The following is a 103699-nucleotide window of genomic DNA, read 5'->3' as shown; positions in this document are numbered from 1 at the left end:
ACCCTTTGGGTTTCCCTGGAGACCTTGACGGTCAGCAGCTACCTTTTGGCCTCCTTTCTCAAGAAGGACAAAGCCAGCAACGAGGCGGGGATGAAATACCTGCTCCTCGGCGCCTTCTCTTCGGCGGCCATGCTCTTGGGTTTTTCATACCTTTACGGTTTGACCGGAACGACGGTCCTGGCCAACTTGGCGCGCTCCCTGGCGGCCCAGCCGACCACCCCTTTGTTGGTACTGGGGGTCATCCTGGTCATCGGGGGATTGAGCTTCAAGATCTCCCTGGCGCCCTTCCACATGTGGACCCCCGACGTTTATGAGGGGGCACCCCTTCCCGTCACCGCCTTCCTTTCGGTGGTCTCCAAGACCGCGGGCTTCGCGGCCTTCACCCGTATCTTTTGGGTGGGGCTTTCCAATTCATCGACCCTTTCGGTTTGGGAGGGCCTTTTCGCCGTCCTGGCGGTCTTGAGCATCATCCTGGGGAACCTGGAAGCCATCCCACAACAGAGCTTGAAACGCCTGATGGCCTATTCTTCCATCGCCCAGGCGGGCTATATTTCCACCGGCTTCCTGGCGGGCGGGAACTTGGGCCTTACGGCCGTCCTCTTCTACCTCTTCGTCTATCTCTTCGCCAACATGGGTGTTTTCCTGGCCATCGCGATCCTTTATGCGAAAACGGGAAGTGACCGTATCGAGGATGTGGCCGGCGTCTGGAAGCGTTCTCCCCTCATTGGGGTGGTCCTTTTGGTGGGCCTGCTTTCTCTGGCCGGCGTGCCGCCTTTTGCCGGGTTCTCCGGGAAGTGGTACCTTTTCGGCGCCGCTGTTCATATGGGCTATACCTGGCTGGCCTTGGTGGGCATGGTTTTCAGCGTGATCTCGCTTTATTACTATCTTCAAGTGGCACGGCAGGCACTGGTCTCCGAACCGAAGGATCCATCGCCGGTGCCCGTGACCCCCTTGGAAAGTGTCGTCCTTTTGGTCTCGATCCTGACGACGGTCACCTTGGGGTTCTGGCCCCGGCCCATCATGGACCTGGCCCAATGGGCCGCCACCTCGCTTTTCTAAGCCATCGGTAAGGACCCCCGGCCCTTTGGGGCACGGGGGTTTTTTGTTTTCCGGGTCCCGTAGGCCGCATTGTCCCGCGGTTAAAAAGGGATTAGATTGTGGGTCCGATCCCTAGGCCCCAGGAGGTCCCATGGCCATTCCCATCCTTCTTTTCCTGACGGTGGTCCTTTATGGGGTGGGATGTTGGTATTCCTTCCGGTTCTACCGGGACCAGGACCTCCAGTCCGACCGAACCGCCGCCCGCTGGCTCATGGCCGGGTTGGCCCTTCAAGGGACGCTCCTGCTTTTAAAAGGTTGGATGGAGGGGGTGGCCCCCCTTGTCAGCTTGGACGGTATCCTCTCCGCTTTGTCCTTTTCCTTGACGGCGGCCCTTTTGGTGGGGCGTCTGAAGACCCCAGTGGGGGTCTTGCTCTCTCTCTTTTCACCCTTCCTTTTCCTGATGGCCCTTTTCGCCTTCATTACCGGTTTGCCCCCCATGCCGCTCATGGACAAGGCCCTGATGACCGACCGATTGGCGAGCCATATTTTCCTGACCTTCCTGGGGTTCTCCCATTTCACCTTGGGCTTCGGGGTCGGGGTGGCCTTCTGGGTCCAGGACGGGCAACTGAAACAACACCGTCCAGGGGCCTTGACCCTTCCTTTACCGGCCTTGGAGGCCCTGGACCGTTTGACCGTTTTCTACATCGGCTTGGGGTTCCTCTTTTGGCTGGCCGGATTGTCCTTGGGAACTTGGGAAGCCTATGAAGTCTGGGACCGGTTGCCTTGGAGCGATCCCAAGATCCTGGGGTCCTTTCTCGTATTGGGCATTTATGGTCTTTTCTTCATCCTTCGCTGGAGCCTCCGGATGCGGGGCCGCCGCTCCATGGTGTTGGTCATGGCGGGCTATCTGTTGGCGCTTTTCACTTTCGTGGGCGTGAAGGTCCTTTTGAACGCCCCCCACGGATTCTAGGGGCCCGATCCAATGGAACCTGCGAAGTTCATCGCTTACGGATTGAACCATGTGACCGCGCCCATCTCGGTGCGCGAGAAATATGCGCTTCCGCCCGAAGGGGTGGCGGAGGTCCTGGCCCGCTTGAGGCCCCATGCCCCTGAAACGGTCTTCCTTTCCACCTGCAACCGGGTGGAGTTCTATCTCAACACCCCCCATCCGGAGCGGTGCCTGGAGGAGGTAAGGGAAGCCCTTTCCCATTACCATAAGTTGAAGCCCGCCGAGGCCAAGAAGTTCTTCTATCATCACGAGGGGACCGAGGGGTTCCTGCACCTTTTCCGGGTGGCGGCCTCGCTGGATTCCATGGTGGTGGGGGAAGCCCAGATCTTGGGCCAGGTCAAGGAGGCCTTCCAAGGCGCGCAGGAGGCGGGGACCGTCGGCTCGGCCTTCCACGGGATATTTGAGCGGGCCTTTGCCGCGGCCAAGCGGGTGAGGACCCAGACCGATATCGCCCGTTCACCCGTCAATGTTTCCAGTGTTTCGGTGGACCTGGCCCGCAAGATCTTCGCCGACCTGAGGGAAAAATCGGCCCTGCTGGTCGGAGCGGGCGAGATGGGGGAATTGACGGCCAAGTACCTGGTGGACGCAGGGATGGAGCATCTTTTCATCGGCAACCGGACCTTGGACAAGGCCAAGGCCCTGGCGGCGCGCCTGGGTGGGGAGGCCTTGGGCTTGGAGGGTGCGCTGGGCCACCTGGAGAATGTCGATATCGTGTTGGTCTCACTTTCCACCATGCCTGGTTGGCTCCAAAAAGGAGCAGTGGAAAGCGCCATGCGCGCCCGCAAGGGGCGTCCCCTGTTCCTGATCGATCTGGGAGTGCCGCGCAACATCGATCCGGAGGCGGGGAAGCTTGATTCGGTCTATCTCTACAATATCGACGACCTGTCCCGTATCGCCGAATCGAACCGGGCCCAACGCCGGAAGGCGGTCGAGGATGCCGAGGTGATCCTCCGCGAAGAGGTGTCCGATCTGGCCCAATGGCTTTCGTCCCTCGAATTGGTGCCTGTGGTGGTGCGTCTCCGGGAGCATTTCGAAGCCATCCGCAAGGCCGAGTTGGACGATTTTTTCCGCAAGAACGCCCAATTGACCGAAAAGGAAAGACGATCTTTGGAGCGTCTTTCCCGGGACCTGACCCAGCGCCTCCTGCATGAGCCATCGGTGAACCTCAAGCAGGTCAAGGACCCAAGCGACCGCTATGGTTTTGCGCGGATGTTGGAAGAGGTCTTTCTGCGGTCCAAGGGCAGGGAATAGCGTGAGGATCCTGGTCGGTACCCGAGGCAGTGAACTGGCCCTGGCCCAGGCGGGCATGGTCCGCGACCTGATCGCGCCATTGTTCCCGAGGGATGAAGTGGTCCTGGAGGTTGTCAAGACCCTGGGTGACCGGCTTTCGGCCAAAGAAGCGGAGGTGGGCCCGGAAGGCGAGCCGCCTCAAGGGGTCTTCACCAAGGAATTGGATGAGGCCCTTCTGGAAGGCCGGGTGGCCATGGCCATCCACAGCCTCAAAGATGTACCCACGGTGTTGCCGGCCGGCATTCATTATGGCGCCTTCCTCAAACGCGAGGACCCGCGGGACGTTCTGGTTTCCCGGGACGGCAAGCGGTTCCATGAGCTTGCCGCAGGGGCCCGGATCGGGACCAGTTCGCCGCGCCGGGAAGCCCAGGTCCGTGCGGCCCGCCGGGACCTGCAAGTGGTCCCCTTGAGGGGGAATGTGGACACCCGCCTTCGCAAGATGGCTCAAGGGGAAATGGAGGCCGTCCTTTTGGCGGGGGCGGGTCTCAAACGATTGGGGCGGGGGGCGGAGGCCACCGAATGGTTGGATCCGGAATGGATGCTTCCGGCCCCGGCCCAGGGCGTATTGGCGGTCACCCTTCTGGAGCGCGACAAGGAAATGGCCGAGAAGATTACCGAACTGGACGATGTCCCCACCCGGACATGTGCCGAAGCCGAACGGGCTTTCCTTAAGACCCTTTTGGGCGGGTGCCGGATCCCGGTCGGGGCCTTGGCGACCTTACAGGACGGTATCCTGACCCTATCCGGGGTCGTGGCCCAACCCAGCGGCGAGCAGGTCATGCGTGGGTCGCGGAAGGGGGACCCGAAAGATCCCCGGGGTCTGGGGACGGAATTGGCCCGGAACCTTTTGGCCAATGGGGCGCAGGAGATCCTTAATGGTTTCGGGAGGGCCTCTTGGTAAAGAAAGGAAGGGTGTTCCTGGTGGGCGCCGGTCCCGGCGATCCGGGCCTCTTGACCCTGCGGGGCCGCGAGGTCCTCTCCCAGGCGGACGTGGTCCTCTATGACGCCTTGGTCCATCCGGACCTCCTCGAGCATGCGCCGCCCGGAGCCCTCCGGATCTTTCGGGGGAGCCGGGGCAAGAAAGGCGCACTCAACCAAGCCCAGATCAACCGCAAGCTGGTCCAATATGCCCTCCAGGGGAAAAAAGTCGTCCGCCTCAAGGGCGGTGACCCCTTCGTCTTCGGACGGGGTGGGGAAGAACTGTTGGCCCTCGTTCCCCGCAAGATCCCTTTCGAGGTGGTCCCGGGGGTCTCTTCGTCCTATGCCGTTCCCACGGCGGCAGGTATCCCCTTGAGCCACCGGGGCATGAACGCGTCCTTTACCGTGGTCACCGGGCATGAAACGGGGGACAAGCCTGGAAGCCAGATCGATTGGGCCCACCTGGCCCGGGACCGGGGAACCCTGGTCTTCTTGATGGGCCTTCACACCCTGCCGGAAGTTTCCCGGCGGCTCCTTTCCCACGGCATGGACCCCAAGACTCCAGCTGCGGTGGTGCAAAAAGGGACGACCCGTCATCAGAAGAGCGTGCGGGGGGTCCTTTCCGATATCGCGGCCAAGGTCCACGGGGCCAAGCTCCAGGCGCCGGCCATCCTGGTCCTGGGGAAGGTGGTCGCCCTCTCGAAATGGTTGGACCCGGAAGCCCATCGTCCGCTCAAAGGATTGCGGGTCCTAGTGACCCGGAACCTGATGAAGGCAGGCCCCCTGACCCAGATGCTCAAGGAAAAAGGGGCTGAAGTGGTGGAGGCCGCCACCATCGAACTGAGACCCCTACCTTTGGGCCCGCGCGACCGACGGCTTCTGGAAGGAGCCTTGGATTATGATTGGATCGTTCTTTCCAGCGCGCCCGCGGTCGAGTTCTTGAAGGAGGCCTTCCAACAACTGGGTTTTCCCCTTTCCCGCCTCCGGCCGGTTTCAATCGCTTGCGTGGGACCTTCCACCGCTAAGGCGGCCCGGGCTGCGGGGCTGGTCCCATCCCTTGTTCCCAAGGACTTCAAACAAGAAGGGCTCGTCCATGCCTTCCGCCGGATGGACCTTCGGGGCCAAAGGGTCCTTTTCATCCGGGCGAAGGAGGGACGGGATGTGCTCCAACGCTTCTTCCGGGCCCAAAGGGTCCCTTGCGATCTGCTGCCTCTCTATGAGAACCATGTCCCGCCGGGAGCGGTCCGGCGATTGCGGAGCCTTTTCAAGGACGAGGGAGGGGTGGATCTTTTGACCTTCGCTTCCTCCTCGGCGGCCGAACACTTCTATGGCGCCTTTACCCCGGCCGAGCGGGAACGCTGGCTGGCCCAAGTGCCGGCGGCGGTCATCGGCCCGGTCACGGGGGCGACCGTGCGCCAATGGGGCGGACGGGTGGTGGCCCAGCCCAAGGTCTATACGCTGGATCATCTGGTGGACGCCATCGGCCGATGGGCGAAAAAAAGGGATAAGAAGTGATGCCTTGGGAAATGGCTTAATTTAAACTGAGGTCGCCTCGAGATCCCGTGACCGTCCCGAAAGAGAGCCCATGAGTTTCCCCACCCACCGCCTGCGCCGCCTCCGGAAGAACCATGTCCTGCGCGGTCTTTTCCAAGAGACGCGCCTGGGCCCGAAGGACTTCATCCTCCCCCTTTTCGTTTCCGAGGACCTCAAGGGGTCCGACCCCATCGGTTCCATGCCGGGGATCGAACGTCACGGCTTTCGGTCCTTGGTGAAGGAGGCCCTCTCCGCCCACCAGGTGGGCATCCCCGGTGTGCTTCTTTTTGGGATCCCTAAGCGCAAGGACGACCGGGCCACTTCCGCCTATTCCAAGAACGGCGTCATTCAAAAGGCCGTCCGTCTCCTCAAAAAAGAGGCACCGGACCTGGCGGTCCTGACCGATGTCTGCGCCTGTGAATACACCTCCCATGGCCATTGCGGCATCCTTTCGGGCAGGGATGTGGACAACGACAAGACCCTGGGGCTGCTCAAGAAGATCGCCCTTTCCCACGCCGAGGCGGGGGCCGATATGGTGGCCCCTTCCGACATGATGGACGGACGGGTGGCCGCCATCCGCCAGGGTTTGGACAGGGGTGGATTCACCCAAACCCCCATCCTCAGCTATGCCGCCAAGTTCGCCACCTGTTTCTACGGACCTTTCCGCGACGCCGCCGATTCGACGCCTTCCTTCGGGGACCGCAGGACCTACCAGATGTCCGCGGCCAATGCCCGGGAAGCCTTAAGGGAGATCGAATTGGACATCCAAGAGGGTGCGGATGCCGTGATGGTGAAACCGGCCTTGACCGCCCTCGACATCATCGCCCGCGCCAAGGACCGCTTCCGGGCGCCCCTCTGGGCTTACCACGTATCCGGTGAATACAGCATGGTCAAGGCCGCCGCCAAGATGGGCTGGCTTTCCGAGGAGACCGCGATGGGTGAGAGCCTTTTGGCCATCAAACGGGCAGGAGCGGACCGGATCATCACCTATTGGGCCAAGGAAGCGGCCCGTTTTTTCCGGTAAGCGGGACGCTCAGTCCATCACCCAAAGGCACAAGCCATGAAAAAAGGTTTTTCGACCGATCACTCCAAGAAACTCTTCGCTGAGGCCCAAAGGCACCTTGTCGGCGGGGTGGACAGCCCTGTGCGCGCCTTCAAGGGTGTGGGCGGGAGCCCGATCTTCATCGCCCGGGGCAAAGGCCCTTACCTTATCGACGCGGATGGGAACCGCTATATCGACCTCGTGGGTTCCTGGGGTCCCCTCATCCTGGGCCATGGGGAAAAGTCGGTCCTGAACGCGGTACGGAGGACCATCCGCAAGGGCCTGAGCTTCGGGGCACCCTCGTCCCTGGAGACCGACCTGGCCCTGCTGGTCAAGAAGGCCTTTCCTTCCATAGAAAAGATCCGGTTCGTCAGTTCCGGGACCGAGGCGGTCCTCGGTGCCATCCGTTTGGCCCGGGCAGCGACCAAGCGCAAGCGCATCATCAAGTTCGATGGCTGTTACCATGGCCACGGAGATAGTTTGCTGGTGGCGGCGGGCAGCGGTGCGGCGACCTTGGGGCTTCCCGATAGCCCGGGAGTTCCCGAAGAGCTGGCCGCCCTCACCTTGAGCCTTCCTTACAACGACCTGGGTGCGGTGGAGGCTGCCTTCAGGAAATTCGATGATATCGCCGCCATCATCGTGGAACCGGTGGTGGGGAATATGGGACTTGTCCCCCCAAGACCGGGATTCCTCCAGGGTTTGCGGGAAGCGACCCAACTGAATGGCGCGCTCCTCATCTTTGACGAGGTCATGACAGGTTTCCGGGTTGCCTATGGCGGCGCCCAAAGCCTCTATGGGGTTCGGCCCGACCTGACCACCTTGGGAAAGATCATCGGCGGAGGGATGCCGGTCGGCGCCTATGGCGGCCGGGCGGACCTCATGGCACAGGTCGCTCCCGAGGGTCCGGTCTATCAGGCGGGAACCTTGTCGGGGAATCCCGTGGCGATGGCCGCCGGGATCGCCACTTTGAAGGCACTCGCCGATCCTGTGGTCTATACAGGACTGGAGGGATCCGCCGCTTTCGTCGAAGAGGGCATCCGCCGGGCCCTAAGATCGTCCGATATCCCGGGATGCTTCCAAAGGGTGGGGAGCATGGCCACCCTTTTCTTTCAGACAGGCCCCGTCGAAAATTACGAACAGGCCAAGAAAAGCGACCGGGAGCGTTATTCCAAGTTCTTTTGGGCCATGGCTGAACGGGGGATCTACTTACCCCCCTCCCAGTTCGAAGCCATGTTCTTCTCCACGGCTTTGTCCCGGAAGCATCTCAAAAAGATCGTTCGAGCGGCAGGGGAGAGCCTTCGCAGCCTCCGATAACCGGCCTAAGGGCCGGGGAGGCAAGTAAAGGGTCGGTTTTCGGCCTGAATCCTGATAAAATTCCTGCATTCATCCCGGAGGTTTCCCGTGAAATATCCCATGGTCCGGCAACTCTTCGTCATCCTCTTACTGGGGGCGGGTCTTTCGGCCATTCACGCCTGGGCCGATACGGAGATCGACCTGGGGGACGGAGGTCCGACCCCGGCTTCCCAACCGACCGCTGTGCCGACCGCCCAACCCGTTCTGGAGACCACCCACCCCAGCCCCGTTCCTGAAATGAAGGCCGAACCGACCCCGACCGCCGAGGTCACGGTGGAGCCGGAAGCAGGTCAGGACAAGAAGTCCGAGGAAGAACCCGCCGAGACCACCCAGATCGTCCATGGAACCCTCAAGATGAAGGATGTTTACGCGGCGGGCATCAAGAACTACCAGGAGCAGGATTACGACAGTGCCATTCGTGAATTGAAGAGAGCCCTCGAGATGAACGACCCCTATACCCAGAAGTTCTATTACGCCGAGGCCGCGGCGATGCTGGGGGTCATCTACCAGTTCCGGGTCATTCATTACGATAAGGCGCTGCACTATTACAAACTGGCACTGCACTACGAGAAAAAGAATCGGACCGCCCTGCGGCATCTCAAAGAAGTGCAGCGTCTGATCAAGAAGGGCAAATGATGCTGGGCGCCAAGCTCCGGGGAACCGCAGCTGGTTTGTGCTTGGCCTTCCTGGGGGCCGTTCCTTTGGGTGCTACCGAGGTTTCGCCCCTTAGCATCAGCCTTTTCGGCGATTATGGGACCCCGGTCCAACCCTTGGGATTGACCCAAAGCACCACCGATGCCATTGGCGGTGAATTCCTCGCGGAATGGAACCCGGCGTCGATGGCCTCCATCGGATTGGGCCTGCAGACCGAAGGCTTCTTCTCGAGCTCGACCTTTTCCATCCTGACCCTCGACCTGGAAGGCCGGCTCTTTCCTTGGGACAACGGGATCCAGAAATTCTCGCCGTATCTTTTCGGCGCCACCGGGCTGAACCTCGGTTCCAACGGAGGTCCGATCCACTTGAAGGCCGGGTTGGGAAGCCGGGTCCATATGGCCGGACCGATTTTCCTCGATGTAGCGGTCGGCAGTCATTGGTTCACCGATCCCAATTCGCTCCAATATGTGGACGCCCGGGCCGGGTTGAGCTTTTCCATCGACCTCAAACCGGCGGCGACCCCGACCCCTACGCCGCTTCCCCCGACGGCGACCCCAGTCCCGGCTTCGCCGAGCCCGACGGTCACGATGATGCCGATGGTCACGGATACACCCACTCCGGGGCCCGCCCAGGTCATTTCCCTCGATGGACCCACCGCGACGCCTATTCCTGTGATCGACAATGAACCGGTGAGTTCGGTGGAAGAGAGCAAAAAATATTACGACATCGGGATGGAAGCCTTCCTGGCGGGGAACCATCCGGTGGCCATGAAGGCGCTCCGCAAGTCTTTGAACTTGAAGGAGAAACACAAGCATCCTTACAAATACGCGGAAGCCTATGCCACCCTGGGGGTCATCTACGAATTTCACGCCCATAAGGTGAAGGATCACGACCGCAAAGCGCTCGAATGTTATAAAAAGGCCCTGGCGATCGATCCGAGGACCAAGTCGGCCAGGCATTATTACCCGCGGCTGAAGGCCAAGTTGGAAAAGGAAGCCAAGACCGCCAAGAAGAAGGCGGCCGCGAAGAAGACTTCGACGGTGCGGAAAAAGGGGAAAGCCGTCCCGAAGTCGGAGGTCCGGCCGACGCCGGTCCCGACCCCCGCTCCCGTTTCCAATGATTCCATGGACCTGCGCAGCGAGATCAAGTGATCCGGGTCAGTTGACCGTTTGGCGGATCCGTTCGATCCGGGTCGCCTTGCCTGTCATGGTATCGACGGACACCACCACCCCCTGGAAAAGATAGGGCAGTTCCTCGGAAACCTCGAAGCGGGAGGGTGCCCCGGAAATGAAACGCGAGAGCACCTGGGGCTGTTTCATCCCGATGACCGAGTTGGGCGAGCCCGACATGCCGATGTCGGTCAAGTAGGCCGTTCCCCCCGGTAGGATCTCCTCGTCGGCCGTCATGATGTGGGTGTGGGTCCCCGTGACCGACGAGACCCGGCCGTCCAAATACCAACCCATGGCCCGTTTCTCGCTGGTGGTCTCGGCGTGCATATCCACCAGGATGACCTTGGCCCGGCTCCCGATCTCCTGGATGGCCTTGTCGGCGGCCCGGAAAGGGCAATCCAAATTGATGTTCATGAAGGTGCGGCCCATGAGGTTGAGCACCGCCACCGGTATCCCCTGGCAGTCGTAGATCCCCAGGCCCGTTCCCGCATTCCCCGGCGGGTAATTATGCGGCCGCAAGAGCCGAACGTCGTGTCCCAGGATCTCCTTCACTTCCTTCTTGGACCAAATGTGGTTGCCACTGGTCACCACATCCACGCCCGTTTCCAGGATGGCCTTGAAGGAATCGGGTTGGATGCCGGCGCCCCCCGCCAGGTTCTCCCCGTTGGCCACCACGAAATCGATCTTGTGATCCCCTTTGATCCGTCCCATGCAGTTGTGCACGGCGTGACGGCCGGGTTTCCCGATGATGTCACCGATGAGCAGGATGTTCATGAAGTCTTTCTAACCACCCAGGGCATCAAGTGAGCCGCGGGCCCGGATGGATTTGAGGAGTGGGATAGGCCGACTATTTATACCTGAAGTCTTTTGAAATTGCAGGGCAAAAGGCCGCCCGGTGACCCGGGTGGTTCACGGCTCCTTGCGGTAGATGAAACCTTTTTCGGTGAGCAGGGCCTTCAAGGGGATGTCATGGGGGTCTTCCGGCAGGTGTTCCACCATTTGGAAGCCATAACCCACCCCAAGGGACAGGGCCCCGGGCCGCAGGTGGGGAAGAACACGGTCGTAGAACCCCAGGCCGAAGCCCAAGCGGTGTCCCCGGGGATCGAAAGCCAAGCCGGGCACCAGGACCAGGTCCAATTCGGCCGTGGCGGTCGGATGTCCGCCGGAGGGTTCCTGGATCCCGAAGGGTCCGGGGGACAAGTGCTCGAAGTCGGCAACCTGGACGAAGTCGAAACGGTTTTGATCCTTGACCAGCCTCGGGAGATAGAGCTTTTTCCCCTCTTGGAGGATGCCCTCCAGGATGGGATAGGTATTGATCTCGGTTCCGACCGAAAAGAAGGCCCCGATGTGGCGGGCGGCATCGAATTCGGGCCGTTTGGAAAGGATGGCCCATACCCCTTGGGAGGCGGCTTCCGCCAAGTCGGGTGGGACCTGGGACCGGACTTTCTTGAATTGTTCCCTCAAAAAATCCTTGGTTCTTGGTTGGGACATGGGTTCCGTTCAGGGATGGGCTTTGCCGGCTCACCCCAATTTAAGGCTGTTGGGAGCCCTTGTCCAATTCGGCCAAATGCTCCAGCCAAGCCTTGATCTTGGCCTCATGACCTAAGGTGGTCGGCAGGTAATAACGGCCTGGATTGGGGGCATATTCCTGCTTCACATAGTGGTCGGGATGGTCGTGGGCATATTGGTAGCCTTGCCCATGCCCTAGGACCTTGGCACCGGGGTAATGGCCATCCTTCAGGTGGAGGGGGACTTCCTTGGTGGATTCCTTTTTGACATCCTCGGTCGCTCCTTCCAAACCCTTGTAAGCCGCATTGCTCTTGGGGGCGCAGGCCAGGTAGACGGTCGCCTGGGCCAGGGGGATGCGGCCTTCGGGCAGTCCAATGAATTCCAGGGCCTGCTGGGCCGCGACGGCGAGGGGCAGGGCCTGGGGGTCGGCGTTGCCCACATCCTCAGCGGCGGAGATGACCAAACGCCGGGCGATGAAGCGGGGATCCTCCCCGGCATAAAGCATCTTGGCCAGCCAATAGAGGGACGCGTCGGGGTCCGATCCCCGGATACTCTTGATGAAAGCCGAGATGGTGTCGTAGTGCTGGTCCCCGGAGGCGTCGTATTGGACCATCTTTTTTTGGATGGACTCCTGGGCCACTTCCAGCGTGAGGACGATGGTCCCTTGAGCGTCCGGGGGAGTGGTCAGGACCCCCACTTCCAACGCGTTCAAGAGGGTACGTCCATCGCCCGATGAAGCCTTCAGCAGGTGGGTCCGGGCATCAGGTCTCAGGTCCACTTGGTAATTGCCCAACCCCCGGTCCTTGTCGGCCAAAGCGCGGTCCAGGATGGTCCCTAGGTCCTTCTCGTCCAGTAATCTCAATTCACAGACCCGGGAGCGGGAAAGAAGGGCGCTGTTGAGGGCGAAGAAGGGGTTCTGGGTGGTGGCCCCGACCAGAAGGATGGTGCCTTGCTCCAAATGGGGCAACAGGGCGTCCTGCTGGCTCTTGTTGAAATGATGGATCTCGTCCAGGAAAAGGATGGTGGTGCGCTGGTAGAGCTTCTTGGTCTCCTGGGCTTCGTCGAAGACCTTGCGCAGGTCGGCCAACCCCGAGGTGACCGCATTCAAGGCCACGAAGCGGCCCTTGTTGCGGCGGGCCACCAAGCGGGCGAAGCCGGTCTTGCCGGTGCCCGGGGGGCCGTAGAGGATCAGGGAAACGATGCGGTTGGCTTCCAGGAGGCGCCGAAGCAGTTTGCCCGGGCCCACCAGATGCTCCTGGCCCACGTACTCGTCCAAGGTTCGGGGCGACATACGGATGGCCAGGGGGCGGCCGCTTAAAGCGGAATCGTCTTCCGAAGCGTGGTCGAAGAGGTCCATAGATCCGTTCCATGGGATTGGAGCAGGGGAAAAGGGAAGGAAATGAAAGTGAGCCCCCACCTGTGCCGGTTTGGACGGTACTTTTCTGAGGCCTGTCAGAGACAGGTGGGCGCCCTCACGAGCGGTTCATCGCTTCCGAAGAAGACCATCCCCGATCGCTATGGGAACCCGTTTTTTATTTTTGTGGCTCAGAATTTCCCGCCCGAGGTGTCGAACACCGCAGGCGGCTCAAGGGGTATTTTAGCAGGACAAGCGGAAATGAAAATTGGCATTTGGAACGGTTTTAGACCCCGAATGGGCCTGAGGACGGAGCTTCCAAGGGGAAATCTCGAAAAAATCCCATGACAAGGACGGGAAACCACTTCCCTGTGGAAAATTTCAAATTTGTGAAATGCGGGGCACAGGGAAATGCCAGGTTGAGAAAAGGGGTGAGCTATTGGAAAATGCCTCCCGACTTTCGAGGGAGGCGCCATGTGGTTCCAAGTCCATTCCATGCGTTTTTCCGGATGGATCGTGCCCATCCTGGCCCTCCTGGCGCTGGCCCTGCTTCCCTTCGCCATCGCCTTGGGGCTCCTGGTAGGAGCCCTGGCTTTGGGGGTCGGTTTGGTCCGTGTCCTGATGTTCCCGTCTCCCGAGGGAACCCCGGGAAAACCCACTTTGCGTCGTCCGTCATCCCACGAGCGCTTGGCCGATCCCTCGGCCATCGACGCCGAATTCGAGGTAAAGGAAGACCATGAAAAAGACCAAGACCGATAAGAAGCCCAAGCACCGGGCGGCTTCCGTGGCGACCCCCGAATTCGAGCTTTATAAGGGGGTCCGGGCCGAGGATTTCCGTCATTCCTTCCAGGAGAACCTCAAATACCGGCTCATCAAAGAACCGATCGCCGCCACCCAATACGACCGCTACCTGAGCCTGGCCTATGCCATCCGCGACCGGCAGGTGGAGAACTGGGTGCTGACCCAGAAGACCTACCGGGACCAAAAAGTGAAACGGGTCTATTACCTGTCCCTGGAGTTCCTCATCGGCCGCACCCTGGGCAATTCGATCATCAATCTCCAGGTGGAGGATGCGGTGTCCAAGGCCCTGGAGGACATGGGCTTGACGCTGGAGGAGCTACGGGAGACCGAGATCGACGCGGGTCTGGGGAACGGAGGTTTGGGCCGGTTGGCCGCCTGTTTCCTCGATTCCCTGGCCACCCTGGGGATCCCCGCCTATGGCTACGGTATCCGCTACGACTACGGTATTTTCAGGCAGAAGATCGTCCGCGGCTATCAGGTGGAGGAACCGGACGAGTGGCTTTCCCGGGAAAACCCCTGGGAAAAGAACCGCCCCGAATACACCTACCGGGTGAAGTTCGGCGGACGGGTGGTCTCCCGGGAGACCCGCCAGGGCCGCCAGGTCTTCGAATGGGTCGAGACCGAGGACGTTCTGGCCACGGCCTACGACACGCCCGTGCCGGGTTATGGGAACAAGACGGTCAATAATCTGCGGCTTTGGTCCGCCAAAGCCACCGAAGAATTCGACCTGGATTTCTTCAACAAGGGCGACTATTTCGCCGCCACTTCCAAGAAGACCGGGACCGAAACGATCTCCAAGGTCCTCTATCCCAACGACAACAGCCCCGAAGGACGGGAATTGAGGCTCAAACAACAGTATTTCTTCGTGTCCGCCTCCATCCAGGATATCGTGCGCCGTTTCAAACGGGAATATTCCGATTTCCGGGCCTTGCCCGATGCGGCCGCCATCCAGATGAACGATACCCATCCCACCATCGCCATCGCCGAGTTCATGCGGGTGCTGATGGACGAGGAGGGCCTCGATTGGGACCTGAGTTGGGAGATCACCAGGTCGGTCTTCGGCTACACCAACCATACCCTGCTGCCCGAAGCCCTGGAAAAATGGCCCGTGAGCCTCTTTGGTCGGCTTTTCCCCCGGCACCTGCAGATCATCCAGGAGATCAACGCCCGGTTCCTGCGCGAGGTGGCCAACCGGTTCCCCGGGGACAACGAACGGCTCCGTCGCGTTTCCATCTTCGAGGAAGGGGCCGACCCGCAGATCCGGATGGCCTACCTGGCCATCGTGGGGAGCCACTCGGTCAATGGGGTCTCGGCGCTCCATACGGAGCTTTTGCAAAAGACGGTGGTGCCCGATTTCTATGAGCTTTTCCCGGAACGGTTCAACAACAAGACGAACGGCATTACCCAACGACGGTGGCTGCGCAAGTGCAATCCGGGCCTCGGGGAATTGATCACCTCCAAGATCGGGGACAAATGGGTGACCGACCTGGACCACTTGAAGAAACTCGAGAAATTCGCCGACGACAGGAAATTCCAGGACCAATGGCGGGAGATCAAGCGCCAGAACAAGGAGAAGTTGGCGGCCCTCATCGCCATGGAACAGCGCCTGGCGGTGGACCCCAACTCGCTTTTCGACGTCCAGGTGAAACGAATCCACGAATACAAGCGCCAACTCCTGAACGCCCTGCACGTCATCGCCCTCTACCGCCGGATCAAGGCGGATCCCAAGGCGGTCTTCGTGCCCCGTACGGTCATCTTCGGGGGCAAAGCGGCCCCGGGTTACCAACGGGCCAAGCTCATCATCAAGTTCATCGGCGCCATTTCGGACATCGTGAACCAGGACCCGCAGATCAAGGGCAAGTTGATGTGCCTTTTCGCCCCCAATTACCGGGTGTCGCTGGCCGAGAAGATCATCCCGGCCACCGACCTCTCCGAACAGATCTCCACCGCCGGTAAGGAGGCTTCGGGAACGGGGAACATGAAGTTCGCGCTCAATGGGGCACTCACCATCGGCACCCTGGACGGGGCCAATATCGAGATCGAGGAGGAGGTGGGGAAGGACAACATCTTCATTTTCGGGCTCACCGCCCAAGAGGTGGAGGACGTCCAAAGGAAAGGCTACAAGCCCCGGGAGTTCTACGACCGTTCCCCCGAGCTCAAGGGCGTCCTGGACCTGACGGCCAGCGGGTTCTTTTCCCCGGATAACCCCGGTCTTTTCAAACCCCTGGTGGAAAGCCTGTTATCCCATGACGAGTACATGCTCCTGGCGGATTTCGACGCCTATGTGGAGTGCCAGGAAAGGGTCTCCGAACTCTATCGGGACCAGGCGGCCTGGACCCGGATGTCCATCCTGAACGTGGCAAGGATGGGTAAGTTCTCCAGCGACCGGACGATCCGCGAATATGCCGAGGAGATCTGGGACGCACCGCCGGTGACCATCAAGTGACCCTTAGGGGCCGTCCTTCAGGTCCAATTCCATCGTCGAGGTGGAATCCTCGCGGCTGAAGAAGAGGGCCGTGTGGTCGTTCAGGACCTTCAGGTCCGTCAGGGCGGCTCCGGCGTGGAAGCCGTATTTCACCAGGTCCAGCGCCTTCGCCGTGACCTTCCACCCTTGGGGACCCCATTCCACCCTTGCTAAATAGTCCTTCCAGGCGTCCTTCGCATCCTCCTGTACGGATAAAAGAAAGACCCCGAGGCGGGAGTCCGGGCTCCAGGCGATCGGCTCGTTCAAGGACAGGTGGGCCAGGGGTCCGGTGAAGGAATCCTGGAAAAGGTCCACCGACGGCGATTCCGCGTAAAGCCAAGTGACCTCGGCGGGTCCCTGATCAAGCCGGGCCAGGGCCAGCCAAGGAGCGTTTTCTCCCTTATCGAGCACCATGAGAATGGATTGCTGGTCGGGCGCTACCGAGAATTGCCGCAGGCCCGGGAAGCGCCGGGAGGAAGAGGGGTTGGCCAGGTCCAGTTGATAGAGATCGTAGAAGGGGACCGGTTGGGAACCCATGAGAGTGGTGCGGGCGATGAGGTCCAGGGTGTTGCCGATGAGGAAGTGGGCGGGCACCGAGTAGGCTTTCAGTGGGAACTGGAAGGCATTATCGCGGGTCTTGTCCCGGATGGTCACGGTGATGCCCGCGTCGGGAGGCAAGGGCGAGAGTCCGTCCAGGCCCGGCAGGGTCTCGGAGATCGTGGCTTGGAAGGTCAAGTTCTCGACCGAGGCCGGAAGGGCCCGGACGGTTCCCGGTCCAAGGGATGCGAACAGTAGGATCAGGGTGATGGATCTTTTCACGTCTTCCTTTCAAAATCCGAAGCGGTCCCATTCTAAAAGAAGGCCCGGGGAAGACCCAGGTCCCTTCCTTTGGACGTCCAAAAACCCGGGGTGGCCCCAAATAGGGCGAGACGGGGCCCCGGGAAAAGCATAAAATCCTCCTGTCTCCAGTCTCCTCTCCGCCCAAAAGGGGTTCCTCCGCATGTTCCATTCCCGCTCAGGCCGTTCCTTGTGCCTTGGGGCCCTCCTGTTCATCCTGGTGGGGCCCCTGGCGGCCTCCCCGGACCCCCTACGGCGCAGCGTGGTCAAGATCTTCACAACGGCCCAGCGCGTCCTGCCCCAGGAACCCTGGAGGCGGGGGCCGGAGGAGAACGTGAGCGGGAGCGGCTGTATCCTTCCGGGTCACCTGATCCTGACCAATGCCCATGTGGTCTCCAACCAGATCTTCCTGCAGGTCCTCAAGGACGGGGACACCCAGAAATACACCTCCCATGTGGTGGCCGTTTCCCATGACCGGGACTTGGCCGTCATTCGAGTGGACGATCCCAAGTTCTTTACCGGCACCCAACCGGTCACCTTCGGGGAGATCCCCGAAATGCGGGACAAGATCTCGGTCTATGGCTATCCGGTCGGGGGCGACGATCTCTCCATCACCGAGGGTGTGGTGTCGCGGATCGAGGTGGTCACCTACAGCCATTCCTTGCGCAGCCTGTTGGGGGTCCAGACCGACGCGGCCATCAACCCGGGCAATTCGGGCGGGCCGGTCTTCCGTCACAAGCGCATGGTGGGGGTGGCCTTCCAGGGCTATAACGCCGCCGTGGCGCAGAACACGGGCTATATCATCCCCATCTCCATCGTGAAGCGTTTCCTGGACGACACCAAGAAGGGGGCCGACCAGAGGGTTCCCATGCTGGGCCTCTATTGCCAGACCCTGGAGAACGGCACCTTGCGCTCCTACCTGGGCCTGAAGAAAGGGCAATCGGGCATGTTGGTGACGGCCACGGTCTATGGCTCCTCGGTCTGGGGGGCCTTGAGGAAGGGCGACGTGCTGACGGCCATCGACGGCTATACGGTCGGCAACGACGGGACCATCCGCCTCCACAAAGGGGAGAGGCTTAATTTCCAATACCCCATGGGGTTCCACCGCATCGGTGACCGGATCAAGCTCAAATTCCTGCGCGGGGGCAAGGCCCATTCGGCCACCGTCAAGCTCAAACCCGACGCACGGCTGGTGCCTTTCCCCAGCTATGACGACCAGCAGGATTATTTCATCTTCGACGGCCTGGTGTTCACCGAACTGGACTCGGAGACCCTGGCCGCCAACAAGAACGCGGACAACCAATGGATGGCGCTCTATCTCTCGGGCCTGCCCTCGCCCGACCGGCGCCGAGTGGTGATCCTGGACCATATCATCCCCCACGCCTCCAACAAGGGGTATGGCACCGAATACTCGAACCTCATGATCACCCGGGTGAATGGACGGCCAGTCCGCGACCTGAAGTCCCTCATCGAGGACTTCGAACATCCCGTTGACGGGCGCCATGTACTGGAATTCGATGAGCCCAGGGACCTGGGAACCCGCATCGTCCTCAAGGCCGAAGGCGCCGAGGAGGCCACGAAGGAGATCCTGGCCGTGAACCATATCCCCAGCGACCGGTCGGACGATTTGAAGGGGGCCAAGTGATGGGAAATTCCAGCCCGCGCCTGACCACCCTTTTGGCCCTCATCCTCCTGGGAGGCACCCTGGCGGTCCCCGCTTGCAAGAAGGCCCCGCCTCCGCCGCCCCCGGTCCCCACACCCACCGCCACGCCCCGGGACCTGACCCATTCGGTGGTCAAGGTCTTCACGACCCAGCAGTCCGCCGACTTCGGCGAGCCCTGGAAGCCGGGTTCACCCGTGAGCGACGAAGGTTGCGGGGCCATCCTGTCGGGTGGGCGGGTGCTCACCAACGCGCGCCTGGCCCTTCAATCGACCTTCATTGAAGTGCAGAAGTACGGTGAGACCCACCGTTATGTGGCCAAACCCTCCCACCTTTCCACGGACCTGGACCTGGTGGTGCTCACGGTGGATGACCCGGATTTCGCCAAGGGCACGGTGCCGGTCGAACTGGGCGACATGCCCGCACCGGGCGATAAGGTGGTGCTCCAGGGAGGGGACGTGCTCTCGAAGAAGGAGGACACCCTTTCGGGCGTGGACATGGTCTGGTCCATCGTAGGGGCTACCGGCGTGCCCGCGCTCGACACCCAGGGCGACATCGATAAAGCCCTCTACGGCTGTCCGGTCTTCAAGGATGGGAAGCTGGTGGGTATGCCTTTCCTGAGCTACCACAAGGACGATAAGGGCGGCACCCTCACCCCGGTGAGCCTCATCAAGCTCTACCTGGACAATGTGGACGCCGGGAAGGACTATCCGGGCATGCCTGATCCGGGCATCTACGTTCAGATGCTCAAGAGCGCCGACCTGCGGGACTATTACAAGCTCCCGGCGGACAAATCGGGGGTGGTGGTCACTCGGGTGCTGTCGGGCGGGGCCGCCGAGGGCTTCCTCAAAGAAGGGGATGTGCTGACCGAGGCCGCGGGCTACCCCATCGACAACGAGGGCTATACCCAAGTGGACAAGCTGGGCCGCATTTCGGTGGATTATCCCCTCTGTCTTCTCCTGCCGGGCCAGCCGTTGAAGCTCAAGATCTACCGGGCGGGACAACCCATGGACGTGGAATTCCCTTCGAAGAACGAGGTCCGCCTGCTCCCCTGGCAGCCGAACAATTCCCAGCCCACCTATCTCATGAAGGCCGGCTTTGTCTTCGTGCCCCTGACCTACAACTACCTTTTGGCCGATTGGAACCGCATGAAACCCGAACTGAAGGTCTATTTCAACCATGGCCTGCCCGATCCGGGCCGCAAGGAGATCGTGATCCTCAGCCGGGTGCTCCAGGCGGACATCAACTCCGGCTATCAATACTTCCATAACGTCATCATCGATAAGGTCAATGGCCGCAAGATCGGTTCCATGGAGGATCTGGCGGAGGCCTTTGACCATCCCGAGAAGGGAAGGGATGTCATCGAGTTCGATGATCACGCCTGGTCCGGATCCACGATCGTGTTCGATGCCAAGAAGGCGAAGAAAGCCACCCTTTCGATCATGAGGGAACAAGGGATAGCCTCGGACCGTTCGGAGGACCTGAAGGGCTCCTCGGTAGCGGTGGACCACGGAAAAAAACCGCCTTTGGCGGCGGCCAAGGGGAAGGTGTCCCCTGAGCCGAAGAAAAGATCGGCGCCTACCGCCACGCCCGATGGAGTCGAGATCAAACTTTAAGGAACAGAGGGAGAGCATGAAACGATCCATCGAAAGGCCGGTCTTGGCCCTGTTGGCGGTCCTCACTTTAGGGATCGGCCGAGCTCAGGCGGGTCCCAAGTATTTCAAGGACAGCTATGAGAAGCTCCAGATGAAGGCGGCCACCCTCCAGGCCCACGGCACCCTGGCCAACTTTCATTCCGACGATGCGACCATCAAGTCCATGGCCGATGCCAAGCGGGGCATGTTCGACAGTTTCTACGCCATGGCCGCCAGCTATGGCCATGACGACGTGGACGGCTCGGCCGCGGTCCTCAAGAACGAGGCCCGCATGAATTGGGACATCAAGCGCTTCACCCGGGCCGTCGCCAAGGAAACGCTTTACAACTCCGAGGCCGCGCTGAAGTTCATCCTGGAGAAGGACAAGGCCAACCACGATCCCAAGTTCCCGTCCATGACGGCGGGTTATGAAGCGAAGGTCCTCAAGCTGGTGGTTCAGGCCGAGTCCGCGTTCGACCACGGGAAATACAGTGCCATGCGGAACGCCTTCTACCAGGCTCTTTGGCTGGCCTATCCGGTGACCTCCCTGAAGCCTTTCCCGAAGCCGAAAAATTGACCCAAGCTAAAATCATCCTGGCAATACTGGTAAATAGTTTTCTCGTTAAACCGGTCAAGGTGTAGGATAGTCCCAGTTTTCCTTCCTGCGGGTGACCCCGCCCTCCTTCGCTTTCCAACAATCAAACCGAGTGCCTGGTCCGACGCCCGTTTTCGCGGCTCCTTCGGTGTTCTCATCACATCCTGGAGGTTGGTCATGGGTCAATTGAACCTGGTGTTACGGACGGCGGCGGGCAATAGCGAGGTTTCGGTCCTGGAAGCGGCGGGGGTCCTGGACGTGAATACGGTGGGGGATTTCGAGGATGTCTTGAACTCCCTGTTCCGCAACAAACGCTTCCGGATCATCCTGGACCTGGGAAAACTCGACTATATCTCGAGCGCCGGCATCGGGGTTCTGATCGGGAACATCAAGGAGATCCGCAAGAACAAGGGGGACATCCGCATCAGCGGGGTCACCGCCGACGTTTACAAGGTCTTCGACCTGCTGGAACTTCCCAAGCTTTTCCATTTCCACCGGGATGAGAGGGAAGCGACCCTGGCGTTCTGAGGGTTGGGTGGCGGGCCGAGGGGCCGGGTCGCCCCTTGGCCCTTGGTTTGTCCTATAATCATGGCGTTTCCGGGAACCTTCCTGAAAAGGGACAGCCATGGACCTATTCTCCAGACTTGAGACCATTCCCCTCTATTCCGCCATCGCCGGCGCGCTGTTCCTCGTCCTCCTTGCCTTCTTTTTCTACGTTCTCATGATCTTCAACAACCTGGTGCGCCTTCGGATCATGATCTCCAAGGCCTGGGCCAACGTGGATGTGCTCCTCAAACAGCGCCATGATGAGGTGCCGAACCTCGTGGCGGTGATCGAGGGCGTGAAGGATTTTGAGAAGTCCGTCATGACCCAGGTGGCCGAGGCCCGGGCCGCCACCCAGCGGGCCGCCGGACCCACTGCCCAAGGGGAAGCCGAAAAGACCCTGACGGGCGCCCTCGGGAACCTTTTCGCGGTAGCCGAGAATTATCCCACGCTCAAGGCCCAGGAGAATTTCCTCATGCTCCAGAAGCGCCTGTCGGAGTTGGAGGACGCCATCGCCGACCGCCGGACCTTCTACAACGAATCGGTGGCGGCCTATAACGCCCGCATACGGGAATTCCCCGACGTCCTCCTGGCCAACACCTTCAAGTTCCTGCCCCAGGAGATGTTCCAGGCGGGCGCCGGCGAAAAGGAGCCCGTGAAGGTGGGCTTGCTCCGATGAACGGGACCGACCCGGTCGTCCTGATGGTCCTGGCGGGCCTGGCCGTTCTCGGGGGCATCTTCCTTTTCTTCCGGGGATTCCGCGACCTCAAACGAAAACGCCTCATCGAGGACACCCCTACCTCGACCATCCGGGCCATGGCCCCCGGGCTGGTGGAGGTGACCGGTACGGGGGTCCAGCATAAGCCCCTGAACGGCCCCTTCACCCAACGGGCCTGCCTCTATTACGAATACCTGGTGGAGGAACAAAGGGAACGCACGGTGGGTTCGGGCAAGGATCAGCACACCGAGACCTATTGGGCCACGATCAAGAGCGAGGACACCTCCGAACTTCCCTTCCTGGTCGACGACGGCACGGGCAAAGCCCTGGTGCGGCCCGAGGGGGCCGAGATGGTCCTGGTGGACCGGTGGGAACTTCAACCGGGGATCTTCGGCGACATTCCGGCGCCCATCGTGGATTTCCTCAAGACCCGGGGGGTGGACTGTTACGGCCTTTTCGGTTTCAAGCGGCCCCTGCGCTTCACCGAACGCATCCTGGCCGAGGGCCAAAAACTCTATCTCTTGGCCACCTGCCGGACGGCCGGGGAGGGCGCCGAAGGGATGCACCTGGTCAAGAGCCCCCATGGCGACCCTTTCATCGTCTCGGCCAAGGACCAGAAGAGCTTGGAAAGTTCGCTGGGTTGGGCCGCCTTCTTCCTCATCCCCCTGGGGATCCTGCTCACCGGGGGCGGTATCTATGGGCTGGTCACCCTTTGGACCGCCCGCTAGGATAAGGGCCATGGAACCCACCTCCGCCATCTTCAGGCACCTGCGCCGGGTGCTCCAACAGGCCTATTTCCTCCAATCCATGGGCCCAAAGGAGCTCGACAAGCTCATGGGAGCGCTCCGGGCCATGCGGGTCTTCAAGGGCTACGAGATCATCCGCCAGGGCGACCCGGGAGACGCTTTCTACCTGATCGCCTCGGGTCGGGTCAGCGTCTGGGTGGACAAGGGCCGGGGCCCGGTCCGGGTTGTGGGACTGCGCAGCGACGAGTATTTCGGGGAGATGGCCCTGGTCTCCAACGAGCCCCGCAACGCGTCGGTCATCGCTGAGATGCTCACCGAGCTTTTCGTTTTGGAGAAGTACAACTTCGACCAGATCCTCATGAAGAACCCCGCCATCGCCCAGAAGATCAAGGAAGCCCACCAGAGACGGCACGAGATCACGTCGAAGCTCTAGCCCATGCATGTCCCGCCTGCCAGGCCTACCGAGCTTTTTCGGTCCGCTCCTCGACTCCAGATTTAACCTCCTTCTGCATTTCGTGGATTGCCATAACTCCCGAGTAGGCCTATAGGATTTCAAGGAAAGCGCGGGCGCCGCGAACTTTACGGAACATAACGTGACCTATGGCGTGAACATCGGAGCCTGGGACCGAAGGGAGAAGTCATGGAACAAAAGCTTTGGAGGCCTTGGATCGGGATGGTTGGCCTGCTGGGCCTGGGGGTTTCCCACTCCCAAGCGGTGGAGGCGCCGCATGGCGGGACCTTGGTCGAACTTGGGCGGGGCGCCGCGCAGGTGGAAATGGTGCTCGATGCCGACGAAGGCGAGCTGACGGCCTATGTCCTGGATGGCGGCGCAGGGAAGCCCGCCCGGACCACCCAAGGGGTCATCCGGGTGGACCTGAAAGAGGGGGACAAGTCCTATAAATTGATGATGCGGCCCGTGCCGGACCGGTCCAAGGGTGAGACCAAGTGGGATTGTTCCGAGTTCCGAGGCACCGCCAAGGTCCTGGTGGGGGCCGAGGATGTGGAAGGCCGGATCTTTTTCCTTCATGTGGAGCAGAGGAACTTCAAAAGAGTGCCGTTCGACTGCAAGGCGACGGAGCCGGCCTCCGGCAGTCCCTCGCCCGTGGCGACCCCACCGGACCCTCAGGGCTGAACGCTTTTCAAGAAGGGGGATGAATCCTTGGACCCCCATGCCTCGGGGCTTTACCTTCGTTACCATCCTGTCTTTAGAAATAACTCGGGCTTTGTCGCGGCCCTTAAGGTCATAAATAGGGCAGTTCCGCCATTTAACCCCCAATTCATTACCGCCTCCGGGGCCTCCGGCCTTAAATTGTCGGCATCCTTGATCCCAGGAGGCGTCCTATGCAGCCAGACTTCTTCGAGGCCGATTACGGCCAACTCACCGAGGCCATCTTCGTGGTGGTGCTCCTTTCCTTCGTGATCGAACGCGTGCTGGCGGTGGTCTTCGAGCACGCCCTCTACAAGAAATACCTGGACGGCCGGGGTCTTTCGGCTCCCCTGGCGGTGGCCTTGTCCTTCGTGGTCTGCTGGAAGTTCCACTTCGACCTGCTGGCCATCCTCTTCAAGGCCCAGGCGGCGGGAGGGGGCGGGACGCTCCTGACCGCCATGCTCATCTCGGGCGGCAGCAAGGGCACCATGGCCCTGATGCAATATTTCATCCAGGCCCTGAACCTGCGCTCCGCGGCCCTGCAGATCCAGGCCCGGAAGATCGCGCCCAAGGGCGGCAAATAGATGCGCCGCCTCCTGGCGCTGTTCCTCATCCTCGCCGCGCCCGTGGGGGCCTCCTACGTGGAGGTCAACGGCACCGGCGCCTACGTCTATGCCCAGGCCGACAGCCATTCGGTGAAGCGAGGTCATGCCGAGAAGGGCGCCGCCTACCAGTTGATCCAGGACGCCCAGGTGAACGGCTATTACCGCATCTTCTTCGACGACCAGGAAGGTTTCGTTTACCGCACCCGGGTGCGGGCCCACTTGGGGGACGCGGAAGCCTACGCGGCGCCGGTGACCTATACCGGGACCCAGGTTCCCCGTACCTTCCAATATGGCGAGCCCATCGACCACAGCCAGCAGCCCCGCGTCCTCCTGGAACGGGAAGCCTACAAGGTCTGGTACGACCCGACGCGCAAGGTGGCCCTTTGGTCGGCCTATGCCTACCGGCCGACCGGCACCACCTCCGCACGCTGCCAGGACTGTTTCGCCGAGGATCCGGAGGCTCCGTCCCACCCGGGCACCTACCCCAAGCTCACCGACTACCAGGGTGTTTACAAGGCCAACATGACCGGCTTCGACAAGGGCCACCAGTCGCCCGACGCGAGCCTGAAGGTCTACGGCTTCGAACAGCAGAAGGAGACCTACTACCTTTCCAACATGACGCCCCAGTACAGCAACACCAACCAGGGGATCTGGCGCGAATGGGAGGACAAGGTACGGGGTCTGGCGACCCCCGAGTCGCCGGTTTGGGTGGTGACGGGACCGGTCTTCAACGCGGGGACCCCGGGGCACCCGGTGAAGCCGGGGGGACCCTGGATCCCGGACGCTTATTTCATGGTGGTCTCCCGGGGCAACGGCAGACCCGATGTGGCGGCGATCCTGGTGAAGAACCAGCAACTGCGCCTTTCCTGGGCGGAGCACTATAAGGAGACCCTCGCCACCGTCGCCCAGGTCCAGGACCTGACCGGGTTCGATTTTTTGAGCGCGCTCCCGGACGACGTCGAGAAGGACCTGGAATCCCGGGTCAACGACCTCTGGCAGTAGTCGGGTCGATTTCGACGCTGCGGATCCGTCCCCATCGTAGAATGGGCCCTCATCCCATTCCCGGAGACCCTTTTTGCCCGACGAGAATCCCCATGATTGGATCGAATCCCTGACCCGTTGGGCCGGAGCCATCGGCCTCAACCCGGTGCGGGTGCGCTGGAAGCTGATGGGATTGCGGGAGAAGTTCCGCGACACGAAGCACCGGGCCCAAGTGAAGAAGGAAAGCGTCGGTTACCGACACAAGATCTGCCCTTCCTGCGGGTCGGTAGAGGACCGGGGCAACAAGACCTGCTCGCGCTGTGGGGCCGCCCTTTACACCCATTTCGGCCAGATGGTCCGCCGCTTGGGGCTGGTGGCGCCCCATTTCAACTCGGTCAGCTCCATCCTGGCGGGTGTCATCCTCCTCATCTACATCGCCATGATGCTTCACGAACCCGGCGCGGGCCTCCTGGGGTTCAGCAGCGACACGCTCATCCATTTCGGCGCCCATTTTCCGCCCTTGGTGCGGGCGGGCGAGGTCTGGCGTCTGGCCACGGCCTGTTTCCTGCACATTGGGATATGGCACCTGGCTTTCAACTTGATCGCCCTGATGCAGATCGGTCCCCAGGTGGAGGAGATGTTCGGCCGGGGCCGGATGCTGTTCTTTTTCATGGTGACGGGCATCCTGGCCAACCTGGGCAGCGAGATCTGGGGGCTTTACGGCATCGCCGCGGGCGCCTCGGGCGCCTTGATGGGCCTCATCGGCGTGGCGGCGGGATGGGGCCAGCGGGACGGCACCGCCATCGGCCGGGAAGTGCGGGGCCAGATGGTCAATTGGATGGTCTATACGGTGGTCTTCGGCTTCTTCATCGGGGCGGACAACGCCGCTCATATCGCGGGCTTCCTGGTGGGAGGGGTGCTGGGGTTCTTCTCGAAGCCCGTTTGGGAATTGCAGGGCCGCCGGTCTTTCCTGCACCAGGCGATGGGTTGGATCGGCTTCCTGTTGATGGCCGGGACGGTCCTGTTGGTCTTCCATCCGCCCTTTTCCGTCATGGACCTCACCAGACCCTGACCCCGGGGTCACCGAGGGCCGGTCATCACAAAATGCCGGACCGGGTTGATTTCAGGGCCCTCCGGGTCAATCCTGGATCAAACCTCCTCGGAAAGGACCTTTGATGAAATTCTTCCTCGCGATCTTCCTTTTGGCCGTGGCCGGTCTGGTGGGTTGGTACGGCTACTGCGTGGTGCCGGTGATGCAGGATTTCCAGGCGGCGGCCGATACGGGCAAGCCCGAGGCCATCCTGCCTTTCATCGACATGCCCTCCCTCAAGAAGGATATTACTGAGTTCGTGAAGAATCGCTTCAACCGCACGGACAATCCGGCCACCAACCCTTCGGCGGAGCAGATCCAAGAGATGGTGGATAGCTTCACCACCCCGGCCAACATCCTCCTGATCCTCAAGGGGGTCAAGGTGGAACCGGGAAGGGCGGTGCCCGCGGTGATGGATGACAAGACGCCCCATCCGGTGGAAAAGCACTACGAATCGCCGGGCGTCTATGCCATCGACATCTACCTCAGCCAGGTGCAAACACCGGACAACAAGGTGTCCCTGCTCTTCGAACGCCAGGGCTGGTTCGATTGGAAGCTCTCGGCCATCCGGTTCTCCTGGAGCTGAAGGCGCCTCAGCGTCCCCTGAGGTCGTTGGCCGATTTGTCCAGGAAGGTGATGAAGCTATCCGCATTCCCATAACCTTCCTGTCGGCGGAAGTCGTCCCCTGAGGGGGCGCGAATGATGAGGGTGGGGAAGGCGCGGATGGCGTATTTCTGCTGAAGGCCCTCGATCTCCTGGGGGTTGCGGCCTTCCTCCCGCCGACGATCCACCACGTGCACGGGCACGAACTTTTCCAGGATCTGGGCCTTGAAGGCGGGGTTCTCGAAAACCTCGTCGTTCAGGCGTCGGCAGGGTCCGCACCATTCCGCCGAAAAATCATAGAGGAGCAGCTTGCCGGTGGACTTGGCCTCGACCATCCCGTCAGAAGGAGAACGCCAGAAAGCAACGGAGGGTTCGGGCGCCACAGTGGTCCCGGGAATGGGAGAGGACTGGAGCGAAGAGAGGCTTTGGGGTGAGGAACGCCAGCCGGCATGGGCGGCCAGGTCCTCGGAGAGCTGAGGTTGGATGTCATCGGCGGTGAAGGCCGCATTGTCAAAGCCCTTCGAAAAAAGGTAATAGGTCATGCCGTCAGGCAAGGGCTCGTAGAAAAACCTTTGGAAGTCGTGCCATTTGCCCCTGGAGGCCAGCATGTCCAGGGTTTCCACCTCCCGAGGTAGTTCCTTCAGGTCGGCAGGGTAGTGTCCCTTCTCGGATTTGAAGTTCTCCAGGGCCTGGACCACTCCGGCCAATTGGCCGGGAACCTGACGGGCTTGGGCCCGTGCGATGGCATTGTCTTTGTCCTCGAACATCTGGTAATAGGCCCAATAGCAGGAACCAACGGTGACCCCCGCCCCCAGGAACGCCATGAGGATGAGGAGCCAGCCGCCCCGGCGTATCTTGATGAGCCCCAGGATGAGGGCGGGCAAGGCCACGAGAAGACCCAGGATAGGAAAGAGGCAGAGGACCGCGATCACGTAATCGGCAACGCCAAGCTTGTGGGGGGCTTCGGGGACGTTGGACATGGTGCCTCGGCCGAATGGAATGAAAAGCCCCTCTATTTTAACAGGAAAGTTCCCGCGGTCCCGAAAAGCCTACCTGCTACAATAACCCCATGTTCCACCTGCCCTCCCTGGCCTATATCCTTGAGAAAGGCCGAGCAGCCTTCAAACGCTTCCCCTATCCGCTGATCTGCTCCTTTCTGGGCGGCGCCACGGCCATCCTCCTCATCGAGAACCAATCGGACGATTTCTGGTTCCTCAAGCTCCTGATGACCTTCGGGTTGGGCATCTCCCTCTTCTTTTCCCTGACCCTTTACCTCGAGAGACCTTTGGCAAGATTCCGCCTCAAGCCCGTGCAGTGGCTGGGGGCGGGAAGCCTCCTGCTCCTGGGCTTTTATTTCCTCTCGGGCCAGGCTCCGACGGAGAACTTTTTCCTCAACTACGCCCAATGGGCCCTGGCGCTGCACCTGTTGGCCGCCTTCAGTCCCTTCCTGGGGGCGGGAGAGGCCAGGGGGTTCTGGCAGTTCAACCGCTATCTCTTCCTGCGGTTCCTGCTTTCCGCCCTCTACGCGGGGGTCTTCTTCATCGGCATGGTCATCGCGCTGGGGGCGGTGGATCACCTGTTGGGCATCAAGATCCACGACAAGCTTTATCCGGACCTCTGGGTCTTTTCCGTCTCCTTCCTGATGACCTGGCACTTCCTGGCCGGAGTGCCGAAAGGCCTGGATAAACTGGACCGGGACGATAGTTATCCAGGCGGCCTGAAGGTCTTCACCCAATATCTGCTGGTCCCCCTGGTCACCCTTTATCTGGTCATCCTCTACCTCTACCTGGGCAAGATCCTCCTGAAGGCCGACTGGCCCAAGGGCACCGTCACCTGGTTGGTGTCGGTGGTATCGGTCGCCGGGGTCTTCAACCTGCTGCTGCTCCAACCGGTTCAGGAGAAGAAAGAAAACGGCTGGATCCGGGTCTATGCCCGTGGCTTCTACTGGGCGCTCCTGCCCCTGTTGGGGATGCTCTTCACCGCCGTGGGAAAGCGCATCGGCCAATATGGGGTGACCGAACAACGCTATTTCGTGACGATATTGGGCCTGTGGATCCTGGGCATCGCCCTTTATTTCCTCTTCCACAATAGGCCGACGATCAAGACCGTGCCCCTGACCCTTTTCCTCGTGACCCTCCTGACCTCGATGGGCCCTTGGGGCGCCTATTCGGTCTCCCGGATGAGCCAGATGGCCCGCTTGAAGGCCTTCTTCGTGAAGGACGGCCTCTGGAACGGGACCAAGGCTGTCAAGACCGCCCAAGAGGTGCCTTGGGAGGACCGCCAGGAGATCAGTTCCATCCTGGACTATCTCGTGGAGAACCACGGAGTGGCCCTGCTCCAGCCCTGGTTCGACCTGGACCTTTCCAAATGGAAGGATGAGCGGGAGCGCCACCGTTACGGCTACAGCAGCGTTTCCAACGAGATCTGCAAGTCCCTGGGCTTCGATCACGTGGACCGATGGCAGGCCAAATCCCAGGGATCCAATTTTTATTTCTATTCGGAAGCGGGCAACGAGGCTCTTTCGGTGAAGGATTACGACTATTGGGTCCAGATCTCGGGTGCGCGGAACTTCAAGATCGGCGGCCAAGCCGTGACCGTGACCGTGACGGGCCCCTTCCTCACGGTCAAACCGGCGGGCGGAGCGGAGCTGGTCTTCGATCTGGCGGACATGGTGGCGTCCCTGGAAAAGGACCATCCGAACAAGAACGGCAATCAGCTCCCGGCGGAGGAACTTTCCATGGAATCTTCGAACGGGGAATGGAAGGGCAAGTTGTACCTTTCCAACCTCCAGGGAAGCCACAAGGACAAGGGCATCCAGGTCTCCTATCCCCAAGGGTTCCTTTTGTTGAGGCGGTTGCGCTGACCGTCCGACCTTCGGTCCCATCCCCGCGGATCCTCGCCTTCCACAAGCCCGTCGGGGTCGAGGTCACCCGCCCCAAGTCCCTCACCGTGTCCCGCGAGCACGGTCCCACCGTTTATGACTTGCTTCCCCCTGAATTCCATTCCGCCGGCTGGATGCCTGTCGGGCGCCTGGACAAGGATTCGAGTGGTTTGCTGCTCTTTGTGAGGGAGGGGCCCCTGGTGGCGCGCCTCCAGAAGCCGGGAACCCTGGAAAAGGTCTATGAGACGACGGTGCGGGGGCCGGTGGAAGACCACCATTTGGTGGCCCTCCACAAAGGCGTGGGAACGGACCTGGGGGTCCTAAGGGCGGATCAGGCGCGGATCCTGGGGACCGAAGGAAAGTTGTCCCGGGTCCGCCTCATCTTGCGGGAAGGACGGAACCGGCAGATCCGCCGGCTCTTCAACGCGTTGCGGGATGACCGGCTCGGGAAGCCCCTCAAAGTGATGGCATTGAGACGGGTGAGGTTCGGTCCCCAGGCCTTGGATCTCGGCGAGGGGGACTGGCGTTTTTTATCGGAGTCCGAAGAAGGGGAACTGCTCGCCGCCGCGAATATTATCCCCGAAGGGAACGGGTCCTCATGGATAATGGCGATCCATAAAAGGTTTTAACGACCGGGACCCGACCGTGAAGAAAAGCGAGATACAAAAAATCCTCCGCCGCCAGAAGATGCTTTCCCAGGAGATCCTCGTGTACCAGAGGATCATGGAGGGAATGCGCAAGGGACTTAAGTTCGACAGTCTGTTGAAACTCTTCGTTAAGGGTGCCCAAAAGGGACTTGGCTTCAAGCGGTCGGGGATATTCCTGGTGGAACCGGATGGAAAGCACGCCACCCTGGCCATGGGGGTCTCGGCCCGGGGCACCTTCGAACGCAACAAGGACCGGATCCGGATCACGCCTGAGCGCCATAAAGTCCCCATCTCGGATATCGTCAACGGTTACCAGGGCTATTTCCTCTCCAACAACATCCCGGGGCGCATCCCGAAGACCACCAGCTACCGTGTCCAGGTCCTGAATAACGCGGTGGTGCCGATCCAAGTGGGAAAGGGCCGGATCATCGGGGTGCTGGCCGTCGATAACCTGTTCCAGAACAAACCCATCACCCTGGGCGATGTCCACGGCCTGATGAACTATGCCACCCAGGTGGGACTGGCCATCGAGTCCTTCCGGGCCCATCAGAAGGCCGTGGGTCTTTCCATGACGGACCCCATGACCGGTCTCTATAACCGTCGCTATTTCGATCAGGCCCTGGATCAGGAGATCAAACGCTGCCGCCGTTATGGCCGGGCGTTCAGCCTTCTTCTGCTGGACATCGACCATTTCAAGCGCATCAACGATACCTATGGTCACGGGGCGGGGGACGAGGTCATCCGGCAGGTGGCGGGGCTTATCCGGCGTAATTTACGGGGCTTGGACGTGGTGGCCCGGGTGGGGGGAGAGGAATTCGCCGTCATCCTTCCCGAGACCCCTCCCCAGAACCTGAACACGGTGGTCCAGCGCCTCTTGCGGGAGATGCGCGCGGCGAAACCCGTTCCGGCCGCCATGGCCCAAAAGAGGGGAAGGGTCACCTTCAGTATCGGGGTGGGCATCTACAAGGGTGGGGAAGCGGGACCGGCGAAGCTGATGAAAGCCGCCGACAAGAGCCTTTACCAGGCCAAAGGCCAGGGACGGGACCGCTGCGGGGCCCCCGTGATCGTTCAGTAAGCGGCTATTCGAGGATGGCGTCGATCTTCTTGAAGAGGGCGTTCATCTTGGCCGAATCGGGGAGGAATCCATCGGCCTTGGGGGCTTGGCGGGCCTTCTCCAGATCGCCCTTGAGTCGGTTCAGGTCGGAGGTGGCCTGATCCAAACGGGTCCGCAGGTCCTTCACCTGGCCCTGGACCTGTTCGTTCGCGCCCTGGTGGTCCTTGGTCTTCCTGAGTTCGGCCTCGGTGGCTTCCAATTTTTCCTTCAGCTCCGCGCCGCCGGCCTGGCCCTCCTCTTTGGCCTTCTTGAGCTCGGCCTCGGCCTTTTCCAACTTGAGCTTGAGGTCCTTGATCTCGGCCTGGGCTTCATCGTTCAGGCCCTCGGCGGTATCCAGGTCGTCCTTCATCCTCCGAAGCTGCTCTTCGACGCCGTGTTCCTTGGCCTTGACCCCTTCCAATTCCTTGGAAAGTTCTTCGGCCTTCATGCGGGTGGCGGCCAGTTCCTGCTTCAGGTTCCCGATATCGGAAAGTTTCTTGCCCTGTTCCTCGGCTTCGGAGGTTTTTTGGTCGAGTTCCTTCTTCAAACGGAGCAGTTCGGAAGTGGCTTCTTCCAGTTTCTTGCGGTTCTCCGCTGCGTCAGTCTTGAGCTTGTCGGTCTGTTCCTTCTGTTCCAGGCTGTGCCTGAGGGAACCGTCGGCGGACTTCTTCATTTCCAGGAGGTTGCGTTCCAGGGTCTCGATGAGCTTGAGGTTCTCGGCCTTGGCCTTCTCCAGGCGGTGGAACTCGTCGGCGATGTTCATGGAGGCCAGGATGGCCACCTTGGCCGCCGGCGCGGAGGACTTCTTGCCGATGTCGTTCATCTTGGCGTCGACGAATTTGGCCAGGTCGGCGATATAAGCGGGGTCGGCTTCCCCCTTGAGGGTGTACTCGTTGCCGTAGATGGTGACGGTAACAGCTTTTTTGTCTGACATTTTTTCCCTTATAAGATCCGTCGATTCCCGGTTTTCGATCCTTGGCCTTTGATCAAGGCCCAAGGACTTAAAATCAAACGCCTCTTAGCCTTCCAACTTCAATTCCGAAGCCAAACCCTCGATGCGTTGGAGGTTCTCCTTGACCTGCTTCAGGTCTCCCAAGGCGGTCTCGTATTGTTTGCGGAGCTTCTGGTTCTCTTCGGCTAGGGCGGGGTCGGGAACGGGTCCGGTCCTTGGGGAGGCCTCTGGAGGCGCCACCAGGTCCTTCATCTGGTTCTTCAGGGCCAGGTTCTCCTTCATGATGGATGCGTTGGCGTTGCGGAGCTGGACGACGGTTTCGAGAAGGCGGTTGATGCGTTTTTCGAGGCCTTCCCATTGGGCCTTGGGGTCGGCCGGGGCGGCCGTGGAATGGCCGAAAAGGTCATCGGATTGCAATGGAGTACCTCTCTTTGAGGTGGGAGGTGATGGAAGAGACCTTCTGGACGATCTCGGCGTCGGTCAAGGTGCGATCCTCGTTCAAGAATTGCATCCGGTAGGCGAGGCTCCGGAACCCCTGGGCGACGTGGGGCCCGCGGTAGAGGTCAAAGAGGTGAACGGCCTTCAGTTCGGGGCCGCCCGCCTGGCGGATGGCGTCCTGAACTTGCCCCGATGTTACACCATCGGGAACGACCAGGGCAATGTCCCGCCAGGCGGCGGGGAACTTGGGAAGGGCCTGGTAGCTGGCTTTGCTCCGGGGAGCCTGGGCCAGGGCCTTGGGCTCGACCTCAAGGGCGAAGCAGGGCGCGGAAATGTCGTAGTCCTTCAGGACCTTGGCATGCAGGGCCCCTCCCCGAAGAAGGCTGTTCCCTTTAGCGTCCCGGACCTCGAAATTCAGGCCTGGTTCAAAGGGCGCGGGAAGTTCACCGTAGATCCATTGGACCCCGCCCAGACCGCAGGCCGTGACCAGGTCCTGGGCCAGGCCTTTCAGGTCGAAGAAGTCGGAAGGGCGTTCGGGAGAGGTCCATTGGACTTCCCCGGAAAGCCCCGCCAGGATGGCGGCGACCTGGGGCCTTTCGGTCAACTGGGCCCCCGGCGTGAAGACCTTGTTCATCTCGTAGAGCCGCAAGCTTTCCTGCTGGTGGGAGAGGTTCAGGCGGACATTGGCCAGCAGGGAGGGAAGAAGGGAAGGCCGCAGGACCTTCTGGTCTTCGGCGATCGGGTTGGCGACCTCTTGGGCTTGGGCGGAGGGGGCATCGGCCGGCAAACGCAGTTTCTTGGCGAAATCGGGGGGGAGGAAGCTGGAGTTCACGGCTTCCCAGAAGCCCGCTTGGTGCAGGGTTCCCCGCAATTCGGCCTCCAAGGGGACCATGGGTTGGAAGGGGAAGAGATCGGAGGGGACGGGCGGTGGAGTGACCGGGATCTTGTCATACCCGGTCAAGCGGGCCATTTCCTCGATGAGGTCGATCTCCTTGCGCAGGTCCGAGCGGTGGCTGGGGCATTTCACGGTGAGGCTTTGGGAGGAGGCGTCGCCTTGGACCTCGCAACCCAGGTTCTTAAGAATGTCGATCTGGGCCTGGTTGGAAAGGGTGAGGCCCAGCACCTGGTTGGAACGGGAAGGACGGTAGGAGACGGGGGGATTCTGGGGGACCTGTGTCTCGACGGAGCCTATGCCGGGGGCCGCCTGGCCGCCCGCGACCTGTTGGATGAGGTCCGCCGCCCTTTCCAGGGCCACGCGCACTCCCTGCGGGTCCACGCCGCGTTCAAAGCGGTAGGAGGAATCGGTGGAGATGGAAAGGGCCCGGGCGGTCTTGCGGACGCTGCCGGGTAGGAAGAGGGCCGACTCCAAGAGAATGGAAGTGGTGCCGTCGGTGACCTGGGAATTGGAACCGCCCATGACCCCGGCCAGGGCGACGGGGCGTTCGGCGTCGGCGATGACCATCATGGTCTCGGTCAGTTCACGCTCGGTGTTGTCCAGCAGGGGGATCTTCTCGCCCTTCTTGGCTTTGCGCACGATGACCTGTTGGCCCTTGAGTTGGGACAGGTCGAAGGCATGGAGGGGTTGACCGGTCTCCATGAGCACATAATTGGTGACGTCCACGATGTTGTTGATGGAACGCTGGCCGATACGGGCCAGGGCCTGGACCAGCCAAAGAGGGGAAGGGCCGACCTTCACGCCTTCCATGACCAGGCAGGTGTAAAGGAAGCAGGTGTCCCTGGATTCGATGGAAAGCTTCACCCGTTGGGCGACGGGGGCTCCACCTTCTGGAATGACGGATGTCTTGGGATATTGGACCTTTTGGCCCAAAAGGGCGCCCAATTCCTTTGCCACGCCCCAGTGGCTCAGCAGGTCGGCCCGGTTGGGAGTGATCTCCAGTTCAAAGAGGGTGTCGGGGAGCCCCATATAGGGAAGGAACTCGGTGCCCACGGGCGCGTCGGGGGAAAGGATGAGGATGCCTTCGGCATCCTCGGCCAAGCCCAGTTCCTTGGAGGAACAGAGCATCCCGAAGGATTCCACGTCGCGGATCTTGGCTTCCTTGATCTTGAAGTTACCGGGCAGGACCGCTCCGACCCGGGCAAGGGGGATCTTTTGGCCGGGCGCGATGTTCTTCGCCCCGCAGACGACTTGATAGGTCTTTTGGCCGTCGGTCACCTGGGTGAGGGAAAGACGGTCCGCTTTCGGGTGTTTGTCGACGGTCAGGAGTTCGGCGACCACCACGTTGGTGATGTCCTTGCCAAGGTGACGCACGTTCTCGACCGCCACACCGGCGTGCACCATTTTAGGGATGATGGTTTCGGCGGGCGGAAGGGAAGGGAGGTAGTTCTTGAGCCAGTTATAGGAGATGAGCATTTGGGTCCCGGTCGTTCGGTTGACGGCTAAAAATGCGTAAAACTTGTAAAATTTGAAGAAGTTTAGGGTAGGGGTGGGGGGCTGTCAACGACCGGCGGACCGTGTTTTCTCGATGAATTCCCCGAGGGCGCCCGTATAATTCCCGCTCCTATCTCTGGCCCGAGCTTTAAGCCCGGGGCGATTCCTTTAGACCGAAAGGGCGGTGGTGAAATTGGCGTTGTTCGAATTGGATGTGAGGGAATTGGAACGCAAGTTCACCGAAGTGAGGGATCATCTTTGACCCCGCTCAAGTCAAGCGGGACATCGAACGTTTAGAGGCACAGACCACCGAGCCCAATTTCTGGAACGACCCCAAGGCCGCGCAGGGGGTCACTTCCCAATTGTCGCGCCTGAAGGACACCCAGGCCCTGGTGCAGGATTTCGAGAAGCAATACCACGACCTGCTCACCTACCACGAGCTCCTCAAGGAACAGCACGACCCAGCGTTGATCGCCGAGATGGAGCAGGGCTACAAGCGGTTCGAGGCGGATTTCCGCAATTTCGAACTCAAGCGCAACTTCACGGGAAAATACGACTTCAACAACGCCTACCTGTCCATCCACCCGGGCGCCGGGGGGACGGAAAGCCAGGATTGGGCCTCCATGCTGCTGCGCATGTACCTGCGGTGGATGGAAGCCAAGGGTTACGAGGTGGAGACCCTGGACTACCAGGTGGCCGACGAGGCGGGCATCAAGTCCGCGTCCCTCCATGTGAAGGGGCCCTGGGCTTTCGGATTCCTGAAGGTCGAGCGCGGCGTGCACCGGTTGGTGCGCATCTCGCCTTTCGACGCCAATAAGCGCCGCCACACCTCCTTCGCCTCGGTGGACGTCATGCCCGAGGTGGACGACGTGGAATTCGAAATGCGTTGGGACGATATCCAGTTCGACACTTTTCGATCCGGCGGAAAGGGCGGCCAGAACGTCAACAAAGTGGAGACGGCGGTCCGCTTGACCCACATCCCCACGGGCATCATCGTTTCCTGTCAGACCCAACGGTCCCAGTTGCAGAACAAGGAACAGGCCTTGAAAATGCTGAAGGCCAAGCTTTTCCAACATCATCAGGACCTTCACGATGAGGAAATGTCCCGTGTGGCCGGGGCCAAGAAGAAGATCGAATGGGGCAGCCAGATCCGCTCTTACGTCTTCCAACCTTACCAGATGGTCAAGGACCACCGCACGGAGGTGGAAACGGCCATGATCAACGACGTCATGGACGGGGACCTGGATATGTTCATCGAGGCGGCCTTGAAAGCCAAATTGGTGGATTAAGACCCGGAAACAAAGCCGATCAACCACCGATGAACACAGATGAACTCCGCTTGGGAAAGTCTTAGAATCTAACCGTTTTTCTTTTCGGCCGTTATCGGCGTCCATCCCCTTCGTCGGTGGCTCAGAAAGGTCGTGCCGTGCCTGAAATGAACGAGTTCCTCAAGATACGCCTCGAGAAGCTCAAGGCCCTCAAGGAGAAGGGGATCAACCCCTATCCTTCCGCGGCCTTCGAGGTCACCGCCCATTCCAAGGACGTCCTGGAGAAGTACGCCGGCCTGGAGGCCGGCCAGCACCGGGAGGAGGACAAGCTCTCCATCGCCGGACGTTTGATGACCATCCGTGACATGGGGAAGAGCTGTTTCGCCCACGTGCAGGACGCCCAGGGCCGCATCCAGATCTACGTGCGCAAGGACGGGGTGGGGGAGCAGGCCTACGAGGTCTTCAAGCTCATGGACCTGGGCGACATCATCGGGGTGAAGGGTTTTCCCTTCAAGACCAAGACCGGAGAAGTGAGCGTGCATGCGGTCTCCTTCGAGGTCCTGAGCAAGTCCTTGCATCCGCTCCCGGAGAAGTGGCACGGCCTCACCGACGTGGAGGCCCGCTACCGCAACCGTTATGTGGACCTCATCGTGAACGAGGACGTCCGCAAGACCTTTGAAACGCGTTCCAAGGTGGTGGCGGCCATCCGCCAATACCTGGACCAAAGCGGATTCCTCGAGGTCGAGACCCCCATGATGCATCCCATCCCGGGAGGGGCGGCGGCCCGTCCTTTCATCACCCACCACAACACCCTGGACATGGACCTTTTCCTTCGCGTCGCCCCGGAGCTTTACCTGAAACGGCTCCTGGTGGGCGGTTTCGAGAAGGTCTATGAGATCAACCGCAACTTCCGCAATGAGGGCATCAGCATCAAGCACAATCCCGAGTTCACCATGTTGGAGGCCTACCAGGCCTACGGTAACAACGACAGCGTCATGACCCTGACCGAGAACATCCTGTCCGCCGCCGCCAAGGCCGCAGGCCAAGGCAACAAGATCACGGTGGGAGAGACGGAACTGGATTTCACGCCACCCTTCAAGCGCCTGCCGCTCTTGAGGGCCTTGGAGGAGATCGGGGGCATCGTTTACGACGAAGTGAGCGTGGAGGACCTGAAGAAACGCCTCCGGACGACCGAGGCCCACGTGAAGCACATGGATTCGCTCTCCAAGGCCGAATTGGCCTATCTGCTCTTCGGAGAACTGGTCGAAGGCAAGCTGGTCCAGCCGACCTTCATCACGGATTTCCCGGTCGAGGTCTCGCCGCTGGCCAAGGCCCGGACCGATGATCCGGCCCTCACCGAGCGTTTCGAGCTCTTCTGCCTGGGCCGCGAGATCGCCAATGGGTTCTCCGAACTCAATGATCCAGTGGACCAGCGCCGCCGTTTCGAGAAACAGGTCGAACTGCGCAAGGCGGGGGACGAGGAAGGGATGTTCCTGGACGAGGACTTCATCCTGGCCCTTTCCTACGGTATGCCTCCCGCCGGCGGGGTGGGCATCGGCATCGACCGCCTGCTCATGCTCCTCACCAACAGCCCCTCCATCCGGGACGTCATCCTGTTCCCCCTTATGCGGCCCCGGGGGGACGAGGAAAAGATGGTGTTCGAATAAGGCATTTATCACGGAGGCGCGGAGGACGCGGAGAAAGTCCTGGGGAGAGGGGGTCTGACCGCCTTCCTCCGAGTTCTCCGTATCTCCGCGGTGAAAAGGTTCGATGAAATACCCATTCGAGATATTCCTCGGCCTGCGCTACCTGCGCTCCAAGCGAAAGCGCTCGGCCATTTCCATCCTGACCTGGCTCTCGGTGGCGGGCGTGGCCATCGGGGTCATGGCCCTGAACGTGGTGCTTTCTGTCATGAACGGCTTCGACGACGACCTCAAGTCGAAGATCGTGGGGTTGAACGCCCATATCATCCTCACGGGTTTCCAGAACGAACCGATCTCGGATTTTGATCACATCTCCGATGTCATCAAGACCCTGCCTCATGTCACTTCGGTCGGGCCCTATATGGAAGGGCAAGCCCTGGCCCGGTCCCACGACCGGTCCTTGGGGGTCATGGTCTGGGGCGTGGACCCGGAGAACCCCAAGGCGGTGGCGGACCTGAACCGTTATCTTTGGGACGCCAAGGCCACCATCCTGAACCCGCCTGCCACCGACGGATCCGGACGCAGTGAACGCATCCTCCTGGGCGCCCAATTGGCACGCCGCCTGCGGGTAGGCATCGGTGACGACATCATCCTCTTCCTGCCCATCCTCCAGCAGACACCCCTGGGTATGACCCCCAGGAGCGCCCGGTTCCAGGTGGTGGGGCTTTTCTCGACCGGCATGTACGATTACGACGAGGCCTATACCTATATCTCCCTGGATATGGGCCGGAAGCTGTACCAGTTCAACGACAAGGTGACCGGAGTGGCGGTGAAGGTGGACGACGTGGACCGGGCCCCGGAAGTGGCCAAAGCCATCCGGGAGAAGTTCTCGGGACGTTATTTCGTACAGGATTGGCTCCAGCAGAACCACAACCTCTTCGTGGCCTTGCAGACCGAGAAACTGGTCATGGGGATCATCCTGTCCCTCATCGTGCTGGTGGCGGCCCTGAACATCATCAATCCCCTGACCATGATGGTCATCGAGAAGACCCGGGAGATCGGCATCCTCAAGGCCATGGGCGCCTCCGACAAGAGCATCAAGACCATTTTCATCTTCGAGGGTATGTTCATCGGGCTGCTGGGCCTGGTGGTGGGGCTCGTCGGCGGCTTCATTCTCTGCACCCTCATCGCCAAGATCCCCATTCCCATGCCGGGAGGCGGGATGGTCTATTACATCGACCGGCTCCCGGTGAAGGTGGAGCCCTGGGTCTGCTACGTGATCATCCCGTTGATGTCGGTGGTGCTCTGCTTCCTTTCCACCCTTTACCCCGCCCGTCAGGCCGCCAAGTTGGAGCCTGTCGAGGCCATCCGCTACAGCTAACCACGGCTTTTCACCACGGAGAGCACGGAGAAGGATTAAAAAAATTCGGGTATTGTCGAAAGAAACGACCGAGAATTCGCAAAGACTGCGAGTTGTTTTCTAAAAAATCAGTCTCTGTGTTCTCTGTGGTTCAAATTTCTTTGAGGTTCGAATGGAAATATTAAGGGTCGAGAACGCCAACAAAACCTTCCACATGGACGGCGAGGACGTGCGCGCCTTGAAGGACGTTTCCTTCGGCTTGGACGCTGGCGACATCACGGTCATCCTGGGCCCTTCGGGTTCGGGAAAGAGCACCCTTTTGACCCTTTTGGGCGGTCTGAGCCGTCCTTCGGAGGGGAAGGTCTATTGCAAACGGAAGTCCCTTTACGACATGACCGATTTGGAATTGGCCCTATGGCGCAATTCGGTCTTCGGTTTTGTTTTTCAGTTCCACCTCTTGATGCCCGAACTGACCGCCTTGGAGAATGTGATCCTGCCCGGGCAGATCGCCCGCCGGGATTTTGAGTCCTGCCGGGCCCGGGCCGAGAGGCTCCTGGCCCATGTGGGTCTCTCCGGGCGTCTGAACCACAAGCCGGGGGAATTGTCGGGCGGGGAACAGCAGCGGGTGGCCGTCTGCCGGGCCCTGATGAACGAACCCGAGATCATCCTGGCCGACGAGCCCACCGGGAACCTGGACCTGAAGACCGCCGAGGGCATCCACGACGTTTTGTGGGACCTTTGCCAGAAAGAGGGCAGGACCCTCATCGTGGTGACCCATTACGAGCCGCTGGCCAAGCGGGCGGACCAGATCCTCACCCTGGATTCGGGGCGCGTCATCAAAAAACGGAGTTGACGAGATGCTTTGCCAACGATGCAACCAACGACCCGCCACGGTCTTCTTTTCCCAGACCATCGGGAACCAGACCACCCAGGCCCACTTGTGCGAACCCTGCGCCCAGGAACAGACCCAGGCCTATGGGGGCATGAACCCGATCGCCTTCAATCCCTTTACGGCCCTTTCCGACCTGCTCCATAATTTCATGGATTGGGGGAACGGCGGGATCGAAGAAGTGCAGTCGGGGCGGGTCGGATCGGTGGCGGTCGATCCCCAGGTCCAATGCCCTTATTGTGGCTACCAGCTTTCCACCTTCCGCACCAATGGACGCCTGGGTTGCACCAAATGCTATGAATCCTTCAAGTCCGCGCTTCAGCCCTTGATCTCGGGGATCCACGGCAACGTCCAGCACGTGGAGGAGGGCCCGCGAGCGGAGGCCGTTCCGCCGGATCCAAAGGCCGACCCCGATATCCAGGGAATGAGGGAGAGGATGAAAGCTTTGATCGAGGCCGAGAAGTTCGAGGACGCCGCCCGCCTGCGGGACGAGATCCACTATTACGAGAACAGACGGAAACAGGGATAACCTTGTTCGAAGAACTCCTGACGACGACCGACGATTGGTTCTTGAAACCCGGCCCGGCCAATGAGGTCGTGGTCTCCAGCCGCGTGCGGTTCGCCCGCAACCTGGAAGGCCGCAAGTTCCCCCATCACGCCAGCGCCGTTGAACAAAAGGTGGTGGTGGATGAGGTCCGGAACGCCCTATCGGTCCTGCCTCAGGCTCCCTTGCTCAAGTTCATCCGGCTCAACGAGATATCCTCCCTGGACCGCCAATTCCTGACCGAACACCAGCTCATCTCCCTGGAACACGCCGCCAGCGTGGGGGAAAGGGCGGTGGCCTTCGACGCCCAGGACGGCCTCAGCTTCCTGGTGAACGAGGAGGATCACCTGAGGCTCCAGGTCTTCCGTTCGGGGCTCAACTTGAAAGAGGGCTTCCAATACCTTTCCCAGGTGGACCAAGCCCTTTGCGGGAAGCTCCACTTCGCCAAGGACCATCAATTGGGTTATCTCACCGCTTGCCCCACGAACCTGGGCATGGCCCTGCGGTCCAGCGTGCTTCTGCACTTGCCGGCCCTGGTCTACACCAATCGGGTGGCTCAAGTCCTCCAGGGAGTGACCCAGGTGGGGTTGACGGTCAGGGGGCTTCAGGGCGAGACCACCCAGGTCGCCAGCGCCTTCTTCCAGATCTCCAACCAATCCTCGCTCGGCAAGCGTGGATCCGAGATCGTGGACCATGTGGAACGGGTGGCCCACCAGTTGGTCGAGGTGGAAAGCCAGGCCCAGAAAGCCGTGTTCCAGCAAGAGGGCGTCAAGGTCCAGGACCGCATCTGCCGGGCCTTGGGCACCTTGAAGTCCGCCAAGGTCATGAGCCTCCAGGAGGCCTTGGACGGCCTGTCGGCCATCCGGGTGGGCCTTTCCCAAAAAATACTTGCCGGCATCGAACTGCCCCTGCTGAATCAGTTATTGATCCTGACCCAACCCGCGCACCTGGCCAAGATCGCGACCCGCGAATTGGGGCCCGAGCAGGAGGCCATGGAGCGTGCCCGCATCTTGGGGATGACCTTGAAAAAGGTCGAAGCGCTCTGACCCGACGCATTATCTTGGCCCACCCCTTGTTAACACCCTAAAACCGCCCTAAATCATTGATTTATCGAGGCCATTAAGCTCAAATAAGCCCCGGGCATCAGCCTTTTTAAGGAGATTTCCATGTTCGAACGATTCACTGAAAGAGCCAAAAAGGTCATTAATCCGTTGGCCAAGGAAGAGGCCCGACGGCTGAACCACAACTTCATTGGAACCGAACACCTTTTGCTGGGTCTCATCCGCGAGGGCGGCGGAGTGGCCGTGGCTGTCCTGGAATCCCTGGGGGTGGACTTGGAATCCGTTCGTATCGAAGTGGAGAACCTGACGACCCCGTCCTCGGATACCTTGACCATCGGGGACCCGCAGTTCACGCCTTCGGCCAAGAAGGTGCTGGAACTGGCCGCCGAGGAGTCGCAAAAGCTGGGGCACAACTACATCGGGACCGAGCATCTGCTGCTGGGCATCATCCAGGAAGGGGAGGGCGTCGCCGCCCGGGCCCTGGAGAACCTGGGCGTCACCTATGAGAAGTCGCGGGACATGGTCATCAACCTCCTGGGCGGGACCTTCCCGAAGTTCTCCAAGCAGGTCAAGAAATCCAAGACCCCGGCCCTGGACACTTTCGGCCGCGACCTGACCCAGATGGCCAAGGACGGCAAGCTGGACCCGGTCATCGGCCGGGAGGACGAGATCGAACGCGTCATCCAGATCCTTTCCCGCCGCACGAAGAACAACCCGGTGCTCATCGGGGAGCCGGGTGTGGGAAAGACGGCCATTGCCGAAGGGCTCGCCCAGCGCATCAAGGAAGGCAATGTGCCCGAATTGTTGCTCGATAAGCGCATCGTGACCCTGGACCTGGCCGCCCTAGTGGCGGGGACCAAGTACCGCGGTGAATTCGAGGAGCGCCTCAAGGCCGTGATCAACGAGATCCGCCAGTCCGGGAAGATCGTCCTTTTCGTGGATGAGCTCCACACGCTGGTCGGGGCCGGGGCCGCCGAAGGGGCCATCGACGCCTCCAACATGCTCAAGCCCGCGCTGGCCCGCGGGGAACTGCAGTGCATCGGGGCCACGACCTTGAATGAATACCGCAAGTACATCGAGAAGGACGGCGCCCTGGAGCGCCGGTTCCAGATGATCACGGTGGACGAACCCTCCGTGGACGAGACCGTCCAGATCATCAAGGGGCTCCGGGACCGCTATGAGGCCCACCATCGGGTGCGCATCACGGACGACGCCATCCAGGCCGCCGCCACCCTGTCCCACCGCTACATCTCGGGCCGTTTCCTGCCGGACAAGGCGATCGACCTCATTGATGAAGCGGGAAGCCGCACCCGCCTTCGCATCACCACCATTCCGCCCGAGATCCGGGCCCTGGAAAAGGAAGTGGAGAAGGTCAAGCAGGAGAAGGAAGAGGCCATCAAGACCCAGGAGTTCGAGCGCGCCGCCGACCTGCGCGACAAGATGAAGAAGATGCGCGCCAAGCTGGGGGATGAGAAGGAGAAGTGGGAAGCCCAGAAGACCAAGGAAGAAGCGGTCGTGACCTGGGAGGACATCGCCTATGTGGCCTCCAAGTGGACCGGCATCCCCATGATCAAGCTGGGCGAGAAGGAATCGGAAAAGCTCCTGCGCATGGAAGAGGAGCTCCACAAGCGCGTGGTGGGCCAGGAAGAGGCCATCACGGCCATCTCCAAAGCCATCCGCCGCAGCCGGGCGGGTATCGGAAACCCGAAGAAGCCCATCGGTAGTTTCATGTTCATGGGACCCACAGGTGTTGGGAAGACCGAATTGGCGCGGGCGCTGGCCCAGTTCCTCTTCGACGATGAGGATGCGCTCATTCGGTTCGATATGAGCGAATACATGGAGAAATTCAACGTTTCGCGGCTCGCCGGGGCCCCTCCGGGCTATGTGGGCCACGACGAGGGCGGCCAGCTGACCGAAAAAGTGCGCCGCAAGCCCTATAGCGTGGTCCTTTTCGACGAGATCGAGAAGGCCCACCCGGAGATCTTCAACGTAATGCTGCAGATCCTGGAGGATGGACGTCTGACCGATTCGCTGGGCCGGGTCGTGGACTTCCGCAATACGGTGGTCATCATGACGAGCAACCTGGGTGCCCGGGAGATCGGGGTCGAGAAGAACCTGGGCTTCACCCCCGAGGGGTCCGATGTGCCCCTGGGCAGCATGAAGAACAAGATCCAGTCCGAACTCAAGAAGGCCTTCAATCCGGAGTTCCTGAACCGGGTGGATGACATCATCATCTTCCACCCCCTGGAAAAGACGCATATCGAAAAGATCGTGGACATCCAACTGGCGGACGTTCAGAAACGTCTCAAGGACAAGGCCATCACCTTGATCCTGGACCCGTCGGCGCGCGAGTTCCTCATCGAGAAGGGCTACGACAAGGTCTACGGGGCCCGCCAGATGAAGCGTTCCATCCAGAAATACGTGGAGGACGCCCTGGCCGAGGAGCTCCTGCGGGGCAACGTGAAGGAAGGGTCGAACCTGACCCTTCGTTCGGCGGGCGAGAAGCTGGATTTCATCTCGGAAACCGCCGCGTCCCCAGCGACCGTTTAAAAGGGGTACTTCATGGGAGCGAAGCCGGGAAGCCGCAAGGGCTTCGCTTTCAGGGGGGCCTTGGGGCGGCGGGAAGACCCGGTTTCGCCGCCATCGTCCGGCCGCAAGCCCCGTTGGCCCTGGGCCCTGGCTTCCCTCGCCGTCCTGACGGGCGCCTACCTTTATTTCCAGGACCGCATCGTGGACGCGAACCTGCGTCCATTGATCCAACAGAAGCTATCCGAGGTCATCCAGTCCCCGGTCACCCTGGGTTCGGTCCGGGCCGGATGGACGGGCCACGTCCTTTTGAACGACCTTTCCATGACCGTCCCAGGCTACCCCTGGGAGAGCAAGGTCCGGGTCCAACAGGTCTCCCTGGACCTGGCCCTTTGGGACCTGGCGGTCCGGCATCGTCCGATCGAAGAGTGCCTGCAAAGCCTCACCCTTCTTCGCCCTGAGATCACCCTGACACGGTCCAGTCACTCCCAAGCCCCCGTTACGGCCCTTTCCGGTTCGTCCCCGGCCTTGGCCGCACCGATCCCTGTTATCCCGGCGGGCCAGGTAGCGATCAAGTCGGGGTCTTTCTCGATCCAGAACGGAAAGGAGCCCCGACTGGTCTTCCGCGACCTGGATTTTCGGGCCCGATCGGTGGGGCATGGGACCTGGGGCCTCTCGCTCCAAGCCTTCTCCCCGGAGAAACAAGATCCTGGGTCCCTGCGTTTCAACGGCAGTTTCCACTTGGATCCCCAGGCCCCAGGTACCAAAGGGATGCTGAAACTCGATCACTGGCCCTTGGCCACCTTGGGTCCCGCTTTGAAGGGGACGACCGGCTGGGATGTGACCCAAGGTTTCGTGTCCATCCAGACCCCCTTGGTCTTTCAGGCGGGCAAACCCCTTTGGTTCGATGGGCACGCGGATCTGGCGGACGCGGACCTCAAGACGCCTGGTCCCTTGGTCTTGACCTTCAATGGGATCACGGGCCGGGCCAACCTGCGTCCCACGGAGGTCAAGATCCTGGATGAATTGAGCTTCAACCTCGGGGCCACGCCCTGGAAGGCCACCGGACTTATCCCCATGGACGGACGTCCACTGGCAGCCCGGGCGGTCAGCGATCATTTGGCCGCTTCGACCATCCTGGAGGACCTGCTCAAGGTGAAGGCAGGGAAGGTGGAGGGGTCCACCGGGAGCGCGAACCTCCTCGTTTCCGGGGCTCTGGCGGATCCTTCCGTATCGGGAAGCGCGAGATTGGGGCCCACGACGGTGGCCGGATGGCCCCTGGAAAGCCTGTCGGTCCACGGGAAGTTCGAGCAACAGACCCTGAAGTTCGATTCCATCTCCGGGAAATTGATGGGCGGATCCTTGTCGGGAAATGGGTTCATTTCCTTGGCGGACCAGCCGGATGCCCCTGTTTCACTGTCCGGGCGCCTCGTGGACCTGGATGCGGGCCAGGCTGCGGGGATCCTGGGGATCTCCCAAACCCAGGGCCGGATCAATGCGGATATCCGCTATTACGGTCCACGGGACCGGACGACCCTTTCCTCGACCAGTCAACTGGAGATCTTCCGGACACTCCGCAATACGCCCTTTCATTACTCCATTCGCAACAATGTTCAATGGAAGGACAACCGGATGCAGGTGACGGCGATCTTGAACGAAAAATCCAAGTTGGAGGCGGTCTTCACCGAGGGGCCCGATGCCTGGACCTTGGAGCGTTTCCTAGCGGTAGCGGACAAGAGATCCATTCGCTTGACGGGAAGCGGGGTTTGGCCCAAATCCCAGGACCAACCCATTCAACTGGAGGTGGGCGGGAAGGGGATCCCCTTGGAGGGGTTGCCCTTTTTCAGTGACCAGTTCCCGGAGGTCGAAGGGAAGGTGGACCTGTCCATCAAGGTCGGGGGAACCCGTCGGGAGATCGCGGCCACGGCCAAGCTCGATTCGGAGAAGGTGAGCCTCAAGGGCCAGGAACCCGGTCCCATGCGGGTGGCCCTGACCTATCGTCCGGGCGAGATCCTTTTCGACCGTCTGGAGATCGGGGAGAACGGGGACAAATTCTCGGTCTCGGGCCGCGTGGGCCTGGACCCGCAGGCCCCGATGGACCTTTCCATCAAGGCCAATGACGTCCCCCTGCAGACGATCGCCGAGATCGGGGGATGGAACAATCCTCCACAGCCCTTCGAGGGTTCGGTCAAGGGACAGCTCCATTTGACGGGAACCAAAAAGAACCCCCTTTTACAAGGAGACGATATCCGGGTCGCCGGTTTGAAGGTGGGGGATTGGCACGCGGAGGACCTGGAGGCGTCCTTGAAAATGGACGGTGGGAAGCTGATGGTCCGCCGTCTCTTGCTGGACCAAAAGGGTGGATCCTTGAACATCACCGGGACTTGGGACACCCAGGCCCATCCCGGGGCCATGGCCATGAAATTCGACGCCAAAGGCTTCCAATTGGGGATGGGGCCTTCCCTGACGGGGGTCTTCGTCTGGAACGCCCAGATCACCGGGGACCCCTTTTGGAAGGCCTGGACGGGGACCTTCGCTTCCCAGGACTTCAGCCTGACCGACCTGAACCAGAAGACCTACCGGTTCACCGATCTTGGTTTGACCGCCGACATGGCCGATTCCAGGCTCAAGGGCAAGGTTCACCTGGGCGGGGCCATTCAAGGAACAACCGAACTGGACCTTGCCGGAGAGACCCCGCAGCTCCAAGCCCAATTGAGATTCGAACCGGTGCCGTTCGAACAACTTCCGGAGGTCAATCAATTCCTTCCCGCGGGGCTCAAGATCACGGGGAAATTCAGCGGGGACCTGAAATTGGAAAAAGGGCCTTGGGCCACCTTGCCCCTGTCCGGCTCCCTTCAATTGGTCCAGGGAAAGGTCCAGAACTACGACTTCGACCACATCGGCTTCCAATTCAATGGTGATAAAAAGAAGCTCCAAGCCACCGCGACCCTGCAACGGGACCTGGCCAAATACAACCTGGAGGGTTCCCTGGAATCCCCGCTGGCGGTCTGGGATCCGACCGCGGCACTGTCGGTCCATGGTCCGGTCGAAAAGGAAAAGCTTCGCAATTTGCTCGCTCTCCTGGGCATTGATACCGACCAAAAAAGGGTGGGCGGGGAGGTGAACGGGGAACTTTCGGTCAAGGGGCCCTTGAACAAGCTGGGCATCGGGTTTTCCTTGTCCGGAAAGGACCTGCGCTATCAATCGACCTTGATCCCATCGGCGGACCTGCATTTCACCGAATCGGGCAACAAGATCACCTTGGGCAAGAACCGGATCGAACTGGAAAAGGGGACCATTCGGATCGGGGAAGGGTCGCTGGAATTGGATCCCGAGGATCCCACGCTTGTCCTGATGTCGATGAAGGCGGAGACCAAGGATGTCCCCCTTGGTCCCTTTCATTTGACCAGCAGCCTTCAAATGACCGGGAAAGCTTCCCTGGGAGCCAAGGCCGGGCGTCCTGATTTCGAGGGGAATCTCTCGCTCTTGGAACAGGGGAATGACCCGAAACAACAGCCCAAGCCCTTCGATCTTTCGGTGCGGGTCAAGGACAAGGTGGTGGATTTCCTGCCGCTGGAGGCCGGGAAGGCCCAATTGGTGGGGGAAGTGGACCTATCCCAGGACCAAAAGGTGGCCTTCAAGGACCTCCGGTTGCTGAATTACGCGGGGGTTTTCACCGTGGACGGGAACCTGGACCTGGGTGGAGGAGCCTGTCACCTGGTTTCCGACGCGAAGGATGTGCCGATCCAGGAGATCGCCAAATGGGTCTTCCCGAATTTCCCTTTCCTGGGCATGGCCAATTATCACCTGGTCCTGGACGGGACCCTGGAGAACCCCCTTTTCACCACGTCCCTTTCCCTTTCCCAAGGGCGCATCGGGGATTTGGACTTCGACCTGTTGGACGGGGTCCTGAGGTCCAAGGACAACACCCTTTATTTGGGGGATGACCAAAATCCCATCAGCCTGAACCGCGGCGGAAAGTTCAATTTCACCGTGCGGGGCAAGATGCCCATCGCCCTGACGAAGGACAGCTGGTTGAAGGTGCAGAACCGGAACATGGACATCGACGCCAAGATGAACAAGGGCGATTTCAGCCTCATCCTCCTGGGCGGATTGGCCAAGAAGGCCTCGGGGGCCATGGATTTCTCCGCCCATGTTGGCGGGACCTTGGACAATCCGGACCTGACGATGGACCTGGACCTGAACAATTGTCAAATGGTCCCCGGTATGGTGGCGGAGCGGATCGAGGACATCAGCGGACGCATCAAGGTCCGTCACAACACCTTGGCGGTGGATTCCTTGAACGGCCGCATCGGGCAAGGGCGGGTCTTCATCTCATCGCCTCCTATCGAACAGAGCAAGATGAAGTTGGTCAATTTCGTTCCCCAGTATTTCGACTTCCGGGTCCAGACCGTCGGGGAACATGGCGTCTGGTTGAGCATCCCCACCATCATGCGTCCCGGGGAATGGGGCGAGATCCTCTTCTATGGCGCCACCCCGAACGACCCCTTGGTCATCTCCGGGCCCCTGGAGCATTTGGTGGTCAGCGGGACGGCCCTGCTCCAAAGCGGCCATTTCACCTTCCCGCCCATCCAGGCATTGGATGAGAACGGAAAACCCATCGAATACCGGGAATTGGCCGGGGTGACCTTCGACCTGAAGCTGGTCTCCGGAAAGAACACTTGGTACTCGAACGACTTCAATACCAATTACCTGGAGCTGCAGGTGGACCCGGGGAACGCCATCAAGATCGAGGGGCGGGATTCGGACAGTACCCCGGACGAGGCGGGCATCAAGTGCTACGGCACGGCCAGCACGACCCGCGGATGGTTGTGGTATTTGAACCACAAATTCACGATGGAGTCGGGATGGGTCCAGCTTTCCAAGGGGGCCAAACCTTTCATCAAGGGACGCGCAGTGGACCATTGGCACAATGTGGAGGTGATCACGGCGGGGGGGGTGCGTAATACCGACGTCGATATCTGGGTCAACCTGAGCGGGACCTTCGGGAAGATCGACTTCAACCTGGAATCCAGCCCGCCTTTCGACCCCACGGATCCGGACAAGCAACAGAAGCTATTGCTCTCCTACATCATGTTCGGGAAGGACATGACGGGCTACACCGCCCAGGCCCTCCAACAGGCCTATGAACATGACTACGGACAGGCGGCTAAATCGGCGGTGTTCGACGCCATCAACCGAATGGCCCTGAATGAGGCCTCCCGGGCGGCGCGGGAATACACCCAAAAATGGCTGGGGAGCGATGTTCAATTCAAGGGTCAACCCTTGGCTGCCGGACCTGGCTCGGCCGCCACGCCGGTGGCGGGAGGGCCCGAAGCCACGGGGAACAGCCTCGTGGCCAACAGCTCGCCTTTTCTTCAGATGGAATTGACCAAGCCCTTGGATCCCAAGCTTTCCCTGAAGACACAGGTCGGCTTCAACCGAGGGGTGACCGGGGACCTTTCGCCGACAGGATCGATGGGGCTCCAATATGACTTCACTTCCAAGCTCCACGGGGACATCTCCTATGGGAGCAACGACTTGAACCAGCAGGAAGCCCGGGCCAGTTTCATGTTCACGGAACCTCTCCCGGACATCAAGGTGGCTAAGAAGGACGACAAGGAAAAACCGAACTTCGAGAGATTCGATGTCTATCCGGTGGGGCCCGGCAAATATTCGGTCCTTTGGACCACGGACAAGGTCACCAAGAACACCTTGTCGGTGCTGGACGGAGACGGGAACGAGGTCCAGGTCAAGGTCGAGAACAAGGACTTCGAATACCGGCATGAGATGGTCATCGATGGGCTGACACCGGACGCCGACTATGACTTTCGGATCACGGCCAAGGACCTGAACGGCAATACGCGCAGCGTCATCAAGCGGGTCACGGCTTCCAACCAATAAATCTGGAGCTATAGGGACCCTTTCGGGGTCCATGGGGCGTCCAAAAGCCGGGCAATTGCATTGCCGATTATCAAGGGCCCTGTTAGAATCTGCGTCTTTGTCCGGCCCTTTTATGGCCGGTCCATTCCCAAGCCCCGAACGAACGGGGGAAAAGGCTCCTTTCGGCCCATGCGCGTGAAACCATCCCACCGGCTTTGGTTATTGACCCTGCTGACCGCCATCGCCTTCCCCACCGTTCCCAGGGCCCAGGAATCCAGCAGCCTTCCCAAGATCTCCGCCATCAAGATCCAGGGCAATCAGAACGTCTCGAACCTGCTGATCTATGGGCACCTTTCCGAGAAGGAAGGGGACCTTTTCGCCATGCGCCGGGTGCGGATGGACATCCATAACCTTTTTGCCATGGGGGATTTCAAGGATGTCCGGGTGGAGGCCCTTCCCGGGGCCAAGCCTGGGCAGATCGAGCTCACCTTCGTCGTGGTCGAGCGCCCCCTGATCGGGAAGATCGAATTCAAGGGGAACAAGAAGTTCGATGACCGGAAATTGCTCGAGGCCATGAAACTCCAGGCCAAGTCGGCCTATGAGGAGTCCAAATTGCAGGATGACATCCAGGCCATCCGAAAGCTTTACCTGGACGAGGGCTACTCCTCGGTCGTCGTCACCCCCAAGACCCAGACCGAGGGCGACAAGAACCTGGTGGACCTGACCCTGGACATCAATGAAGGCAACCAGGTGAAGATCGCCAAGATCCTGGTGGTCGGAAGCGAGGCCTTCAGCGCCAACAAGGTGGCGGGCCAGACCAAGGAGAACAAGCAGGGGGATAAGTACAAGCCCGATCTCTTGAACGATGATTTGAAGGCCATTGAAGACTTCTACCATGACGAGGGTTACCTGCGGGCGGTGGTCCTGGACCACCAGGAGCAGATGAGCCCGGACGGGCGGAAAGTGACCATTACCATCACCGTACGGGAGGGTGTTCAATACACCCTGGGGGATGTTTCCTTGAGCGGCAACGTCCTCATCGAGGACAAGGATATGTTGGCCGCCTTTGGCTATAAGAAAGGCGACCTGATCCGCAAGAAGGATTTCGACGAGGCCGTTCGGAAGATGCGCAGTCTCTACGCCGATAAGGGCTATATCTACGCCAATGTGAACCCCCAGATGACCTATGACGACGACCTGAAAAAGGTGAACATCATCTTTGACGTCACCGAGGGACAGATGGCCTATGTGCAGGACATCAAGATCGTGGGGAATTACAAGACCCAGGATTATGTCATCCGCCGGGAACTGGTCATCGCCCCCGGGGACAAGTTCGAGGCGGACAAGATCAAGCTTTCCGTGCAGAACCTCTACAACCTGGGCTTCTTCGAGGAAGTGAACCCCGATGTCCAGCCTGGGGACACGCCGGGCAAGCAGGTGCTGGTGCTCCGGGTTAAGGAGCGCAAGACCGGGTCCATCAGCGTGGGCGGCGGCTATAGTTCGGTGGACGGGTTCGTCGGGAACATCAAACTGGAGGAAGCCAACCTTTTCGGCAAGGCCCAGCACGTGAACCTGGACCTGGAGTTCGGGGCCTCCCGCACCAGCTATAGCGTGGGATTCACCGAGCCCTGGCTCTTCAATACGCCGACCTCCTTCAGTCTTTCGGCCTTCAACACCACCCGCGTTTTCACCTCGTCGATCATCACCCAGGACGGCAATAAGTTCTATACCGAGCAACAGGTCGGCGGGTCCATCAGCCTGGGACGGCGCCTGAGCCGCTTTTGGAGCATCTACGGGACCTATTCGCTCCAGAACGTCACCATCTCCGACGTGGCCTCCTATTACACGACCATCGGGACCCCCCAATACATCGAGGCCACTTCGAGCACTACCAGCAGTTTCACCCCCCGTCTGGTCTATGACAGCCGGGACAACTATTTCGATCCCACCACAGGTTGGAAGCACCAGTTGTCCATCGAGTTCGCCGGCGGCCCCTTGGGTTTTGACAACAACTTCATCAAGGCGGTGCAGGACAGCAGCGTTTTCGTGCCTTTGCCGGCCGGGTTCGTCATCGGGGAGCATGTCCGTCTGGGCGCCGAACAGGGCTATTGGTTCGCCGGGAGGGGTTACCGGGATGTGCCGGTCTATGAAAAGTTCTACGCCGGCGGAACGGACACCATTCGCGGTTACAACGAAAGGGCCGTGGGTCCCCTGGCGGGTGGGAACGCCCTCTTCGTCTCCAATACCGAACTGAAGCATCCCTTGGTCGGACCCTTGCGGGGCGTGCTGTTCTTCGATACGGGCGATTCCTGGACCAACGTTTGGAGCTTGAACGAGTCCAACCTTCAAATGGGCGCCGGTCTGGGCGTGCGGTTGACCATCCCCGGGACCATCATGGATATCCGGTTGGACTACGGCTGGCCCATTGCCTCGAACCTTTCCGCCGCCGCCGCCCCCCCGGGTGGGGTCCTCCATTTCAACCTGGGCAACCTCTTCTAACGACAACCCGTAGTTCGCGGTTGGCAGTTCGCGGTTTGAAGAATTAAACTGCGGACCGTCAACCGCGGACTAAAGGCTGGTTCCCCATGCGTATTCTCCTGACCAATGACGACGGTATCCGGGCCCAAGGATTGAAGGCACTCTACGGGGCCCTCAAGGACCTGGGGGAGATCGCCGTCTCGGCCCCCGAGGAACAAGCCAGCGCCACCGGCCATTCCATTTCCTTGAACGCGCCTTTCAAGGTCCAAAAACCCGCCTGGGCCGAACTTCCGCTTTCCTTCAGTGTGGCCAGTACCCCCGCCGATTGCGTCCGGACCGCCGTCCTGAAGCTCCTCCCCTGGCGGCCCGACCTAGTGGTCTCCGGCATCAACCAAGGGGCCAATTTCGGGTCGCTCATCCTTTATTCCGGGACCGTGGCGGCGGCCGCGGAAGCGGTGCTATTGGGCATCCCGGCGGTGGCCATCTCCCTGACCAGCCATCATTACAAGGATTTCACCGCCAGCGCCCTTGTGGCTCGCCAGGTGGCCATTCGGGTGCGGGAAAAGGGGCTGGCGCCCGGGGTCCTTTTGAACGTCAATGTGCCTCCCTTGGAGGCCCGCGAGTTGAAGGGGATGGCCGTGACCCATCAGGGGCAATTCCGGCACATTGACGACCTGGAACCCCACGGGGAACTGAAGGATCATTTCAGCTACGTCCTCAATAGCCCCAGCGAACCCGCGGAGGAGCATCCGGGGTCCGATGTGGCGAAAGTCCGGGAAGGTTTCGTTTCCCTGACACCGCTCCACCTGGACCTGACCGCCAAGCATCATTTTCCCCATTTTTCCGATTGGATCCTCGAACCTTTCGAGGACCTTCCATGAGCGAGGAATTGAACGGCCGCATCCGGAAGGTCCTTTCCGAGGTCCAGGAACTTCTCGGGAAGGACGGCGCAAAATTGGACCTCGTGGAGATCACGCCCGATCATGTGGTGCGGGTCCGGTTGTCGGGAACTTGTGCGACCTGCCGACCGGCCGAGCTTCCGACCTTGCGGGCGGGCATCGAACGGCTCTTGAAGGCCGAGGTCGGCGAAGTGGCCGGGGTCGAAACGGTCTGACCGGCAAAGATGGCTTGTCCTTTTTCTTGTGGTTTCCATCTATACGCTTCTTTATACTGGCGCCGTTCTTCCTTTTTTCCTCTTCCTCGCTCACCTTGGCCGGCCGTTGGCGGATCCGGTGCCTTTCTTAGGGCGCTCCGGGTCCGGGTAGACCATATTTTTCAGAAAGGGTCCCTTTGATCCCGCGCTACACCCTCCCGGAGATGGGCCACCATTGGTCCGAGCACCAGAAGTTCGAATCCTGGTTGAAGGTCGAGATCGCCGCCTGCGAGGCGTGGAACAAGCTGGGGAAGATACCCACCCAAGACCTCAAGAACATCCAAAAAAAGGCCAAGTTCACCGTTAAGCGCATCGACGCGATCGAGGCAAAGACCAACCACGATTTGATCGCCTTCCTGACGGCGGTGGCCGAGAACATCGGGCCCTCCTCCCGTTTCGTGCATATGGGGCTCACTTCCACCGATGTGGTGGATACCGCCCAGGCCCTCCAGTTGACGGCCTCGGCCGATCTTCTGATCGAACAGCTCAAGGTGCTGAAACAAGTCCTCAAAAAACAGGCCAGGGCCCACCGTTATTCCATGATGATCGGCCGCACCCATGGAGTCCACGCCGAGCCGGTCACTTTCGGCCTCAAGATGGCCCTTTGGTACGACGAGGTGGGCCGTCAACTGGAGCGCTTGACCCTGGCCCGGGAGCAAGTGGCGGTGGGGAAGATCTCCGGCGCCGTCGGGACATTCGCCAACATCGACCCCCGCGTCGAGAGCTATGTCTGCAAGCGGCTTGGGCTGAAACCGGCCCCGGTCTCCACCCAAACCCTCCAACGCGACCGGCACGCCTATTTCCTGTCGGTGCTCGCGGTCATCGCCTCCTCGCTCGAGAAGTTCGCCACCGAGATCCGCAATCTTCAGCGCACCGAGATCCTGGAGGCGGAGGAATTCTTCGCTAAGGGACAAAAAGGCTCCTCGGCCATGCCCCACAAGCGGAACCCCCTGACAGCGGAGCGGGTGGCGGGCTTGGCCCGGGTCATGCGTGGTTATGCCCTGGCCGCCCAGGAGAACGTGGCCCTTTGGCACGAAAGGGACATCACCCATTCCTCGGCGGAGCGCATCATCCTGCCCGATGCCTGCATCCTGCTTCACTACATGCTGGCCAAGTTCATCAACGTAATGGCGAAACTCAACGTCTATCCTGCCCGCATGAAACGTAATATCCACTTGACCCGGGGTCTTGTCTCCTCCCAGCAGGTCCTCTTGGCCCTGGTGCGTCGCGGTTACACGCGGGAAAAGGCCTATGCCATCGTTCAACGCAACGCCCTGAACGCTTGGGAAAATGAGGCGAACTTCCGGGCCCTCATTGAGGCGGACCCGGATGTGACCCGCGTCCTGGAACCGGCGGAGATCAATGAATGCTTCGACCTTTCCTATCATCTGAAGAACGTGGATTACATCCTGAAAAGATCGGGCATTCTTTGACCCGTTAGGAGCGGAACCATGACTTGGCATGCCAGTGTTTATGTGACCCTGAAACCCTCCGTCCAGGACCCCCAGGGGTCCACGGTCCAACGGGCCCTCCATCAAATGGGATATCCGGCCATCACGGGGGTGCGGATGGGCAAATTCACCGAACTGGAGCTGGACGGTTCGCTTCCCGAGGAAAAAGCCAAGAAACAGGTCGATGAGATCTGCGACAAGCTCCTGGCCAACCCCAATATCGAATCCTATCATTTCACCCTGGAGAAAAAATGAGGTTTTCGGTCACCGTCTTCCCGGGCTCCAATTGCGACCATGATTGCGAATATGTCGTGCGTAACGTCATGGGCCAGCCGGTGGAGATGGTCTGGCACAAGGAAACGGACCTGCGGAACCCCGATTGTGTCATCGTTCCCGGGGGCTTTTCCTACGGGGATTACCTGCGGACCGGCGCCATCGCCCGCTTCTCGCCCGTCATGCGTTCGGTGGCCGATTTTGCCGCCAAGGGCGGGTTGGTCTTCGGGATCTGTAACGGGTTCCAGATCCTCTGCGAGGCAGGGCTCCTGCCGGGGGTGCTCATCCGCAACAAGTCCCTCAAATTCATCTGCAAGAACATCTATCTGAAGGTCGAGAGCAAAGACAGCCCCTTCACCAACGCCTGTCCCCAGGATCGAGCGCTCAAGATCCCCATTGCCCATGGGGAAGGGAATTACTTCATCGACCCGACCGGGCTCCAGAAGCTGAAGGACAACCGGCAGATCCTCGTGCGTTATTGCGACGCCCAGGGGAAGGTGACCGAGGAATCCAATCCCAATGGGTCGCTGGAGAACATCGCTGGGGTCTGTAACGAAAAGCGGAATGTCTTCGGGATGATGCCCCACCCTGACCGCTCGGGCGAGGATCTCCTGGGAAGTCATGATGGCAAATATTTCTGGGAATCCATTCTTTCCACCGTGGGAGCATCAAAATGAGTTCTTCCATCATGGATGTGGAGATCACCCCCCAGGTCATCAAGGAACACGGGCTCAAGCCCGACGAATACGACCATATTTGCAAGATCCTGGGCCGCAAACCCAATATCACCGAGCTGGGTCTTTATTCGGTCATGTGGAGCGAACACTGTGGCTATAAGCATTCCCGCGCCCTCCTGAAGACCCTTCCGACCCAGGGTGCCCGGGTCCTCCAGGGGCCGGGCGAGAACGCCGGGATCATGGACATTGGGGAGGGTTGGGCGGTGGCCTTCAAGGTCGAGTCCCACAATCACCCCTCCGCCATCGAGCCCTACCAGGGCGCGGCCACGGGAGTGGGCGGGATCCTGCGCGATATCTTCACCATGGGTGCCCGGCCTGTGGCCAACCTGAACTCCCTGCGCTTCGGCCCCTTATCCGACCCGAAAGTCCGCCGTCTCTTTGCGGGTGTGGTCCACGGCATCGCCGATTATGGCAACTGCATGGGTATCCCCACGGTGGCGGGGGAGGTGGTCTTCGACGAGAGTTATTCCGAGAACTGCCTGGTCAACGCCATGAGCGTGGGCCTGGTGCGCCATGAGCACATCATCAAGGGGCGGGCCTCGGGCGTGAACAATCCCGTCATCTATATCGGGGCCACCACGGGCCGGGACGGCATCCATGGGGCCACCTTCGCCTCCACTGAGATCAGTGACGAATCCACCGAGAAACGGAGCGCCGTCCAGGTGGCGGACCCCTTCATGGAAAAACTCTTGATGGAAGCCACCCTGGAGCTCATCCACAGCGATCTTTTGGTGGGCATCCAGGACATGGGCGCGGCGGGCCTGACCTGTTCCACCTGCGAGATGGCCAGCCGGGGTGGGGCCGGCATCGAGATCGACGTGGCCAAGGTGCCCAAACGCGAGAAAGGCATGTCCCCCTACGAGATCCTGCTCTCCGAATCGCAGGAAAGGATGCTCTTGGTGGCCAAGCCGGGTTGCGAGCAGAAGGTGCACGACATCCTGGCCAAGTGGGATCTTCATGCCGCCACCATCGGGGTGGTGACCGACACGGGCCGGATGGTGGTGAAGGAGAACGGGAAGGTGGTGGCGGACGTTCCGGCCGATTCACTGACCGAAGCACCGGTCTATCATCCGTCGAAAAGCGAACCGGCTATCCTCAAGAAGCACCGGGAATTCGACGAAAGCTCCATCCCCGACGTGAAGAACCCCAAAGAGGTCCTGGAAAAACTCCTGGCCGACCCTTCGATCGCCAGCAAACGCTGGGTCTACCAACAATATGACCATATGGTCCGTTCCAATACGCTGGTACGGCCCGGGTCCGACGCCGCGGTGTTGCGGGTCAAGGGCGCTCGGACGGGTTTGGCCATGGCCATCGATGGGAACGGGTCCTATTGTGCCCTGGACCCCTATGAAGGGGCGAAGATCGTGGTGGCGGAAGCCGCGCGCAACATCGCCTGTTCGGGGGCAAGCCCCATTGGCATGACCGACTGCCTTAATTTTGGGAGCCCGGAGAAACCCGAGGTCTATTACTACTTCGACCGGGTCATTGCGGGTTTGGGCGAGGCTTGCCGGGCTTTCGAGATCCCCATCACAGGCGGCAATGTCTCTCTTTATAACGAGAACCCGACCGGAGCCATCGACCCCACCCCGATCGTCGGCATGATCGGCCTCTTGGAGGACGTTTCCAAGGCTGTCACCCAGTGGTTCAAACAGGAGGGGGATGGGGTCTATTTGTTGGGGAACATCGGGACGGGGATCGGCGGAAGCCGTTATTTGCATCTCCTCCATGGAAAAAAGACCGGGGCCTGCCCTAAATTGAACTTGGAGGCCGAAGGGAAGCTGCATAAGTTCCTGAAAGTCGCGGCGGACCAGGGATTGTTGCAGAGCGCCCATGATTGTTCCGACGGAGGTTTCGCGGTCGCCCTGGCCGAATGCTGCGTCACCGGGCAGACCCATGAAGCCCCGATCCTGGGGGCCGAGGTGAGCCTACCGGGAACGGGGCGGTTGGATGGGCGGCTTTTCGGGGAAGCCCAGTCCCGCGTTATCGTTTCCTGCCGAAAGGAAAAGGAGGCCGAATTGGCCGCCTTGGCCGGGAAAATGGGCGTCCCTTGTGAGAGAATTGGGCAGGTGGGCGGGGTCAATCTTTCCATCGGACATGAGGTCCAAGCACCCGTTGGACGGTTGGCGGAAATTTTCTTCACGAGCATCGAAAAGCAGATGGCTTGACCGGGCCAAAGGCCCGGAAATTAGACCAAAGGATGGGACCCATGGTGGAAGAGTCGCAGGAAGGCTCCAGGAAGATCGAGCACCGTCCTTGGGTGGATGATGACAAACCCCACGACCAATGCGGTGTCTTCGGCGTCTTCGGCCATCCGGAAGCCGCCAAGATCTCCTATTTGGGCCTCCACTCCCTCCAGCACCGGGGCCAGGAATCGGCAGGCATTTGTACCCTCGACAACGGCCGTCTTTATAACCACAAACGCATGGGGTTGGTCGCCGATATTTTCGATGAGGAAGCCTTCAAGGAATTGCCGGGCCGTGCGGCCATCGGTCATGTCCGTTATTCCACCACCGGATCCAGCCAGTTGCGCAACGCCCAACCCATCGCGGTCGAGTATTCCCGGGGTTCCATCGCCATCGCCCACAATGGCAACCTGGTCAATGCGCGGCGCATCCGGGATGAACTGGAGGCCCGGGGTTCCATTTTTGTCTCGACCGTGGATTCGGAGGTCATCGTCCATCTCCTGGCCCGTTCCAGCGCCCATACCCTGATCGAGTGTCTCATCGAGTCCCTGCGGCAGGTGCGCGGGGCCTATTCCCTGTTGATCCTTTCCGACGAGGGGATGCTGGGCATGCGGGATCCCCAGGGGTTCCGTCCCCTTTGCCTGGGCAAACTGGGGGATTCCTGGGTCCTGGCCAGCGAGACCTGCGCCTTCGATATCGTGGACGCCAAATACGTCCGGGACGTGGAACCGGGGGAGATCGTGCTCATCAACGAGAATGGCCTGGTCTCCATCAAGCCTTTCGAGAAGACGAGTCCATCCATGTGCATCTTCGAATACATCTATTTCGCCCGCCCCGATTCGCGCATCTACAACACCAGCGTCCAGAAGGTGCGCAAACGCCTAGGGGCCATCCTGGCCCAGGAGGCCTATGTTCCCGCCGACGTGGTCGTTCCCGTGCCCGATTCGTCCAATATGGCCGCGACCGGTTTTGCCGCCGAAGCCAAGATCCCGTACGAGATGGGACTGGTCCGGAACCACTACGTGGGCCGGACCTTCATCGAACCCGACCAGTCCATCCGGGATTTCGGCGCCCGGCTGAAATATAACGCCGTACGCGAGGCCATGGAGGGGAAAAGGGTCGTCCTGATCGACGACTCCATCGTCCGGGGCACCACCATGCGCAAGATCGTGAAGATGATCCGTCAGGTGGGGGCCAAGGAGGTGCACTTGCGCATCACCTCGCCGCCCATCATTTCGCCTTGTTTCTATGGAATGGATTTCCCAAGTCGAAAGGAACTTATCGCCGCGACACATTCATTGGAGGAGATCCAGACCTATCTTCGGGTGGACAGCTTGGCCTATCTTTCGGTGGAAGGCATGATGAAAGCGGTGGAAGGAACGCCCCAAGGCCATTGCGCGGCTTGCTTCACCGCCAAGTATCCGGTGCCCTTCGACGAAGAGACCGAAAAATACAGCCTCGAAGCGGCCAAGTGCTGAGATCGGGGAACCTCAAGCCGTGACCACCCGGTTGCGGCCCTGTTCCTTGGCCTTGTAAAGGGCTTGGTCGGCCTTTTTGATGACCTGTTCGAAGGTCTCTGTTCTTTCCCCGGAAGCCGCCACGCCGACGCTGATGGTGATCCCCACCCTTTTGCCCCGCGGTTCCTTCCTCTTGAATGGGTTCTTCAAACGGGAATGGGTCCCGGTCCTCTTTCCGCGAAGTGTGAACCTGCGGGCGGCCAAGGAGGCCCGGACCTTTTCCATGCTGGCCTGGGCGCTTTCCAGACCGCCAGCCTCGAAGACCACGCAAAATTCCTCGCCACCATAGCGGTGGACCCGGTCCCCGAGCGCGTCCTGGAGATGCTGGGCCACCATCCTCAAGACATTGTCCCCTTCATCGTGGCCGTAGGTGTCGTTGAAGCCCTTGAAATGGTCGATGTCGACCATGGCCAGGACGTAATCCTGGGTCAAGGTGTTCAACCTTTCGTCCAGGGCTTGGCGGTTGTGGACCGCGGTGAGGGGATCCCAGTAAGCTTTTTGGACAAAGATCCGGAAAAGAGCGAAGAGCAGGATCAGGGCCAGGGCGCCGAAGGGAAGGATGGTTTCGGCGACCGGATCGGGGAAGGAACCCGGGCTCCTTTCGCGGAGACCCCATTGAAGAGCGGTCCAGTAGGGCAGAAGGACGGCGGTCTGGGCGATCAGGAAGGGCTTGAGTTTCTGGTCATGGCCCCAGAAGAGGAGGGCTAAAAATGGCAGGGCGTCCACCCAGGCCAAGGGGGGCAGGGTGTGGTGAGTGACGGGAGGATAGGAGGACCAAAAAAGGACCTTTTCATAAAGATCGGGGGCCCAGGCAGCCCAGGAAGCGAACAGAAAAACCGGAAAGAGCCCTAACAGGACGCGGGCCAAGCTCCAATCACTGAAGAGGCGGCTTTCCTTCATCCCATAGAGAATGACTAGGCTCAAGGGAAAGCCGGCGGCCAGGACCTGCCAAGCGACAGGATGGGTCGTTTCCTTCAGCCAAAAGGCGTTCGGGTGAAGGAGGAGGTGGTAGGTCAGAAAAAGGAGGCCTGCCGCCCAAAAAACGCGGGTTTGGTTGACTTGAAGGCCCAGCAAAGCGACCAGGAAGAGGGTCAGGTAGGGGGCGAAAGTGAGCGCGTCCAAGGTCCCATCGGCGGGATGGAACCGGGCGGATTCGGGGAGCCAGGAGTAGAAAAGGGGGAGGGCCCCAAAGAACAGGTAAAAGATCGACCACTTGAGCTTGGAGGCCATAGGGTCCTGGTATCCGTGGGTTTAAAGGTGGAACGATCGAGAGGCGCGGCCGAGGCCGGTCAATGCGGGTTGGGTCACTTGACCATTACATAACCGGCCATGCCGGTGCAATTGAGGCAGGAACCTGCGCCGCAGGATGAGTGATAGTCACAATGAAAGCCGAATTTACCGGGGCTATTGAAGGTGAGGGTGACGGGATAGCCAATATAGTCCGTGACACAATTACTGGCCCCGTCATCGATATGCAGGGTATGGAAGAAACCGAAGCTGCTGTCCCAAATGACCGTGGAGCCGGAACGGATGGTGACAGCCGAAGGGACGAAGACATTTCCCGCACCATAGGAAATCATGGTGGGGGCGACGGGCGTGGTGCCGTGGTCCGATTGGCAGGCAAAGGAGAAGAAGGCGAAGAGGATGAAGACGGCGCCGACGGCGAAGATCTTGACCTTGGAGGACATGTCTTTCCTTGGACGGCAGGGATAGGATGGTGTGATTCTACCCCCGGAAGGGACCGGGCGCAACCGACCGCGACCTCCGGGAATTTGGCTTTTCGTTGAACCTGTGGGGACTCCATGAACTTCTTCGGACTTTTCAAACAGCGGGACGGGAACGCCGGCCTGGAGCGGATCATGGCCGAGATGGCCACCCATCCGGACATGAAGGTCCGACGGGTGCTTTACCTGGAGCTCCTGAAGGGGACATTGCTCCTTCCGTTGCCCCGCGAGTTGGACCCCGCCCTGGGCGGGCAGCCCTTGAAGGAACTGCAATTGGTGACCCATCCGAGCGAAAAAGGTGAGGTCCTGTGGCTTGCCTTCACGAGCCGCGCGGCGCTCCACCAGTGGCGGCCTCAATTTCCAGAAGCCTACGTGGCCATCCAGGGACGGCAGGTTTTTGCGCTGGCGGTGCAGAACAAGGTGGACCAGATCATCATCAATCCGGCGGGGCCGATCGGCGGCCGGATCACCCGGATGGAACTCGGAATGCTGGCCGAGGGGACCTTGCCGATCCAAGGTGGAGAGGGAGTGCATACGGTCCTTTCCCGTTCCAATACGAACTACCGCTTCGAAGCGCCGGAGTTAGGGGGGAAACAGGGGCTGGTCGAGTATTTGAAAGGACATCTGGCCTCCGGGAAAGGGATCGAGGAGGCCTTCTTGGTCCTGCTCGCCATCGGCGATGGATCACCCCACCTGTTATTGGCGATCCGATATCCAGCGGCGCCGATGGAAGGTTCGGTGCGGCCCTTTTTGGAGGCGATCGGGAAGGGGATCGGACGCTTCTTTGAGAAGGACGACTACCTGGATATGTTGCCGTTGGACGGGGGACATGAGTGGGCCGAAGCCATCCGCGAGAAAGGGGTAAGGATATTCCCTTGAGGGCGGGCTATTGGGCGACGATGGTGCCCGAAGGTGCGGTGCAGGTGGAGGCGCAGGAAGTGACTCCGCAACTCGAAAGGTTCATGTCGTGGTAGTAATAGATCCCCGGGGTGGAGAACGGGGTCCCGCTGAAAACCGCAGTGCCGCCGGCCGGAACGGTCAACGTGAGCGGGGCGCAGGCGGTGGCATTCCCGATGAAGAACTGGAAGTTCGAGCCGTAGGTGCTTTGGTCCGTCACGGTCACCACGCCGGAAGAGGAGACGGTCACGGCGCTTGGGGCCGTGGAGTAGGTGCCGGTTCCGGAGATGGTGATGGCCACGCTGGGCGGGGCGGTCGGAGTGGGGGTCAGGCCATAGGTGACGGGGTAATGGGGTCCGACATAGGGGCAGGCGAGGGTGGTGATCAACATGCCGCCGAAAACGATGCAAATGGCCAAAATGAAGAAAGATCGCATACGGCACCCCTTGCTCTTATTGGGGTGAATTATCCTACTTTGGCCCGAAACCTTCAAGAAGACTGCGGGCTCCAAGAGCCACCGGGGGAAGCTTTTGGAGCGCTGACCGGAAGGTTTTTGTTGGGCGCCATCGGCTGGAATCCAAAGCCTTGTTGCGATCCTCCGGTTGGGAAGCTCCTCCTGCTTTGCCCTTGTTCGCTCCTAAGGGAGCCTTTACGATAGGCCGTCCCAATCCCCCATCCGGAGCTTTCCTTGAAAAGGATCACTTACCGTTCGTCCGGCGTGAACATCGATAAAGGGAACGAAGCCGTCCGCCGCATCAAGAAACACGTGAAGAGGACCTTCAATAAGCACGTCCTGGCCGACATCGGCCTTTTCGGCGGTCTTTTCGAGCTCGATACCAAGCGGTACCGCAGACCCGTGTTGGTCAGCTCGACCGACGGGGTAGGGACCAAGACCCAGATCGGGGTGGCCATGGGCCGCTTCAAGGGCCTGGGCATGGACATCGTGGGCCATTCCATCAACGACATCCTGGTCCAAGGCGCAAAACCGCTCTTTTTCCTCGACTACATCGCAGGGGGCAAGCTCGACCCGGCCGTTGTGGAACAGATGGTGGAAGGTATGGCGGATGTTTGCGCCAGAACGGACCTGGCCCTGGTCGGGGGCGAGACCGCCGAGATGCCCTCGGTCTATAAGCCGGGCGATTACGACATCGCCGGGACCATCGTGGGGGTGGTCGAGAAAGACCGGGTCATCCGCGGACGGGACGTGACGCCCGGGGACCTCTGCATCGGCCTTCCCTCCGTTTCTCTCCATACGAATGGTTACTCCCTGGCCCGCAAGATCGTCAAGGATGTGGCCCGGGTGCGGTACCAGGATGCGGTCCGGGAGGTCTCGAACCGCCCCATTGGGGAGGTCCTGCTGGTGCCCCATAAGAGCTATTTCCACGAGATCTATCCGATCCTCGATAAGGTCCGGGTGAAGGCCATGGCCCATATCACGGGAGGCGGTCTTTTGGAGAATCCGCCCCGGGTCTTGCCGGAAGGCCGCCGCATCCGTTTTCACCAGGGATCCTGGCCCATTCCGCCGGTCTTCAAGTGGTTGGTTAGGCTCGGGAATGTTCCCGAGGAGGATGCCTACCGCTCCCTGAACATGGGGATCGGGATGGTGCTGATCGTCGGAGCCAAGGACGCCGCCAAGGCCATGAAGGAACTCAAGAAGAACGGCGGACAGCCCATGCTGATCGGGGAAGTGGTGAAAGGTCCGAAGGGCGTCGAGTTCGTTTAACGGATGTCCGATGGGACCTTGGACAGGAAGGATCTCCGGATGATCAAGATTGCGGTTTTCGCTTCCGGCGGCGGTTCCAACCTCCAAGCCCTGATCGACGCCCAGGATGCGGGAACCTTTCCCAAGGGCCGCCTCAGCCTGGTCTTCTCCAATGTCCCGACGGCAGGAGCCCTGGAAAGGGCCGAAAAGCACCGTATCGAATCCGTCTCCATCGCCAGCAAGGGATATCCGGGTACCCGGGAAGCCTATGACCGGGATGTCCTCGGCTTGTGCCAGGCCAAGAGGATCGATCTCATCTGCCTGGCGGGCTATATGCGGATCCTCACCCCGGTCCTGATCCGCCCCTACCTTTACCGCATGATGAACATCCATCCTGCCCTTTTGCCAAAATTCGGAGGGGAAGGCATGTATGGGCACCATGTCCATGAGGCGGTCATCCGCTCGAAGGAAAGGGAATCGGGCGCCACGGTCCATTTCGTGACCGAAGGGGTGGACGCGGGTCCCATTATCCTTCAAGGGGACGTGAAGGTCCTGCCGGGGGATACCCCCGAAACCCTTGCCGACCGGGTCTTGAAGGTGGAACACCGTCTTTATCCGGAGGCTGTCCGTCTCTTTTGCGAGGGAAAGATCAAGGTCGTGGAAGACCGGGTCAGGATTTTAAATTGATTTTTCCCTGGTTCTAGCCACCCCCCCGGTACAATACCGCCGTTTTTAATCCCATTGCCGAAAGGAAGCGACGATGAAAAAAACGCTTGTTGTGGCAGCGTTACTGATGTTTGGGGTCTCCTATCAAGCCAGCGCGGATGAAATGTCGGGAGGAACGAACAAGATTGTTCAGCCCACCGAGAACAAGGCGATGACGGACCAAGCCGGAAAGAAAGATGCCAAAATGTCCAATAACGCCGGGAAAAAAGGAATTCTCATCGGCATGGACAAAGCCAACAAGAAGAACCTGTCCATGTCCAAGGACGGGAAGAAGTCGATGGTGATGGGCAAGGATGGTGGCGACGAGAAGGGCGGTGGCAAGAAGTCGATGGTGATGGGCAAGGATGGTGGCGACGAGAAGGGTGGTGGCAAGAAGTCCATGATGATGGGCAAAGATGGTGGTGACGAGAAGGGCGGCGGGAAAAAGTCGATGATGATGGGCAAAGACGGCGGTGACGAAAAAGGTGGCGGCAAGAAATCGATGGCGATGGGTAAGGACGGCGGGGACGAGAAGGGTGGCGGAAAGAAGATGATGATGAAGAAGGGCTCGCTGAACTCCAATAATATGATGAAGGACGGTGGCGACGAAAAGGGTGGCGGAAAGAAACTGGGGGCTCTCCAGAACAATGCCGTCAATGGTGGCGCGAACGCCGCCAACATGGATGCCGCTAAGAACGCCAAGGACGCGATGCATTAAGACGAAGGCTTTGTCGGGCCCGTTCCCTTCGGGAGCGGGCCTTTTTTATTTTAAAACCACTGGCAGGTTTGGTACGGTGTAGCGTCCTATCCACAATTGATCACGGAGGCCGCGATGGCGCAAGATCTGGTGAAGATCAAACGGGCTTTATTGAGCGTTTCGGATAAATCCGGGCTCATTGATTTCGCCAAAGCCCTGGTTGCCCACGGGGTCGAGTTGATCTCGACCGGAGGGACGGCCAAGGCCATCAAGGATGCGGGCCTTGCGGTGAAGGATATCTCGGAGGTGACCGGGTTCCCCGAAATGCTGGATGGCCGGGTCAAGACACTGCATCCGGTGGTCCACGGCGGGCTCCTTTCCTTGCGGGACAACCAGGAACACATGGAGACCATCGCCAAGCACAAGATCCAACCCATCGACCTGGTCTGCGTGAACCTCTATCCCTTTGAGGCGACCATCTCCAAGCCCAACGTGGAACTGGAACATGCCATCGAGAACATCGATATCGGCGGGCCTTCCATGATCCGATCGGCCTCGAAGAACTATCGGAGCGTCACGGTGGTCACGGCGGCCGCCCAATATGACGCGGTGATGAAGGAGATGGCGGAGCATGAGGGGGCCACGACCTTCAAGCTGCGCCAGGAACTGGCCATCGAGGCCTTCGGGAACACGTCACGCTACGACGGAATGATCCACGACTACCTGCACCGCCGCCTTTCCCAGAAAAAATGGCCGGACATCTTCAACTTCTCGGGACTGAAGGTGCAGGAAATGCGATATGGGGAGAATCCCCACCAGCCTGCGGCCTTCTACCGGGACCGCAAGAATGCCCTGCCGACCATCGCGAACGCGAAACAACTCCAAGGCAAGGAGCTTTCGTACAACAACATCATGGATGCCGATGCGGCCCTCATGATCGTGAAGGAATTCGACGAACCGGCCGTCACGATCATCAAGCATACCAACCCTTGCGGCACGGCCATCGGCCAGGATGCCACGGAGGCGTTCGTGAAGGCCCTGGAAGCGGACCCCCTTTCGGCTTTCGGGGGGATCGTGGCGGTGAACCGGCCGGTGAGCGAGGCTTGCGCCAAGGTCATCCTGGAGAAATTGAGCTTTTTCGAGATCATCTTGGCGCCCTCCTATGACACCGCGGCCCTGAAAGCCTTCGAGGCCCGCAAGAACCTTCGGGTCATGGGTCTGGAAGGGTTGGGGACGGTCAAGGAAATGGTCCCCGGTTTCCATATCCGCCGTGTGGAGGGCGGCTTCCTGGTCCAGGATTTCGACCAGACCCCCGAGGACAAGGCCCAATACAAGATCGTGACGGACAGACAACCGGACCCGAAACTGGCCAAGGATATGGAATTCGGCTGGAAACTGGTCAAGCACGTGAAATCCAACGCGATCGTCCTGGTGAAAAACGGGGTCTCGTTGGGGGTGGGCGCCGGGCAGATGAACCGGGTCGGGTCCCTGGGTATCGCCATCCAGCAGGCGGGAGAGAAGGCCAAGGGTGCGGTCATGGCCTCGGACGCCCTTTTACCCTTTCGGGACAGCGTGGACGCCTGCGCCAAGGCCGGGATCGCCGCCATCATCCAGACCGGCGGCAGTGTCCGCGACGCCGAGGTCATTGCGGCCGCCAATGAGCATGGCATCCCGATGATCTTCACGGGCTACAGGCACTTCAAGCACTGACCGACCATCGTTTCAGGGGGAGAACTTGGACATCCTGGTCGTAGGTTCCGGCGGGCGCGAACATGCGCTTTGCCACGCCCTCTCCAAGTCAAAACGACAACCAAAACTCTTTTGCGCCCCAGGCAACGCTGGCATCGCCCAATTAGCCGAGTGTGTTCCTCTCAAGGCAGAAGATATTCCTGGCCTTGTGAAATGGTGCAAGGACCACAAACCCAACCTGGTGGTCATTGGTCCCGAGGTTCCTCTTTGCATGGGCCTGGCCGATGAGCTCATCCGAGAAGGTTTCCAGGTCTTCGGACCCACGAGGGATGGGGCCCAAATGGAAGGAAGCAAGGATTTCACCAAACAACTTTTGCTCGACAACGGGATACCGACGGCGAAGGCCGCCACTTTTTCCGATCTGGCGGCAGCCCTCGCCTATGTGCGCAAGGAAGGGGCCCCCATCGTCGTCAAAGCGGATGGTTTGGCGGCCGGAAAGGGGGTGACGGTCTGTGAAACCTCGACCCAAGCCGAGGAAGCCCTCCAGGAGGCCATGGGGAAGAAGGTCTTTGGCGAGGCCGGGAACAAGGTCGTTATCGAGGAATTCCTGGATGGGGAAGAAGCTTCCATTCTTGCCTTCGTGGATGGGGAATCGATCGTCCCCATGGTGAGTGCCCAGGACCACAAAAGAATATTCGATGGCGACAAGGGGCCCAATACGGGAGGGATGGGGGCCTATTCCCCCGCGCCTGTGGTGACCCCGGAACTGGATACGGTGATCCTGGAGAGGATATTCAAACCCACCTTAGCGGGATTAAAAAAACGGGGAATTACTTACCGGGGAGTCCTTTACGCAGGCCTCATGATCACCCGGGACGGTCCCAAGGTCATCGAATACAACTGCCGGTTCGGGGACCCGGAAACCCAGGTGGTCTTGCCCCGGCTCAAGACCGATTTCGTGAACATTTGTCTGGCGGTGGCCCAGGGAAAGTTGTCGCATTTGAAGATCGAATGGGATGAGCGGCCCGCAGCTTGTGTAGTGATGGCCGCGTCGGGTTATCCAGGGCCTTACCCCAAGGGGACGGAGATCCAAGGTCTTGAAGAGGCGGCCAGCCTCGGCGATGCCTACGTTTATCATGCGGGGACCGTTCAGGACGGCGACAAGGTCCTGACCTCGGGCGGACGGGTCCTTTGCGTGACGGGTTTGGGGGACGATATCCGTGCCGCCCTGTCCGCGGCTTATCGGGGGGTGGAAAGGATCCATTTCCAAGGAGCCCAGTTCCGCAAGGATATCGGTTGGAGAGCTCTGGAGCGCAAGATCTGACCGAAACCGCCAAGGCGATCCGGCTTTTAGGCACTGGAAATCCTTCTTGTGATGTCCCATCTTTTTTTAAAATCAGCTGAAAAAACGCCTTTTTTCTGAGAAAATTGACGGGACGGTCGAGTCGGGCGGAAGGCACATAAAACCTAGTATGGAAAATACCATGGGCGAAAAAACCAACATCAAATCATTGCCTTATACCCCGGCGAACCTCCAGCAAGTGGCCAAGGTCATCAAGGAAGGCGGTATCGCCGTTTTCCCGACCGATACGGTCTATGACATCGGTTGTTCGGTGAAGAAGCCGGACGCCCTGAAACGCATCTTCCAGATCAAGGACCGGCCCCTGAACCAGTCCCTGTCGATCCTCATTTCACGGCCCGAGGTGGCCTTGGAGATCGCGGATTTCAAGGAAAAGGACCTGGATATCCTCAAGAAGATCTGGCCCGGTCCTTGGACCCTGATCACTCGCGCCAGGGTCCAACTGGCGCAGGGAGGCGTGGGACCGGACGGGACCATCGCCCTTCGTTGCCCGGACCACGGCATTGCCCTGGAACTTTTGCGGACCGCGGGAGATACCCTGGCCGTTTCCAGCGCCAATCTTTCAGGCGGGAAAAGTCCGGTGCGGTTCGATGAAGTGGACCCGGAGATCCTGGAAAAGGTGGACGCCGCCCTGGACGCGGGCGTGTGCCCCCTGGGTGGGGAGACCGCCATCGCGAAATTCGACCGCAAACACCTCAATATCGTCCGCACCGGCTGCGTTTCCAAAGAGGAAGTCGCCCGGGTCGAAGGACTCCTGGCCCAACTCATCCAAGAATAAAACGGGCGGTCCCCGGTGGCTAAAAAGGTCCTCTTTGTCTGCACCGGGAATACCTGCCGTAGCCCGATGGCCGAGGGCCTCTTGAAAAAAATGGCCAAGGACCAGGGGCTGGATCTGGAGGTCCGGTCGGCCGGGTTGGCGGCCTTTGCCGGCTTGCCCGTGGCCCCGGAAGCCGTGGAAGCTTGTCGGACCAAGGATGTGGATATCTCCGGGCATCAGACCCAACCGCTGGGCAAGAACCTGGTGATGGAAAGCGACCTGATCCTCACCATGACGGCTAAACATAAGGAAATGATCGTCAAGAAGATGCCCGCGCTCGAGCCCAAGGTCTTGGTCCTCTCGGAATTGGCCGGAGAAGGAATGACGGACGTGGAGGACCCGGTGGGACAGCCGGTCGAGGCCTATCAAGCGGCATTGGATCAGATCGAAGGATATCTTTTAAGGTCGTTGGACCGCCTAAAGAACTAACGAGGGAACGGATAATGAAGATCGCCATCGGTTCGGATCATGCCGGTTTTGACCTCAAGCAGGCCCTGGTGAAACACCTACAAGAAAAGGGTCACAAGGTGGAGGATTTCGGCGCCTATGACGCCCAGCCCAGCGATTATCCGTTGTTCGGCGAAAAGGTCGCTGGGGCGGTCGCGACCGGTGAAGTGGAACGGGGCATCCTGGTCTGTGGCAACGGGATCGGCATGTCCATCGTGGCCAACAAGGTCCCGGGTGTCCGGGCGGCCCTGGTCTTCACCGAAAAGATGGCCCAGCAGACGCGGTCCCATAACGATTCGAACGTCCTTTCCCTGGCGGGCCGTGAATTGCCCGTCGAGGCGAACCTGAAAATGGCCGATGTTTGGTTGGAAACCCCGTTCAGCAAGGAAGAACGCCATGTTCGCCGGGTGGGTGAGATCACCGACCTGGAAAAAAAGAATTCGAACCAGGGATGACGATGGACCGATCTTTTTTCCCGAAACCGTTCTTTCTGATCGGACTGCTGGTCCTGTTGGCTGGTTGCTCCTTGTCGCCCGAGGAAAAGGTCGCCCGGGAACAGGCACTCAAACAGACCGTGGATTCCTTTTCGGCGGCGGTTCTCCAGGGCAATTGGACCGAGGCCTTCCGCTGGACCGATGGAAGCATCCCCGGGGGGGACCAGTTGAAGCAACAGATCACCCAAAGCTGGGTCCAGGATGGCACCCTGACCAACGCCCAGGTGTCCTCCATGGCCTGGGTGAATGACGGCACGGCCAAGGTCAAATTGACCTGGACCTTCCAATCGGGAAGCGTGGAAAGCTTCTCGAACGAGACGTTCCTTTGGACCTGGAACGGGAACGGTTGGAAATACCGGGGCCGGGCGCTCCGCTGACCGCCATTTGGGCATAAAAAAAGCCGCCCCACCTCGGTGGGACGGCTTTTTTGGTTCTTAAAGGTACGTCAGGACGCCTTTCGGACCGGCTGGCGCTTTTGGACCTTGCCCGAACGCAGGCAACGGGTGCAGACCAGGATGCGCTGTGGACGACCGTCCACGATGGCGCGGATGGTCTGCAGATTGGGCATTTGGCGGCGCAGGTGAACGCCGGTGATGTTCAACCCGATCCCGCCCTCTTTCTTGGACTTACCGCGGCGGGTGATCTTGCGGGCCTTGATGGGCCCCTTGGAACAGATGTCACAAACTTGAGCCATAAAAAATCTCCTCTTGGTAAACTAGCCGCGCATTATAGGCGGAGGTTTTTCTTTTAAACAAGCCTTTTTAAGCCATTCGCCCCCCTGCAAGGTCCCCATGCCCCCGATCCGAAAGCAGATGGAAAATTGGTTGAAACCCCTCCGTTTGGAACAAAAGCAAGGGTTCGGGAACCGCTCGGTCCTCAAGGGGCTGGACCGTTATATTCTCCATGAATGTCAGGAACTTTTGTCCCGGGGTCCTTTCCCCTGGGAGGTAAACAAGGAATTCGAGGGCTTCCTGTTGGGGTTGCGGCGGCAGTTTTCCCAGTACATGACCCTGCAGAAGGAAGAAAGGGAGGCTTTGATCGGGGAGAGCCTCGCCGGGATCGAGCGGTGGATCGGGAGGGTCCCCAAGGAAGCGACCCTGACCGCCAAGTCTGAGAACGGCTCCAACCTGGACGATCCGCTTTTGCCCCTGGTCCCCAAGGATAAACATCGGGCGTTCCAACTGACCGGACTCAAGACGGTGAGGGACCTTCTCCTCTATTCCCCCAAGTGGGCCGTGAATGGAGCCTCCTTGACCCCCATCGCCCAATGTTCCAACCGGGAAGAGCCTTATTTCATTTTGGCCCGTATCAATAGCATCTCCGAACAACGGCGGGGGCCCCGGAGCATGGTCAAAACGGTCCTCCAAGACTCCAGCGGCCATTTGAGCTGGGTCTGGTTCAATCGCCCTTATCTTAAAAGGGACCTGACCAATGGCCGATGGGTTCTTTTGCATGAGACACCCCAGATCAGCAAGTGGGGAAAACAGGTCGTCGGTAGCAATGGGACCTTTGAGTTCCTTGAGCCCGTGGAAGAGGAGGTGCTGAAGTCGGGAAAGGTCTTGACCTTCTATCCCGCGACCTCGACCCTGACCCAAGCCTTCTGGCGGAATCTCATCGACGGGGTGCTGGCCCGGTACGGGGATGTCTTGCCAATGGAGACTCGGGAGGGAAGCGCCTTTGGGGGTCTGGGTTTCCGGGAGGCCGTCCTTCAGATCCATCACCCAGAGAGCCTGGAAGCTTTTGAACGGGCCCGAAAACGGCTGGCTTTCGATGAGCTTTTGACCTTGCAGACATTCCTGCTTTTGAAACGCAAGGCCATCGAGAAACGGAAAAAGGGACGCCGGTACCTCTTCGAGGGGGAGCGGGTACTCTGCTTCCGAAAGAGCATCCCCTTTCCACCAACGGGTGCGCAGAAACGGGTCTTGAAAGAGATCCGGGAAGACCTGGCAAAACCCCATCCCATGAACCGGCTTTTACAAGGGGACGTGGGGAGCGGCAAGACCCTAGTGGCGGCCATCGCTTTCCTTTACGCGGCCGATTCGGGGGTCCAAAGCGCCTTCATGGCCCCCACCGAGATCCTGGCCCGCCAGCATTTCCAGAACCTTGAAAGCATCCTCGCTCCCACCGGTTTGAGGACCTGTCTTTTGACAAGCGATATGAAAGCCAAGGAAAAGCGGGAAGCCTTGGCGGCGGTCGAAGAGGGCCGAGCGGATGTGGCGGTCGGGACCCATGCCCTTTTAGTGGACCAGGTCCGCTTCAAGAACCTGGGGTTCATGGTCATCGACGAACGGCACAAGTTCGGGGTCATGCAGCGGGCGGCCCTGGAGACCAAGGGTAAGTGGCCCGATTGCCTCATGATGACGGCGACCCCGTTCCCCCGGGCCCTGGTCTTGACCGAGTATGGGGACACGGACCTTTCTGTCTTGGACGAGTTCCCGCAGGGGAAAAAGAACATCAAGACCTTCTGGAAGAACGAGGGCCAAAAGAGCGAAGTTTATGTTTTCGCCAAGGAGAGGATGCTCAAGGGGGAACAGGTTTTTTGGGTTTTCCCGGTGGTCGAGGAATCCAAGACCTTCCTACGATCGGCCGTCCAGATGCACCAGCATTTCCAAAAAGAGGTCTTTCATGGGTTCAAGATCGGTCTCCTGCACGGCAAGATGAAAAAAGAAGAGAAGGAATCGGTCATGGCCGCCTTTCGGAACAGGGAATTGCAAATGCTGGTCGCCACGACCGTGGTGGAGGTCGGCATCGACATCCCGGACGCCACCATGATCGTTGTGGAGCACGCCGAAAGGTTCGGTCTGGCCCAACTCCACCAGTTGCGGGGAAGAGTGGGGCGGGGCGGCAACCAGGCCTATTGCTACCTGGTCACCTCGCCGATCATCTCCAGCGACGCGGTCCAACGCATGAAGACCATGGTTTCGACCTTGGATGGCTTTAAACTGTCGGAAGTGGACCTCAAAATGCGGGGACCGGGCGAGATATTCGGGGTGGCCCAGTCCGGGCGTAGGGAGGGCGGGCTGGTCGACCTGAAAAGGGACGTGGATGTGGTCGAGGAGGCCCGGAAGAAAGCCCTGGAGATCGCCGATATCGACCCCGGACTTAAAAGAAGTGAGAATAAGTCATTGCGAGAACGGCTTGAGTCCCGGTACAGGGGTTTGTTGGACTTGGCCCAGATCTCATAGGGAAAATATGCGAATCATTGCCGGCAAATATAAAAGTCGTTCGGTCAAGGCGCCCAAGAACATGCGGATCCGGCCGACTTCGGACAAGGTGAAGGGCGCCCTTTTCAATATGCTCGAACCGGTCGCCGGTTGTTCCGTTGTGGACTTCTATGCCGGGACCGGAAATCTGGGGATCGAGGCCTTGAGCCGTGGCGCGCGCGAGGTGGTCTTCGTCGAAAAGGCCCCGGACAGCCTCAAGCTCATCTACGAGAACCTTCAGAGTTTCGGGATAAACCCGCGCAAACCGGTCGAAAATGCCCGTGTCCTGTCGTCCGATGTGGCCAGGGCCTTTTATTTGCTCCATCAGGAGGGTAAGAGTTTTGATATCCTACTGGCCGACCCGCCCTATGAAAAAGGTGTCCTGAAACAGCTCCAACACTTATTGATGCAGTATCCCATCTTGAAAGAGGGTGGGATCTTCGCGGTGGAGCATGGTGCGGGAGACACGGAGCTCGCGGGAGAATTTCCCTATTCCTTGGTCCGCCAAAAGAAGTATGGGGATACTTATCTCTCCCTCTTTAAAAGGGAAGAGCCCCCCCTGGCTGGGGAGAAAGAGCGAAATGCCTAAAAAGATTGGTCTTTACCCCGGTTCCTTCGACCCAGTGACCAATGGCCATTTGGATATCGCCGAAAGGGCGGCTGGCCTTTGCGACGTGCTTTATATGGCGGTGGTCGCCAATCCCTCGAAGAACGTCCTTTTCTCCATCGAGGAAAGGGTCGAACTCTTGAGAAAGACCACCAAGCATTTGCCCAAGATCAAGGTCTCTTCTTTCGAGGGGCTTTTGGTCGATTACGCCAAGGAGATCAAGGCGAACTTCATTTTTAGGGGCTTGCGGGCCGTTTCGGACTTTGAACATGAGTTCCAGATGGCTTTGATCAACCGGAGCCTTCATAAAAAGGTGGAAGTGCTCTTCTTGGTCCCCAACGAAAAGTTCATTTTCATTTCCTCCAGCGCCATCAAAGAAGTCGCCAAATTAGGCGGGGACGTGAAGGATTTCGTGCCTGCTGCGGTCGAAAGATCCCTCCGTGAACGTTTGGGGCGGAAATAGCCATTTACAGCCCTTTGCCTTGACACCATTTCCACGCGATTCCTATAATTCGTTTGCTTTTTGAGGGCCGGAATGTTAGTTTTTCACGCTTTTTTGGCTAACGGATCTTGGCCCCTCCATTCGGGGTGACGGGGGCTAGGGCCGATGCTGAAGGTGGAATTAAGGTCTTTGGAGCAGGAAGACTTGGTCCTGGAAAGGACCGAGTGGGCTCGAGCCCTTGGGATCGAGCTGACCCCCGAGTTGAACCGGGAACCCCTGGCCATTTATTGCGAATTGGCGAAGAACGGGGACATGATCTCGGCCAAGGGATGGGTCAAAAGCCGGATGCTCTTGGCCTGTGGCCGTTGCCTGAGGGAGTTCGAGACCCCTTTCAAGTCCTACTTCGAGGTCCATTACAGGCCCCAGCCGGAAGACATGCCGGGCGCCGAGGAATTCTCCGAAGGGGAGATGGAAGTGGTCTATTTCCAGGGCGATATCCTGGATATCGGGGACCAGATCCGGCAGACGGTCCTTTTGTCGGTGCCCATGCGGGCGCTTTGCAAGGATGATTGCCGGGGGTTGTGTGGTTGTTGCGGTCAGGACCTGAACCTAGGGTCTTGTGATTGCCAGGAGCCTCCCGCAGACCCGCGGTGGGATGTCCTGAAGAGTTTCAAGTTCTAACAAGGCACCTCTGGCCCTAGGGCCCCGGCGGTTCCTCGACCAGAAAGCGTTCGGTCCTCAAAATTTCGGAGGTTCTTCATGGCTAACCCAAAACGCCGGCACTCCCGTCAACGCCGGGATAAAAGGCGCACCAACTGGAAGATCAAGGGCAAATCGCTCTCGACCTGCCCCCAGTGCAAGAGCGCCAAGTTGCCCCACCGCGTTTGTCCCACTTGCGGTTATTACAAGGGCAAAGAAGTCGTCAGCGTGGAAATCGCCTAACCTTCCCCAATGCGAATTGCTTTGGATGCCATGGGTGGGGATCACGCCCCCCGGGAGATCGTCCTGGGGGCCGTCCTTGCCGTGAAGGACTCGGAAGTCCTCGGACTTGCCAACCACGACCTCGAGGTCGTGTTGGTAGGTCGTAAAGAGGACATCGAACGCGAACTTGAGAACGCGGGCGATTACCCCAAAAATTCCATCTCCATCGTCGATGCCCGTGAGGTCGTGGAAATGGGCGAGAGCCCGGCCCAGGCCTGCAAACAAAAAAGGGATTCTTCCGTCATGCGGTGCGCCGAAATGGTGAAACGCAAGGAAGTGGATGCCACCGTTTCGGCAGGCAATTCCGGGGCCTCCATGGCCGCGGCCCTGATGCATTGCGGCCGGATCGATGGTGTCTATCGACCCGCCATCGTTACCATCGTTCCTTCGGTCCAAGGAGCTTCCGTCCTCGTGGATGCCGGCGCCAACGTGGACTGCAGGGCCAAGCATCTGCTCCAATTCGCCCTGATGGGTGAGGTCTTTGCCCGGACCGTCCTGAACTTCAAAAATCCCCGTGTGGGACTCCTCTCCATTGGGGAGGAGGAGACCAAGGGAAACGAGCTGGTTTTCGAGACCCAGGTCCTATTGAAGAAAGCACCGATCAACTATATCGGCAATGTCGAGGGAAGGGATATCGTCAACGGCAATACGGACGTCACGGTGTGCGATGGATTTGTCGGGAACATCGCCCTGAAAGCCATCGAGGGTGTGGGGGAATTGGTCTATAAACTGTTGAAGAAAGAGATGAGCTCCAACCTTTTCACGATGTTAGGGGGCATGATGGCGGCCCCCGCTTTTCGCCGTTTCAAGCGGGCCATTGATTATAAGGAGTATGGGGGTGCCCCTTTGTTGGGGATCGATGGCTTGAGCCTGATCTCCCACGGTAAATCCAACGCTTTTGCCATGAAGAACGCCATTCGGGCCACCTTGCGTTGTCTGAACAAGGACATGATGGGCCTTTTGAAAGAACAGATCCAAAAGCATGGACAAGTGGAAGACAAGCCGGAGACCACGAAGGGAAATCAATAAATTGAGCCAAAAGATTCGCGCGGGATTCTTGGGAATCGGGTCCTATCTCCCTGAGAAGGTCCTGACCAACCAAGACATGGAAAAGATCGTGGAGACCTCCGACGAATGGATCGTTACCCGGACCGGGATCAAAGAGCGGCACATGGCCGCCCCCGACCAGACGACCTCGGACATGGCCACGGAGGCCGCTAAGGCGGCCTTGGCTGACGCCAAACTTTCCCCGACGGATCTCGACCTCATCATTGTGGCCACCATCACCCCTGATACCCCGACACCGGCGACCGCCTGTTGGGTGCAGAGCAAGTTGGGGGCGCCTCAAGCGGCGGCCTTCGACCTTTCGGCGGCTTGTTCGGGCTTCGTCTACGGTCTGTCGGTGGCGAAATCGCTCATTGAGAGCGGAGCCTTCAAGAATATCCTCCTGATCGGCGCCGAGAAGTTGACCGCCTTCATCGATTGGAAGGACCGTGGTACCTGCGTGCTTTTCGGGGATGGTGCCGGGGCCGCCGTGCTGGGCCCGGTCGCGGAAGGCCAACATGAGATCCTCTCCTCCTTCATGGCCGCCAATGGTAAAGAAGCGGACCTGCTCAAAATCCCGGGTGGCGGTTGCAAACTCCCACCGAGCCCCGAGACGATCGAACAACGGCTTCATACCCTCAAGATGGAAGGGAAGGAGATCTTCAAGACGGCGGTAAAGGTCATGTCCGAGGCGACCGTAGAGGCGGCCGAACGGGCCGGGTTCGGATTGGCGGACGTCTCCATCATCATCCCCCACCAGGCCAATCGCCGGATCATCGAGGCCATTGGTGACCGTTTGAAAGTGGCTTCGGACAAACTTTTCGTGAACCTGGACAAGGTGGGCAACACCTCCGCCGCTTCCGTCATCATCGCGCTGGTGGACGCGGTCAAAGCGGGCAAGGTCAAGAAGGGCGATAACGTGGTCTTCGTCGCCTTCGGGGCCGGTACCACTCTCGCTTCTTCTGCGGTGAGGTGGTGAACATGAAAACCGCTTTTGTTTTTCCGGGTCAAGGTTCTCAAGCTGTCGGTATGGGGAAGGCCCTTGCCGAGACCTTTCCGGAAAGCCGCGATTATTTTGAAGTGGCTGATAAGGCCTTGGGGTTTTCCCTGTCCAAGCTGTGCTTCGAGGGTCCCGAGGAGGAATTGAAGAAAACCACCATCACCCAACCCGCCCTCCTGACCTGTTCCGTGGCGGCTTTGGCCATCCTCAAGAAAAACAATCTTCCGTTTGGCGCGGTTGCCGGGCACAGTCTGGGCGCTTATAGCGCCTTGGTCGCGGCGGCAGTCCTCGGGTTCGAGGACGCTGTCCGCCTCGTGCGTCGCCGGGGTGAATTGATGGAGGAAGCGGGAAAGGGCCGCGGGACCATGGCGGTCATCCTGATGCTGGATGAGGACAAAGTCCTGCAAGCTTGCCAAGAAGCCTCGACCCAAGGCGTGGTGGAGCCGGCCAACGTCAATTGCCCTGGACAGATCGTCATTTCAGGGGAGAAAGCCGCTGTTGCTACGGCTTGTGAAAAGGCGAAAGCCTTGGGCGCAAAACGAGCCATGGAACTTCCAGTGAGCGGGCCTTTTCATAGCTCCTTGATGAGGCCGGCAGCCGACGGCTTGCGTTCCGAACTGGAAAAGGTCCAGTTCTCGAAACCGTTGGTTCCCTATTACTCTGATATTGATAGCTTCATTCTGGACGATCCGGAAAGGATCAAGGAGAGTTTGGTCCGCCAGTTGATGGCCCCGGTGCAATGGACAAAGACCATCCAAAAAATGTCCGAGGACGGATTCGATCGATTTATTGAGGTCGGTTCAGGCAAGGTGCTCAGCGGCCTGATCCAAAAGATCAACAAAGAAGCTATGGTCGCCAACGCTGGCGATCCGGCGTCCATCCAAACGGTGAGCGAGGCGAAATGAGCTTGAAAGAAAAGGTCGCAGTGGTGACGGGTGGGAACCGGGGCCTCGGCAAGGCGATTGCCTTGCGGTTGGCCCAGGAAGGGGCTTCGGTGGCTCTTTGTGGGACCAATGAGACAACGATCCAGGCGGCCGTTTCGGAGATCCAAGCTTTGGGACGGGAAGCCTTAGGGATCAAAGTCGATGTCTCCAAGGGTTCCGATGTCGAGGCATTCGCAAAGGCGATACTGGATAAGTTCGGGAAGGTCGACATCCTGGTGAACAACGCCGGGATCACCCGGGACAATCTGTTGCTCCGCATGAGCGAACAGGAATGGGACGATGTCCTCGATACTAACTTGAAAAGTACCTTTCTTATGACGAAGGTCTTCGTGAAGCCGATGATGAAGGCCCGTCAGGGCCGCATCATCAACATCACCTCCATCGTGGGAGTGCGAGGGAACGGCGGCCAAGCCAACTATGCCGCTAGCAAGGCTGGGATCATCGGCCTGACCAAGACGACCGCCCGGGAGTTCGCAAGCCGTTCGATCACCTGCAACGCCGTTGCGCCCGGGTTCATCCAGACGGACATGACCCAAGCTTTGGGGGACAAGGTCAAGGAGGAGCTGACCCAGCAGATCCCCCTGGGTTTTTTGGGTGAAACATCCGATATCGCCAGCGCGGTCACGTTCCTCGCTTCGGAAGGGGCCCGATATATCACGGGACAAGTCCTTTGCGTGGATGGGGGAATGGTGATATAAGGGTGCGCTTTCTGTGGTTGTTGAAAAGGCTTTCGTTTTGCTTATGATGAAGAACAATTTTTCCGGAGGTGGAAAAGATGGCTATTGAAGACAAGGTGAAAGAGATCATCGTGGACCAATTGGGTGTGGAACCCGATCAGGTCAAACCCGAGGCTTCCTTCATCGACGACCTAGGGGCCGATTCCCTCGACACGGTCGAACTGGTCATGGCCTTTGAGGAGGAATTCGACCTCGAGATCCCCGACGAGGACGCCGAAAAGATCAAGAGCGTGGGCGACGCCATCAATTACATCAAGGGCAAGGCTTCCGAATAATCCCTTCGAATCCAGGAGCTCCTCTTTGAAACGAGTGGTCATCACCGGTATGGGGGCCATCACTCCCAACGGCAACAATCCGACGGATTTCTTCACGAACATCTGCGATGGCAAGAGCGGCATCGGAATCGTGACCCGCTTCGACCCGGCCCGTGTCCCCAGCAAGATCGGGGGCGAGGTCAAAGGTTTCGAACCGGTCGCCTTCGGGATCGAGAAGAAGGACGTGAAGAAGATGGACCTGTTCGTTCAGTTCGCCGTGGCGGCCAGTCTTCAGGCCGTCAAGGATGCCGGATTGGACATGACCAAGGAGGACAAGACCCGGGTCGGGGTCCTGATCGGTTCCGGTATCGGGGGGCTCCCGGTGCTGGTCGAGCAACATGCCCGACTCATCGAAAAGGGACCGGACCGCGTGTCGCCCTTCCTTATCCCCATGATGATCATCAATATGGCTTCCGGCATGACCTCCATTTACTTGCAAGCCCAAGGACCGAACACCTCCACGGTCTCGGCCTGCGCCTCGGGGGCCCATGCCATAGGAGAAGCCATGCGTTGGATCCAGAAAGGCGAGGCCGACGTGGTCGTCGCCGGTGGTACGGAAGCCTGTATCACCGAACTGGGCTATGCGGGTTTCAGCAACATGCACGCTCTTTGCATGGACTTTAACGAACATCCCACCCAAGGAAGCCGACCGTTCGATAAAAAACGATGTGGCTTTGTGATGGGCGAAGGCGCTGGGATCGTGGTCCTTGAATCCCTCGAACACGCCCAAGCCCGCGGAGCGCGGATCTACGCCGAAGCCGCCGGTTATGGCATGACTTCGGATGCCTATCACATGACCACTCCGGCCGAGAACGGCGAAGGGGCGGCCCGGGCCATGGCCCTGGCCCTGAAGGATGCCAAGATGGGTCCGGAGGCCATTGGCTACCTGAATGCCCATGGTACTTCCACACCCTATAACGACAAGTTCGAGACCATGGCCATCAAGACCGTCTTTGGCGATCATGCACGGAAGGTCGCCATTTCCTCGACGAAGTCGACGACGGGTCATCTGCTCGGCGCCGCAGGCGGTATCGAATTCGTGGCCTGCGTCATGTCCCTGCTCAAAGGCATATTACCGCCGACCATCAACCAGGAAGAGGCCGATCCGGACTGCGACCTCGACTATATCCCGAACCAGAAGCGGACGGCGTCGGTGGATGCCTGTCTTTCCAACTCTTTGGGGTTCGGCGGTCATAATGTCTCCCTCATTGTTCGCAAATTTAATCCGTAAAAAGAACAAGAAGGTTCCCGCTCCCGGGATCGAGATCGACAAGGACCGATTAACGGTCTTGAAGTCGTTCTCGAAGCGTCTTGGGATCCCCTTGGGGGATGGCCAGTTCCTGAACGAGGCCCTGACCCACAAGTCCTACACCCATGAACGGAAAATGGCGCCGGGACACAATAACGAGAAGCTGGAGTTCCTCGGGGATTCGGTCCTTGGGTTGGTCATCAGCCAGCACGTTTTTGAGTCCTACCCGGATGTCACCGAGGGTGGCCTCTCCAAGGTCAAGAGCGTGATCGTCAGCGCCCAGGTCTTGAGCGAGAAGGCCCAGGAGATCAATCTGGGGGAATTCATCCTTTTGGGGAAGGGCGAGGAAAAATCGGGCGGGAGGGTCCGGCCAGGCCTTCTCGCGGATGCCCTGGAAGCCGTGATCGGGGCGGCCTATTTGGTCGGCGGACTGCCAGCGGCCCAAAAAATGGTCCTTTCCATGTTGCGGGAGGATGTCGATAAGGTCTTTAGCGGGCGGATCGAGAAGGACTACAAAACCCTTCTTCAGGAACATTTCCAGAAGACCCAGAAAACCGCCCCGCGTTATGAGATCGTAAGGGAGTGGGGGCCGGACCATAACCGTAATTTCGAAGCTTCCTGTTCAGTCCACGGCAAGACCCTTTCGACCGGAGTGGGGAAGAACAAGAAGGAAGCTGAACAGGTCGCGGCCCAAGAGGCCATTCGCAAACTCCAGATCGCGGTCTCGACCCCCAGCGACCATAAGATATGAGGAGTAGCCATGGCTAAGGGCGCCGGGGCGGTCCTTTTCTTCATCCTTATCGGGGGGATCCTGGGTGGCTACCTCGGGGAGCTGTTGGCCCTCCTGACCCCGCCGGGGTTCTTTCACGACCTTTTTTCCAAGGGCGTCACCATCGGGTTCAACGATCCACTGGTCCTGGACCTTCGGATCCTTTCCTTCACATTCGGGGTCAAACTATTCATCAATTTGACGGCCCTGGCCGGAATGGTCTGGGGCTATTTCCGTTCTAAATGACCCCGGAAACCTTGATCCTGGCTTCCGCATCCCCTCGACGCCGTGACATCCTTCGGTTCGCAGGGATCCCATTCCGGGTCATCGCGCCCAAGGGAGTGGACGAAGCACCCCGGAAAGGAGAGCGGCCCGACGCTTTGGCCCGTCGCCTCGCCTTGGCCAAAGCGGTCGAAGTTTCCGTCCGGAATCCGGATGCCTGGGTCCTGGGTGCGGATACGGTGGTGGCCATTGGGGCGCGCACTTTCGGCAAGCCAAGGAACGTGCGGGAAGCGCGGACGATGCTTCGAAATCTCCAAGGAAGGGCCCACGCGGTCTATACGGGAGTGGCCCTGGTCCGTAACGTGAAAAAAAGAAGGGTTCGGGTCGAAAGAACAAGGGTTCTTTTCAAGAAGTTGTCGTCAAAGGAATGGGGTCCCTACCTGAAGAGCAGGGAACCCTATGACAAGGCAGGTGGTTATGCGATCCAGGGTACGGCTCGAAAGTGGGTCCGACGGTATGAGGGAGAATATTTTACGGTGCTCGGACTATCTCTTCGATGGTTATTGGCCGAATTGAACCGTCTTTAACCGTTCACATAGGTCTTCACGTCGACCTTGGCGCGTTGCCGCTTCAGGAATTCTTTGAGCCAATTGTCCTGCATTCGTCCATAGATCCTCTGTTGAAATTCCTGTTTTTGTTGATCGGTCAAGGAGACGGCCCTTTCCGCGGGTCTCGTTTCGGCGACCTGGAAGAAATACTGCTTTTTACCGATGGAAAGGGGGCCTTTCCAATTCCCCTGGAACAAGGTGGCCAAGTCCAAAGCGGTATCTTGCGAATCCTTTAAGCCTGGGATACCGGAATGGGCGTTGAACCATCCGGTCTCCAAACAGGACAAACCGAGGTCGGAGGCAGCTTTCTTAAGACCGATCCCATTCCTTAGGTCGTCCGCCAATTCGGTCGAGATCGAATAGAGTTTTTGGGACCCTTTTTCCTGCTTGTAACGCTCAAGGACCTTTTCTTTGACCTCGGCAAAAGTGCTTTTATAGGCCTTTTCGGTATCCAAGGCTTGGACAAGATCGTAGCCATTGCCCAGTTTCAGAGGTTTACTGATCTCGCCTTTTTTGAGCTTGAAGATCCCTTCCTCGAATTCAGGGTTATCCTTCAGCATTCCCCGGTCGACCCATCCCAGATTCCCCCCGTCGGCCTTGGTCCTTTCATCATTGGAGTACTTCTTGACCAAGTCGGCGAATTTTGCCTTGCCTGAAAGGATCTGTTCCCGGTAACCCATGAGATCCTTTTGGAACTTCTCGCCTTCCAAGGGGGAGCCCCCTTGGGTCGTCAAATAGAGGTGGCGGATCTTGACGCGGTCCGGGTGGTCGAATTGGGTACGGATCCTTTGGTAATAGTCCTTCAGGTCCATTTCGCTGGGCGAGAAGCCCTTTTCGAACGAAGGCTCATCCAGGGCGATATAAAGGGCTTTGAGGTCCCGTTGGGACAATTCATTGAAATGGCCCGCCTCTTCCGTTCCGACGAACATGGAATCGGAGAGGATGGAACGCATCTTTTGGATGAGCATTTGTCTTTTTTCCGATGCTTCGAAATCCTCAGGAGTCATTTGATGGGTGCGAAGGACATCGAAATAGGTCTCTTTATCGAAAACCCCGTTCTTCATGAAATAGGATTGATTCCGGATGACACCCGACAACTCCTCGTCGCTAACGCTGATGCCGAGTTTTTGGGCGGCTTGTCGCATCAAAAGATCGTCGATCATTGAGTCGAGGACTTCCTTGCGGACCTCTTTGGTCTCTGCGGGGGTCGGGCCCTCTTCGCGAATGGAGTAAAAACGGTCCAGGGCGTTCTGGCAGGCCTTGTTGTATTCAACCAGGGGAACGCCGTCCTCGCCGACTTTCGCAGCATAGACGCCGGAATCGAGCTTGCCGCCGTTCGTGAACTTCATTCCGAAAACGAAAAAGATGCTACTGACGAATGCGGCGACCAAGCCCCAAAGCACGATGTGCATGGTCCGTTTATCCCTTAATGTGCGCATCATGTAGAGGCCTCCTGGATGTGGGGTTCAAAGAGTGGATCGGTCTGTTTTGAGAAAACCGGCGCATTATATCAATTAAGACATGGGGGACAACTTCTTGAGATGGGACCTATCCAAACGGCTTATATCGGGTATTTATTGTCGAGGAAGGGAGGTGTACGGAGGCCCTCCGTTGACAGTGCTGCGGAAAATCATGATATAATCGTTAAAATCCTTGACCCCCTCCCTCCGCGAGGAAAGAGCGTTTGAATTTCTCCCTGCGCCGAATCCATCTTGCTCTCTGGTTTACTGCTTCTTTCCTGCTCCCATTTTCGGTCTTTGCGGATAGCGTCAGTACGACGGGCGTCCAATTCCTCAAGATCCCAGCGGGAGTCCGTGGGGCCGGGATGGGCGGAGCCTTTACGGCCATTGCGGACGATGTCAGCACCACCTATTGGAACACGGCCGGGTTGGCCCTGCTGGACAAGGCCGAACTGAATCTCTTGCACATGGTCTACTTCGCCGGCACGAATTACGAGTTCGGTGGGGTCGCGATCCCATTGCAACCCGGAAGTACTTTGGGGCTTTCGGCCTCCATGGATTTTGTGCCTTCCTTTAATTCCACGAACGATCCCTTGGCAACGCCAGGAAGCGCTTCGGATTACGCCATTTCCTTGGGCTTTGGACAGCTGTTTGGGGACAATTTCGCTTTGGGCATCGGTGGAAAGTTCATTTCCAGTAGTTTGATCACTTATAGCGCTACCGGTGAAGCCATGGACGCTGGCCTTTTGTTTTTCACCAAGGACAGGTCATTTTCGATCGGGCTTTCCGTCCAGAATGTCGGGCAGATCTCCAACTTTTCCCAGTTCTCGTCGCAGGAAAAGCTGCCTTTGGTCTATCGTGCGGGCCTGGCCTACCGGTTCCAACCCAAGGATCCGACCCATTTTTCGCTCGGGGTGGACCTTGAAAAGCCGATCGATAACGACCCGATCGTCCATGTGGGGGGTGAACTTTGGTGGGGGGCGAAGGAGTTCGCGGCCGCCTTGCGGGCAGGCTATAGTCTGGACCCCCTGAACCAGGACTTGGGTGGCGCCTCAGGGGCGACACTCGGGGCCGGGTTCCGTTACACACCTTTTGAGATCAATTATGCCTTCGTCCCTTTCGGCGCCCTGGGGGACACCCATCGGTTTTCTCTGACCTATCGGTTCGAACCAACGGAGGTCCAACCGGCCGCTGAGCCCGCCCCGAAGGCGGTCGCGGTGGAGATCAAGCCCCAGATCTCGGATTACCAAACGGGAACCTTGAAGCAGGCGACCTTCGACCTGAAGCCCCAGGCCCGGACCGACATCAAGACCTGGAATCTGGACATCACCGATTCGAAGGGGAACGTCCTTCGAAGCTATTCGGGTATAGGGATCCCGCCGCGCCAGATCGCTTGGGATGGGCGGGACAACAACGGGAACGTCGTGACCGGCGGTATTTTCGCTAACTACAACCTCAAGACGGTGGACGTCCGGGGCCAGCAGGTCGTGGCCAGCGATCCCATTTTCAAAGTGGCCCAGATCAACGCCAAGGAAATGCCGATGATGGCTTCGGCGACCATGGAAGCGAAATCCTTTCCAATGCCGGTGATCCCCGAGACGATCCAACCCATCGGCATGTCAGGTACTGTGAAAGTGCCGAGTCTTTCCTTCGACGAAAAAAGCAGTAACATCAGCCAGGGATTCTCGCGCTATTTGGATCAGGTCGCGAAGCTCATCCGAAAGTATCCCAATTGCCGGGTTTATATCGAAGGGCATGCTTACGACGAAGGCCCGGAAAAGACGGCACTGACCTTGTCGCAGAACCGTGCTGACGCGGTCCTGCGATATTTGGTCGAAAAGGGCCGGGTCTCTCCCGATAACCTATACTCAAGAGGCCATGGGGATTCGTCGCCGTTGGACAACCGGGATACGGAAGAGGCGCGTTATACAAACCGCCGTGTTGATATCGTCATCCTCACCAAATGAGTTCGAAAGGCCGCCCATGATCCATCCATACCGTGTGGTTTTTCCCGTTCTGTTGGTTTCCCTTACTTTCATGGAGCTGGGTTGCCAAATGATGGGCGCCTCCTATGAGTCCCTCCTTTTGTTGGATCAGAGCGGAAAGACACCTGAGGCCTTGGCGGGATATCAAAAATATCTGAAAGAACATCCGGCCACTCTCTTGAGCGCTCCCATTTATTATCGGATCGCCAAGGACTACGAATCCCAAAAGGATTACTCGAACGCCATTCTTTGGTACGAGAAGATCCTGGCTCAATATCCCCATTCGGATGAGGAACTCCACGCTATTTTGGACCTTGCCGCCTTATATCGGGACGAGCTCAAGAATCCCGCGAAAACCATGGAGTACAACCAAAAGGCATTCGATCGTTATCTGGACAATATACAGATCAGGGAAGCGGTCCAGTCCTTGATCGACCTTCAACTCGGTAATGCGGTGACCCAGTATGCGGCTAAGGATTACAAGACGGTCGTGGATTCCATCGACGGAATCCAGCGAAATTTTCCGGCCGTTTTCATCCCCCCGGATACCAAGGCCAAACTTGATTCCTTGCGCGACCGGGCGCGACGGGCCCTGGTGATCGCGGCGGCTTCGGTGGACTGGATCGTCCTCAAGAGCGAGATCCCTTTCAATAAAAGTTATGAGGGGGATTTTTCCGCTCCCCTGCGGGATGAACAAATACTTCCGTCGCCCGATGGACAATACTTGGCGCAAAGAAAGAAGGCGTCCAACGGGAAATATTACCTTTATGTGGCCAAGGTCCCGGCCAAAGGGGACGAGGTGCGGTTCGATCTGGTGCCCCAGACCATCGGGGCCGAATTGCCCGCTTGGTCACCGGATGGGAAAGAACTTGTCTATTGGCGGCGGCAGGGCAGTTCGCGTCATTTGGATAAGACCGATGTCCAGACCAAAAAGACCCAAGTGCTTTTCTTGACCAAGGGGAACGGCCTAGGGATCCACCCCGCGTTCCATCCGGCGGGGAACAAGATCGCTTATGTTTATGAAGGACGGATCACCCTGGCGAACATCGGGAATTCGAGCTTTAAACAACTGTTGAAAACGTCCAAAAAGCTTGATTATACTGCCGCCCTCGATTGGTCGAAGGACGGAACGATGATCCGGTGTTCCCAGCAGGATAAGCACGGCCAATTGACCGAAGAATTGTTGATCTTGGATGTTTCCACCCCGACGGCCCAACAATAGCAATGACCGACTGGATCGAGGCTTCATGAAAAATCTTTTCTTCCTGGGGATACTGGCCGTTTGCACGCTTTCCACTTCCCGGTTGATGGCCCAAGATTCGGAAAAAGAGGCCATATATCTTGAGGCCATCAAGGCCAACCCCAATAATTTCGCGGCCCACTACAACCTTGGGGTCACCTACCTAAAAGAACAGCGATTCGAAAAAGCTATCCCTGAGCTCCAGAAGTGCACTCAGCTTGACCCTGCCGACAAGTCCTCCAAGACCCTTTTGGAACTTTGCAGTGGTATCCAAGAGATGCAAAAAGGGAACTATTCGAACGCCTCGGGGCGTTTCCAGAGCGCCTTGAAATTCGACCCCGCCAATTCCGATGCCAAAAGACTGCTGAACAAGTGCAATTCGAAGATATACATGGATGAAAAGAATTACAGCGCGGCGACGACGGCTCTATTGGCGGTGATCCAGGACGAACCAAAGGATGTCTCCGCTTACAAGAACCTCGGGTTCATTTATTTCCAACAGAAGGATTACAAAAAGGCGGTGGGTTTTTGGACCAAGGCTGTGAACCTGCAAGCGGATCCGCAGATCCACAAATTCCTTGGATTTTCCTATTACAATCTCGGCAATTTCAACGACGCCATCGATCATTACGCTAAGTCCATCGCCTTGGAAAAAATGAAGCCGGAAGCGGACCAGGACAAGGATTCCTTGGATGAGACTTATTACGATCTTGGCGTGGCTTACAATGACAACGCCTCCTTTGACCAGGCGGCTGAGGCTTTTGGCAATGCTTTTAGGGTCAATCCCAAAGATGCGAACGCGGCGGTGGCGCAGGCCCAGTCGCTGGATGCAGCGGTCAACTCCCACATGGAAAAGGCCAGTAATTTCCTTCTGAACAACCAATATTCGGATGCCATCGGCGAATGGAACAAGGTATTGAAGCTCCAGCCTGAGAACCAACAGGCCCAAAATTTCATCGCGGATGCCAAGGGGAAGTTGGCTGGGGAAGTACAAAAACACCTAACGGCCGGTAAGGTGATGATCAAGAAGGGCGACACGGTGAATGGCTTGAACGAACTGAACATCGCCAAAAAGATGGACCCGGAAAATCCGGACGTGGTGAGGGCCATCAATGCTTTGAAGGTCAACACCAAGGAGAAGGTGAAAGCCTTGATCGCGGAAGGCGATGAGTTCTATCGTTCCAACGATTATTCCGATGCTTTGGTCAGCTATCTCAAGGCCCAGAAGACCGATCCGCACAGTACGGCCGCCAAGAAAAAGGTCGCCATGTTGAGGTCCAAGCAAACCAAGGACATCAAGAATGTGCTCGAAAAGGCGGACCGTGCCTATGATAAAAGGGATTACTTGACGGCGAAAAAGTACTACCAAGTGGCGTTACAGTTGGACCCGAATAACGAAAAGGTCAAGGAGAGCCTTTTCCGGGCGCAAAAGGACATTTCGAACCGTGTCAAGGAGTTGGACGAGGAGGGGGTGACCCTTTTCAATAGTGGCAACAAAGAAAAAGCAAAGGCCGACTTTGCAAAGGTTTTAGAGTACAAGCCGAACGATGACACGGCCAATGATTACATCAAACGGATGACAGGGCAGCAGGCCCAGGCGAAAGTCGACGCCGAGAAAGTCAAGGCCCTGTATTATGATGGGGTGAACCTGTACATCAATGGGAAGATCCACGAGGCGATCGACAAGTGGAAGGACTGTTTGAAGCAGGATCCCAACAACGTCAACGCACAGGCCAACATCAACAAGGCCATGGTGAAACTTCAGTCGATCGAGAAGTTAAGCCAGAATTGAACTTTGTCCCCGCGACTGACTTGGACGCGGGTCTTTGGAAAAGCCGTAAAGGCGGGCGTAATTCAGCGGTAGAATGCCAGCTTCCCAAGCTGGACGTCGTGGGTTCGAGTCCCATCGCCCGCTCCATTTTATTTTCTCCTTCTCGCGTTCTTTTTTTCATTTCGATCCTTTTGACCGTTCCTTCAATCCCCGTCTCGGCCTTTGAAACGAATCCCGCGGGCCCCGAAAAGGTCCATTTGGGCGCATTGGAACTTTTTTTCGATGACCTGCCTCAAGAGATATCGCCGGTCAATACCTTGGGGCCGGAATTTTCATTGGAACGTCTGCCAAGATTGGTGAGCGGGTGGGCGAGTGGGCGGCCCGGGACTTCCATCCCGGCTTATTTATCCATTCCCCCGGCCATTTACTACGAAGGTATGGCTTACCCTCTCGATCCGGCATTTCTTTCGACCTGGCTTCCGAGGACCGGTAGCGTCCTATTGGCTGATACGCCTGTTCAAGCATTTTTAGGACCGGCTCGCGGGAAAAATGCCTTTCTTTTGCAAAGACCCCGGTTTGGAGAGGATCATGGCAATTTGTCCGTTGTAACAGGAAACGCTGGGGACTCGAGGATCTTTTTGGATGGACAAAATGAGACGTTCGCTGCGGAGGGCGCTTTTAACCATGGCGGGACGGAAGCGGAAGGATTTACCGATGGTTGGGTGATCAATGGGGATGCAAGATGGGGTGGGTCCGGGCCGATCCGAGGTGAGAACGGCTTATTGGCAGCCCAGTGGCTGGGCCATGATGGTTGGGTCGCGGCTTTTTCACGCATTAAGGTCGATCTGGCAAATTTCCAGGAAATTGATTGGAAACCCTATTTTCAAAAAGCGATTCAGGACGGCATTGGCGTCCAAGAGTTCGGGAATGAGATCGATTATCATCTGAATTTCGCCGGATTGGCTGAATGTCAATTGGCTGGTGGGTGGAGCCGTTCGGAACCCCAAGGGACCGGGGCTGGGCCTGCCAAGGAACGGACATTCATTCAAAATACAGATCTAGTGGATGTGCTAGGAATGGCGAATTTGATCTTCGCGTTCCGGGAGGATATTCCGAGCGATGCCGATCCCATTCCTAACTTTTTGATCGGCCTGAAGGGGAAATTGACGGATGAGTGGACCGTTTTGGGAGACCTTCAAACGGCCGCTTGGGCCTCGGGGGTCAATGACAGGGTAGGGGAGATGGGTTTGGAGAATTACCTGGACCCGAAACTTTGGGTGGGTTATGGATTCCTTCATCAGGAAGTTGGCGGCAAGGATTGGAATGGTGGGAGGCTGGATATCCGATCGAACCGATGGGATGTCCCATTTTTTTATAATAGGCCGATCTCTGTTGAAATTTCAGGACGAGGACTTTGGGAAGAAACCGGTAGCTTTCTATGGGATTGGGGAGGAAAGTTCTTGTGGGAGTTCCTGCCGGGATGGAGTGGCTGGGTTGGCGGCCGAAAAACGACCGACCAGCCCTGGTGGGCGGAAGTTGGAGTGAATATCCCATGGGACGGTCATTTTCGTTCTATGATCACTGTGAGTAATTTGAACGGCCTCTATGGTCGGACAGATGGCTTGTACGGACCGCAAGGCGTTGGTGTTTTTGCGGGTTTGGATGGAGAGTTTTAATGTCGTCACTAAAGATCGATAAAAATCTTGTCTTGGGAACAACTTGGGGCCTCCTGTTGGTATTTCTTTCGACGTCCCTGTGCGCCCAGACCGCAGGGACCAATGGCGGAGACTTGTTGAAAGTGCCTTTAGGTGTTCGCCCGACGGCTATGGGCGGTGTTTATTCCGCCCTCGGGGATGATGTCTATGTGATGGACTACAACCCAGCCGGGTTGGCACGGGTCTCAAAATACAGCCTTGGACTGGACCATATACAAGGTTTTGCTGATATCCAAACCGAGTCCTTGAGCTTGGCTCTTCCCACCAAAGACTATGGGAATCTTGGGTTTCAGGTCGTTTTCCGCCACATGCCGGACATTCAAAATGTACTGGCGACCGATCCACCGGTCGGGGTCCAGGATTATCTCGTAACGATCGCGGACGGCCAGCAATTCGGTCCGGTGGCCATTGGAGGATCCTTTAAGACCCTCGTCTCGATCCTCGGCGATAAGCAGGCGTTCACTCAAGCCTTCGACCTTGGTTTCAAAATGCAGGTCTTGGAGACCGATCTGGCAGTTGCCGTGCAGAACGTAGGACCGGCGGTTCAATATGAACCTGATCCCCAGGGTCAGGATCCCTTACCTTTGACCTTCCGTTTTGGGATCGCCAAACCCCTGATCGTTTCACCGTCGTCCACGCTTTTGGCGGGCGGAGAGGCTTTTTATGTCAACGACGAGGGGGCCCAAGCGGCCCTCGGATTGGAATATTGGCATCGTAGTCTTTTGGCGCTCCGGATTGGTTACCGGTTCAGTGACGAGGGGAATTTGAACGGAGGATTTTCAGCGGGTGCGGCCTTGCGATACAACATCGGCAAATTGGAATACGAGATCGGATATGCCTGGCGGCCGGCCCAAGTAAGTTCCGGCTTTATTGCCAATTCCCATATTTTTGGACTGCTTTTTTGGTATTGAGACCCTGGAAATAGGCCTTTTTCTTGACAATCCGAGGACCAGTGACTAAACTCACCCCTCTTTGGTCCATTCCATCGAATGGCCTTAATTTGGGGAGGAACCATGTACGCCGTCATTCAAGCGGGTGGGAAGCAATACAAAGTTTCCGAAGGGGATGTCATCACCGTAGACCGTCTTTCGGGCGATCCGGGGGACAAGGTGGAGTTCGATAAGGTCGTCCTTCTGGAGAACAATGGTCAGCTTCGCATCAAACCAGCGGACCTGAAGAACAGCAAGGTCACGGGAAAGATCGTTTCCAAGACCCAGGGCAAGAAGATACGCGTCTTCCGTTATCGTCGCCGCAAGAACACCATGCGGACCAAAGGGTCCCGTCCAAAATATTCACTGGTCAGCATCGAGAAGATCCAGAACGCTTAAATCCAACTTGGAGGTCGGTCGTGGGTCAACATAAAGCGGGTGGTTCCACCCGCAATGGACGGGATAGTCATAGCCAACGGTTGGGTATCAAGGCTTTCGGCGGGAACTTCGTTACCGCAGGAAGCATCTTGGTGCGTCAGCGTGGTATGCGCTACAAGGCGGGATTGAATGTGGGCGTTGGAAAAGATGACACCCTTTTTGCCAAGGTTTCCGGGTTGGTCTCATTCCGCGAGTTCAAGAAGGGTCTTAAGAAGGTCAACGTCGAGCCACAACAAGCTTGAGCGAATGGTCTTTCCAACCCCGCCCGGATCGGGCGGGGTTTTTTTGTTTCTAGGCATTTTAAAGGGTTGCCATGATCGTCGATGAGGTCAAGATCACCGTTGAAGCAGGCAAAGGCGGCGATGGCTGCATCAGCTTTCGCAGGGAAAAATACGTGCCTAAAGGCGGCCCGGATGGCGGTAATGGCGGCCGAGGCGGGGATATTGTCCTGGAGGCCCGGAACGATGTGAGCACCCTCGTCGATTTCATTTACCGTCCCCTATATCAAGCCAAACACGGGGAACACGGAAGAGGGAAGAAGCAGCATGGACACGCGATCGAACCCATGATCGTCCGTGTGCCGGTCGGGACACTGGTCTGGGAAGACGGCGGTGATCTCTTGGCCGATATGAACGAGGAAGGGATGCGGTTCTTGGCGGCCCGGGGTGGCCGCGGGGGACGAGGCAACGCGACTTTCGTGACATCGACCCAACAAGCACCCCGTCTTGCGGAAAAAGGGGAGCCGGGCGAGAGCAAAAACCTTCGGCTTGAGCTGCGGCTTTTGGCGGATGTGGGGCTAGTGGGCTTTCCAAATGCTGGAAAATCGACCCTGCTTTCCAGGTGCACCAAAGCGAGACCAAAGATCGCGGATTACCCTTTTACGACCTTGGAGCCCCAATTGGGCGTGGTCCAATTGCCCGGAGAGCGCAACTTCGTCATGGCGGATGTGCCTGGGTTGATCGAGGGAGCCAGCTTGGGCAAGGGGCTCGGGATCAAATTCCTAAGGCATTTGGAAAGGACCCGGGTCCTGCTCCATCTGGTGGACCTAACGGGGATCACCCAGTTCCGGGATCTCCAGAAACGGATCCAAACGATCCAGGCCGAGCTCAAGAACCACAGCCCAAAATTCTTGAAGATCCCCCAGATCCTGGTCTTCACGAAATTGGACGCCTTGACGGAAGTTGATCACTTGAAATGGGCAGCGAAATTGAAAGACCGTTATTTGGCGGTCATGGCCATATCCGCCGTCACGGGCAAGGGGCTCCGGGAACTTCTGGAAGCCGCCTGGGATGCCCTGAAGAAGGCGGCCGACGCGCCGATCGAACAGCCATCGGTGGCCCCCAAGAATCTTTATCAAGCAAAGGTACGCTTCACGGTCGATAAACGGGATGGCATTTTCTATGTCGAAGGGGCTGAGATCAAGAAATGGGTGGCCATGACCCGGTTCGAGGTCCGGGACTCCTTGGAACGCTTCCACAAGATATTGGGTAAAATGGGTGTCTTGAGGGAATTGAAAAAGCAGGGAGCGAAGGAAGGCGATACGGTCTTCCTGGAGGACCGGGAACTGATCTTCGATGGGGACCGCAAGGGAAATCATGAACGCCTTACGTAAACAGCATCTATCCAGGGTCAAAAGAATGGTTGTGAAGGTCGGAAGCAGCCTTCTGACCGATCCAAAGAAAGGCGGTATCCGTTCTTTGTTCCTGGGGAACTTGGCCCGCCAAGTCCTGGATCTGACATCCCGCGGATTTGAGGTCGTAGTGGTCACCTCGGGGGCCATCTCGGCCGGGGCCTTCAAATTGGGATTGACCCGACGTCCCAAGGAAGTCTCGAAGTTGCAGGCCTTGGCTGCAGCCGGACAAAGCCGCCTGATGGGTGGTTATGAAAAAGCCTTCCAAAAGGTCGGACTGAAGGTGGCCCAGATATTATTGACCCGTGAGGACCTTGCGGAACGGGAACGCTATACCAACCTGCACAATACCTTCAAGGAATTGTTCGACTATGGGATCGTTCCAATCGTGAATGAGAATGATAGTGTGGCCGTGGATGAGATCCGTTTTGGGGACAACGATACCTTGGGGGCCCTAGTCACCCACCTTTCCGAGGCCGATCTTTTGATCATCCTGACCGATATTGATGGGTTCTATTCCGAGGATCCTCGAATGAATCCCCAAGCCCATCTTATCCATGAGGTTGAGCGGATCAGTGCCGAATTGGAAAAAGGAGCCCGAAATACGCAATCAAGCGTGGGAACCGGCGGCATGCAAACCAAGATCCGGGCAGCGCGTAGTTTGATGCAATCGGGGATCCCGATGGTGATCGGTCATGGCAATCGATCCCAAATCCTGAAAAAGATCATGGACGGGGAAAAGGTTGGAACTTTGTTCATCCCAACGGTCCATCGGATGACGAGCCGGAAGCGTTGGTTGGCATGGGGCGTTCCCACCCAAGGGGAGATCATCGTTGACGAGGGGGCCAAAAAAGCCATTTTGGAACGGAACGGAAGTTTATTGGCCATCGGTATCAAAGGCATACGTGGGGATTGGGGGCGGGGGAGCGTCGTGTCGATCCTGGACGGAGCCGGACAAATGCTGGCCAAGGGGATCTCGAATTATTCCTGCCAGGAGCTAAGTGCGATCAAAGGCTTGCGGAATGGAGAGATCGCCCAGAAAACGGGCGTGCCAGCGCAGGAAGTGGTCCATGTGGATAACCTGGTCGTTATGGGGTCCGGTCTTTCCGCTTAAAGTGGCCATGAAAGCTTGTTTTTTTTAGGAAGGAAACCATCTAAAATGCGGTAACTTGCGGGGTCCTTGGCCCTGATCCGATACCTTGAAGGGTAAGATGCCAAAAAAGAACTATTACGAGATCTTCAAAATCTATCCCCCGATCGATCCTGTACATTTGCAAGAGGCTTATAAGCAGCTCATTTTTGAGAACCACCCGGACAGGAATCCAAGTCGGCAGGAATGGGCCATTGAACAGACCATGGAGATCGTGGAGGCCTATAACGTCCTAAGCGATCCGGTCAAACGGGAGATCTACAATTTCCAGGTCCGGAACGACATTCGCAAGGACCCGGGTGAGATCTTTGGGGTCAAAAAAGGCCTGCTGAAGATGATCAAGTCGAAAGAAGAAACGGCGGCCGAGGAGCATTTCAATAAAGGGAATGCGTTCTTCCAGGAAAGGGATAATTGGAACCAAGCCCAACATGAATGGGTTTCCTGTCTTAAATTGATCCCGGGTTTCGTGAACGCCCACTTCAATTTGGGCATCCTTTATGGTTACCAAGGCAACTTCAAGGACGCGGTGGCGTGTTTCGAGAGGGCCATCAAATATAATCCGAACGATTATGAGGCTAAAAAGACCTTGAGCACGGCCATGGGTTACGTCTACGGTAAAAAGGTTTAAGGAGATGCGGGTCCATGGGTGATAAAGGTATCGTTGTCGGGATCGATCTTGGGACTTCCAATTCATGCGTTGCTTACCTGAACGGAGGGGAGCCGCAGGTATTGGCCAATGGGGACGGTTATCACACGACCCCTTCGATCGTGGCCTTCACCGCCCAAAGGACTTGGTTGGTTGGTTTGGACGCCAAACATCAGGCCGTGACAAATCCCAAGGGGACCGTTTCTTCCATCAAACGGTTCATCGGCAAAAAGATCAATGACGAAGACGTTCAAAAGGACAAGACCCTCGTTTCATACGACTTGGATGGGGCCGAGAACGGGGACATTCGCGTCAAATTGGACGACCAATTAAAATCCCCTGAGGAGATATCGGCGATCATCCTTCAGAAATTGAAACAGGATGCTGAAGCCCGCCTCGGTGAAAAGATATCCAATGCGGTTGTCACTGTTCCGGCCTACTTCAATGATTCCCAGCGCCAGGCGACAAAAGATGCCGGCAAGATCGCAGGGTTCGAGGTTTTGCGGATCATCAACGAACCAACGGCGGCCGCACTTGCTTATGATTTCGACACGAAAAAGAACCAAAAGGTCGCTGTCTACGACCTGGGCGGCGGGACCTTAGACGTGACCATCCTCGAGCTTTTGAACGGTCTTTACCGGGTTTTGGCGACTTGTGGGGACACCCATTTGGGTGGGGATGATTTTGATCAAGCGATCATGCAATGGGTCCTTGAAAAGTTCAAGGCGGAGCATGGTATCGACCTGAGGGACGAGCCGATCGCGCTTCAGCGGATCAGAGAGTCGGCAGAAAAGGCGAAATGTGACTTGTCGACCGCGGCGACCGCGGAGATCAACCTCCCCTTCATTACGAAACGAGAAGGTACCCCATTGAACCTTGCCTATGGCTTGTCCCGGGAAGAATTCGAGGGGATGGTCGCCCCCCTCCTGGAGAGGTCATTGGAGCCCTGTAAGAAAGCGCTAAGGGACGCGAATTTGACGCCCAATGATCTGACGGATGTCATCCTGGTGGGCGGAATGACCCGGATGCCGAAGGTCCGGGAGGCCGTTAAAAAGTTCTTCAATAAAGAGCCCAACACGAAGATCAATCCGGATGAATCGGTCGCCATGGGGGCGGCCCTCCAGGCCGGTATCATCAATGGAAGCGTTCGAAATGCCCTTCTCTTGGATGTCACGCCCTTGTCCCTGGGAGTCGAGACTTTAGGGGGGACCTTTAGCGTGATCATTCCGCGTAACACGACGGTCCCCACTAAAATGAGCAAACTTTATTCGACCGTCAAGGACATGCAAACCTCGGTCAATGTCAAGGTCCTTCAAGGAGAATCAAAACTCGCGGGCAACAACAAGACGCTCGGTTTTTTCTCGTTCATCGGCCTGCCCCCCGCCCCTGCGGGTACCGTCCAGATCGAAGTGACCTTTTCCATCGACTCGAACGGGATCGTGAATGTGACGGCCAAGAACGTTGCAACGGGCCAGCTCCAACAAATGAAGGTTTCGGCCACTAGCGGCTTGAGCAAGGAGGAACTCGATACCCTGGTCCAAAGTGCAAAGGGGCGGGTCATTTCCTCCGCGCCGGCCGAGAATAAGGCTACTTTCGAGAAGCCCGCCAAGAGACCCGCAGGAGCCCAGGAGTCGGCCCCGATCTCAGCGCCGACGGTGTCCCCTGAAGGGGACTTTTTGACCGGTGATATGATCGATTCGTTCCTCAAAGACCCCGGGGATTCCCACGGCCGATGAAGTCGATCGCACTTTTTGGTGGGACATTTAATCCCATCCATTTCGGGCATTTGGCCATTGCCGAGGGAATCCGGGCCAAATATGACCTGGATAAGGTCATTTTTGTTCCGACCCACACACCCCCTCACAAGCAATCCGATGAGCTGGTTTCGGCCTTCAAAAGGGCCATCATGGTCCATTTGGCGACGGTCAGTAATCCTTGTTTCGATGTTTCGACTGTTGAGGTCGACAGAGGTGGAAAATCCTATTCGATCGATACGGTCCGATATTTCTCCCAACTATATGAAGGCAAGGTCGGTATCTATTTCATCGTCGGGGCCGATATGCTGGCCGAGATCGGTAAGTGGAAAAATATTGGGGAACTTTTGAAATTGTGCAGGTTCATCGCGGTTTCGAGACCGGGCTATGACGCCCAGAGGATCTTCAACCAAAACTTCCTTTCGTCTGAAAATTTCGAATTCGCAACAGCATTGGTGGAGAACGTCCTGATCGAAGAGATGCCAATGCTCGAGATCAGTGCCAGCGATATCCGCCGGAAGGTCCGGGAATGGAAAAGCATCAAGTACCTTGTCCCTGAGGCGGTCGAACAATTCATCCACAATCAAAAACTTTACTTGTAGGGGGCCCATGCAGATCGTGAATTTCATGGAGGAGACAGTCCGCAGATCGCTCGACGAACTTTTGAACGAGCCCAATTACCGTGATCTCGACCTGGATGAAAAGGCGAGGCTGGATGTCCTGGCCTACGCATTGAATCACCTTCCACCTAAATATGTGGTGACCGAACGGGGTCATTTATTCACTCGGGTGGAGGAAATGCGACAGCAATTCAGGACGGATATCCTCGTTGCGCTTTCCCGGGCTATCGAGAAAGTACGTTCCAACCCCCAAAAGGGAAAGAACTGAGAATGGACCTACCGCTGAACATCCGAAGAATGGTGGAGGCATTGGAAGATAAAAAAGCCATGGACATCCAGGTTCTGGATGTCAGGGAGATCGTCTCCTATGCCGACTTCTTGGTGGTCTGTTCAGGTTCATCCACGACCCAGGTCAACGCGATCGTGGATCATTTGTCGTGGGTGTTCCAGGGGAAGGAGAAGCCCACCTATCAGAGCCGTTCCAAGGATAATTCCTGGTGGACCCTCGATTTCGTGGATGTCGTGATCCACGTGTTCCTCGAAGAGACCAGGCGGTTCTATGATCTTGAGAACCTGTGGGCCGATTCAAGGAAAGTGGCCCTTTGAACCGCCGCCGGTCCTTGGCGTCCCTTTAATTGGCCGGAGAGTACTCGACGATCCGACCGTTCCCAGTATCCGCCACGAAGATGTTCCCGTTGGAGTCCATCGTCATTCCGTTCGGTTCGCTCAGCCCTTGAGCAGTCCCGAATTGTGCCAGGAAGTTCCCATTGGCATCGAAGGTCTCGACCCGGTCATTGAGCGAATCCACCACATAAACTTTTCCGGAACCGTCGACCTTAACGTCGGCCGGACCGCTGAATTGACCGGCCGCGGAGCCCGTTTGGCCCCAAGTGGCGATCAGGTTTCCGCTGGATGCGAGTTTCAGGACCTGATCCGAGTCGTAATTCGCCACATAGATGTTGCCGTTGGTATCCTCACTGGCGTTCGCCGGGAAATTCATGCTGCCATTCCCATTGAATTGACCCGTCAGTGTCAGTGTCTGATCGAACCGGTAGATGCTATCCGAATTGTCCGCGACATAAAGGTTGCCCTGGTTATCGAAGAAAACACCCGTCGGATAAATGAAGAGATAATATTCACCTTCTGTCGGCTGAAGCGTCGCAATGAGATTCCCGTTGGGATCGAATTCCACGATCCGAGCGTTCCCCGAGTCCGCCACATAGACATTTCCGTTATGCACCGCGATACCTTGCGGCTGGTCCAGGGCATTGGGACCAAGGTTTCCCCACTGTCCTAAACGGTTCCCATTCATGTCCATCTTGAAGACCTGGTTCAGGGCCATGTCGGTCACGTAGAGGAAATGGTTGGCCGTATCGCAAGCGATCCCGCTTGGGTAGGACGATTGGGTATCCTGGACCGGCGAGAAGGTCTTGTTAAAAACAGGAGCGGTAAAAGGAGCGGGGCCGGCCGCCGTGGTGGTTGCTCCCGGGGCAAAAGGCGTGTCCAGGTGCCCGCACCCTTGAAGGAGTAACCCTAGCAAGAGGGAGAGGCTGGAGATGGTTCGGATGTTCTTCATGGGACACCTTCCTGATTGGGATGACCGATATTTCCGGCCTCACCTCACTTAACGCAACAGTGGTGCCAAGTGACACAGTCGTTTTTGGGCCCAAAAACAGGGATTTTCCCCTGGCTGGAAGGCAATGAAGGTGTTGAAACTACTCAGGTGGGAAAAAAGTATCCAGGGACGTGTGTCAAGGGTGGTTACTTAGAAATACCCCAAAAAAATTAGGGAAGAGGCAAAAACTGCCCAAAATATGGGATTTTTACCACCCGAGCTCACTTGGATTTTTAGAAAAAGCCGATACAATTTGAACGATAAAGGAAATGGTTTACCTCCGTTTAACCTTTATCATTCCTTGGGTCAGGGATTCCTTGTATTGAGCCGAAAACGCCTGAAAAATGATATGTCCCCTTGTCAGCGAAGGGGCATAAGCCGGTCCCTTTTTTGCTTTTTTGGAAAAAGGGAAGGGGATAACCACACTTTGTCCACTCATCGTTCCCTAAAACCGACCTCGGTTTTGCTTTGCCTTCTTGTGTTCGCAAGCGGGGCTTCGACTCTTATGGCCCAGACCTGTCCTTCCTGGTCCGTGGTCGGCGATGCCACCCTTGGTCCCGCGACCAACGCCGCCGTGACCTTGACCACGGCGACTGGCGGTCAAAGCGGCGCGGCTTGGAACACGACCCCGGTCGATCTGACGCAGGACTTTACACTTCATTTCAACATTTTCTTGGGAACGGGAGCCGGTGGTGCGGACGGCATCGCCTTCGTTCTCCAGAACGATCCCAGAGGTTTGTCGGCCATCAGCGGTAATGGACAACCTTGTGGGTTCTGTTTGGGCTACGCAGGCATCAATCCCATTACGCCTTCCGTGGCTTTTCCCATCAATACCTACCAGACGAACGGGGTGATGTCCGCCTGGCAGAACGGGGTGACCACCCAGACCTGCGCTTATTTCGGGGCTCCAGGCAATAGTTGTCCCTATACCTTTTCGGGCCAGATTGCCAACAACGCCGTCCATGCCGTTACGATCCAATGGAACGCGTCCAGCACGACCTTGAACTGGATCGTGGTGGATGCGGCGGGCAATCCCCAGACCATGACCTATACCCGTGACCTCATCAATGATGTCTTCTACGGGCAGACGACGGTCTACTACGGTTTTACCGCGGCTACGGGCGGAGCGAACAACCTCCAATATGTCACCGGAGGATCCTGCAATACCCCGACACCCACTCCCGCCTGCGTATCGCCCGTCACTTTTGGAAAGACGACCGCCGGTACCACGACCAGTGCGAACCGGGTCGCCAACCAGGACAGTACTCTTTATACCTTGGCCAGTTCCGCAACGATCACCTCCATGAGCATCAGCATGGTCTCGGCTACCGCCGTGACGGGTATTTTAGGGATCTATTCCGATAATGGTGGGGTTCCCGGTTCCTTGCTGGGGCAGACCGCGCAAGTCCCCTTGTCGGCTGGATTGAACACTTTGCCCTTGCCCCCTACGGCACTTACGGCCGGGAGCTATTGGCTGGCTTTTTATCTGACCGGGACCACGGGAACGGTCCGTTATTCCACGGGGGCCGCCAATACCGAATATTCTGTCGGGGTCGCAACCACGCAGAACAGCATGCTGAGCCCTTTCACGGGAGGAACAGCGGGCACGAACAATTACGTGATCTACGCGGTTGGATGTCAGGGGCCTGTTTACACAAATACCCCGACCCGGACTTTGACCTTTACGCCCACGAATACCCCGACCGCGACCCCCACGGGAACGCCCACCGCGACCCCGACCAATACGTCCTATATCACCTGCCCCATCAGCTTCCAACAAGCTGTCAGCGTTTCCCAGGCTTCGGGACCGGCCGCAGTGACCATGGCCTTGACCATTCCCACGAACGTGGTCAATCCACTTTTGGTGGTTCAGGTGACCTTCCAGTCGAATTCGACCGGGATATCATCTGCGACCTATAACGGTGTGGACCTTACGCCTGCCATGGGTGTAACCGGAACTGGATTTTTAGCCGATGCATTTTTTACTTTGTTCGAACCTGGCATTCAACTGCCCACCGATGGTTTATCACATGACATCGTCATTGTCCCGACGGGTGCGGCCAATTTGATCGCAGGAGCCATGGTTTTTTCAGGTATCGATCAAACGGCCCCGCTCGGGAATACCGGTAGCGCCCAACAGGCTTTCAATGGGACAAGTCCAAGTATGACCATTCAAACTTTCGGCAATAATTCCTTGATAGTTTCTGAGATCCACCCACGAGCCAATGGGGCCATCACACCACAAGGAAGCCAGGTCCAAGCCTGGGCCATTACGAATCCCGCTTGGGCTCGTCCTTTGGAGGGGGATTATCAGATAGCAGGGGCCGCTGGTTCATATGCGGTGACCTATACCACGGTAAGCACTCGTTCGGAGACCCAGGCAGTCGAATTCTATGCGGCGAATTGTAACCCGACCCCCACGCCGACCAGGACTCCCACCTTCACCCCAACGTTAACTCCAACCAATACTGTGACGCGGACCCCGACATCTACCGTTTCGAATACAGCCACACAAACTGCGACAAACACCGCCACTCGTACCGCTACTTCAACAGCGACAAGCACCCCTAGCAATACGGCCACGGCAACCGCCACCAGGACCGCCACCTTGACGGCGACAAACACGGCCACGAATACAACTACGGCGACCGCCACCAAGACCGCTACATCGACGGCGACAAACACGGCCAGCAATACGGCGACGAATACTGCCACTAACACGGCCTCAAACACTGCCACGAACACGGCTACCAATACCTCCAGCAACACGGCCACGAATACAGCCACTCGTACCGCTACTTCTACAGCGACCAATACGGCCAGTAACACGGCGACGAACACCGCTTCGAATACGGCAACCAGTACGGCGACGAACACGGCCTCAAACACTGCCACGAACACGGCCACCAATACCGCCAGCAACACGGCCACAAATACAGATACGGCAACTGCTACCAGGACCGCCACCTTGACAGCGACCGACACTGCGACGAATACGGCCACAAACACAGCGACGAACACCGCTTCGAATACTGCCAGCAACACGGCCACGAATACAGCTACGGCGACCGCCACTAGGACTGCCACCTCGACGGCGACCAATACGGCTAGTAATACCGCGACGAACACCGCTTCGAACACAGCAACCAGTACGGCGACGAATACTGCTTCAAACACTGCCACCAACACGGCCACGGCAACTGCCACGAACACTGCTACTTTGACAGCGACCAACACGGCAACAAATACAGCCACGGCGACCGCCACCAATACCCCCACCTCTACAGCGACCAATACGGCCAGCAATACAGCGACGAATACCGCCACGAATACAGCAACCGGTACTGCGACGAACACCGCTTCGAACACAGCAACCAGTACGGCGACGAATACTGCTTCAAACACTGCCACCAACACGGCCACGGCAACTGCCAC

The 103699-nt window shown here is 58.6% G+C and carries 95 protein-coding genes and 1 tRNA gene; 82 read left to right on the top strand and 14 right to left on the bottom strand.

All coding sequences use genetic code 11. From position 1 onward, the window contains the following. From VHE12_13815 to VHE12_13775, 9 genes are all read left to right on the top strand, one after another. A partial coding sequence (locus VHE12_13815) for an NADH-quinone oxidoreductase subunit N (GenBank protein ID HVZ81859.1) occupies nt 1-1059 on the top strand: 1059 nt, incomplete at its 5' end. Nucleotides 1060-1189: 130 nt separating this feature from the next. After that, on the top strand, nt 1190-2008 hold the full coding sequence (gene ccsA / locus VHE12_13810) for a cytochrome c biogenesis protein CcsA (GenBank protein ID HVZ81858.1): 819 nt from the start codon (nt 1190-1192) through the stop codon (nt 2006-2008). Nucleotides 2009-2020: 12 nt separating this feature from the next. After that, nucleotides 2021-3298 (top strand): glutamyl-tRNA reductase, encoded by a 1278-nt coding sequence (gene hemA, locus VHE12_13805; protein ID HVZ81857.1) that lies wholly within the window; start codon nt 2021-2023, stop codon nt 3296-3298. A gap of 1 nt (nt 3299) precedes the next feature. Beyond that, on the top strand, nt 3300-4238 hold the full coding sequence (gene hemC, locus VHE12_13800) for a hydroxymethylbilane synthase (GenBank protein HVZ81856.1): 939 nt from the start codon (nt 3300-3302) through the stop codon (nt 4236-4238). After that, nucleotides 4232-5770, top strand: coding sequence for a uroporphyrinogen-III C-methyltransferase (gene cobA / locus VHE12_13795; GenBank protein ID HVZ81855.1), 1539 nt, complete (start codon nt 4232-4234; stop codon nt 5768-5770). Before hemC ends, cobA begins: the two co-directional genes overlap by 7 nt. Nucleotides 5771-5840: 70 nt before the next feature. Next, on the top strand, nt 5841-6812 hold the full coding sequence (hemB, locus tag VHE12_13790) for a porphobilinogen synthase (GenBank protein HVZ81854.1): 972 nt from the start codon (nt 5841-5843) through the stop codon (nt 6810-6812). A gap of 36 nt (nt 6813-6848) precedes the next feature. Continuing rightward, a complete protein-coding gene (gene hemL / locus VHE12_13785) occupies nt 6849-8144 on the top strand; it encodes a glutamate-1-semialdehyde 2,1-aminomutase (protein ID HVZ81853.1) in 1296 nt (431 codons plus the stop codon). An 87-nt stretch (nt 8145-8231) separates the two neighbouring features. Then, nucleotides 8232-8819 carry a hypothetical protein gene (locus VHE12_13780; protein ID HVZ81852.1) on the top strand — a complete coding sequence of 196 codons (588 nt, stop codon included), beginning with the start codon at nt 8232-8234 and terminating at the stop codon, nt 8817-8819. Then, nucleotides 8816-9988 (top strand): hypothetical protein, encoded by a 1173-nt coding sequence (locus VHE12_13775; protein ID HVZ81851.1) that lies wholly within the window; start codon nt 8816-8818, stop codon nt 9986-9988. The genes VHE12_13780 and VHE12_13775 overlap by 4 nt, the downstream gene beginning before the upstream one ends. A 6-nt stretch (nt 9989-9994) precedes the next feature. On the opposite strand, the gene VHE12_13770 is transcribed toward VHE12_13775, so the two are convergent. The 3 genes from VHE12_13770 to VHE12_13760 all read right to left on the bottom strand — a co-directional run bounded on the left by VHE12_13770 (nt 9995) and on the right by VHE12_13760 (nt 12872). Beyond that, nucleotides 9995-10780, bottom strand: a complete 786-nt coding sequence (locus tag VHE12_13770) for a TIGR00282 family metallophosphoesterase (GenBank protein ID HVZ81850.1) — start codon at nt 10778-10780, stop codon at nt 9995-9997. 135 nt (nt 10781-10915) lie between these two features. Then, nucleotides 10916-11497 carry a 5-formyltetrahydrofolate cyclo-ligase gene (locus tag VHE12_13765; protein HVZ81849.1) on the bottom strand — a complete coding sequence of 194 codons (582 nt, stop codon included), beginning with the start codon at nt 11495-11497 and terminating at the stop codon, nt 10916-10918. 40 nt (nt 11498-11537) lie between these two features. Further along, nucleotides 11538-12872 (bottom strand): replication-associated recombination protein A, encoded by a 1335-nt coding sequence (locus VHE12_13760; GenBank protein ID HVZ81848.1) that lies wholly within the window; start codon nt 12870-12872, stop codon nt 11538-11540. Nucleotides 12873-13343: 471 nt separating this feature from the next. Between VHE12_13760 and VHE12_13755 the strand changes: the two genes are divergently transcribed. Next, the gene (locus VHE12_13755) at nt 13344-13628 is read left to right on the top strand and encodes a hypothetical protein (GenBank protein ID HVZ81847.1); all 285 of its coding nucleotides are present in this window, start codon (nt 13344-13346) and stop codon (nt 13626-13628) included. Next, complete coding sequence (locus tag VHE12_13750; protein HVZ81846.1) at nt 13606-16116, top strand: glycogen/starch/alpha-glucan phosphorylase; 2511 nt, start codon at nt 13606-13608, stop codon at nt 16114-16116. The genes VHE12_13755 and VHE12_13750 overlap by 23 nt, the downstream gene beginning before the upstream one ends. Before the next feature lie 3 nt (nt 16117-16119). On the opposite strand, the gene VHE12_13745 is transcribed toward VHE12_13750, so the two are convergent. Beyond that, entirely contained in the window at nt 16120-16953 is an 834-nt protein-coding gene (locus VHE12_13745; GenBank protein HVZ81845.1) for a hypothetical protein, read from the bottom strand. 181 nt (nt 16954-17134) lie between these two features. Here VHE12_13745 and VHE12_13740 point away from each other — a divergent pair, with 181 nt between their 5' ends. The 12 genes from VHE12_13740 to VHE12_13685 all read left to right on the top strand — a co-directional run bounded on the left by VHE12_13740 (nt 17135) and on the right by VHE12_13685 (nt 27276). Then, complete coding sequence (locus tag VHE12_13740; protein ID HVZ81844.1) at nt 17135-18616, top strand: trypsin-like peptidase domain-containing protein; 1482 nt, start codon at nt 17135-17137, stop codon at nt 18614-18616. Then, a complete protein-coding gene (locus VHE12_13735; protein ID HVZ81843.1) occupies nt 18616-20247 on the top strand; it encodes a hypothetical protein in 1632 nt (543 codons plus the stop codon). Before VHE12_13740 ends, VHE12_13735 begins: the two co-directional genes overlap by 1 nt. A 16-nt stretch (nt 20248-20263) precedes the next feature. Continuing rightward, nucleotides 20264-20842, top strand: coding sequence for a hypothetical protein (locus VHE12_13730; protein HVZ81842.1), 579 nt, complete (start codon nt 20264-20266; stop codon nt 20840-20842). 195 nt (nt 20843-21037) lie between these two features. Beyond that, a complete protein-coding gene (locus VHE12_13725; GenBank protein HVZ81841.1) occupies nt 21038-21388 on the top strand; it encodes an STAS domain-containing protein in 351 nt (116 codons plus the stop codon). Nucleotides 21389-21485: 97 nt separating this feature from the next. Then, entirely contained in the window at nt 21486-22082 is a 597-nt protein-coding gene (locus tag VHE12_13720; protein HVZ81840.1) for a LemA family protein, read from the top strand. Further along, the gene (locus VHE12_13715) at nt 22079-22849 is read left to right on the top strand and encodes a GIDE domain-containing protein (GenBank protein HVZ81839.1); all 771 of its coding nucleotides are present in this window, start codon (nt 22079-22081) and stop codon (nt 22847-22849) included. Before VHE12_13720 ends, VHE12_13715 begins: the two co-directional genes overlap by 4 nt. Nucleotides 22850-22859: 10 nt before the next feature. After that, a complete protein-coding gene (locus tag VHE12_13710) occupies nt 22860-23300 on the top strand; it encodes a cyclic nucleotide-binding domain-containing protein (protein HVZ81838.1) in 441 nt (146 codons plus the stop codon). Nucleotides 23301-23507: 207 nt separating this feature from the next. Then, on the top strand, nt 23508-23999 hold the full coding sequence (locus tag VHE12_13705; GenBank protein HVZ81837.1) for a hypothetical protein: 492 nt from the start codon (nt 23508-23510) through the stop codon (nt 23997-23999). Nucleotides 24000-24208: 209 nt separating this feature from the next. After that, nucleotides 24209-24598: a hypothetical protein gene (locus tag VHE12_13700; protein HVZ81836.1), complete on the top strand. Its 390-nt coding sequence runs from the start codon at nt 24209-24211 to the stop codon at nt 24596-24598. Beyond that, nucleotides 24599-25621, top strand: coding sequence for a DNA/RNA non-specific endonuclease (locus tag VHE12_13695; protein ID HVZ81835.1), 1023 nt, complete (start codon nt 24599-24601; stop codon nt 25619-25621). 73 nt (nt 25622-25694) lie between these two features. Then, nucleotides 25695-26672: a rhomboid family intramembrane serine protease gene (locus tag VHE12_13690; protein HVZ81834.1), complete on the top strand. Its 978-nt coding sequence runs from the start codon at nt 25695-25697 to the stop codon at nt 26670-26672. A gap of 103 nt (nt 26673-26775) precedes the next feature. After that, nucleotides 26776-27276 carry a hypothetical protein gene (locus VHE12_13685; GenBank protein ID HVZ81833.1) on the top strand — a complete coding sequence of 167 codons (501 nt, stop codon included), beginning with the start codon at nt 26776-26778 and terminating at the stop codon, nt 27274-27276. A gap of 7 nt (nt 27277-27283) precedes the next feature. On the opposite strand, the gene VHE12_13680 is transcribed toward VHE12_13685, so the two are convergent. Then, on the bottom strand, nt 27284-28273 hold the full coding sequence (locus tag VHE12_13680; protein HVZ81832.1) for a thioredoxin fold domain-containing protein: 990 nt from the start codon (nt 28271-28273) through the stop codon (nt 27284-27286). A gap of 89 nt (nt 28274-28362) precedes the next feature. Here VHE12_13680 and VHE12_13675 point away from each other — a divergent pair, with 89 nt between their 5' ends. Genes VHE12_13675 through VHE12_13665 form a run of 3 tightly spaced genes read left to right on the top strand, consistent with a single transcriptional unit; the run spans nt 28363 to nt 31896 of the window. Beyond that, entirely contained in the window at nt 28363-30156 is a 1794-nt protein-coding gene (locus tag VHE12_13675) for a DUF4153 domain-containing protein (GenBank protein HVZ81831.1), read from the top strand. Continuing rightward, complete coding sequence (locus VHE12_13670) at nt 30051-30803, top strand: pseudouridine synthase (GenBank protein HVZ81830.1); 753 nt, start codon at nt 30051-30053, stop codon at nt 30801-30803. Before VHE12_13675 ends, VHE12_13670 begins: the two co-directional genes overlap by 106 nt. Nucleotides 30804-30819: 16 nt before the next feature. Continuing rightward, complete coding sequence (locus VHE12_13665; protein ID HVZ81829.1) at nt 30820-31896, top strand: sensor domain-containing diguanylate cyclase; 1077 nt, start codon at nt 30820-30822, stop codon at nt 31894-31896. A 4-nt stretch (nt 31897-31900) separates the two neighbouring features. Here VHE12_13665 and zapA read toward each other — a convergent pair whose 3' ends face one another. The 3 genes from zapA to pheT form a co-directional block, all read right to left on the bottom strand. Next, nucleotides 31901-32848 (bottom strand): cell division protein ZapA, encoded by a 948-nt coding sequence (gene zapA / locus VHE12_13660; protein ID HVZ81828.1) that lies wholly within the window; start codon nt 32846-32848, stop codon nt 31901-31903. A gap of 84 nt (nt 32849-32932) precedes the next feature. Next, nucleotides 32933-33283: a hypothetical protein gene (locus tag VHE12_13655; protein HVZ81827.1), complete on the bottom strand. Its 351-nt coding sequence runs from the start codon at nt 33281-33283 to the stop codon at nt 32933-32935. Further along, nucleotides 33270-35675: a phenylalanine--tRNA ligase subunit beta gene (gene pheT / locus VHE12_13650; protein ID HVZ81826.1), complete on the bottom strand. Its 2406-nt coding sequence runs from the start codon at nt 35673-35675 to the stop codon at nt 33270-33272. The genes VHE12_13655 and pheT overlap by 14 nt, the downstream gene beginning before the upstream one ends. A gap of 211 nt (nt 35676-35886) precedes the next feature. Here pheT and prfB point away from each other — a divergent pair. From prfB to purF, 16 genes are all read left to right on the top strand, one after another. Continuing rightward, a protein-coding gene (gene prfB / locus VHE12_13645; protein ID HVZ81825.1) for a peptide chain release factor 2 occupies nt 35887-36982 on the top strand; the annotation gives its coding sequence in 2 pieces (ribosomal slippage) (nt 35887-35952 and nt 35954-36982; 1095 coding nt in all). Between the two features lie 146 nt (nt 36983-37128). Beyond that, nucleotides 37129-38628, top strand: a complete 1500-nt coding sequence (lysS, locus tag VHE12_13640) for a lysine--tRNA ligase (protein HVZ81824.1) — start codon at nt 37129-37131, stop codon at nt 38626-38628. 103 nt (nt 38629-38731) lie between these two features. Beyond that, nucleotides 38732-39985, top strand: coding sequence for a lipoprotein-releasing ABC transporter permease subunit (locus tag VHE12_13635; GenBank protein ID HVZ81823.1), 1254 nt, complete (start codon nt 38732-38734; stop codon nt 39983-39985). A 151-nt stretch (nt 39986-40136) separates the two neighbouring features. Beyond that, the gene (locus VHE12_13630) at nt 40137-40817 is read left to right on the top strand and encodes an ABC transporter ATP-binding protein (protein ID HVZ81822.1); all 681 of its coding nucleotides are present in this window, start codon (nt 40137-40139) and stop codon (nt 40815-40817) included. 4 nt (nt 40818-40821) lie between these two features. Continuing rightward, complete coding sequence (locus tag VHE12_13625; protein ID HVZ81821.1) at nt 40822-41382, top strand: UvrB/UvrC motif-containing protein; 561 nt, start codon at nt 40822-40824, stop codon at nt 41380-41382. 2 nt (nt 41383-41384) lie between these two features. Then, nucleotides 41385-42443, top strand: a complete 1059-nt coding sequence (locus VHE12_13620) for an ATP--guanido phosphotransferase (GenBank protein HVZ81820.1) — start codon at nt 41385-41387, stop codon at nt 42441-42443. A 120-nt stretch (nt 42444-42563) separates the two neighbouring features. Then, complete coding sequence (locus VHE12_13615; GenBank protein HVZ81819.1) at nt 42564-45008, top strand: ATP-dependent Clp protease ATP-binding subunit; 2445 nt, start codon at nt 42564-42566, stop codon at nt 45006-45008. Nucleotides 45009-45020: 12 nt separating this feature from the next. Then, entirely contained in the window at nt 45021-50888 is a 5868-nt protein-coding gene (locus VHE12_13610; protein HVZ81818.1) for a translocation/assembly module TamB domain-containing protein, read from the top strand. Between the two features lie 168 nt (nt 50889-51056). After that, nucleotides 51057-53366 (top strand): outer membrane protein assembly factor BamA, encoded by a 2310-nt coding sequence (bamA, locus tag VHE12_13605; protein ID HVZ81817.1) that lies wholly within the window; start codon nt 51057-51059, stop codon nt 53364-53366. Nucleotides 53367-53452: 86 nt separating this feature from the next. Next, nucleotides 53453-54226 (top strand): 5'/3'-nucleotidase SurE, encoded by a 774-nt coding sequence (gene surE / locus VHE12_13600; GenBank protein HVZ81816.1) that lies wholly within the window; start codon nt 53453-53455, stop codon nt 54224-54226. Beyond that, nucleotides 54223-54459: a NifU family protein gene (locus VHE12_13595; GenBank protein ID HVZ81815.1), complete on the top strand. Its 237-nt coding sequence runs from the start codon at nt 54223-54225 to the stop codon at nt 54457-54459. Before surE ends, VHE12_13595 begins: the two co-directional genes overlap by 4 nt. Before the next feature lie 176 nt (nt 54460-54635). Next, nucleotides 54636-55931 (top strand): adenylosuccinate lyase, encoded by a 1296-nt coding sequence (gene purB, locus VHE12_13590; protein ID HVZ81814.1) that lies wholly within the window; start codon nt 54636-54638, stop codon nt 55929-55931. 18 nt (nt 55932-55949) lie between these two features. After that, complete coding sequence (gene purS / locus VHE12_13585) at nt 55950-56204, top strand: phosphoribosylformylglycinamidine synthase subunit PurS (GenBank protein ID HVZ81813.1); 255 nt, start codon at nt 55950-55952, stop codon at nt 56202-56204. Further along, the gene (gene purQ / locus VHE12_13580; GenBank protein HVZ81812.1) at nt 56201-56899 is read left to right on the top strand and encodes a phosphoribosylformylglycinamidine synthase subunit PurQ; all 699 of its coding nucleotides are present in this window, start codon (nt 56201-56203) and stop codon (nt 56897-56899) included. Before purS ends, purQ begins: the two co-directional genes overlap by 4 nt. Further along, nucleotides 56896-59124 (top strand): phosphoribosylformylglycinamidine synthase subunit PurL, encoded by a 2229-nt coding sequence (gene purL, locus VHE12_13575; GenBank protein ID HVZ81811.1) that lies wholly within the window; start codon nt 56896-56898, stop codon nt 59122-59124. The genes purQ and purL overlap by 4 nt, the downstream gene beginning before the upstream one ends. Nucleotides 59125-59165: 41 nt before the next feature. Next, the gene (gene purF, locus VHE12_13570; GenBank protein HVZ81810.1) at nt 59166-60620 is read left to right on the top strand and encodes an amidophosphoribosyltransferase; all 1455 of its coding nucleotides are present in this window, start codon (nt 59166-59168) and stop codon (nt 60618-60620) included. 12 nt (nt 60621-60632) lie between these two features. On the opposite strand, the gene VHE12_13565 is transcribed toward purF, so the two are convergent. After that, complete coding sequence (locus VHE12_13565) at nt 60633-61889, bottom strand: GGDEF domain-containing protein (GenBank protein HVZ81809.1); 1257 nt, start codon at nt 61887-61889, stop codon at nt 60633-60635. Nucleotides 61890-61963: 74 nt separating this feature from the next. Further along, the gene (locus tag VHE12_13560) at nt 61964-62347 is read right to left on the bottom strand and encodes a hypothetical protein (protein ID HVZ81808.1); all 384 of its coding nucleotides are present in this window, start codon (nt 62345-62347) and stop codon (nt 61964-61966) included. 114 nt (nt 62348-62461) lie between these two features. Here VHE12_13560 and VHE12_13555 point away from each other — a divergent pair, with 114 nt between their 5' ends. After that, the gene (locus VHE12_13555; protein HVZ81807.1) at nt 62462-63262 is read left to right on the top strand and encodes an SseB family protein; all 801 of its coding nucleotides are present in this window, start codon (nt 62462-62464) and stop codon (nt 63260-63262) included. A gap of 7 nt (nt 63263-63269) precedes the next feature. Here the strand turns inward: VHE12_13555 and VHE12_13550 are convergent, their stop codons facing one another. After that, nucleotides 63270-63716 (bottom strand): hypothetical protein, encoded by a 447-nt coding sequence (locus VHE12_13550; GenBank protein HVZ81806.1) that lies wholly within the window; start codon nt 63714-63716, stop codon nt 63270-63272. A 252-nt stretch (nt 63717-63968) separates the two neighbouring features. Here VHE12_13550 and purM point away from each other — a divergent pair, with 252 nt between their 5' ends. The 9 genes from purM (at nt 63969) to VHE12_13505 (ending at nt 71568) form a co-directional block, all read left to right on the top strand. Then, nucleotides 63969-65003, top strand: coding sequence for a phosphoribosylformylglycinamidine cyclo-ligase (purM, locus tag VHE12_13545; GenBank protein HVZ81805.1), 1035 nt, complete (start codon nt 63969-63971; stop codon nt 65001-65003). Between the two features lie 39 nt (nt 65004-65042). Beyond that, nucleotides 65043-65669: a phosphoribosylglycinamide formyltransferase gene (gene purN, locus VHE12_13540; protein ID HVZ81804.1), complete on the top strand. Its 627-nt coding sequence runs from the start codon at nt 65043-65045 to the stop codon at nt 65667-65669. Nucleotides 65670-65742: 73 nt separating this feature from the next. After that, nucleotides 65743-66405: a hypothetical protein gene (locus tag VHE12_13535; protein ID HVZ81803.1), complete on the top strand. Its 663-nt coding sequence runs from the start codon at nt 65743-65745 to the stop codon at nt 66403-66405. 129 nt (nt 66406-66534) lie between these two features. Further along, nucleotides 66535-68094, top strand: coding sequence for a bifunctional phosphoribosylaminoimidazolecarboxamide formyltransferase/IMP cyclohydrolase (purH, locus tag VHE12_13530; protein ID HVZ81802.1), 1560 nt, complete (start codon nt 66535-66537; stop codon nt 68092-68094). Nucleotides 68095-68119: 25 nt separating this feature from the next. Next, nucleotides 68120-69397, top strand: coding sequence for a phosphoribosylamine--glycine ligase (purD, locus tag VHE12_13525; GenBank protein ID HVZ81801.1), 1278 nt, complete (start codon nt 68120-68122; stop codon nt 69395-69397). 160 nt (nt 69398-69557) lie between these two features. Beyond that, entirely contained in the window at nt 69558-70211 is a 654-nt protein-coding gene (locus tag VHE12_13520) for an L-threonylcarbamoyladenylate synthase (protein HVZ81800.1), read from the top strand. 15 nt (nt 70212-70226) lie between these two features. After that, nucleotides 70227-70679 (top strand): low molecular weight protein arginine phosphatase, encoded by a 453-nt coding sequence (locus tag VHE12_13515; GenBank protein HVZ81799.1) that lies wholly within the window; start codon nt 70227-70229, stop codon nt 70677-70679. Between the two features lie 14 nt (nt 70680-70693). Further along, on the top strand, nt 70694-71152 hold the full coding sequence (rpiB, locus tag VHE12_13510; GenBank protein HVZ81798.1) for a ribose 5-phosphate isomerase B: 459 nt from the start codon (nt 70694-70696) through the stop codon (nt 71150-71152). Nucleotides 71153-71154: 2 nt separating this feature from the next. Continuing rightward, nucleotides 71155-71568: a hypothetical protein gene (locus VHE12_13505; protein ID HVZ81797.1), complete on the top strand. Its 414-nt coding sequence runs from the start codon at nt 71155-71157 to the stop codon at nt 71566-71568. Nucleotides 71569-71636: 68 nt separating this feature from the next. On the opposite strand, the gene VHE12_13500 is transcribed toward VHE12_13505, so the two are convergent. After that, nucleotides 71637-71885, bottom strand: coding sequence for a L28 family ribosomal protein (locus VHE12_13500; protein HVZ81796.1), 249 nt, complete (start codon nt 71883-71885; stop codon nt 71637-71639). 97 nt (nt 71886-71982) lie between these two features. Between VHE12_13500 and recG the strand changes: the two genes are divergently transcribed. The 14 genes from recG (at nt 71983) to VHE12_13430 (ending at nt 83290) form a co-directional block, all read left to right on the top strand. Continuing rightward, entirely contained in the window at nt 71983-74376 is a 2394-nt protein-coding gene (gene recG / locus VHE12_13495; GenBank protein HVZ81795.1) for an ATP-dependent DNA helicase RecG, read from the top strand. Between the two features lie 7 nt (nt 74377-74383). After that, a complete protein-coding gene (rsmD, locus tag VHE12_13490) occupies nt 74384-74983 on the top strand; it encodes a 16S rRNA (guanine(966)-N(2))-methyltransferase RsmD (protein HVZ81794.1) in 600 nt (199 codons plus the stop codon). Further along, the gene (coaD, locus tag VHE12_13485; GenBank protein ID HVZ81793.1) at nt 74976-75464 is read left to right on the top strand and encodes a pantetheine-phosphate adenylyltransferase; all 489 of its coding nucleotides are present in this window, start codon (nt 74976-74978) and stop codon (nt 75462-75464) included. Before rsmD ends, coaD begins: the two co-directional genes overlap by 8 nt. Before the next feature lie 144 nt (nt 75465-75608). After that, nucleotides 75609-76124 carry a DUF177 domain-containing protein gene (locus tag VHE12_13480; protein HVZ81792.1) on the top strand — a complete coding sequence of 172 codons (516 nt, stop codon included), beginning with the start codon at nt 75609-75611 and terminating at the stop codon, nt 76122-76124. Nucleotides 76125-76202: 78 nt separating this feature from the next. Further along, complete coding sequence (gene rpmF / locus VHE12_13475) at nt 76203-76385, top strand: 50S ribosomal protein L32 (protein HVZ81791.1); 183 nt, start codon at nt 76203-76205, stop codon at nt 76383-76385. Between the two features lie 9 nt (nt 76386-76394). Further along, complete coding sequence (plsX, locus tag VHE12_13470; protein HVZ81790.1) at nt 76395-77453, top strand: phosphate acyltransferase PlsX; 1059 nt, start codon at nt 76395-76397, stop codon at nt 77451-77453. A 1-nt stretch (nt 77454) separates the two neighbouring features. Continuing rightward, a complete protein-coding gene (locus VHE12_13465) occupies nt 77455-78447 on the top strand; it encodes a beta-ketoacyl-ACP synthase III (protein HVZ81789.1) in 993 nt (330 codons plus the stop codon). 2 nt (nt 78448-78449) lie between these two features. Beyond that, nucleotides 78450-79373, top strand: a complete 924-nt coding sequence (gene fabD / locus VHE12_13460) for an ACP S-malonyltransferase (GenBank protein ID HVZ81788.1) — start codon at nt 78450-78452, stop codon at nt 79371-79373. Then, complete coding sequence (fabG, locus tag VHE12_13455) at nt 79370-80110, top strand: 3-oxoacyl-ACP reductase FabG (protein HVZ81787.1); 741 nt, start codon at nt 79370-79372, stop codon at nt 80108-80110. Before fabD ends, fabG begins: the two co-directional genes overlap by 4 nt. A 77-nt stretch (nt 80111-80187) precedes the next feature. After that, on the top strand, nt 80188-80424 hold the full coding sequence (locus VHE12_13450) for an acyl carrier protein (protein HVZ81786.1): 237 nt from the start codon (nt 80188-80190) through the stop codon (nt 80422-80424). Nucleotides 80425-80458: 34 nt separating this feature from the next. Next, a complete protein-coding gene (gene fabF, locus VHE12_13445) occupies nt 80459-81694 on the top strand; it encodes a beta-ketoacyl-ACP synthase II (protein HVZ81785.1) in 1236 nt (411 codons plus the stop codon). Then, nucleotides 81672-82463, top strand: a complete 792-nt coding sequence (rnc, locus tag VHE12_13440; GenBank protein HVZ81784.1) for a ribonuclease III — start codon at nt 81672-81674, stop codon at nt 82461-82463. The genes fabF and rnc overlap by 23 nt, the downstream gene beginning before the upstream one ends. A 9-nt stretch (nt 82464-82472) precedes the next feature. Beyond that, the gene (locus tag VHE12_13435) at nt 82473-82727 is read left to right on the top strand and encodes a DUF4321 domain-containing protein (protein HVZ81783.1); all 255 of its coding nucleotides are present in this window, start codon (nt 82473-82475) and stop codon (nt 82725-82727) included. Then, nucleotides 82724-83290 carry a nucleoside triphosphate pyrophosphatase gene (locus VHE12_13430; protein ID HVZ81782.1) on the top strand — a complete coding sequence of 189 codons (567 nt, stop codon included), beginning with the start codon at nt 82724-82726 and terminating at the stop codon, nt 83288-83290. Before VHE12_13435 ends, VHE12_13430 begins: the two co-directional genes overlap by 4 nt. Here the strand turns inward: VHE12_13430 and VHE12_13425 are convergent. Next, the gene (locus tag VHE12_13425) at nt 83287-84753 is read right to left on the bottom strand and encodes a SurA N-terminal domain-containing protein (protein HVZ81781.1); all 1467 of its coding nucleotides are present in this window, start codon (nt 84751-84753) and stop codon (nt 83287-83289) included. The two genes, VHE12_13430 and VHE12_13425, sit on opposite strands and share 4 nt — an antisense overlap. A gap of 242 nt (nt 84754-84995) precedes the next feature. Between VHE12_13425 and VHE12_13420 the strand changes: the two genes are divergently transcribed. From VHE12_13420 to rsfS, 15 genes are all read left to right on the top strand, one after another. Beyond that, nucleotides 84996-86738 carry a PorV/PorQ family protein gene (locus VHE12_13420; GenBank protein ID HVZ81780.1) on the top strand — a complete coding sequence of 581 codons (1743 nt, stop codon included), beginning with the start codon at nt 84996-84998 and terminating at the stop codon, nt 86736-86738. A gap of 16 nt (nt 86739-86754) precedes the next feature. Continuing rightward, nucleotides 86755-87978 carry a hypothetical protein gene (locus VHE12_13415; protein ID HVZ81779.1) on the top strand — a complete coding sequence of 408 codons (1224 nt, stop codon included), beginning with the start codon at nt 86755-86757 and terminating at the stop codon, nt 87976-87978. A gap of 25 nt (nt 87979-88003) precedes the next feature. Next, the gene (locus tag VHE12_13410) at nt 88004-89788 is read left to right on the top strand and encodes a tetratricopeptide repeat protein (GenBank protein ID HVZ81778.1); all 1785 of its coding nucleotides are present in this window, start codon (nt 88004-88006) and stop codon (nt 89786-89788) included. A 51-nt stretch (nt 89789-89839) separates the two neighbouring features. After that, a tRNA-Gly gene (locus VHE12_13405) sits at nt 89840-89914 on the top strand. After that, entirely contained in the window at nt 89887-91443 is a 1557-nt protein-coding gene (locus tag VHE12_13400) for a hypothetical protein (protein HVZ81777.1), read from the top strand. The genes VHE12_13405 and VHE12_13400 overlap by 28 nt, the downstream gene beginning before the upstream one ends. After that, complete coding sequence (locus tag VHE12_13395; GenBank protein HVZ81776.1) at nt 91443-92393, top strand: PorV/PorQ family protein; 951 nt, start codon at nt 91443-91445, stop codon at nt 92391-92393. Before VHE12_13400 ends, VHE12_13395 begins: the two co-directional genes overlap by 1 nt. A 102-nt stretch (nt 92394-92495) precedes the next feature. After that, nucleotides 92496-92810 (top strand): 50S ribosomal protein L21, encoded by a 315-nt coding sequence (gene rplU, locus VHE12_13390; protein ID HVZ81775.1) that lies wholly within the window; start codon nt 92496-92498, stop codon nt 92808-92810. A 20-nt stretch (nt 92811-92830) separates the two neighbouring features. Continuing rightward, a complete protein-coding gene (rpmA, locus tag VHE12_13385) occupies nt 92831-93091 on the top strand; it encodes a 50S ribosomal protein L27 (GenBank protein HVZ81774.1) in 261 nt (86 codons plus the stop codon). Between the two features lie 71 nt (nt 93092-93162). After that, on the top strand, nt 93163-94461 hold the full coding sequence (gene obgE, locus VHE12_13380) for a GTPase ObgE (GenBank protein ID HVZ81773.1): 1299 nt from the start codon (nt 93163-93165) through the stop codon (nt 94459-94461). Nucleotides 94462-94492: 31 nt separating this feature from the next. Beyond that, nucleotides 94493-95593, top strand: a complete 1101-nt coding sequence (gene proB / locus VHE12_13375; protein ID HVZ81772.1) for a glutamate 5-kinase — start codon at nt 94493-94495, stop codon at nt 95591-95593. A 97-nt stretch (nt 95594-95690) separates the two neighbouring features. Beyond that, a complete protein-coding gene (locus VHE12_13370) occupies nt 95691-96257 on the top strand; it encodes a DnaJ domain-containing protein (protein ID HVZ81771.1) in 567 nt (188 codons plus the stop codon). A gap of 14 nt (nt 96258-96271) precedes the next feature. Continuing rightward, nucleotides 96272-98011, top strand: a complete 1740-nt coding sequence (gene dnaK, locus VHE12_13365) for a molecular chaperone DnaK (protein HVZ81770.1) — start codon at nt 96272-96274, stop codon at nt 98009-98011. Further along, nucleotides 98008-98631 carry a nicotinate-nucleotide adenylyltransferase gene (gene nadD / locus VHE12_13360; GenBank protein ID HVZ81769.1) on the top strand — a complete coding sequence of 208 codons (624 nt, stop codon included), beginning with the start codon at nt 98008-98010 and terminating at the stop codon, nt 98629-98631. Before dnaK ends, nadD begins: the two co-directional genes overlap by 4 nt. A 7-nt stretch (nt 98632-98638) precedes the next feature. Then, nucleotides 98639-98917, top strand: a complete 279-nt coding sequence (locus VHE12_13355; GenBank protein ID HVZ81768.1) for a late competence development ComFB family protein — start codon at nt 98639-98641, stop codon at nt 98915-98917. A gap of 2 nt (nt 98918-98919) precedes the next feature. Beyond that, nucleotides 98920-99255, top strand: a complete 336-nt coding sequence (gene rsfS / locus VHE12_13350; GenBank protein ID HVZ81767.1) for a ribosome silencing factor — start codon at nt 98920-98922, stop codon at nt 99253-99255. Between the two features lie 25 nt (nt 99256-99280). On the opposite strand, the gene VHE12_13345 is transcribed toward rsfS, so the two are convergent. Then, nucleotides 99281-100225, bottom strand: a complete 945-nt coding sequence (locus tag VHE12_13345) for an SMP-30/gluconolactonase/LRE family protein (GenBank protein HVZ81766.1) — start codon at nt 100223-100225, stop codon at nt 99281-99283. Nucleotides 100226-100769: 544 nt separating this feature from the next. On the opposite strand from VHE12_13345, the gene VHE12_13340 reads away from it, so the two are divergent. Continuing rightward, nucleotides 100770-103699 (top strand): L-type lectin-domain containing protein (locus VHE12_13340; GenBank protein ID HVZ81765.1); only part of this gene is annotated, 2930 nt, incomplete at its 3' end.

The sequence above is a fragment of the bacterium genome, from assembly GCA_035549195.1.
Classification (GTDB): domain Bacteria; phylum Oederibacteriota; class Muellerivitia; order Muellerivitales; family Muellerivitaceae; genus DASZRK01.
The sequence above is the reverse complement of the archived record's forward strand: the minus strand, read 5'-3'. Positions and strand labels throughout refer to the sequence as shown.

Excerpts from the sequence above, each read along its gene's own strand:
- ccsA (HVZ81858.1), top strand. The coding sequence starts at position 1,190 with ATGGCCATTCCCATCCTTCTTTTCCTGACGGTGGTCCTTTATGGGGTG.
- hemA (HVZ81857.1), top strand. The coding sequence starts at position 2,021 with ATGGAACCTGCGAAGTTCATCGCTTACGGATTGAACCATGTGACCGCG.
- hemB (HVZ81854.1), top strand. The coding sequence starts at position 5,841 with ATGAGTTTCCCCACCCACCGCCTGCGCCGCCTCCGGAAGAACCATGTC.
- hemL (HVZ81853.1), top strand. The coding sequence starts at position 6,849 with ATGAAAAAAGGTTTTTCGACCGATCACTCCAAGAAACTCTTCGCTGAG.
- VHE12_13775 (HVZ81851.1), top strand. The coding sequence starts at position 8,816 with ATGATGCTGGGCGCCAAGCTCCGGGGAACCGCAGCTGGTTTGTGCTTG.
- VHE12_13770 (HVZ81850.1), bottom strand. The coding sequence starts at position 10,780 with ATGAACATCCTGCTCATCGGTGACATCATCGGGAAACCCGGCCGTCAC.
- VHE12_13765 (HVZ81849.1), bottom strand. The coding sequence starts at position 11,497 with ATGTCCCAACCAAGAACCAAGGATTTTTTGAGGGAACAATTCAAGAAA.
- VHE12_13760 (HVZ81848.1), bottom strand. The coding sequence starts at position 12,872 with ATGGACCTCTTCGACCACGCTTCGGAAGACGATTCCGCTTTAAGCGGC.
- VHE12_13755 (HVZ81847.1), top strand. The coding sequence starts at position 13,344 with ATGTGGTTCCAAGTCCATTCCATGCGTTTTTCCGGATGGATCGTGCCC.
- VHE12_13750 (HVZ81846.1), top strand. The coding sequence starts at position 13,606 with ATGAAAAAGACCAAGACCGATAAGAAGCCCAAGCACCGGGCGGCTTCC.
- VHE12_13740 (HVZ81844.1), top strand. The coding sequence starts at position 17,135 with ATGTTCCATTCCCGCTCAGGCCGTTCCTTGTGCCTTGGGGCCCTCCTG.
- VHE12_13735 (HVZ81843.1), top strand. The coding sequence starts at position 18,616 with ATGGGAAATTCCAGCCCGCGCCTGACCACCCTTTTGGCCCTCATCCTC.
- VHE12_13730 (HVZ81842.1), top strand. The coding sequence starts at position 20,264 with ATGAAACGATCCATCGAAAGGCCGGTCTTGGCCCTGTTGGCGGTCCTC.
- VHE12_13725 (HVZ81841.1), top strand. The coding sequence starts at position 21,038 with ATGGGTCAATTGAACCTGGTGTTACGGACGGCGGCGGGCAATAGCGAG.
- VHE12_13720 (HVZ81840.1), top strand. The coding sequence starts at position 21,486 with ATGGACCTATTCTCCAGACTTGAGACCATTCCCCTCTATTCCGCCATC.
- VHE12_13715 (HVZ81839.1), top strand. The coding sequence starts at position 22,079 with ATGAACGGGACCGACCCGGTCGTCCTGATGGTCCTGGCGGGCCTGGCC.
- VHE12_13710 (HVZ81838.1), top strand. The coding sequence starts at position 22,860 with ATGGAACCCACCTCCGCCATCTTCAGGCACCTGCGCCGGGTGCTCCAA.
- VHE12_13705 (HVZ81837.1), top strand. The coding sequence starts at position 23,508 with ATGGAACAAAAGCTTTGGAGGCCTTGGATCGGGATGGTTGGCCTGCTG.
- VHE12_13700 (HVZ81836.1), top strand. The coding sequence starts at position 24,209 with ATGCAGCCAGACTTCTTCGAGGCCGATTACGGCCAACTCACCGAGGCC.
- VHE12_13695 (HVZ81835.1), top strand. The coding sequence starts at position 24,599 with ATGCGCCGCCTCCTGGCGCTGTTCCTCATCCTCGCCGCGCCCGTGGGG.
- VHE12_13685 (HVZ81833.1), top strand. The coding sequence starts at position 26,776 with ATGAAATTCTTCCTCGCGATCTTCCTTTTGGCCGTGGCCGGTCTGGTG.
- VHE12_13680 (HVZ81832.1), bottom strand. The coding sequence starts at position 28,273 with ATGTCCAACGTCCCCGAAGCCCCCCACAAGCTTGGCGTTGCCGATTAC.
- VHE12_13675 (HVZ81831.1), top strand. The coding sequence starts at position 28,363 with ATGTTCCACCTGCCCTCCCTGGCCTATATCCTTGAGAAAGGCCGAGCA.
- VHE12_13670 (HVZ81830.1), top strand. The coding sequence starts at position 30,051 with ATGGAAGGGCAAGTTGTACCTTTCCAACCTCCAGGGAAGCCACAAGGA.
- zapA (HVZ81828.1), bottom strand. The coding sequence starts at position 32,848 with ATGTCAGACAAAAAAGCTGTTACCGTCACCATCTACGGCAACGAGTAC.
- pheT (HVZ81826.1), bottom strand. The coding sequence starts at position 35,675 with ATGCTCATCTCCTATAACTGGCTCAAGAACTACCTCCCTTCCCTTCCG.
- lysS (HVZ81824.1), top strand. The coding sequence starts at position 37,129 with ATGAACGAGTTCCTCAAGATACGCCTCGAGAAGCTCAAGGCCCTCAAG.
- VHE12_13635 (HVZ81823.1), top strand. The coding sequence starts at position 38,732 with ATGAAATACCCATTCGAGATATTCCTCGGCCTGCGCTACCTGCGCTCC.
- VHE12_13630 (HVZ81822.1), top strand. The coding sequence starts at position 40,137 with ATGGAAATATTAAGGGTCGAGAACGCCAACAAAACCTTCCACATGGAC.
- VHE12_13625 (HVZ81821.1), top strand. The coding sequence starts at position 40,822 with ATGCTTTGCCAACGATGCAACCAACGACCCGCCACGGTCTTCTTTTCC.
- VHE12_13615 (HVZ81819.1), top strand. The coding sequence starts at position 42,564 with ATGTTCGAACGATTCACTGAAAGAGCCAAAAAGGTCATTAATCCGTTG.
- VHE12_13610 (HVZ81818.1), top strand. The coding sequence starts at position 45,021 with ATGGGAGCGAAGCCGGGAAGCCGCAAGGGCTTCGCTTTCAGGGGGGCC.
- bamA (HVZ81817.1), top strand. The coding sequence starts at position 51,057 with ATGCGCGTGAAACCATCCCACCGGCTTTGGTTATTGACCCTGCTGACC.
- surE (HVZ81816.1), top strand. The coding sequence starts at position 53,453 with ATGCGTATTCTCCTGACCAATGACGACGGTATCCGGGCCCAAGGATTG.
- VHE12_13595 (HVZ81815.1), top strand. The coding sequence starts at position 54,223 with ATGAGCGAGGAATTGAACGGCCGCATCCGGAAGGTCCTTTCCGAGGTC.
- purS (HVZ81813.1), top strand. The coding sequence starts at position 55,950 with ATGACTTGGCATGCCAGTGTTTATGTGACCCTGAAACCCTCCGTCCAG.
- purQ (HVZ81812.1), top strand. The coding sequence starts at position 56,201 with ATGAGGTTTTCGGTCACCGTCTTCCCGGGCTCCAATTGCGACCATGAT.
- purL (HVZ81811.1), top strand. The coding sequence starts at position 56,896 with ATGAGTTCTTCCATCATGGATGTGGAGATCACCCCCCAGGTCATCAAG.
- purF (HVZ81810.1), top strand. The coding sequence starts at position 59,166 with ATGGTGGAAGAGTCGCAGGAAGGCTCCAGGAAGATCGAGCACCGTCCT.
- VHE12_13565 (HVZ81809.1), bottom strand. The coding sequence starts at position 61,889 with ATGGCCTCCAAGCTCAAGTGGTCGATCTTTTACCTGTTCTTTGGGGCC.
- VHE12_13560 (HVZ81808.1), bottom strand. The coding sequence starts at position 62,347 with ATGTCCTCCAAGGTCAAGATCTTCGCCGTCGGCGCCGTCTTCATCCTC.
- VHE12_13555 (HVZ81807.1), top strand. The coding sequence starts at position 62,462 with ATGAACTTCTTCGGACTTTTCAAACAGCGGGACGGGAACGCCGGCCTG.
- VHE12_13550 (HVZ81806.1), bottom strand. The coding sequence starts at position 63,716 with ATGCGATCTTTCTTCATTTTGGCCATTTGCATCGTTTTCGGCGGCATG.
- purN (HVZ81804.1), top strand. The coding sequence starts at position 65,043 with ATGATCAAGATTGCGGTTTTCGCTTCCGGCGGCGGTTCCAACCTCCAA.
- VHE12_13535 (HVZ81803.1), top strand. The coding sequence starts at position 65,743 with ATGAAAAAAACGCTTGTTGTGGCAGCGTTACTGATGTTTGGGGTCTCC.
- VHE12_13520 (HVZ81800.1), top strand. The coding sequence starts at position 69,558 with ATGGGCGAAAAAACCAACATCAAATCATTGCCTTATACCCCGGCGAAC.
- rpiB (HVZ81798.1), top strand. The coding sequence starts at position 70,694 with ATGAAGATCGCCATCGGTTCGGATCATGCCGGTTTTGACCTCAAGCAG.
- VHE12_13505 (HVZ81797.1), top strand. The coding sequence starts at position 71,155 with ATGGACCGATCTTTTTTCCCGAAACCGTTCTTTCTGATCGGACTGCTG.
- VHE12_13500 (HVZ81796.1), bottom strand. The coding sequence starts at position 71,885 with ATGGCTCAAGTTTGTGACATCTGTTCCAAGGGGCCCATCAAGGCCCGC.
- recG (HVZ81795.1), top strand. The coding sequence starts at position 71,983 with ATGCCCCCGATCCGAAAGCAGATGGAAAATTGGTTGAAACCCCTCCGT.
- rsmD (HVZ81794.1), top strand. The coding sequence starts at position 74,384 with ATGCGAATCATTGCCGGCAAATATAAAAGTCGTTCGGTCAAGGCGCCC.
- coaD (HVZ81793.1), top strand. The coding sequence starts at position 74,976 with ATGCCTAAAAAGATTGGTCTTTACCCCGGTTCCTTCGACCCAGTGACC.
- VHE12_13480 (HVZ81792.1), top strand. The coding sequence starts at position 75,609 with ATGCTGAAGGTGGAATTAAGGTCTTTGGAGCAGGAAGACTTGGTCCTG.
- rpmF (HVZ81791.1), top strand. The coding sequence starts at position 76,203 with ATGGCTAACCCAAAACGCCGGCACTCCCGTCAACGCCGGGATAAAAGG.
- plsX (HVZ81790.1), top strand. The coding sequence starts at position 76,395 with ATGCGAATTGCTTTGGATGCCATGGGTGGGGATCACGCCCCCCGGGAG.
- fabD (HVZ81788.1), top strand. The coding sequence starts at position 78,450 with ATGAAAACCGCTTTTGTTTTTCCGGGTCAAGGTTCTCAAGCTGTCGGT.
- fabG (HVZ81787.1), top strand. The coding sequence starts at position 79,370 with ATGAGCTTGAAAGAAAAGGTCGCAGTGGTGACGGGTGGGAACCGGGGC.
- VHE12_13450 (HVZ81786.1), top strand. The coding sequence starts at position 80,188 with ATGGCTATTGAAGACAAGGTGAAAGAGATCATCGTGGACCAATTGGGT.
- VHE12_13435 (HVZ81783.1), top strand. The coding sequence starts at position 82,473 with ATGGCTAAGGGCGCCGGGGCGGTCCTTTTCTTCATCCTTATCGGGGGG.
- VHE12_13430 (HVZ81782.1), top strand. The coding sequence starts at position 82,724 with ATGACCCCGGAAACCTTGATCCTGGCTTCCGCATCCCCTCGACGCCGT.
- VHE12_13425 (HVZ81781.1), bottom strand. The coding sequence starts at position 84,753 with ATGATGCGCACATTAAGGGATAAACGGACCATGCACATCGTGCTTTGG.
- VHE12_13415 (HVZ81779.1), top strand. The coding sequence starts at position 86,755 with ATGATCCATCCATACCGTGTGGTTTTTCCCGTTCTGTTGGTTTCCCTT.
- VHE12_13410 (HVZ81778.1), top strand. The coding sequence starts at position 88,004 with ATGAAAAATCTTTTCTTCCTGGGGATACTGGCCGTTTGCACGCTTTCC.
- VHE12_13395 (HVZ81776.1), top strand. The coding sequence starts at position 91,443 with ATGTCGTCACTAAAGATCGATAAAAATCTTGTCTTGGGAACAACTTGG.
- rplU (HVZ81775.1), top strand. The coding sequence starts at position 92,496 with ATGTACGCCGTCATTCAAGCGGGTGGGAAGCAATACAAAGTTTCCGAA.
- obgE (HVZ81773.1), top strand. The coding sequence starts at position 93,163 with ATGATCGTCGATGAGGTCAAGATCACCGTTGAAGCAGGCAAAGGCGGC.
- VHE12_13370 (HVZ81771.1), top strand. The coding sequence starts at position 95,691 with ATGCCAAAAAAGAACTATTACGAGATCTTCAAAATCTATCCCCCGATC.
- dnaK (HVZ81770.1), top strand. The coding sequence starts at position 96,272 with ATGGGTGATAAAGGTATCGTTGTCGGGATCGATCTTGGGACTTCCAAT.
- nadD (HVZ81769.1), top strand. The coding sequence starts at position 98,008 with ATGAAGTCGATCGCACTTTTTGGTGGGACATTTAATCCCATCCATTTC.
- VHE12_13355 (HVZ81768.1), top strand. The coding sequence starts at position 98,639 with ATGCAGATCGTGAATTTCATGGAGGAGACAGTCCGCAGATCGCTCGAC.
- rsfS (HVZ81767.1), top strand. The coding sequence starts at position 98,920 with ATGGACCTACCGCTGAACATCCGAAGAATGGTGGAGGCATTGGAAGAT.
- VHE12_13345 (HVZ81766.1), bottom strand. The coding sequence starts at position 100,225 with ATGAAGAACATCCGAACCATCTCCAGCCTCTCCCTCTTGCTAGGGTTA.